General features: G+C 70.6%; 72 protein-coding genes and 2 pseudogenes (1 of these 74 running past the window's edge). 34 read left to right on the top strand and 40 right to left on the bottom strand.

Annotated elements, in window-relative coordinates:
- From ABT114_RS39255 to ABT114_RS39285, 7 genes are all read right to left on the bottom strand, one after another.
- Positions 1–120, bottom strand: partial view of an ABC transporter ATP-binding protein gene (locus tag ABT114_RS39255; RefSeq protein WP_351148722.1) — the 5' portion only. 1,002 nt of this gene lie to the left of the window's left edge; only the first 120 of its 1,122 coding nucleotides appear in the window; its start codon is at positions 118–120; its stop codon lies beyond the left edge, outside the window.
- Positions 121–133: 13 nt separating this feature from the next.
- Positions 134–1,195, bottom strand: a complete 1,062-nt coding sequence (locus ABT114_RS39260; RefSeq protein WP_351148725.1) for an ABC transporter ATP-binding protein — start codon at positions 1,193–1,195, stop codon at positions 134–136.
- Between the two features lie 15 nt (positions 1,196–1,210).
- Positions 1,211–2,188 carry an ABC transporter permease gene (locus tag ABT114_RS39265; RefSeq protein ID WP_351148728.1) on the bottom strand — a complete coding sequence of 326 codons (978 nt, stop codon included), beginning with the start codon at positions 2,186–2,188 and terminating at the stop codon, positions 1,211–1,213.
- A gap of 98 nt (positions 2,189–2,286) precedes the next feature.
- On the bottom strand, positions 2,287–4,092 hold the full coding sequence (locus tag ABT114_RS39270) for an ABC transporter substrate-binding protein (protein WP_351148730.1): 1,806 nt from the start codon (positions 4,090–4,092) through the stop codon (positions 2,287–2,289).
- A 102-nt stretch (positions 4,093–4,194) separates the two neighbouring features.
- Positions 4,195–5,241, bottom strand: coding sequence for an ABC transporter permease (locus tag ABT114_RS39275; protein ID WP_351148733.1), 1,047 nt, complete (start codon positions 5,239–5,241; stop codon positions 4,195–4,197).
- 407 nt (positions 5,242–5,648) lie between these two features.
- Positions 5,649–7,556: a translational GTPase TypA gene (gene typA / locus ABT114_RS39280; RefSeq protein WP_351148736.1), complete on the bottom strand. Its 1,908-nt coding sequence runs from the start codon at positions 7,554–7,556 to the stop codon at positions 5,649–5,651.
- Between the two features lie 198 nt (positions 7,557–7,754).
- Entirely contained in the window at positions 7,755–9,989 is a 2,235-nt protein-coding gene (locus ABT114_RS39285) for an ABC transporter family substrate-binding protein (RefSeq protein WP_351148739.1), read from the bottom strand.
- A 335-nt stretch (positions 9,990–10,324) separates the two neighbouring features.
- Between ABT114_RS39285 and ABT114_RS39290 the strand changes: the two genes are divergently transcribed.
- The 4 genes from ABT114_RS39290 to ABT114_RS39305 are packed head-to-tail and all read left to right on the top strand — an operon-like array spanning position 10,325 to position 14,187.
- Positions 10,325–10,615, top strand: a complete 291-nt coding sequence (locus tag ABT114_RS39290) for an Rv0250c family protein (RefSeq protein ID WP_351148742.1) — start codon at positions 10,325–10,327, stop codon at positions 10,613–10,615.
- Positions 10,616–10,635: 20 nt separating this feature from the next.
- Positions 10,636–11,457 carry a succinate dehydrogenase subunit SdhC gene (sdhC, locus tag ABT114_RS39295; protein ID WP_351148744.1) on the top strand — a complete coding sequence of 274 codons (822 nt, stop codon included), beginning with the start codon at positions 10,636–10,638 and terminating at the stop codon, positions 11,455–11,457.
- A gap of 16 nt (positions 11,458–11,473) precedes the next feature.
- A complete protein-coding gene (locus ABT114_RS39300) occupies positions 11,474–13,420 on the top strand; it encodes a fumarate reductase/succinate dehydrogenase flavoprotein subunit (RefSeq protein WP_351148747.1) in 1,947 nt (648 codons plus the stop codon).
- The gene (locus ABT114_RS39305) at positions 13,417–14,187 is read left to right on the top strand and encodes a succinate dehydrogenase/fumarate reductase iron-sulfur subunit (protein WP_351148750.1); all 771 of its coding nucleotides are present in this window, start codon (positions 13,417–13,419) and stop codon (positions 14,185–14,187) included. The genes ABT114_RS39300 and ABT114_RS39305 overlap by 4 nt, the downstream gene beginning before the upstream one ends.
- On the opposite strand, the gene ABT114_RS39310 is transcribed toward ABT114_RS39305, so the two are convergent.
- The 3 genes from ABT114_RS39310 to ABT114_RS39320 are packed head-to-tail and all read right to left on the bottom strand — an operon-like array spanning position 14,168 to position 15,742.
- Entirely contained in the window at positions 14,168–14,488 is a 321-nt protein-coding gene (locus tag ABT114_RS39310) for a hypothetical protein (protein ID WP_351148753.1), read from the bottom strand. The genes ABT114_RS39305 and ABT114_RS39310 overlap by 20 nt on opposite strands.
- Before the next feature lie 4 nt (positions 14,489–14,492).
- Complete coding sequence (locus ABT114_RS39315) at positions 14,493–14,645, bottom strand: hypothetical protein (RefSeq protein ID WP_351148756.1); 153 nt, start codon at positions 14,643–14,645, stop codon at positions 14,493–14,495.
- Entirely contained in the window at positions 14,642–15,742 is a 1,101-nt protein-coding gene (locus ABT114_RS39320; RefSeq protein WP_351148758.1) for a glycoside hydrolase family 18 protein, read from the bottom strand. The genes ABT114_RS39315 and ABT114_RS39320 overlap by 4 nt, the downstream gene beginning before the upstream one ends.
- Positions 15,743–15,836: 94 nt before the next feature.
- Between ABT114_RS39320 and ABT114_RS39325 the strand changes: the two genes are divergently transcribed.
- Complete coding sequence (locus tag ABT114_RS39325; RefSeq protein WP_502988472.1) at positions 15,837–17,501, top strand: hypothetical protein; 1,665 nt, start codon at positions 15,837–15,839, stop codon at positions 17,499–17,501.
- A 269-nt stretch (positions 17,502–17,770) separates the two neighbouring features.
- Here ABT114_RS39325 and ABT114_RS39330 read toward each other — a convergent pair whose 3' ends face one another.
- The 6 genes from ABT114_RS39330 to ABT114_RS39355 all read right to left on the bottom strand — a co-directional run bounded on the left by ABT114_RS39330 (position 17,771) and on the right by ABT114_RS39355 (position 24,297).
- Complete coding sequence (locus ABT114_RS39330; RefSeq protein ID WP_351148761.1) at positions 17,771–20,383, bottom strand: SpoIIE family protein phosphatase; 2,613 nt, start codon at positions 20,381–20,383, stop codon at positions 17,771–17,773.
- 339 nt (positions 20,384–20,722) lie between these two features.
- Complete coding sequence (locus ABT114_RS39335) at positions 20,723–21,154, bottom strand: ATP-binding protein (protein ID WP_351148764.1); 432 nt, start codon at positions 21,152–21,154, stop codon at positions 20,723–20,725.
- A 94-nt stretch (positions 21,155–21,248) separates the two neighbouring features.
- Positions 21,249–21,659, bottom strand: coding sequence for a (deoxy)nucleoside triphosphate pyrophosphohydrolase (locus tag ABT114_RS39340; RefSeq protein ID WP_351148767.1), 411 nt, complete (start codon positions 21,657–21,659; stop codon positions 21,249–21,251).
- A gap of 29 nt (positions 21,660–21,688) precedes the next feature.
- Positions 21,689–21,886: an SPOR domain-containing protein gene (locus ABT114_RS39345; protein ID WP_351148770.1), complete on the bottom strand. Its 198-nt coding sequence runs from the start codon at positions 21,884–21,886 to the stop codon at positions 21,689–21,691.
- Positions 21,887–22,192: 306 nt separating this feature from the next.
- Positions 22,193–22,945 (bottom strand): GntR family transcriptional regulator, encoded by a 753-nt coding sequence (locus ABT114_RS39350; protein WP_351148772.1) that lies wholly within the window; start codon positions 22,943–22,945, stop codon positions 22,193–22,195.
- A gap of 146 nt (positions 22,946–23,091) precedes the next feature.
- Positions 23,092–24,297 carry a DUF4190 domain-containing protein gene (locus ABT114_RS39355; protein ID WP_351148774.1) on the bottom strand — a complete coding sequence of 402 codons (1,206 nt, stop codon included), beginning with the start codon at positions 24,295–24,297 and terminating at the stop codon, positions 23,092–23,094.
- Between the two features lie 400 nt (positions 24,298–24,697).
- Between ABT114_RS39355 and ABT114_RS39360 the strand changes: the two genes are divergently transcribed.
- Both ABT114_RS39360 and pabB read left to right on the top strand, forming a co-directional pair.
- The gene (locus ABT114_RS39360) at positions 24,698–25,408 is read left to right on the top strand and encodes a methyltransferase domain-containing protein (protein ID WP_351148776.1); all 711 of its coding nucleotides are present in this window, start codon (positions 24,698–24,700) and stop codon (positions 25,406–25,408) included.
- Positions 25,409–25,424: 16 nt separating this feature from the next.
- Positions 25,425–27,536 carry an aminodeoxychorismate synthase component I gene (gene pabB, locus ABT114_RS39365; RefSeq protein ID WP_351148778.1) on the top strand — a complete coding sequence of 704 codons (2,112 nt, stop codon included), beginning with the start codon at positions 25,425–25,427 and terminating at the stop codon, positions 27,534–27,536.
- A gap of 193 nt (positions 27,537–27,729) precedes the next feature.
- On the opposite strand, the gene ilvA is transcribed toward pabB, so the two are convergent.
- The 8 genes from ilvA to sbnB form a co-directional block, all read right to left on the bottom strand.
- Positions 27,730–28,980, bottom strand: a complete 1,251-nt coding sequence (ilvA, locus tag ABT114_RS39370) for a threonine ammonia-lyase IlvA (protein WP_351148781.1) — start codon at positions 28,978–28,980, stop codon at positions 27,730–27,732.
- A 197-nt stretch (positions 28,981–29,177) separates the two neighbouring features.
- Entirely contained in the window at positions 29,178–31,037 is a 1,860-nt protein-coding gene (locus ABT114_RS39375) for a helix-turn-helix domain-containing protein (protein ID WP_351148784.1), read from the bottom strand.
- 411 nt (positions 31,038–31,448) lie between these two features.
- The gene (locus ABT114_RS39380; protein WP_351148787.1) at positions 31,449–32,102 is read right to left on the bottom strand and encodes a DedA family protein; all 654 of its coding nucleotides are present in this window, start codon (positions 32,100–32,102) and stop codon (positions 31,449–31,451) included.
- Positions 32,103–32,202: 100 nt separating this feature from the next.
- The gene (locus tag ABT114_RS39385) at positions 32,203–32,883 is read right to left on the bottom strand and encodes an EboA domain-containing protein (protein ID WP_351148790.1); all 681 of its coding nucleotides are present in this window, start codon (positions 32,881–32,883) and stop codon (positions 32,203–32,205) included.
- A gap of 224 nt (positions 32,884–33,107) precedes the next feature.
- Positions 33,108–33,740, bottom strand: coding sequence for an anthranilate synthase component II (locus ABT114_RS39390; protein WP_351148793.1), 633 nt, complete (start codon positions 33,738–33,740; stop codon positions 33,108–33,110).
- Positions 33,737–35,260, bottom strand: a complete 1,524-nt coding sequence (locus ABT114_RS39395; RefSeq protein WP_351148795.1) for an anthranilate synthase component I family protein — start codon at positions 35,258–35,260, stop codon at positions 33,737–33,739. Before ABT114_RS39395 ends, ABT114_RS39390 begins: the two co-directional genes overlap by 4 nt.
- A 9-nt stretch (positions 35,261–35,269) precedes the next feature.
- Positions 35,270–35,809 carry a YbaK/EbsC family protein gene (locus ABT114_RS39400; RefSeq protein ID WP_351148798.1) on the bottom strand — a complete coding sequence of 180 codons (540 nt, stop codon included), beginning with the start codon at positions 35,807–35,809 and terminating at the stop codon, positions 35,270–35,272.
- A 15-nt stretch (positions 35,810–35,824) separates the two neighbouring features.
- Positions 35,825–36,862, bottom strand: a complete 1,038-nt coding sequence (gene sbnB, locus ABT114_RS39405) for a 2,3-diaminopropionate biosynthesis protein SbnB (RefSeq protein ID WP_351148801.1) — start codon at positions 36,860–36,862, stop codon at positions 35,825–35,827.
- A 180-nt stretch (positions 36,863–37,042) separates the two neighbouring features.
- Here sbnB and trpC point away from each other — a divergent pair, with 180 nt between their 5' ends.
- A complete protein-coding gene (gene trpC, locus ABT114_RS39410) occupies positions 37,043–37,837 on the top strand; it encodes an indole-3-glycerol phosphate synthase TrpC (RefSeq protein WP_351148804.1) in 795 nt (264 codons plus the stop codon).
- A 31-nt stretch (positions 37,838–37,868) separates the two neighbouring features.
- Here the strand turns inward: trpC and ABT114_RS39415 are convergent, their stop codons facing one another.
- Genes ABT114_RS39415 through ABT114_RS39430 form a run of 4 tightly spaced genes read right to left on the bottom strand, consistent with a single transcriptional unit; the run spans position 37,869 to position 44,623 of the window.
- Positions 37,869–38,831 carry a zinc-binding dehydrogenase gene (locus ABT114_RS39415; RefSeq protein ID WP_351148807.1) on the bottom strand — a complete coding sequence of 321 codons (963 nt, stop codon included), beginning with the start codon at positions 38,829–38,831 and terminating at the stop codon, positions 37,869–37,871.
- A 9-nt stretch (positions 38,832–38,840) separates the two neighbouring features.
- Positions 38,841–39,845, bottom strand: a complete 1,005-nt coding sequence (locus tag ABT114_RS39420) for a 3-oxoacyl-ACP synthase III family protein (protein ID WP_351148810.1) — start codon at positions 39,843–39,845, stop codon at positions 38,841–38,843.
- Between the two features lie 36 nt (positions 39,846–39,881).
- A complete protein-coding gene (locus ABT114_RS39425) occupies positions 39,882–40,658 on the bottom strand; it encodes an SDR family NAD(P)-dependent oxidoreductase (protein WP_351148813.1) in 777 nt (258 codons plus the stop codon).
- Entirely contained in the window at positions 40,658–44,623 is a 3,966-nt protein-coding gene (locus ABT114_RS39430) for a non-ribosomal peptide synthetase (RefSeq protein WP_351148815.1), read from the bottom strand. Before ABT114_RS39430 ends, ABT114_RS39425 begins: the two co-directional genes overlap by 1 nt.
- A 115-nt stretch (positions 44,624–44,738) precedes the next feature.
- Between ABT114_RS39430 and ABT114_RS39435 the strand changes: the two genes are divergently transcribed.
- From ABT114_RS39435 to ABT114_RS39445, 3 genes are all read left to right on the top strand, one after another.
- Entirely contained in the window at positions 44,739–45,656 is a 918-nt protein-coding gene (locus ABT114_RS39435) for a TauD/TfdA family dioxygenase (protein WP_351148818.1), read from the top strand.
- Between the two features lie 157 nt (positions 45,657–45,813).
- Positions 45,814–46,809 (top strand): 2,3-diaminopropionate biosynthesis protein SbnA, encoded by a 996-nt coding sequence (sbnA, locus tag ABT114_RS39440; protein WP_351148821.1) that lies wholly within the window; start codon positions 45,814–45,816, stop codon positions 46,807–46,809.
- A gap of 164 nt (positions 46,810–46,973) precedes the next feature.
- Positions 46,974–56,519 (top strand): non-ribosomal peptide synthetase, encoded by a 9,546-nt coding sequence (locus ABT114_RS39445; protein WP_351148824.1) that lies wholly within the window; start codon positions 46,974–46,976, stop codon positions 56,517–56,519.
- Positions 56,520–56,888: 369 nt separating this feature from the next.
- Here ABT114_RS39445 and ABT114_RS39450 read toward each other — a convergent pair whose 3' ends face one another.
- Genes ABT114_RS39450 through ABT114_RS39460 form a run of 3 tightly spaced genes read right to left on the bottom strand, consistent with a single transcriptional unit; the run spans position 56,889 to position 59,298 of the window.
- Positions 56,889–58,124, bottom strand: coding sequence for an MFS transporter (locus tag ABT114_RS39450; RefSeq protein ID WP_351148827.1), 1,236 nt, complete (start codon positions 58,122–58,124; stop codon positions 56,889–56,891).
- Positions 58,121–59,089 carry an ornithine carbamoyltransferase gene (locus tag ABT114_RS39455; RefSeq protein ID WP_351148830.1) on the bottom strand — a complete coding sequence of 323 codons (969 nt, stop codon included), beginning with the start codon at positions 59,087–59,089 and terminating at the stop codon, positions 58,121–58,123. Before ABT114_RS39455 ends, ABT114_RS39450 begins: the two co-directional genes overlap by 4 nt.
- Positions 59,086–59,298: an MbtH family protein gene (locus ABT114_RS39460; RefSeq protein WP_052577056.1), complete on the bottom strand. Its 213-nt coding sequence runs from the start codon at positions 59,296–59,298 to the stop codon at positions 59,086–59,088. Before ABT114_RS39460 ends, ABT114_RS39455 begins: the two co-directional genes overlap by 4 nt.
- Before the next feature lie 230 nt (positions 59,299–59,528).
- Between ABT114_RS39460 and ABT114_RS39465 the strand changes: the two genes are divergently transcribed.
- A complete protein-coding gene (locus tag ABT114_RS39465) occupies positions 59,529–60,251 on the top strand; it encodes an ABC transporter ATP-binding protein (protein WP_351148834.1) in 723 nt (240 codons plus the stop codon).
- A complete protein-coding gene (locus tag ABT114_RS39470; protein ID WP_351148837.1) occupies positions 60,245–62,716 on the top strand; it encodes an ABC transporter permease in 2,472 nt (823 codons plus the stop codon). Before ABT114_RS39465 ends, ABT114_RS39470 begins: the two co-directional genes overlap by 7 nt.
- Positions 62,717–62,785: 69 nt before the next feature.
- On the opposite strand, the gene ABT114_RS39475 is transcribed toward ABT114_RS39470, so the two are convergent.
- Genes ABT114_RS39475 through ABT114_RS39485 form a run of 3 tightly spaced genes read right to left on the bottom strand, consistent with a single transcriptional unit; the run spans position 62,786 to position 65,795 of the window.
- A complete protein-coding gene (locus tag ABT114_RS39475) occupies positions 62,786–63,508 on the bottom strand; it encodes a thioesterase II family protein (RefSeq protein ID WP_351148840.1) in 723 nt (240 codons plus the stop codon).
- Entirely contained in the window at positions 63,505–64,452 is a 948-nt protein-coding gene (locus tag ABT114_RS39480) for a TauD/TfdA family dioxygenase (protein WP_351148843.1), read from the bottom strand. Before ABT114_RS39480 ends, ABT114_RS39475 begins: the two co-directional genes overlap by 4 nt.
- The gene (locus ABT114_RS39485; RefSeq protein ID WP_351148846.1) at positions 64,449–65,795 is read right to left on the bottom strand and encodes a cation:proton antiporter; all 1,347 of its coding nucleotides are present in this window, start codon (positions 65,793–65,795) and stop codon (positions 64,449–64,451) included. The genes ABT114_RS39480 and ABT114_RS39485 overlap by 4 nt, the downstream gene beginning before the upstream one ends.
- Before the next feature lie 130 nt (positions 65,796–65,925).
- Between ABT114_RS39485 and ABT114_RS39490 the strand changes: the two genes are divergently transcribed.
- The 10 genes and pseudogenes from ABT114_RS39490 (at position 65,926) to ABT114_RS39535 (ending at position 84,891) form a co-directional block, all read left to right on the top strand.
- A complete protein-coding gene (locus tag ABT114_RS39490; protein WP_351148848.1) occupies positions 65,926–71,643 on the top strand; it encodes a non-ribosomal peptide synthetase in 5,718 nt (1,905 codons plus the stop codon).
- 12 nt (positions 71,644–71,655) lie between these two features.
- Entirely contained in the window at positions 71,656–72,615 is a 960-nt protein-coding gene (locus ABT114_RS39495; RefSeq protein WP_351148851.1) for a TauD/TfdA family dioxygenase, read from the top strand.
- A complete protein-coding gene (locus ABT114_RS39500) occupies positions 72,612–73,706 on the top strand; it encodes an asparaginase (RefSeq protein WP_351148854.1) in 1,095 nt (364 codons plus the stop codon). The genes ABT114_RS39495 and ABT114_RS39500 overlap by 4 nt, the downstream gene beginning before the upstream one ends.
- 34 nt (positions 73,707–73,740) lie before the next feature.
- Complete coding sequence (locus tag ABT114_RS39505) at positions 73,741–78,705, top strand: non-ribosomal peptide synthetase (RefSeq protein WP_351148857.1); 4,965 nt, start codon at positions 73,741–73,743, stop codon at positions 78,703–78,705.
- Entirely contained in the window at positions 78,665–79,807 is a 1,143-nt protein-coding gene (locus ABT114_RS39510) for an acyl-CoA dehydrogenase family protein (protein ID WP_351148860.1), read from the top strand. The genes ABT114_RS39505 and ABT114_RS39510 overlap by 41 nt, the downstream gene beginning before the upstream one ends.
- Positions 79,804–81,297: an amino acid adenylation domain-containing protein gene (locus ABT114_RS39515; protein WP_351148863.1), complete on the top strand. Its 1,494-nt coding sequence runs from the start codon at positions 79,804–79,806 to the stop codon at positions 81,295–81,297. Before ABT114_RS39510 ends, ABT114_RS39515 begins: the two co-directional genes overlap by 4 nt.
- A complete protein-coding gene (locus ABT114_RS39520; protein WP_351148865.1) occupies positions 81,294–81,560 on the top strand; it encodes an acyl carrier protein in 267 nt (88 codons plus the stop codon). Before ABT114_RS39515 ends, ABT114_RS39520 begins: the two co-directional genes overlap by 4 nt.
- Positions 81,557–82,885, top strand: a complete 1,329-nt coding sequence (locus tag ABT114_RS39525; protein ID WP_351148868.1) for an NAD(P)/FAD-dependent oxidoreductase — start codon at positions 81,557–81,559, stop codon at positions 82,883–82,885. Before ABT114_RS39520 ends, ABT114_RS39525 begins: the two co-directional genes overlap by 4 nt.
- A gap of 228 nt (positions 82,886–83,113) precedes the next feature.
- Positions 83,114–84,088: pseudogene (locus ABT114_RS39530) on the top strand (hydroxyacid dehydrogenase); the annotation flags it as partial.
- 29 nt (positions 84,089–84,117) lie between these two features.
- The gene (locus ABT114_RS39535; RefSeq protein ID WP_351148871.1) at positions 84,118–84,891 is read left to right on the top strand and encodes a 4'-phosphopantetheinyl transferase family protein; all 774 of its coding nucleotides are present in this window, start codon (positions 84,118–84,120) and stop codon (positions 84,889–84,891) included.
- Between the two features lie 89 nt (positions 84,892–84,980).
- Here the strand turns inward: ABT114_RS39535 and ABT114_RS39540 are convergent, their stop codons facing one another.
- On the bottom strand, positions 84,981–85,658 hold the full coding sequence (locus ABT114_RS39540; RefSeq protein ID WP_351148873.1) for an AfsR/SARP family transcriptional regulator: 678 nt from the start codon (positions 85,656–85,658) through the stop codon (positions 84,981–84,983).
- Positions 85,659–86,052: 394 nt separating this feature from the next.
- On the opposite strand from ABT114_RS39540, the gene ABT114_RS39545 reads away from it, so the two are divergent.
- The 4 genes from ABT114_RS39545 (at position 86,053) to ABT114_RS39560 (ending at position 90,578) form a co-directional block, all read left to right on the top strand.
- Positions 86,053–86,223, top strand: coding sequence for a hypothetical protein (locus ABT114_RS39545; RefSeq protein WP_351148876.1), 171 nt, complete (start codon positions 86,053–86,055; stop codon positions 86,221–86,223).
- Complete coding sequence (locus tag ABT114_RS39550; protein WP_351148878.1) at positions 86,220–88,517, top strand: TOMM precursor leader peptide-binding protein; 2,298 nt, start codon at positions 86,220–86,222, stop codon at positions 88,515–88,517. Before ABT114_RS39545 ends, ABT114_RS39550 begins: the two co-directional genes overlap by 4 nt.
- A 247-nt stretch (positions 88,518–88,764) precedes the next feature.
- Positions 88,765–89,856 carry a sensor histidine kinase gene (locus tag ABT114_RS39555; protein ID WP_351148881.1) on the top strand — a complete coding sequence of 364 codons (1,092 nt, stop codon included), beginning with the start codon at positions 88,765–88,767 and terminating at the stop codon, positions 89,854–89,856.
- A gap of 110 nt (positions 89,857–89,966) precedes the next feature.
- A complete protein-coding gene (locus ABT114_RS39560) occupies positions 89,967–90,578 on the top strand; it encodes a response regulator transcription factor (RefSeq protein ID WP_351148883.1) in 612 nt (203 codons plus the stop codon).
- A 110-nt stretch (positions 90,579–90,688) separates the two neighbouring features.
- Here the strand turns inward: ABT114_RS39560 and ABT114_RS39565 are convergent, their stop codons facing one another.
- Positions 90,689–91,384 carry an NADH oxidase gene (locus tag ABT114_RS39565; protein WP_351148885.1) on the bottom strand — a complete coding sequence of 232 codons (696 nt, stop codon included), beginning with the start codon at positions 91,382–91,384 and terminating at the stop codon, positions 90,689–90,691.
- 475 nt (positions 91,385–91,859) lie between these two features.
- Between ABT114_RS39565 and ABT114_RS39570 the strand changes: the two genes are divergently transcribed.
- Both ABT114_RS39570 and ABT114_RS39575 read left to right on the top strand, forming a co-directional pair.
- Positions 91,860–92,468, top strand: a complete 609-nt coding sequence (locus ABT114_RS39570; protein ID WP_351148888.1) for a hypothetical protein — start codon at positions 91,860–91,862, stop codon at positions 92,466–92,468.
- A 165-nt stretch (positions 92,469–92,633) separates the two neighbouring features.
- Positions 92,634–93,110: a phospholipase gene (locus ABT114_RS39575; RefSeq protein WP_351148890.1), complete on the top strand. Its 477-nt coding sequence runs from the start codon at positions 92,634–92,636 to the stop codon at positions 93,108–93,110.
- A 146-nt stretch (positions 93,111–93,256) separates the two neighbouring features.
- Here ABT114_RS39575 and ABT114_RS39580 read toward each other — a convergent pair whose 3' ends face one another.
- Entirely contained in the window at positions 93,257–93,460 is a 204-nt protein-coding gene (locus tag ABT114_RS39580; RefSeq protein ID WP_351148893.1) for a hypothetical protein, read from the bottom strand.
- Between the two features lie 187 nt (positions 93,461–93,647).
- Positions 93,648–94,736 (bottom strand): redox-regulated ATPase YchF, encoded by a 1,089-nt coding sequence (ychF, locus tag ABT114_RS39585; RefSeq protein ID WP_351148895.1) that lies wholly within the window; start codon positions 94,734–94,736, stop codon positions 93,648–93,650.
- A gap of 164 nt (positions 94,737–94,900) precedes the next feature.
- Here ychF and ABT114_RS39590 point away from each other — a divergent pair, with 164 nt between their 5' ends.
- Complete coding sequence (locus ABT114_RS39590; protein ID WP_351148898.1) at positions 94,901–95,512, top strand: DUF6542 domain-containing protein; 612 nt, start codon at positions 94,901–94,903, stop codon at positions 95,510–95,512.
- A gap of 194 nt (positions 95,513–95,706) precedes the next feature.
- On the opposite strand, the gene ppgK is transcribed toward ABT114_RS39590, so the two are convergent.
- Both ppgK and ABT114_RS39600 read right to left on the bottom strand, forming a co-directional pair.
- Positions 95,707–96,453, bottom strand: coding sequence for a polyphosphate--glucose phosphotransferase (gene ppgK, locus ABT114_RS39595; RefSeq protein WP_351148901.1), 747 nt, complete (start codon positions 96,451–96,453; stop codon positions 95,707–95,709).
- Between the two features lie 29 nt (positions 96,454–96,482).
- Positions 96,483–97,508, bottom strand: coding sequence for a 4-hydroxy-3-methylbut-2-enyl diphosphate reductase (locus ABT114_RS39600; RefSeq protein ID WP_351148904.1), 1,026 nt, complete (start codon positions 97,506–97,508; stop codon positions 96,483–96,485).
- A gap of 97 nt (positions 97,509–97,605) precedes the next feature.
- Here ABT114_RS39600 and ABT114_RS39605 point away from each other — a divergent pair.
- The 4 genes and pseudogenes from ABT114_RS39605 to ABT114_RS39620 form a co-directional block, all read left to right on the top strand.
- Positions 97,606–98,271, top strand: a pseudogene (locus tag ABT114_RS39605) (APC family permease); the annotation flags it as partial.
- A gap of 83 nt (positions 98,272–98,354) precedes the next feature.
- The gene (gene xseA, locus ABT114_RS39610) at positions 98,355–99,563 is read left to right on the top strand and encodes an exodeoxyribonuclease VII large subunit (protein ID WP_351148907.1); all 1,209 of its coding nucleotides are present in this window, start codon (positions 98,355–98,357) and stop codon (positions 99,561–99,563) included.
- A gap of 9 nt (positions 99,564–99,572) precedes the next feature.
- Complete coding sequence (locus ABT114_RS39615) at positions 99,573–99,797, top strand: exodeoxyribonuclease VII small subunit (protein WP_351148909.1); 225 nt, start codon at positions 99,573–99,575, stop codon at positions 99,795–99,797.
- A 134-nt stretch (positions 99,798–99,931) separates the two neighbouring features.
- The gene (locus ABT114_RS39620; RefSeq protein ID WP_351148912.1) at positions 99,932–100,522 is read left to right on the top strand and encodes a malonic semialdehyde reductase; all 591 of its coding nucleotides are present in this window, start codon (positions 99,932–99,934) and stop codon (positions 100,520–100,522) included.
- Positions 100,523–100,575 lie beyond the last annotated feature (53 nt).

Raw genomic sequence — 100,575 nt, forward strand, 5'->3', positions numbered from 1 at the left:
GATCGGGAAGCCGCCGTAGATCGGGAAGTGCTTCGTCAGGCCCTGGACCTCGAGCAGCGTCTCGGCGGACGAGACGTCGGCTGGGCCCTGCTGTGTCGGGAGGGTGAGGTTGTCGCTCATGTCTCGGTTCTCCCTAGCGCAGCCGGGGCTGGATCTTGTCGATGAAGATGGTCTGCTTCTGCTCGGCCGTCAGGTGGCACGCGGACGCGCGGCCCTCGCCCAGCGGCGGCCGGGAGTCGGTGCACAGCGTGCCCGGCACCTCGCTGCGGAAGACACACCGCGGGTGGAAAGGGCAGCCCGACGGCGGGTTGAGCAGCGAGGGCGGCGAGCCGGGGATCGGCGTGAGCGCCTCGTTGACGTCACTGTCCAGCCGCGGCATGGAGCTGAGCAGGCCCCAGGTGTAGGGGTGCCGCGGCTCCCGCATGACCTCGCGCACGCTGCCGCGCTCGACGGCCCGGCCCGCGTACATCACGAGCAGGTCATCGGCCATGCTGGAGATGACGCCGAGGTCGTGGGTGATGAAGACGATCGCGGAGCCGAACTCCTGCTGGAGGTCCTTGAGCAGGTCCAGGATCTGGGCCTGCACGGTGACGTCCAGTGCGGTGGTCGGCTCGTCGGCGATCAGCAGGTCGGGGTCGCACATCAGCGCCATGGCGATCATCGCGCGCTGGCGCATACCGCCGGAGAACTGGTGCGGGTAGTCGTCGAAACGCACCTTGGGCTGCGGGATGCCGACCTTCTCCAGCATCTGGATCGCCCGGTCCTTGGCCTCCTTCTTGGAGGCGCCGGTGTGCTTCATGAACGGCTCGGACAGCTGACGGCCCACCGTGTAGAACGGCGAGAGCGCGGTCAGCGGGTCCTGGAAGATCATCGCCATCTTGTTGCCGCGGAGCTGCTCCAGCTCCTTCTCCGTGGCCGTGACGAGTTCCTTGCCGTCGAGGACGATCTCGCCCTCGATCGTGGTGTTCCGCGGGTTGTGCAGACCCAGGATCGTCAGGTTGGTGACGGACTTGCCGGAGCCGGACTCGCCGACGATGCCCAGGGTCTTGCCGCGCTCGACGTCGAAGGAGAGGCCGTCGACCGCCTTGACGATGCCGTCCTCGGTGGAGAACTGCACCCTCAGATCGCGCACCGAGAGAAAGCTCTCCGGACCGGTCGGGGCCGGCGCGTCCTCGGTCTTGGTCAGTGTGGTCACGGTGGTTCGTTCTTCCTAGGAGAGCCGGACGCGCGGGTCGATGTAGGCGTACGCGATGTCGGTGAGGATGTTGAAGATCAGGATGAACAAGGCACCGAACAGCATGACGCCCATGGTCAGCGGGAGGTCCTTGTGGGACGCTCCGTCCACGGCGAGGCGGCCGATCCCCTGGAGGGAGAAGGTCAGCTCGGTCACGACGGCACCGCCGAGCATGCTGCTGATGTCGATGCCGAGCACGGTGACGATCGGGATCATCGCGCCGCGCCACGCGTAACGGAAGAACACGTACTTGCTGGACATGCCCTTGGCCCGGGCGGTACGCACGTGCTCCTCGGCGAGCTGCTCGATCATCGACGAACGCGCCATACGCGTGTACTGCGCGGTGAAGATGGTGGCCATCACGACGGTGGGCAACAGCATGCCGGTGAACCAGGCGACCGGGTCCTGGGTGATCGGGTGGTACGCGGGGTTGGCCATCCAGCCCGTGCTGTAGACGAAGATGATCAGCACGATCGGGCCGAGGAAGTAGATCTGGAACGAGCTGAGCACCATCGAGGCGCCCGTGGCGACCTTGTCGATCAGCTTGCCCCGCTTGTAGGCGGCGAGCATGCCCGCGCCGACACCGACGACGAGGAAGACGACCGCGCCACCGGCGGTGAGGGTCAGGGTGGTCGGGAAGCGGTCCAGGATCGTGGACCACACCTGGTCGCCCGAGTAGAACGACACCCCGAGGCACGGGGCGTTGCAGTGCCCGGTCGGGAAGTCACGGCCCAGCACGATGCCGGACATGAAGTCCCAGAACTGCTGGTGCAGCGGCAGGTTGAGACCGAGCGCCTGGCGGATGTCCTCCAGTCTCTGAGGAGAGCAGTCCTTGCCACAGGCCAGGGAGGCGTAGTCGGAGGGCGCGGCGACGAACAGGAAGAAGGTGGCGGCGCCGAGGAGGAACAAGGTGACGACGGCACCGACCGTGCGCCGGATTATGAACTGAAGCATGGCGGGAAGGCTGCTCTCTGCGGAGACGGTGGGAGGTTTCGCGGAAGTGCGGGGGCGCGCTCCGCCTGGTGCGCGCCCCCGCGATCAGCCGTAGAGAGTTACGACTTCAGGAACAGGCGGTTGATGTCGATGAGGCTGGACACCGAGCCGTAGCGGGCACCACCGATGTTGGAACCGGAGAGCTGGAACTGCTTGGTGTACCACAGCGGGGCCGCCGGAAGGACGTTCTCCAGCAGGTAGTGCTGCGCTTCCTTCCAGGTCTTCGCAGCCTCGGTCGGCTCCTGGGTCAGGGCCGTCTTGATGAGCTCCTTGACCTTCGCGTCCTTGACGTGCGAGTAGTTCGGCGAACCGTCGGCAACCTGGTTCGGGTCATAGACCGGCGTGATCACCGTGCCGGCCGACGGCCAGTCCTGGCCCCAACCGGTGATGTAGATGTCGTACGGGTTGTTGATCTTGCCGATCTGCTCGTAGTAGCTCGCGGAGTCGACCTCCTTGGAGACCACGTCGAAGCCGACCTTGGTCAGCGCGTCCTCGATGGCGACCTTGCGCTTCTGGCCGGCCTCGCTGTTGGAGTAGGCGAAGACGACCTTCTTCTCGGCGGCCGGGACGTCCTTGAGGATCTCCTTGGCCTTCGCGATGTTGCCCTGCGGCGTCTTCAGACGGCCGTACGGGTCGTACGTCGCCTCGTAGCCCGGCAGGGTCGGGGCGAAGTAGTTCGGGGCCACGTCGCCGCCGTAGGCGCCGCCCTCACCGGCGATGAGGGACTTGGAGTTGACGGCGTAGGTGATGGCCTCACGGACCTTCTTGTCCTTCACCCGGTCCAGGTTGAAGGACAGCTGCATGACGTAGGGCTGGTAGCCCTTGGTCGTGCGCTTGTTGACCGCGGCGTTGCCGATGACGTCCTGGATCTGCGTGGCCTCGACGGCACCGGTGAGCTGGATGGCGTTCTTGTCGTCACCCTGGTCGGCGATCAGACGCTTGGTCTGGGTCGACTCGGTGATGCCGAACTGGAAGTTGAAGCCGTCCGGGTACTGGTTGCGCACGGAGTCGGTCTTCGGGTCCCAGTTGGTGTTCTTGGTGAGCACCAGGGACTTGCCGACCTTGTACGAAGCGATCTTGTACGGACCGGTGGCGACGGGAGCCTTGTCGTAGCTCTCCTTCGTGTCCGTCTTCTCCGGGACGACGGCGTAGCCGGCCATGGCCAGCGTCTGCGGCAGGTCCGGGCGAGCGGTGTCGAAGTGGAAGATGACGGTCTTGTCGTCCGGGGTGTCCAGGACGGAGGCCGGCAGGTGCTTGCCGTCGAAGCCGCCGCCCGGCAGCAGCTTGCGGTAGTCGCTGGCGTACTTGTCGCCCGCGAGCCAGGTCTGCAGGTAGGGCGGGCCGTCGAAGATGAACTTCGCGAACTGGCGCTCGACGGTGTGGCGGACGTCGGCGGACGTGATCGCGCTGCCGTTCGAGTCCTTGATGCCGTCCTTCAGCGTGAAGGTCCAGGTCTTGCCGCCGTCGGAGGACTTGCCCGAGTCGGTGGCGAGGTCGCCCACGACCGAGACGTTGCCCTTGTCGTCCTCCTTGAACTGCGTCAGACGACGGAAGAGCAGGTTGGCGACCTGGCCGGCGTCGGAGACGTAGATCTGGCCCGGGTCGAGGTGGGACAGGCCCGCCTCCTGGTAGACCTGGATGGTGCCGCCGCTCTTGGCACCGGCGACCGCCGCGGCGGGGCCGGTGGAGCCGGCCGCGTCAGCGTAGGTGACCGCCTTCGACTGGGTCGACGCTTCCTTCTGGTCCTTCTTGGAGTCTGCTCCGGAACTGGTGCCCTTGTTCTCCGAGCATCCGGTGAGCGCGAGGGAAGCGGCCGCGACGGCGACCACGAGAGCGCGCGCTCTGGGTGAAGTGAACGACTTCATGTTGGCGTATGCACCTACCTGTCGGTTGTTATCCATGAGTACTGCCTGACGCGGCTGGTAGGCCGACGCGGGGGCGGCAGTCACCCCCCACCAATGGACGATCTACCGCCCGGACTTGGGGTCGAAGGCGTCCCGGACCGAGTCTCCGAGGAGGTTGAAGGCCAGGACGAAGATCACCAGCGCCATGCCCGGGAAGAAGATGAACGCCGGGTCCTGCTGGGCGTAGTCGGCGCCCGCGGCGAACAGTCGTCCCCAGTCAGGGGTCGGCTCGACGAAGCCGACACCCGCGAACGAGAGGAAGGCGATGGTGAGGATGGTGCTGGGCAGCTGGTACGTGAACTGCACCAGGATCGGCGTCACCACGTTCGGCAGGATCTCCTTGCGGACGATCCGCCCGGGCGAGGCACCGGAGACCTTGGCGGCCTCGACGAACTCCCGCTCACGCAGGGACAGCACGGTCGAGCGCACCAGGCGCGCCATGCCCATCCAGCCCAGCAGCCACAGCACGATCAGCATCGCCAGCGCGCGGAAGTAAGTGGGGGTCTCCTCACGCGGGTCCACGAAGAACGCGGTCACCACGGGCATGAAGGCGATGAAGAACAGCTGCTGCGGGAAGGACAGGAAGAAGTCCGTGACCCGGCCGATCCAGTAGTCCGTGCGGCCGCCGAAGTAGCCGCCGATCAGGCCGATGATGACGCCGGTGACCATCAGCAGGACGGTGACACCGAGAGCCATGAACAGCGAGGTCCGCATGCCGTACACCAGCATGGCGAACACGTCGCGTCCGTACTGCGGCTCGACACCGAACCAGTGCTCCCCGGAGAGCCCGCCGAACCAGCCCAGCGGAAGCCCGAACTCGTCCAGGACGGGCTTGTCCGCGTACGTCGGGTCCTGGCCGTACAGCGTGTACGGATTGGTCCCGCTCAGCTTGGTGAGCAGCGGCGACAACAGAGCGACGGCGAAGTAGAAAATCACTACCCCCGCGCAGATGACGCCGGTACGGTCACGCTTGAAGCGCTGCCACATCAACTGGCCGGGGGAACGACCCTCAAGCTTCTTCTCGCCCTTGACAGGCTCGGGCTTCGACTCGAGCTCGGGGTCCAAGGCGATCGACGGCCCGGAGCCCTCGGCCTTGGCTGGACTGGTCATGAGTGTTCTTCCCCCCGGGGGGTTGGAGAATTGAGCGCAGCACAGATACCGGCAGGTTCTGTGGTTTGGTGGAACTTTCGCCAAGGAGTTCAACGCGCGTCAAGGGCGGAAGACGTAGGGATCTCCCTATCGTCAATATTTTGAGCAAAAATTGCGACGATTGACACCTGTGCGCGCTTGACACGTGAGACGACAGGACGGCATTTCGGACATAAGTGAACTTAATTTTGTTTACATGTCCGAAACGCGAAGGACCGATCTCCGATATCCGAACACAGGGTCCGCCGCCCCTTCACGCGACCCGAAGGATCCCGCCACACTTCGCGTAGTGCGGGTACGACGAAAGCCCGACTCTCCGCTGAGGCGGAGAGCCGGGTCTCGAAGCCGGCCCCGAAAGGGGCGGCGGGTCAGCCGTGCTTGGCGCGGCTCGCGGCGCGGGCGCGCTCGCGGGCGTCCAGGTTCACCTTACGGATGCGGACGGCCTCCGGGGTCACCTCGACGCACTCGTCGTCGCGGCAGAACTCCAGGGACTGCTCCAGGGAGAGCTTGCGCGGCGGGACGATCGCCTCGAACGAGTCGGCCGAGGACGACCGCATGTTCGTGAGCTTCTTCTCCTTGGTGATGTTCACGTCCATGTCGTCGGAGCGCGAGTTCTCGCCGACGATCATGCCCTCGTACACCTCGGTGCCGGGGTCGGTGAACAGCACGCCGCGCTCCTGGAGGTTCGTCATCGCGAACGCGGTGACAGCGCCGGAGCGGTCGGCGACGAGCGAGCCGTTGTTACGGGTCGTCAGGACGCCGAACCACGGCTCGTGGCCCTCGTGGATGGAGTGGGCGATGCCCGTGCCGCGGGTGCCGGTCAGGAACTCCGTCCGGAATCCGATCAGGCCACGGGACGGCACCACGAACTCCATGCGGACCCAGCCGGAGCCGTGGTTGGACATGTTGTCCATCCGGCCCTTGCGGACGCCCATGAGCTGCGTGACGGCGCCCATGTGCTCCTCGGGCACGTCGATCGTCATGCGCTCGACGGGCTCGTAGGTCTTGCCGTCGACCTGCTTGGTGACGACCTGCGGCTTGCCGATGGTCAGCTCGAAGCCCTCACGGCGCATCTGCTCGACCAGGATGGCGAGCGCGAGCTCACCACGGCCCTGGACCTCCCACGCGTCCGGGCGCTCGGTGTCGAGCACCCGCAGGGAGACGTTACCGACCAGCTCGCGGTCGAGACGGTCCTTGACCTGGCGGGCGGTCACCTTGCGGTCCTTGACGGCCGCCTTCGCGTCGGCGCCCTTGCCGGTGCCGCCGCGGCCGACCAGCGGCGAGGTGTTCGTGCCGATGGTCATCGAGATCGCGGGCTCGTCGACCGTGATCAGCGGCAGCGGGATCGGGTTCTCGGGGTCGGCGAGGGTCTCGCCGATCATGATGTCCGGGATACCGGCGACGGCACAGATGTCACCCGGGCCGGCCTTCTCGGCGGGCTTGCGGGTGAGCGCCTCGGTCATCAGCAGCTCGGTGATGCGGACGTTGGACATCGTGCCGTCACGCTTGATCCACGTGACGGTCTGGCCCTTGCGCAGCTCGCCCTGCTCGACGCGGAGCAGCGCGATACGGCCGAGGAAGTTGTCGGCGTCCAGGTTGGTGACGTGCGCCTGGAGCGGAGCCTCCTCGTCGTACTCCGGAGCCGGGACGTGCGAGAGGATCGTGGAGAAGAACGGCTCCAGGCTGTCGCTGTCGGCCGGGACGGTGCCGTCCACCGGCTTGGTCAGCGAGGCCACACCGTCACGCGCACAGGCGTAGACGATGGGGAACTCGATCTGGTCCTCGTCGGCGTCGAGGTCGAGGAAGAGGTCGTAGGCCTCGTTGACGACCTCGTCGATGCGCGAGTCGGGGCGGTCCGTCTTGTTGATGCACAGGATGACGGGCAGCTTGGCCTGGAGCGCCTTGCGCAGCACGAAGCGGGTCTGGGGCAGGGGGCCCTCGGAGGCGTCGACGAGCAGGACCACCGCGTCCACCATCGACAGACCACGCTCGACCTCGCCGCCGAAGTCGGCGTGGCCGGGGGTGTCGATGATGTTGATCGTGATGGCTTCGCCGCCATCCTTCGGGTGGTACTTCACGGCCGTGTTCTTGGCCAGGATCGTGATGCCCTTCTCACGCTCCAGGTCGTTCGAGTCCATCATGCGGTCGTCGAGCGACTCAGCGGCGTGCGCCGCGAAGGCACCGGCCTGCTTCAGCATGGCGTCGACGAGGGTCGTCTTGCCGTGGTCGACGTGGGCGACGATGGCGACGTTGCGGATGTCGTGGCGCGTGGCCATGGTGTGGCGTACTCCCGGAGTGGTGAGGACGGCCTGCGCGTACGTCTGTGTTACGCGGGCCCTGCCGGGCTTGACATGCCACGGCCTCACCCCATGGTACGGGGCTGCGGCGGCAGAGGCGCGCCAGGGCATATCCGCCCAGCTCAGAGCCGCTTTCCCGGCCCCGGGAGGGCGCAGTGGATCTCCTACATGGAATTTCTACTTCGCGGAATGGCCGGCCGACGGCCCGGCCGCCGCGCCCTTCTTCAGGAAGCCCATGTCCTCGTAGACGGGGGTCTGGAAGCCGAAGGCGCCCGCGTTCACGACGTTCTTCCGCGCCGCCGTGAGCTGGGGGCGCTGGTACAGCGGGATCGATCCGGCCGCCGCCCAGATCCGGGAGTCCGCCTTGCGGATCAGCGAGTTCTCCTCGTCCTCGTCCAGCGTCGCGATCGCCTGGTCGAAGAGCTGGTCCACCTGGTCGGTGCCGACCCGGGTGTAGTTCTGCTCGACGGTCAGGGAGCCGTCGGCGGCCGGGACCGGCTTGGCGTAGATGGGGCGGGCGTCGGTGGCGGGGAAGGCGGTGGCGGGCCAGGAGTACAGGGCGAGGTCGAACTGGCCGGAGGCGATGTAGTCCTTGAAGTAGCTCTCGTCCGGGACCTTGGTGACCTCCGTGCGGATACCGACCCGCTCCAGCATGCGGGAGACGCGGTCGGCGACGGTCCGCAGGGACGCGGAGCCGGCGCCGGAGGGGAGCACGAAACGGAGCGTGAGCGGCTTGCCGTCCTTGGCCAGCGACGCGGCCGCGGCGCCCGCCGGAGCGGCGGTTCCCTTGGGGGCGTACGCGCCGGGCGCACCGCCCTGCGGCAGGTGCTTGTCGTTGTACTTGCCGTCCTGCGCGAGGTGCCGGGGCCCCTCGTCGCCCTTCTCGTACTGCTCCCTGTGGTGGTCCCGCTTCTGCTCCCGGTCGGCGTCGCGGTGCGCCTTGTTGTCCTCGTTGTCCTCGCCGACGACGTATGTGCCGTCGTCGCCGCCCGGGGACTCGTCGTCGGCCTTCTCCCCCTCGGCCCCGGCCGCCTTCTCGGCCTTCTTCTGCTCCTTGACCGGGCCGCCGGGCACCCAGCCGGCGGACGCGAGGAGCGCCTGCGCCTCCGCGGTGTCCTGGCCGCCGAGCGCGCCGCTGTTGTCGGCGTAGGCCGCCTGCCCGGAGAGGGCGAGGTGGCTGCCGACGGGCACGGCGGGCAGGCCCAGCGGCTTCAGGACGAGCTTCGCGAGCTCCTTGCGGTCGAGGGCGCGGGCGACGGCACGGCGGACGCGCTCGTCGGCGAGGGGACCGTCGGAGCCGTTGAGGGCGAGCTGGGTGTAGGCCGGCTCCAGGGACTTGCGGACCTCGAAGCCGCGCAGGGCGTCCTGCTGGGCCTCCCACCTCGCGATCGCCGTGGTCAGCTTCTTGCGGGCGTGGATCTCGTCGTCGGCGGCGTCCTCGTCGGAGCCGTGCACGAGGGCCCAGGAGCGCAGCGCCTTCGCGGCGGTCCGGCCTCCGGCCGGGCCCTGTAGTGGCGCGCCGGCGCCCTTCGCCCGAGCGGCGAGCGCGATGGTCCGCACGTCGGTGGAGTCGATCTCGGCCAGGTCGACCGTGCCGGCGGCCAGGGCGGCGGCCCGCTTCTCGCGCGGCACCGCGTTCAGCACGATCTCGGACAGCTTGGCCGGCTGCCCCCACCAGCGCGGATTACGGGCGAGGGTGACCTGGGCGTTCTTGCGGTCGACCGTCTTGACGGCGAACGGCCCGGCGGTGACCGTCAGCTTGCGCCGGGCCCCGTCGTTGAAGGCGTCCGGGGTGCCCATGACGTCCTTCGGGTACAGCGGCGAGAACAGCGACCGCCAGTCGGCGTACGGCCGGGCGAAGGTCACCCGGACCTCCAGGTCGTTGTCGCCGCGTTCGATCTTCTCGATGCGGTCGTAGCCGGCGTTGCGGGCGGTCCAGTACGCGGAGTCCTTGCCGGACAGGGCGCGCCACTGGGCGGCGAAGTCGGCGGCGCCGATCTCCCGGCCGTCGCTCCAGACGGCCTGCTGGTTCAGCCGGTACAGCACGACCTGCCTGGGCTCGGTGTCGACGACCTTGGCGGACTCCAGGAAGTCGGGATTGCGCTGCGGGCGCCCGTTCGCGTCCAGCCGGAACATCGAGGGCAGGACGGCCTGCGCGACGCGGGTGGTGGTCGCGTCGGCGTCCGACTGGAAGGTGTTGAGCGTCTCCGGCACGGCGTCCACGGCCCAGTGCAGGGTGCCGCCGTCGGCGACCACGGAACGTGCGGCCGGCGCGATGTCCTGACCGGCCAGCGGCTTGCTCGCCTCGTCCTCGGAGCTGCACGCGGCGAGCAGGGGCACCGCGAGCGCGCCCGCGGTGAGGAAGGCGACCGAGCGCATGACCGCGCGCGGTCCGAGGCCGTCGTAGGACATCTCTGGGTACCTCCGGGGAGCCGCTCCCGCCGGTGACACGGGTGTGGTCTGTTCACATTTGGCGGTATTTTGGAGTTGATCAGATCTACTGACCCACTGAAGAGGAAAGGGTTCAGCAGCCCGGGGCGACACGGCGGCGGCGGCTCGGAAGCCCACCCGTGCGGCGCAACGCACGAACCCCGGCGCACACGGAGCGCTCACGGGTGTGCACGGGAGGCATTCAATCCGCCAATCGCTGCACATGCCTTCACACCGGCAGGTGTGACGCGCAACACTCGCAGGCGCATGAACGTCGCCACCCAAGGCCACACGGCCAGTGGAAGTGAGGTCATGTCATGTCCGTGCACGATGACCTGACAGCGATACAGCGCAGCCTCGACGACCTGTCCCGGTCGGTGAGCCGCCTGGAGCAGCAGATAGGCAGCCGCGGGCTCGATATGCGCCGCGTCCGCGCGGACGCCGATCATCTGCGCGAGAGCGTCGCGCTGCTGCGCGCGGTGGCCATCGCCGGCCCCTCATCCCACAAGCCCGAGCTCGTCACCATCTCCGACACCCCCTACAACAACGCCCTGTGGACGGACTCGGACGACGAGGGACTCGGCGTCCGCGACCGGCACGCCCCCTGAACCCGACCGGGAGTCCTGAGTTGGCCACTGGTACGGAACCTCATCCGAACAGCGGCGGCGTACGGTCCGCGACGCGCGCCGCGATCGACGCCCCACACCTGCGGACCGACCGGTGGTGGCTGGCGCCCGCCGCCACCGCCGCCGGTCTGCTCGCCTTCGTCGTGTACTCGACATGGCGGGCCTTCGCGAACGCGCACTACTACGCGGCGCCGTACGTCTCGCCGTTCTACTCGCCCTGTCTGGCGCAGAACTGCCGGACCATGCGCGCGGGCCCCAACGCCGACCTCTTCGGCAGCTGGTGGGCCATCTCCCCCGCGATCATCATCCTGATCTTCCCGCTCGGCTTCCGGCTGACCTGCTACTACTACCGCAAGGCCTACTACCGGGGCTTCTGGGCGTCGCCGCCGGCCTGCGCGGTGGCCGAGCCGCACAAGACGTACTCGGGCGAGACCCGCTTCCCGCTGATCCTGCAGAACATCCACCGGTACTTCTTCTACGCCGCGATCGTCGTCGCCGGGATCCTGACCTACGACACCGTGCTGTCCTTCCGCGACGAGCACTACAACTGGGGCCACATGGGCCTCGGCACCCTGGTCTTCCTGGCCAACATCGCGCTGATCTGGGCGTACACGCTGTCCTGCCACTCCTGCCGGCACATCGTCGGCGGCAAGCTCAAACACTTCTCCCGACATCCCGTGCGCTACCGGATGTGGCAGTTCGTCGGGAAGCTGAACGCCCGCCACATGCTGCTGGCGTGGGCGTCGCTGGTGAGCGTGGCGCTCGCCGACTTCTACGTGTACCTCGTCGCGTCCGGTGTCTTCGACGATCCGCGCTTCTTCTAACGAGTGGGGCCTATTGATGTCCGTGGTCGACCGGCAGGAGTGGGACGTCGTCGTGGTCGGGGCCGGCGGGGCCGGCCTGCGCGCCGCGATCGAGGCACGTGAGCGAGGCGCCCGCACGGCCGTGATCTGCAAGTCCCTGTTCGGCAAGGCGCACACGGTGATGGCCGAGGGCGGCATCGCCGCGGCGATGGCCAATGTCAACGAGCACGACAACTGGCAGGTCCACTTCCGCGACACCATGCGCGGCGGCAAGTTCCTCAACCAGTGGCGGATGGCCGAGCTGCACGCGCAGGAGGCGCCGGACCGGGTGTGGGAGCTGGAGACCTGGGGCGCCCTGTTCGACCGTACGAAGGACGGACGGATCTCCCAGCGCAACTTCGGCGGCCACGAGTACCCGCGCCTCGCCCACGTCGGCGACCGTACGGGCCTGGAGCTGATCCGGACCCTCCAGCAGAAGATCGTCGCCCTCCAGCAGGAGGACCACCGCGAGACCGGCGACTACGAGAGCCGCCTCAAGGTCTACCAGGAGTGCACCGTCACCCGGGTCCTGAAGGACGCCGAGGGCCGGGTCTGCGGGGTGTTCGCCTACGAGCGCGAGTCCGGCCGTTTCTTCGTCCTTCAGGCCCCCGCGGTCGTGATCGCGACCGGCGGCATCGGCAAGTCCTTCAAGGTGACGTCGAACTCGTGGGAGTACACGGGCGACGGGCACGCACTCGCCCTGCTCGCCGGGGCGCCACTGCTGAACATGGAGTTCGTGCAGTTCCACCCGACCGGCATGGTCTGGCCGCCGTCGGTGAAGGGCATCCTCGTCACGGAGTCGGTGCGCGGCGACGGCGGGGTGCTCAGGAACTCCGAGGGCAAACGGTTCATGTTCGACTACATCCCCGACGTCTTCAAGGAGAAGTACGCGCAGTCGGAGGACGAGGGCGACCGCTGGTACGAGGACCCGGACAACAACCGGCGCCCGCCCGAACTGCTCCCCCGTGACGAGGTCGCCCGCGCCATCAACGCCGAGGTGAAGGCGGGCCGCGGCTCTCCGCACGGCGGGGTCTTCCTCGACGTGTCGACGCGCATGCCCGCCGAGGTGATCCGGCGCCGGCTGCCGTCGATGTACCACCAGTTCAAGGAGCTGGCCGACGTCGACATCACGGCCGAGGCGATGGAGGTCGGGCCCACCTGTCACTACGTGATGGGCGGCATCGCGGTCGACTCCGACACGGCTGCCGCCCGCGGCGTGCCGGGCCTGTACGCGGCCGGGGAGGTCGCGGGCGGCATGCACGGCTCCAACCGGCTCGGCGGCAACTCCCTGTCCGACCTGCTGGTGTTCGGGCGCCGGGCGGGGCGGCACGCGGCGGAGTACGCGACCGGGCTGGGCGACGGACGGCCGCCGGTGGACGACGTCCAGGTCGACACGGCGGCGGCGGAGGCGCTGCGGCCGTTCTCGGCGGAGGGGCCGGCGCCGGGCGAGCGGGAGGGACATCCGCCGGAGAACCCGTACACCCTGCACCAGGAACTCCAGCAGACCATGAACGACCTGGTCGGCATCATCCGCCGCGAGGCCGAGATGGAACAGGCCCTGGAGAAGCTGGCCGACCTGCGTCTGCGGGCCCGGCGAGCCGGAGTCGAGGGCCACCGCCAGTTCAACCCGGGCTGGCACCTCGCGCTGGACCTGCGGAACATGCTGCTGGTCAGCGAGTGCGTGGCGCGGGCCGCACTGGAGCGCACGGAGTCGCGCGGCGGACACACCCGCGAGGACCACCCGACGATGGACCGCAGGTGGCGCCGTATCAACCTGCTGTGCGGGCTCGCCGACCCGACGGGCGGACTGGCGGCGACCGACCCGGTCCGCGGACAGATCGACCTGACCCGCGAGACCACCGAACCCATCCGCGCCGACCTGCTCGCCCTCTTCGACAAGGAGGAGCTGGTCAAGTACCTCGCCGAAGAGGAGCTGTACGAATGAGCGGCTACACGGCCCACTTCAAGGTGTGGCGGGGCGATGTGAAGGGCGGCGGTCTGGAGGACTTCAAGGTCGAAGTCAATGACGGTGAGGTGGTGCTGGACATCATCCACCGCCTCCAGGCCACCCAGGCCCCCGATCTCGCGGTCCGCTGGAACTGCAAGGCGGGCAAGTGCGGTTCGTGCTCGGCGGAGATCAACGGGCGGCCCCGGCTGATGTGCATGACGCGGATGTCGGTGTTCACGAGGGAGGAGACGATCACCGTCACGCCACTTCGGGCCTTCCCTGTCGTGCGGGATCTGGTGACGGACGTCGGCTTCAACTACACCAAGGCGCGCGAGGTCCCGGCCTTCGTCCCGCCGGCCGGACTCGGCCCCGGCGAGTACCGCATGCAGCAGGAGGATGTGGACCGCTCGCAGGAGTTCCGCAAGTGCATCGAGTGCTTCCTGTGCCAGGACACGTGCCATGTGGTCCGCGACCACGAGGAGAACAAGACGGCGTTCGCGGGCCCGCGCTTCCTGATGCGCGTCGCGGAGCTGGACATGCACCCGCTGGACGCGGCGCAGGAGACCGGCCTGGACCGCAAGAAGTCGGCCCAGGACGAGCACGGCCTCGGCTACTGCAACATCACCAAGTGCTGCACGGAGGTCTGCCCCGAGGGCATCAAGATCACGGACAACGCGCTGATTCCCTTGAAAGAACGGGCAGTTGACCGCAAGTACGACCCGCTGGTGTGGCTGGGGTCGAAGATCAGGAGGCGGACATCGTAGGCGGGGGCAGCGCACGGCCCGGTCGCTGGGCGAGCATCTGAAGGGCGAGCCCCACGAAGTTCACGCCCATCCCGGCGAGCGGGAGGTAGACGTGCAGGGGCTGCGCGTCGCCCAGCGGGCCCAGGAACATGAAGAGGCTCAGGCCGGCGGCGCTCAGCAGCGCCCCCGTCCCCCACAGCCTCGGCCGCAGCACCCTGCTGCGACCCCACGGCGGCACCCAGCCCGTGACGATCCCCGCAAGGCCGATCACCGCGTAGATCGTCACGCAGCCCACGGCCAGACTCACCAACGCCCAGTGCATGCGCTCACTCTCCCACATCGAAGGTGAGCCGGTAGACGCCCTTCTTGCTGCCGCCACGCAGGCGGGTGACGGCGGTGAGGGCGCGGTCCGGGCCGAGCGCGGCGCGGGCGAGGGAGGTGAGGTCGGAGCGGGTCAGGAGTGCGCGGGTGCCGGTCATTCGGTGTGTACCCAGTCCTTCCGGTAGGCCGACCAGTCATCCTCCGTCGCCGCGAAGTCCACGTACAGGGCGACGCCGAAGTTGGCGCGGTCCGCGTCCGTGCGGGACAGGCCGAGGCGGACGCCCCGGACGGCGGCGGGGACGGTCTCGGCGGAGGCGCGGTGGCCGAAGCGGTCCTCATGGAAGAACGGCAGGCCCATCAGCAGGTCGGTGGTGGGCGGGGTGACCTCCAGGGCGAGGGAGGTCTGCTGGGCGACGTAGCCGCCGTAGGTGCTCTGCAGCGGCTGCATGGTGTCGTACGACATGACGGCGATCTGGTCGACGCGGCGTGCGACCTGTCCGAAGAACTCCTGGGACCACCACTTCGGGTGCCCGGCGACCGTGCCCCAGAAAGAGTGGAACCCCGGGAGCGGGTCGATCTGGTGGGAGGCGACGGAGAGGGGTACGCCGGCGGCGGCGGTGACCGTGTGCAGGGAGTCGAGCAGGTCGAGGTAGTGGCCGTCGCCGGAGTGCAGGGGCTCCAGGTCGAAATGGACGCCGTCGAAGCCGGCGGCAAGGATCTCGCGGGTCGACCGGACGATCGCGGCGCGGGTGGCGTCCCGCTCCAGGTGCATTCCGTCGGGCTCCTCCGTGGCCAGCTTGTCGCCCAGCCAGGCCTGCACTCGTATGCCGGGGCTCTCGCGGTGTACGGCGGATATCAGCCAACTCGCTCTGGAATAGGCCGACTTGGGGAGCGTGCCGTCGTGCTCCAGCGGGCCCGCGTGGACGTAGAGGTCGCGGATGCCGGTGCCGTCCAGGCGGCGGGCCAGGGCCGTGACGTCGGCGTCGCGCTTGCGTCCGTCGACCCAGGCGTGGCCGAGCCAGATCGCGTCACGGTTGCGGGTGTACGTGCCGTCGGCGGGGTCGCCGGTGTAGTTCACGCGGAGGGCGATCTCCGCGGCGAGGAGGGGCAGGAGGAGGACCAGGACAAGCCCGAGGGCGAGGCGTGTCGCCCAGCGGACGCGGCGGCTGCGGCTGCGGCCGGCGCCGGCCTCGACCGGTTCGGCTTCCCCCGCCTCCGCCTCGGTCTCCGGCTCCGCGTGCTCCACGTGTTCCATCCCGTGTCCCCCTCATGCCTCGGTCTGCCTCACGCACCCCGCCTCGGACGCACACCGCTCGCGTGCCCGCATTCACCGCCATACGCTCCGAAATGTGACGTCATCCTTGTTCCGGGGCCGGCCGCGGCGTGCGAACGCGTACATATCCGTGCGGGTGGCGCATGCCGTGCTGGGCGCGGTGATCGGGCTCGTGTGGCTGATGTTGCCAGGGATGACGACGGGGAACGACGCTCCGGTTGCGATCACTGGCCCCGGGGCCTCCACGAACGCGGCCGCGACGCGGGAGGACGGGCCCCAGGGGGGTGGGACTCAGGAAGACGGGACTCAGGAGGGCGGGCCGTCCGCCGTCGATCTCGTCCTGCCGCTCGCGGCAGTGGGCGCGGCGGGCGTGGCCGCGGGGTACGGGTACATACGGCGCACCCGGCGGGCCCGGACCCGGACGACTCCCGGCGGGGCCCCCACCGGACCTCCCTCCCCCAAGCTCGGTTTCGCTCGAGCGGGGGGACCCCCATCGCCGCTCGCCGAACTCGACGGGCGGGCACGGGCGTCGCTGGTCGAGGCGGACGACTGCGTGCGCACCAGCCGGGAGGAACTCTCCTTCGCGCTCGCCTTGTTCGGCACGGAGCCGACGGAGCCGTACGCGCGGGCGGTACGGGAGGCGGAGGCGGAACTGGCCGCGGCCTTCGCGATGCGGCAGCGGTACGACGAGGGCGTACCGGCGGAGGAGGAGGCCCGTCGGCACGCGCTCGCGGGGATCGCCGGGCGGTGCGCGGAGGCGGGACGGCGGCTGGACGCGGAGGCGGTCGCGTTCGACCGGCTGCGCGGCCTGGAGCAGGGGGCGGGTGCGGCGCTGGAGGTCGCGGAGGCGCGGTTCCGGGAGCTGACGGGCCGTACCGGGGTGGCGGAGGCGACGCTCGCCGGCCTGGGTCTGCGGTACGGGCCCGGCGCGACCGCCGGGGTCACGGGCTACGTCGAACAGGCCAAGGACCGGCTGGTGTTCGCCACCACCCGCCTCAACCAGGCCCGCCAGGCCGCCGACCGGGGCGAGCCCGAAGGGGCGGCCCTGCATCTGCGCGCCGCCGAGGGCGCGGTGGCGCAGGCGGCGGTGTTCGTCGACGCGGTGCACCGCGTCGCGACCGATCTGACGGCGGCCACGGAGTGGCTCCCGGCCGCGCTCACGGGGGCGGAGGCGCAGATCGCGAGGGTACGGGTGACGGGGCCGGAGGCGGGGCTCGGCGTGCCCGTGGGTGAGCTGCGGGCACGGCTGCTACACGCGGACGCCGTACTGGACTCCGTACGCCAGGGAGTGACCTCACCGCGGCCGTACGATCCGCTCGAACTCCTGCGCCGGGTGGTGCGGGCGACCGCCCCGCTCGGCGCGGTGCGACGGGGCGGGGTGCTTTCGGCCGCCGCGTCTCTCGTCGCGCGTGGTGCCACCGCCGGCGCGGGCGGCTTCGTCGCGACGCACCGGGGCGCGGTGGGCGCCGAGGCCCGCACCCGGCTGGCGGCGGCAGAACGGCGCCTGGCCGCGGAGGACCTCCTGACGTGCGACGACCTGGCCGGGCAGGCCCGCCACCTCGCCGAGCAGGACGTACGGACGCACGGCAACCCTTACGACGGAGCCACCGCGCACATGAGCGGCCTCGCCGGGGCGGTCCTCGGCGGAGTCCTGCTGGGCGTCACCCCGGACGACGGCACACCGCCGAGTTTCGGCGGCCCCCGTACCCGGGCCCGCCGGGGGCGGCCTGCGACCGCGTAGCCGCCGAGCGACGGTCCACCCCCTGGGCCACGGGACGGCCGGAATGCGCTCGACGCCGCCCCGAACGGCCGTGCGCCCCACATGCTTCGCCGGACGCCACCCGCAGTGGGCCGTCGCCCGCACGACCGCCGAACAGCGGGGCCCTGAGCCTCGGCATCCGACCCCGCGGGGCCCACCGCGCCGGCAGCCCACCCGGCGCCGCACCCCGCAAGCTGTCACAGCCCCCGCACCTGCACCTGCAGGCCGGGAGCCGGTGGCCGCCCCGCGCCTCAGAACAGGCTCAGCAGCGCCTCCGCCGGATCCGTGAGGCCCGTCTCCCCGTCCGGGAGCGGGAGTTCGAACCACACCGTCTTCCCTCGGGGGGTCCGGCGGGAACCCCACGCGGCGGAGAGGAGGCCGACGAGCTGGAGGCCTCGGCCGCCCTCGTCGGTATCGCGGGCGCGGCGGCGCCGGGGCTGGACCAGGCCGGAGTCCCAGACCTCGCACACCAGGGTGCGGTCGAGGAGGAGGCGGAGTCTGATCTCGCCCTCGCCGTAGCGCAGCGCGTTGGTGACCAGCTCGCTGACCAGGAGTTCCGTGGTGTCGACCAGGGGCTCCAGGTCCCAGTCGAGCAGCTGGCCGCGGGCGTACTCGCGGGCGCGGCCGACGCTGCGCGGCTCGCGCGGCAGCGTCCAGTCGCCGACGGAGTCAGTGGGCAGGCCCTGGACGCGGGCCATCAGCAGCGCGATGTCGTCCTCGCCGTGGTGGGTGTCGAGGGTGTGCAGGACGTGGTCGCAGACGTCCTCGAGGGGCCGGGTCGGGTCCGTCAGCGCTCCGACGAACGCCTGGAGGCCCTCGTCGAGGGGGTGGTCGCGGGATTCGACCAGTCCATCCGTGTAGAGCGCCAACAGGGCGCCTTCGGGTAGTTCGACCTCCACCTCCTCGAACGGCTCCCCGCCGACACCGAGCGGCAGGCCGGGCGGCACGTCGAGCATCAGGGCGGCCTCGCCGGGTTCGACGAGGACGGGGGGCAGATGGCCCGCGTTGGCGAAGGTGCAGCGACGGGTCACAGAGTCGTAGACGGCGTAGACGCAGGTCGCGAGGTACACCTCGGACAGGTCGGCCTCGCGGGGGCGGCGGGCGGCGCGGGTGGCCTGCTGGACGCCGCCGGGGGTGCCGAGCCCGCGCGCGATCTCGTCCAACGCCGAGAGCACCTCGGCGGGTTCGAGGTCGAGGAGGGCCAGGGTACGGACGGCCGTGCGGAGTTCACCCATCGCCACCGCCGCGCGCAGGCCGCGGCCCATCACGTCGCCCACCACCAACGCCGTACGGTGGCCGGGCAGTTCGATGACGTCGAACCAGTCCCCGCCGACCTCGCTGGGGCGGCCGGTGGAGGCACTGCCCGGCAGGTAGCGGCAGGCGATGTCGAGGCCGGAGGCGACCGGGTCGCCGGGCGGGAGCAGGGACCGTTGCAGTATCAGCGCCCGCTCGTGCTCGCGCCGGTACAGGCGGGCGTTGTCGATGCAGACGGCGGCACGTGCCGCCAACTCCACCGCCAGCTCCCGGTCGCGCTCGCCGAACGGCTCGCTGCCCTTCGTACGGGCGAACTGTGCCAGTCCTACGACCGTGTCGTGGGCGACCATCGGAACGGCCAGCGTGGACTGCACCAGACCGCCCTCCTCGCCCGGGACGTGCTGCGGGCGGGCGGTACGCAGGGCGTCCGCGCAGGGGGAGTTGAAGGGGTAGTGGTGGACCGCGCCGACCGCGACGGTCGTGCCGTTGCCGGTGAAGGGGGCGCCGGAGACGGCGCTGGAGAAGGCGACGCGGCGCAGCTCGGCGCTGCCGTCGGCGAGGCCGGGCGGGGTCTCGTCGCCGGCCAGCAGGCCCTGGTAGAGGTCGACGGTGGCGAGGTCGCAGAAGCCGGGCACGACGACGTCGAGGAGTTCGCGGGCGGTGGTCTCCAGGTCGAGGGAGTTCCCTATGCGGGCCCCGGCCTCGTTGAGAAGGGCGAGATTGCGCCGGGCGGCGGCGGCTTCGCGGGCGGCGGCACGGCGAGCGGTGATGTCCGTGCTGAGCCAGGCAACGCCGATCGGACGACCGCTGCCGCTGTGCACGCGGTAGAGGTTGCTGGACCAGTGGCGGCGCTCGTCGGAGCCCGGTACGAAGCCCGTGACGTGCATGTCCGTGACGGAGTCGCCGGTCTCCAGGACGCGGCGCAGGGTCGCGCTGACCCGGTCGGCCTCGGGTCGGGGCAGATAGTCGTACACGCCCTTGCCGCGGTGGTCGTCGGGGGTGCCGCCGAAGACGGAGGAGAACCGCTGGTTGGCGCGGCGGATCCGCAGGTCGGGGTCGATCAGCAGGAAGCCGAACGGAGATTGGCCGAATATCGACTGCGAGGCGGCGAGGTCGGTCTCGATGCTGCGGAGCGTGCGGACGTCGACGACGATACAGACGGCCGCCTTGTCGCCCTCCAGGGTCCGCGTCGGCATCACGTAGACCTCGGCGAGCCCTCCCTCGCCCCGCTCGCCCGCCGCGATGTCCGGCATCCGGAAGGGGACCACCCCGGTCCACTCCCGGCCGTCGAGGATCTCGGCCATCTTGCGCTGACCCCGCTCGCGCAGGTCGGGGTCGATGAAGGCCTCGATGGGATCCATACCGACGGCACGCTCGGCGGGGATGCCGAAGATCTGCTCGGCGCGCATGGACCACTGGTCCACGAGCCCGTCCGCACCGATAGAGAAGGACGCGACCCGGATGTAGTCGTAGATCGAGCCGGGTGGGCTGCTCTGCCACATGGGGTCCCCGGACGGCACCTCGCCGTGGGCAGCAGTGCCCGCGGCATCCGCCCTCGCGCCGCCCGACGGGTCCTCCGACTCCGTGGCCTTCGCTGGTATCTCGCTCACGCGAACCGTCCCCTCCAGCTCACCGCGTCCGGCACCGGTCACCGGGGGCGGCTGCCCGCAGTATCCAGCACTACGGCGCCGCACAACACGGTGTTCACGATCACAGCACGGTCCAGGTACTTTTCGGACCGTGCCGTGACAACACTTCCAGTCTTCTAACCAGGGAACACGCCGTCGAACCGCGCCCGCCGGCGATCGCCACCGGCGTGAACCGGCCGTTCGACGGGAGAGGGCGCTCGTACAGCCCGTTCCGGGGGCGCGTACAGCCCGTTCCAGGGGCTCGTACAACCCGTTCCAAAGGCTCGTACGCCGCGAATCGATCGGGTGAACCGGGTGGGCTCACTCCGGTACCGCGAGCTCGAACCACACGGTCTTGCCGGTGTCGCCGGGGCGGGTGCCCCAACGGCGCGAGGAGGACGCGACCAGTTGCAGGCCGCGGCCGCTCTCGTCCTCGGGGCGGGCGACGCGCTCGCGGGGCGGGTCGGGCAGCGGGTCGGAGACCTCCACCACCAGCACTCCGCGCAGCCGGGCGGGGCGGACGAGGCGGACGCCGATGGGGCCGGTGGCGTGGCGCAGGGAGTTGGTCACCAGTTCGCTGACCAGCAGGGCTGCCATGTCACTGACGCAGTCGAGACCCCAGCCGCGCAGCCGGTCCCGGACGACCCCGCGGGCGGCACGTACGGCGCCGGGATCCGCAGGGAAGGTCCACTCTGCGTAGGCGCCTTCGGTGTCGATCACGCCGATCACTCCCAGGCCAGCGAGTTCAGCCATGTCCGGTTTCGTGGGGTTAATGGGCCCATACCCGATATCCGGGGCGCAGTACCGCTTACCGGAGCGCACTGTGGGACGAACGGCGTACAGGAGCTCAGCCCGCGCCCGCACCGAGGCGCGTGAGCGTCTCCCGTACCGCGGGCACGTCCTGGTCCAGCCAGTCCACGTCCCAGATCCCGGCGGGGGTGAGCCAGCGCAGCTCGTCGTGGTCCTGGAGGGGCCTCGGAGCGGCGGAGCCGGCGCGCAGGCGGGCGGTCCACACGTGCAGGACGTACGGCGACCTCAGGGGCCACTCCCCCGGTACACGCTCGACGGCCTCGGCCTCGACGCCGAGTTCCTCGCGGAGCTCGCGCACGAGGGCCGCGTCGGGCGTCTCGCCCGGTTCGACCTTGCCGCCGGGCAGCTCCCAGCGTCCGGCCAGTTCGGGGGGCGCGCTGCGGCGCGCGGCGAGCAGGCGGCCGCCGTCGAGCAGGGCGGCTCCCACCACCACGATCCGTTCCGTCATGGGCCGGAGCCTACGGGAGCGGGTAGGGGTCAGTTGCGGGAGGCGTCGCCGTTCTGCCCGATCCGCTCGACCCAGTACAGCTGCTTGTGTCCGCGGTGGTCGAGGCTGTCCGCGATCTTCTGCGCCTCGGCCCGGGTCGCGTACCTTCCCACGCGATAGCGATTGCCGTTGTCGTCCTGCCGTATGACGAGCCACGGAAGCGCGATCGTGCTGCCGCCGTCGTTCATCGCACCCCTCCGCTTCCCGCCCGCGGTCCACCCCGCGCCCCGCCCTCTAACGAAACCGCAATCCGCATATGCCCGAGCCTACGCCTAACCTTTACGCAGCGAATACGGCTTTACACAAAGAGGTACGCAACCGGCCATGACGCAGGGGGCGCACGATGACGAATGCGCCGTGCGGCGCCGCGGTGCAACCGGTCGGGGGCATGCCGGGCACACCCGGGGCGACCTGCGAGAACGACCGGAAACCAACGGCGCTCGAACCGGCCCCCGTTGAGCGCCTGCCCGGGTCAACTGCCCTGGGGTTGTGCGCTACTTCACGGGGAGGTGGTACGCGACCCGGTAGCGGTCGGCCGGGACGACCACGTCGGCCGTCTCCACCGGGCGCCCCGAGGCGTAGTACGTGCGCTGGACGACGAGGACGACATGGCCGGGCACCCCGCCCAGCGCGAGGAGCTCCTCGGCGAGACCGGGGCGGGCGCCGACCTCCTCCGTGACGTTGTCCACGATGACGTCGATGGCGCGCATGCGCTCGACCACACCCATGCCGCCGAGCGGGCCCTCCTCGGGCAGCATCACGGGCGTGCGGCCGGTCACGGCGAGCGGCTCCCAGGAGGTGGAGAGCATCATCGCCTCGCCGGCCTCCCGGAACACGTACCGCGTACACATCACGCGGTCGCCGGGCTTGATCCCGAGCCGCTCGGCGACGGAGCCGCTCGCCTCCGCCTGCGCGCTGCTGGACTCCCAGGTGCCGCGCGTGTCGGCGTCGGCCTGCTCCTGGCGGAAGGGCGTGGCGCCGCCGGTCGGACGGAAGCCGGAGCGGGCGATCCGGCGCGGCACGGGCCGCTCGCGTACGTACGTCCCCGAACCGGAGCGGCCCTCGACCAGCCCTTCAGCCATCAGCACCTTGCGCGCCTCCAGGGCGACGGTGTCCGAGACGCCGTACTCCTCGCGGATCCTGGCCTGCGAGGGGAGGCGGGTGTGCGGTGGCAGCGAACCGTCGACGATCTTCTTGCGGAGATCGCCCGCGACGCGCAGGTACGCCGGCTGCTCACCGAAAGTCACTGGCCGCTCCCATCAGGTTGTACAGACAGCAACAGCCTGGCAACCGTGGGTTGTGCCATGCAAGCAAAGGCCAGAGAATCACTCGATGTGATGACATCTGGCCGCGGAGGGCTTACCCAGGCACTTTCTCCCCGCTATGGACGTGATCACACATCTAGGCCGCTGCTGCCCGTGCTGTCGCCCGAGCCGTCGTCGTAGTCGTCGTACGACGGCGGGGTCGTGGCCAGCCCCAGAGCCTCGCGCGCGGTGACCGTGGTGGCGCCGTCGACGAACTCGTACCCGCTGTCGTAGTGCTCGTAGAAGGTGTCCGGGTCGTCGGCGGTGGCGGCCTTCGCCCACTCCTTGCGGGCGGCCTCCATGTCCTTCACCAGGGCGGCGACGGGCTGCTCGGCTGCGGACGGCCAGGTGTGCCCGCGCAGCGCCCCGGCCTGCTCGCCGAGCGTGTCGTCGACCTCGCCCGCCCAGTCCGTGTTGACCTCCAGGTCCTCCTCGGCGTACTCCTCGGGCTCCGCCGCCAGTGTCGTGTCGAGGGCGCGGCTCGCCTCCAGGAAGGCGAGTTGGTCGTCGTCGAGCGTCGTCCTGTCGTTGCGCAGCGAGCCGGTCAGCGTGGCGTCCTCGTCCGTGCTGCCGAAGGCGCAGGTGATCTCGCGGTCGCCGATGCTCCAGCTGTCCTCGGTCGGAGTGAAGTAGTACACGTCGACGTTCTCGGGCACGGCCCAGGTGTCCATCGCGTAACTGTCCTGAAGCGAGTAGCACTTGTCGTCGGCGACGTCCGTGACATGGCTGTCGCCGGGGTAGTCGGAGCCGCCGCTCATGTCGAACACGGCGAACACCTCGCCGTCGTGCTCACCCTCGCAGGGCACCTCGTCGACGTCGTAGGTGTAGCCCTCCAGGGAACCGCCCGGTGTGTCGAAGCACTCGCCGGCGCTGACCGACAGGCTCGCGCTGTCGCGCGCGCCGTCCTTGAACCCCTCCCAGATGTCGGACGCCCCGCCCGTGGCGAGCAGCAGCACCCACAGCACGAGCCCGATCGACGACATCACGGACCCGCCGATCGCCATCCCCTTGCCGCGCTCGCCCCGCTTCTTGATCTGGACCAGCGCGATCACTCCCAACACCAGCCCCACGGCCGGCAGGAAGCAGAGGATGCCGAGGACGAGGGAGGCGATGGCGACACCGTTGACGGGCGCGGGCCGGTTGAACGGGGTGTAGCCCTGTCCCCAGGTCTGGTACGGAGGCGGCCCGTACGGCGGGTACGACCCGTACTGCCCGTACGGGGCCGGCGGCGGAGCCTGGTACGGGCCCTGGGGCTGCTGGGGGTCGTGGGTCCCAGGGGGCGGAGGTATGGACACGAGTACCGTGCTCCTGGTTCTGACGGCGGGACGACGAAAGCGCGGCCGCCGCGGATTTTCGGATGCGGAAGTGACAGGAACTGGCGTACGGCAAGAACTGACGTACGACTTGGGCGCATCGTAAGCGGGCTACGACCGGGGGCGGAATGCCGGTCGGCCCCACGATCCTTCCCCCTTTCTGTGCTGGTTGCGACGACCAGAACGACGCAGAACGACGACAGCCCTCGGACTGCAGGACGCGGACCGCGCAAACCGGAACAGACAGGGCCGGCCGAGGACGTGGGTGTGGTCAGGCGTCATCGCAACGGTGATGTGTGGTTGCCGGGCTACCTTCCGGTCCACGGGCGGCACCGCCAAGATCGGTTACGGACGGGCGGAGCGAGAGACCAGGGACGGGGACATGCCGGAGATCACCGACTACACGCTCTCGCTGGAGCGGAGCCGGAACTCACTGACGCGGGCCGACCGGCCGCGCACCTTCACTCTCGCGGGGCGCGAATGGGACCTGCTGGACGGCGTGTTCGCCCCTCCGTTCTCCGCGTCCACCGGCGCGGCCATGGAGTTGCTCGGCCTCGCGGGTGCCGACCTGCGCCCGTGGCGCGGCTCGTTCCTGGAGGTGGGCTGCGGTACCGGGGTCATCGCGCTGTCCGCTGCCCTGGCGGGCTGCGACCGGGTCACCGCCCTCGACATCAGTCCGCAGGCCGTCCGGAACACCGCCGCGAACGCGGACCGGCACGGCCTGGCGGAGCGCGTACGGGTCCTCCACAGCGACCTGTTCGACGCTCTCGCCCCCGAGGACCGGTACGACACCGTGTACTGGCACTCGAACTTCGTGCTGGCCCCGGACTCGTACCGATACAAGTCGGACCATGAGCGCGCCTATGTGGACCCCGGATACCGGGCCCATCAGCGGTTCCTCATCGACGCCCCCGCTCATGTCGCCGCCGGCGGCAGGATCCTGCTGCACTTCAGCAACCGGGGCGACATCCGCGCGCTGCACGCGCTGGGCCACAGGTGCGGCCGCCGGCTGCGCGAGGCGGGCGCGCTACCGGTCGGGGAAGGGACCGACGAGGTCAGGCACCTGCTCTACGAGATCACTGTCACCGACTGAGCCGCAAAGGATGCCCGTGCGCACCCTACTGATCGACAACTACGACTCGTTCACCTTCAACCTGTACCACTATCTCGCCGAGGTCGGCGGCGCCGAACCTGTGGTCGTCCGCAACGACGATCCCACGTGGCGACTCGACCGGCTGGCGGAGTTCGACCAGGTCGTCCTCTCCCCGGGTCCGGGACATCCCGGCCGCGACACCGACTTCGGGATCTGCCGGGACGTCGTCGAGCACGCGGACATCCCGCTGCTCGGGGTCTGCCTCGGGCATCAGGGGGTGGCGCTGCTGCACGGCGCCACCGTGGGGCGCGCGCCCGAGCCCCGGCACGGTCGGCTCTCACCGGTCCTGCACGACGGGACCGGGCTGTTCCGCGGCGTTCCCGCGCCGTTCGATGTGGTGCGGTACCACTCGCTGGCGGTGACAGACCTGCCGGCCCCACTGGAGGCGACCGCGTGGACGCCGGACGGCGTCGTGATGGGCCTGCGTCATCGCCGTCGCCCGCTGTGGGGCCTGCAGTTCCACCCGGAGTCGGTGCTCACCGAACACGGGCACGAACTCCTCGCCAATTTCCTGAAGTTGAGCCAGCAGTGGCATGCAGGGGAGGGCCGGGGGCACACGCGCTCCGGCGGGCCGCGGACACCGAAGGCGCTGCCGGACGTCCCGCGACGGGGTACCCGGCAGCAGCGGCGACGACTGCGGGTGCTCGCCGAGCAGCTCACCACCCGGTGGGTGGACGAGGTGGCCTTCCAGCGGCTGTTCGGCAAGAGCGCGACCGCGTTCTGGCTGGACAGCAGCAGCACCGGCTCCGACGCCGGGCGGTTCTCCGTCATGGGGGACGCCACGGGTCCGCTCGCCCGGGTGGCGCGGGCCGATGTGCACAGCGGCACCATCACCGTGGACTCCCCCGCCGGCACACAGATCGTCAGCGGCGACTTCCTCGACTGGATCGGCCGCGACCTCGCGTCCGCGCAGCCGCAACTCCCCGATCTGCCCTGCGACTTCGCGCTCGGCTGGGTCGGCTTCCTGGGCTATGAGCTCAAGGAGCAGTGCGGTGCGGACCTGGCGCATCCGGCGCCGGAGGCCGACGCCGCCATGGTCTTCGCCGACCGTGCCGTGGTCCTCGACCACACGACCGGCACCACCTACCTGCTCGCCCTCGCCGAGGACGACGAGACGGCGGCCCGCGGCTGGCTGCGGGAGACGGCGCAGGCGCTGCGGGACATCGCCGGGCAGCCCACTGCCGAACCGGCCGCAGCGGGCGCGCCGGGGCCCGTCCGGTTGCGCCACGACCGGGACACGTATCTGAGGCTGATCGATGCCTGCCAGGAGGACATCCGGGCCGGAGAGTCGTACGAGATCTGCCTGACGAACATGGCCGAGGCGGACGGGGAGCTCGACCCCTGGGAGGCGTACCGCACGCTGCGCCGCTTCAGCCCGGCGCCCTACGCGGCGCTGCTGCGCTTCGGGGACCTGTCCGTGCTCAGCACCTCGCCCGAACGTTTCCTGCGGGTCACGGCGGACGGCATCGCCGAGTCCAAGCCGATCAAGGGCACGCGCCCGCGCGGCGCGACACCCCGGCAGGACCAGGAGATCGTCGAGGAGTTGCGCGCCCACGAGAAGGACCGGGCGGAGAACCTCATGATCGTGGACCTGGTCCGCAACGATCTGGGCCGGTGCGCTGTGCCCGGCACGGTCGAGGTCACCCGGCTCTTCGACGTGGAGACCTACGCGACCGTGCACCAGCTCGTCAGCACCGTGCGGGCCCGGCTGCGGCCGGACCGTGACGCGGTGGACTGCGTGCGGGCGGCGTTCCCGCCCGGTTCCATGACCGGAGCGCCCAAGCTCCGCACGATGCAGATCATCGACCGGCTGGAGGGCGGGTCGCGTGGCGTCTACTCCGGAGCCATCGGCTACTTCTCCTTGTCCGGCGCCGCGGATCTCAGTGTCGCCATCCGTACCGCCGTGCTCACCCCGGGGCGGGTCCGCTACGGCGTCGGCGGTGCGATCGTCGCGTTGTCCGACGCGGAGGCCGAGTTCGAGGAGACCGCCGTCAAGGCCGCGCCCCTGCTGAGGCTCACCGGGGGCGGGTTCCCCGGGCGTCACTCCGACCGCTCCCCCGTCGGGTAGAACTGCCGGGCCCAGTGCCGGGCAGCCCCAAGCGGTCATCCTTGCTCAGCCCGAATTCCCGCAGATCGCGCAGGAAACATCCCCTCGTGGTTGCTTTCCTCGGAGAAATAGCGGGCGAGGGTGGCCCGAGCCTTGGGAACCTTCTCAAAATGCGCCCAAGGTGCGTGACACGGAATGCCGATGCCGGGAGAAATTACAGGAGAAAGGAGAACAGCGGCGATCCCGGCGAGATCCGCTCGATGGACAGCGGGCTGTCCTGCATGCGCCGCAGCAGGCTGTCGAGGTCCTCGGGCCGTTCCAGTTCGATGCCGACGAGGGCCGGGCCCGTCTCCCGGTTGTTCTTCTTGACGTACTCGAAGGCGACGATGTCCTCCCCCTTGTCGAGCACACCGTCGAGGAAGTGCCGTAGCGCTCCTGGCTGTTGGGGGAAGGTGACGAGGAAGTAGTGGCGCAGGCCCACGTGCACGAGGGAGCGCTTCTCCACCTCGGCGTAGCGGCTGACGTCGTTGTTTCCGCCGGAGACGACACACACCGTGGTGCCGGGGGCGGCGTCGGGCAGGAGCTGCCGGGCCGCCGCGCTCGCCAGTGCCCCTGCGGGCTCGGCGATGATCCCGTCGGTCTGGTACAGGTCGAGCATCTCGGTGCACACCGCGCCCTCGTCGACGGTGACCACCTCGTCCACGAGGTCCGCGACCACCGGGAACGCGTGCGCGCCGATCTTGCCGACCGCCGCACCGTCGACGAACGAGTCGATCCGGTCGAGCGCCACAGGGCCGCCGTGCTTCAGCGCGGCCGTCATGCTGGCGGCGCCGGCCGGCTCGGCACCGATGAGGCGGGTGTGCGGGGAGTGCTCGCGCATCCACACGGCGATCCCGCTGATCAGACCGCCGCCACCGACGGGCACCACCAGCGTGTCGACGGGGCCGTCCGCCTGCCGCAGGATCTCCCGGGCCACGGTCCCCTGCCCCTCCATCGTCCGTACGTCGTCGAAGGGGTGGACGTAGACGGCGCCGTCGCGCTCGCTCTCCCACTGTGCCGCGGCGCTCGCCTCGTCATAGGTGCTGCCCACAACGACCAGTTCCACGACGTCGCCGCCGAGTGCCGCGATGCGTTCCCGCTTTTGCCGCGGAGTGGTGGACGGGACGAACACCCGGCCGCGAATTCCGAGCCTGCTGCACGCGAAGGCCACTCCCTGGCCGTGGTTTCCCGCACTCGCGCACACGACACCGCGCCGCCGCTCGTCGTCCGTGAGCGACGCTATGAGATTGAACGCACCGCGCACCTTGTACGAGCGGCAGACCTGGCTGTCCTCCCGTTTCAGCAGAGTCCGGTTTCCGAGGAGAGCGGACAGCCGCTGATTCTCCTCGAGTGCGGTGTGGCGCACCACCGGATCGATACGCCGAGCGGCCTGTTCAATTCCCGTTGCGGTAAGGGTGTTTGACATGCGGGGATGCTAACTCGGCCTTATACCAGGCCATTTCACCGTCCATGATGCGGACGCCACCGGGGATGATCAGCACCACGCGAGCGCGGGTGTCGCACGCAGAGCCGAGACGGCGGCACGGCGAGCCGCTGCCGGGCATGTTGTGGGTTCCCCGCACGCCCGGTGGGAGCGGGAGGTGCCGGCGAGGTGGCCCGGCGTCAGCCCTGGCCGTCGTCGTCGGTGGCCCGCAGGTAGGTGCGTACCCTGTACATCCGCAGCGCGAGCTGGACCTCCAACGCGCCGGCGCCTTCCTGCCAGCGGGGCCCGATCAGCTCGCTGACGCGTTCCAGACGCCGCGCGACGGTGTTGGCGTGCACGAAGAGGCGCTCGCCCGCCCTGGTCGGGCTGCTGTTGGCGGCGTAGTACGCCTCCAGCGTCGGGACCAGGTCCGTGGAGCGCTGCTCGTCGTACTCCAGGAGCGGTCCGATGACCGCGCCGATGAACCCCTTCACGTCGCGTTCGTCGGCCAGGAGCAGTTCGAGGAAGCCGAGGTCCCGCGGGGAGGCGACCCCGCCGGTCGCGCCGAGCACCGTGATCGCGTCGAGGCAGCGGACGGCCTGCTTGTACATCCCCGGCGCCGCGTCGGGCCGCGCGCCCGGTCCGGCCGCCCCCGCGGTCACGGTCCGCCCCGTGGCGACGGTACAGGAGTCCGCCGCGGCCCGGGCCACGGCGGACGGGTCCGCGCCCGGCAGCAGGAGCACCACATGTTCCTCGCGACGGGAGCACAGCCCGCCCGCCTCGCGCGCGTACACGGCCGCCCAGGCACGGGCCCGATCGGACAAGCCGCCCTCCGGCCGGGCCACCACCACGACATGCGGGCTGTGCAGATCGATCTCCAGACCGCGGGCCCGCCGCGCCGTGAGCTGCCTGGTGCCCGGTCGCGCTGCGAGCAGGGCCTCCAGGAAGTCGTCCTGCAAGGCGGTGCCGGTCGCGCGGCTCTGCAGCAGGGCCGCCAGCGCCTGCGCGCAGCTGCGCAGGAGAGCGACGTCCAGATCGTGGAGGGGCTGCGCACGGCTCAGCACCAGCCGGCCGTAGTCGACGGCGCCGCGCACCGGGCAGGTCCAGCGCCCGTCGGCCTCCTTGGGCGCGGCTGTCCCCTGGTCGTGCCGCGGCACCTCGCTGTCCCCCTCCTCGAACCTGATGTCGGCTTCGAGGAGTTGACCCGCTACGACGAGGAGCCTGTCGACGTCCGCGCCACTGAGCACCAACTCCATCAGGGTGTTCTGGCTGCCCCTGAGCCGCCAGCCCCTCTCGCGCTCCTCCTCGGCCCGGCGCACGTCCGAGGAGAGCCGTTCCACCGTCGCCCGTATCCGCTGCCGCTCCAGGCCGACCGAGACGGCTTGGGCGACCAGTCGGCCGAACTCCCCCACCAGGGCGATCTCGTCGGACGCGAAGTGGCGCACCTCGCGCCCCGCCGCGTACAGCACCCCCAGGTGGGTGCCGTCGGACCTGCTCAGCGGGACCGCGACGACGGCCCGCAGGCCTTCGGAGCGGACCACCTCATCGATCTCCGGCGAGTGCCGGATGTCGGGGTCGGCCAGATAGTCCGAGGTGCTGAACGGGGCGACTCGCCGATGGGCCGCGGCGCCGAGTCCGCCCTCCTTCGGCACCTGGAAACCCGGTGTCAGCCCTGAGGCGTGTCCATCGACCGCGCGCACCACGTCCGCGTCCAGCTCCGGGTCGTACAGGCTGACGTAGGACATGTCGAGGTGGAGCAGTGTGCGCACTCTGCGGGTGACGAGCCCCAGCATGCCGGCGACGTCGCCCGCGTCCAGCAGATCACGCGTGGCGTCAAGCAGCCCCGATAAGCTGGCGGTCCGTCGTCGCTGCTGCTCGATCAGACCGCGCACCTCGTGCGCGAGCCGCTCCGCCCGTGAGAGGCGCCTCAGATCCGCACCGCCGACACCCCTCGACTTTGCGTCCGCGACCGGATCGCGAAAGGAAGTGGCCGGGGCCTCGCTCGCGAGCAGTTCCAGATATCTGACGGCGTCGACCACATCCGGCTCGGCCCTGCACACCTCGCCCCGCTCCCCCCTGCAAGTGATCTTCGATGGCTGATCCTAGAGACCTGACGCCTTCTGTCCACCCCCGTCTCACCAGGTGAGTTAATGAGTTCGACATGAGACCGAAGCAGTGCCGTGACCACCACGGATCGGCGGCGCGCAGGTGTCGGGCCATCTACTGCGGCGACCGGACACGAGATCGTGGCGTGACCGCCGGGCTCATCCGGGAGGCCGCCCACCATTTCGGAGGCTTCTGTGCACCGGACGATCGACGGCCACCGACTGCCCGACGAACGGAGCGAAGCGGAACATTCGCAGATCCGAAGCCACGAGCACTCCCTCGCACGCTGCACGGCCTCCCGTACCTGCCGGCCCGGCCGGATCCGACGCAGCCGCGCACCGGGGCAGATCAGCCGCAGCGGACTCTCACCGCCCGGCCCCGGGGTCGGCCGGCAACGTGGCTTCCGTGTCGCGCCGTTCGCCGCCGCGCGTCACCACGCGTGACGCTCCTGCGTAGCGGCGGCGGCGCACCACCCACTGCACGGCCGCCACCGCCGCGCCCACCGTCCCCGAGACGGCGAGTCCGAGCAGGACCCCGCGCGGACCCTCCCCCGCCGCCGCGCCACCGAAGTAGCCGAGGCCCACGGTGTACGTCACCCACACCGATTCCGCGGCGCCCGACGCGTACAGCATCCGCCGCAGCCGGAAACGTACGAGGCCCGCGGCGGACATGCCGACGGTGCGCCCGCTCGGGGTGAAACGCGCCGCGATCATGAACGGGATTCCGTAGCGCTCGATCCGCTCCGCCGCCCACTTCAGCGCCAGCTGCCGCCGTGGGCCGCGGTTGAACAGCCGGACCAGGCCGCCGCCGAAGCGCCGGGCGCCGCCGTAGATCAGCAGGTCGCCGAGGATCGCGCTGCACAGCGCCACCAGGAGCACCATCGGCAGGCTGAGTCTGCCCGTCGCCGCCAGGGCGCCGGCGGTCATCAGCAGCCAGGAGTTGGGCACCATCGGCGGCGTCACGGTCAGCACGATCAGGACATACGGCCAGGTTCCGCTCCACTCACTGATCCGTCTCACCGTCCTTTCGTCACCCGTGACACCTTTAAGCAGAAACTGACACGTAACAGGAGGGATCCAACCGATCCCATGTGAAGGTCAGGGAAACACCCGGGTTCCCCTAAGGGGAGGGGGTCGGTTCAAAATCAGCCGCCCCTGTGATGAGCCAGAGGTCGTCGGGGACGGGGCGGTGTGCGGCTCTGCGTCCGGCCGCGAAGTCCTGGGCGAGACGGGCGAGTTCGGGGTCGCGGCGGTCCGCGAGGCGGTCGACCCGAGTCAGGGGAACCCCGGTGAACAGGCAGCTCAGGACCGCCTGCCGCCAGCTGTCCTGGTCCAGGTGACGGCCGGCGTACGGACCGAGGGCGGCCTCGAGCAGCCGGGCCTCGCGGGTGCGCACCGCGTCTTGGACGATGCCCACCGCGGCGTCACCGACCGGCAGGAAAGGCAGCGCGAGGAGCACGGACTTGCGCTCGGTGGCCGCTCCTCGCGCATACCTGCGCCGTGCTTCTTCGGCGAGCGCGGTGCCGGTCAGCGGCAGCGCGGCAAGCAGCCTGGTGCGTACGGCGTCGGGAACCGACCAGCCGGCCCAGCCGGGCAGCGGGCTGCGGCCGTAGCGGCGTTCGGCCGCGGGGAAGTGCTCGTCGAGCGGTCCCGCACCCCGCTCGGCCACCGTTCGGAGGTGGGCGTCCAGGGTGCGGCGCAGATGCTCGGGCAGTACGGAGGTCAGCCGCTCGCGCAGGGTGCGGCGGATCAGATCGCTGTGCAGGGGGCCGGCGGCTGGGGCGAGGGTCGGGTTGGTCATGCGGGTACGGCCTCCTTCTGCCGCTGCACGGGCTGCGGCGTCCGCCGCCGCAAAGGGGCCGGCCCTCTCCGGCCCGGTTGCGGCGGCGGCATCGTTGCCGCCGGAGACCGGGCCGGGGAGGGCCGGCCGGAATGCGTCGCGAGCGGGGGAGACTCCGTGACGCATTCGCCGGGGGAGGTGCTGCCCGTCCGCACCACTGCCGCGCGGACCGCCATCGTGGTGCTTCAGGCCACTGTCGCGCCGGGCGCTATGCGCGGCCTATACAGCCCTGCGGAGGGCACCTCGGTCCCGCCGACCGTGCCGAGGAAGTTCCCGAGGAGCCGCATGCCGTGGTCCGTGGCGATGCTCTCGGGATGGAACTGCACCCCGTGCACGGCCAGGGTGCGATGCCGCAGTCCCATCACCGCGCCGTCGTCCTCCGCCTGCGCGGTCACGGCCAGTTGGGCGGGAAGCTCGGGCGCCACGACCAGGGAGTGATAGCGGGTGACGCGAGCCCCTTGCCGTACGCCCGAATAGAGCGCCGAGCCATCGTGGCGCAGCGGGCTGGTCTTGCCGTGCCGGGCCCGCTGCGCGACCGTCACCAGGCCGCCGTAGGCAAGACCTATCGCCTGATGCCCGAGGCAGATCCCGAGCAGCGGCACCCGGCCCGCGAAGGCGTGCACCAGCTCCACATGCCCGGAGTCGCGCGGATGGCCGGGCCCGGGGCCCAGGACGACCGCGTCGGGCTGCCGTGCGAGCAGCGCCTCGGGAGTGGCGGTGCGCGATCTGACGATGTCGGTCGCCGTCCCGAGGACCCGCAGGTACTGGTCGATGATGTGGGTGAAACTGTCGTACGCGTCGACGAGCAGCACTCTCACGGCAGCAACTCCCCACCGGTCAGCGCCCAGTGGGCGGCACCCATCTTGTGCAGCGTCTCGTGCCACTCCGCCGCCGGCTCGGAGTCGGCGACGATGCCCGCGCAGGCCTGCGTCCGGTAGCCGAGGCCGTCGTGCACGATCGTGCGGATGCACAGGGCGAGCCGGCTCCAGCCGCGCACGTCCACCAGACCCACCGCGCCCGCGTACATGTCCCGCGGGGTGTGTTCCAGCTCCTCGATGAGTTCCATCGCCCGGATCTTGGGCGTGCCGGTGACGGTGCCCGCCGGGAACACCGCGCGCACCGCCGACCAGATGTCGGCGCCCTCGGCCAGCTGTCCCTCGACCACCGACACCAGGTGGAAGACGTGCGAGAAGGCCTCCACGGTCTGCTGCACCGGCACATCGAGGCTGCCGGTCCTCGCCACCCGCCCGATGTCGTTGCGGCACAGGTCCACGAGCATCACGTGCTCGGCGCGCTCCTTCTCGCTGGCGAGCAACCGGGCCACCCGCTCGCGGTTGACCTCCTCGTCGGGGCCGCGCGGTGCGGTGCCCGCGATGGGGCGCATCTCGATACGGGAGCCGTCGATGCGAAGGAGCAACTCGGGGCTTGCGCCGATGAGGGTGTCGCCGGCCCGTGGCACCAGATACATGTGCGGGGACGGGTTGCGGGACTTGAGCCGGCGGTAGACGTCCAGGGGCCGCAGCGTGGTGCGTACGTCGATGCTGTGGCCGATCTGGATCTGGTAGATGTCGCCGACCCTGATGTGCTCCAGGCAGCGCTCGGCCCTGGCCAGGAACTCCTGGCGGGTGAGGCTGTCGCGTACCGACTGCGGTGCGGGCGCCGCCGGCACCGGAGCGGGCTGTCCGGCGGCTTCGGTCCCCTCCGTCAGGACGATCCCGTCCGCCGGGTCGAAGCCGCACCCGCCGAAGTCCGCGGAGGCCGCCCGCAGATGCCGTACGGCACCGTCCGGTCCGTACCAGACGGTGTCGCTGAAGAGGGTGAGCACGACGTCCGGGCCGGCTGCCTCCCGGGGCGGCAGCTGCTCCATGTGCCAGGCCGATCCGTAACCGAAGGCGGCGAGAAACCCGAAGGCGAACTCACCTTCAGGGCGTGCCGTGTGCAGCTCGAAGCTGTGCTGCGCGGCGCGCAGCAGCTCCCACACCTGGTCCGGTGTGCCGATCGCGCGGCTGTCCTGCCCCGAGGCGGTCATGCCCAGGCGGTCGGCGGCGCGGAGCACCGCGCCGGCGATCGCCTCGGTGCCGCGGACGGTGATGTGCCCCGCGTGCACCTGGATCTCGGCAAGCCGGCCGAAGCCCACCACGGCGGTGCCGCTGTCCTGCCAAGGTCCCTCTGGGCTCTCGAAGAGGTAGACGTCCGGCCCCAGTTGGCGGCGGGCCGCGGTGTACAGGTCCAGGGGTACGTGGGCGGGCAGCACACGCTCCTCGACCCGCACCCTGATCGGCGGCGGTGGCGCGAGCGCGGCCGGCAGTCCGGCGGGAGAGTCGTGAACGACCGTCATGGCGCTCCGTCACCTTCCGCCGGGCACGCCGCCGGGCACGACGGCGGTGTGCTGCCGCTGCTCCGCGACGGCGGCGAACTGCGGCCGCGCCAACTCCGCGTAGTCCCGCGGGGACATCGCCAAGGACCGGTCCAGGCGGGCCGCGTTGAACCAGATCTCGTCCTCTTCGAGCAGCTCCGGATCCACCACGAGCCGCAGCCCCGGGTCGAAGGAGAACGGCACGATCGCGCCGCTCACGCACCCGGTGAGCCGCTCGGCGGTGTCCCGGTCGGCGAAGTCGGCCCGGGTGCCGCCCGCCGTACGGGCGACCGCCGCCAGATCGACCCGTCGATCGCCGGGCACCACCGCGAGCACATAGGCAGAGCGCCTACGGCCCAGTGCCACCCGCAGGACGATGGACTTGGCGGACTGGCTCAGCGGGTGTCCGCGCAACAGGCTGGCCATGTCGGTGCGGCCCTCGGCTCGGTGCGTGACCTCGCGGTAGCCGCAGCCGGCGCCTTCGAGCAAGGCGAGCACCCGGTCGTAGGTGGTCGTCGTGTGCACAGTCATCGCGATCGGGCCCTTTCAGCCGTAACGGCGGGTCTCGTGGAAGAAGCCCTCCACCAGGTCGAGCCGTCCGGTCTCCTGGACGGTGTCGTAGACGTACTTGCCGAGCGCCAGGTCGAGCACGCCGAGGCCGAACGGTGAGAAGATCACCGGCTTGTCGGCCGGGACCTCGGCGGCGCCGGTCAGGACGTCGTGCAGCGTGCCGTCGAGGAAGTCCCGGTGGCCGAGCTTCTGTTCGGCCAGGTGCGGTGACGTGTTCGCCTTCAAGCAGTGCTCGACGTCGTCGACGAAGTTGGCGGCGGACAGCACCACATCGGTGCCCAGGTCCCGCAGCGACAGGTGCAGCACCAGCGGGTTGTGGTCGAACCAGCCGGGGTGGTCGATGTGCGGCGTCGCGGCGACGGTGGCGAAGACGACCAGGTCGCTGCCGCGGATCAGCGATTCGGCGCTGTCGTGCACGGTGATCCGCGCGTCGCCCGTCGTGGCGCCGACGCTGCCGGCGAACTGCTGGGCGTACTCGGCCTTGAGGTCGTGCACCCCGATCTCGTCGAACTCCCAGCCGGTGCCCGCCAGATAGGCGTGCACGTACCGCGCGATGAGCCCGGTCCCGACGTACCCGATACGCGTCGGGCGGCCACCGCGCGCCTCGCTCAGTTTCCGCGCGGCGAGCGCTGCCGAGGCGGCCGTGCGGGAGGCGCTGATGATGGAGGACTCCATACAGGCCAGGGGGTATCCGGTGGCCGGGTCGTTGAGGATGAGCACGGCCGACGCACGGGGCAGGCCGGTGGCTATGTTGCCGGGAAAGCTGGAGATCCACTTGATGCCGTCCACGGCGGTGCCACCCCCCACCGAGGCCGGGAGCGCGATGATCCGCGCATCGGGCCGGTCGGGGAAACGCAGGAAGTACGAGGGCGGGTTGACGGTCCCGCCCGCTCCGTGGAGTCGGTAGGCGTCCTCGATGATTCCGGTGACCTCGACGTGTCGTCCGGCGAGAGCGCGGTCGACCTCGGCACCGGGGATCACGGCGAAGGTGGGCGTCTGTGTATGGGCCGGCATGGGCGTATTGGCTGGCATGGGCCAGGACGCTAAGGACGGCTCCTATAGCCCGGATATCAAGCCGTTCCGCTCTCAGGCGCGGTGCATAACCGCCGTATAGCCGCGTCGGCGACGCTTCCGGGGGCCCGGCGTTCCGGCGGGCCCGGGATACCTGCCGGCCACCCAGAAGGGATCTTTGGCGTGAGTGTGCTCGACGACATCATCGAAGGAGTCCGCGAGGACCTCGCCGAGCGGCAGGCTCGCGTCGGCCTCGACGAGCTCAAGGAGCGCGCGGCGAAGGCCCCTCGGGCTCTGGACGGACACGCGGCCCTGCGGGGCGACGGCGTCAAGGTCATCTGCGAGGTCAAGCGCTCCAGCCCGTCCAAGGGCGCACTCGCCGCGATCACCGACCCCGCCGCCCTCGCGGCGGACTACGAGGCGGGCGGCGCCGCGGTCATCTCCGTGCTCACCGAGCGGCGCCGTTTCGGCGGTTCGCTCGCCGATCTCGAAGCGGTCCGCGCCAAGGTCGGCATCCCGGTGCTGCGCAAGGACTTCATCGTCAGCTCGTACCAGCTCTGGGAAGCTCGTGCGTACGGTGCCGATCTGGCGCTCCTGATCGTCGCGGCCCTTGAGCAGGAGGCCCTCGTCTCGCTGATCGAGCGTGCCGAGTCCATCGGCCTGACCCCCCTCGTCGAGGTCCACGACGAACAGGAGGCCGAGCGTGCGGTGGCCGCCGGCGCGCGGGTCGTCGGTGTCAACGCGCGCAACCTGAAGACGCTGGAAGTCGACCGCTCGGCCTTCGGCCGGATCGCGCCGGTGCTCCCGGAGGGGATCACCAAGGTCGCCGAGTCGGGAGTACGAGGAGCGCCGGACCTGATCGCCTACGCGGACCACGGCGCCGACGCCGTTCTGGTCGGCGAGTCCCTGGTGACGGCCGAGAACTCCCGGGCCGCGGTGACCGAACTCCTGGCGGCCGGGCGGCGTACCACGATCTGACCTCGCAGACCGTGCTCACGCTCCGAACCTCTCAGACCGTGAACACGATCTTGCCGAAGTGCCCGCCGGTTTCCATGCGTCGGAAGCCGTCCCCGGCCCGGTCGAGCGGCAGCACCTCGTCGATGATCGGGCGTACGCCGGTGGTCACACAGAAGGAGAGCAGATCCTCCAGTTCGTCCTTGGTGGCCACCGTCGAACCGACGACCTTGATCTCCCGGTAGAAGATGCGGGTGAGTTCCGCATGCGAGGGCCGGTCTCCACTCGTGGCACCCGAGATGACCAGCGTGCCGCCCGGCCGCAGGGACTTCACCGAATGGGACCAGGTGGCGGCACCGACGGTCTCGATGACGGCGTCCACCTGCTGCGGCAGCCGCTCCCCCGGCTCAAGGGCCTCGACGGCACCGAGCTCCAGCGCCCGCTTGCGCTTGAGTTCATCGCGGCTGGTGGCGAAGACGCGCAGTCCGGCCGCCGTGGCAAGCACGATCGCGGCCGTGGCCACGCCGCCGCCGGCGCCCTGGACGAGGACCGAGCCGCCGGGGCGCACGCCGGCCTTCGTGAAGAGCATGCGGTACGCGGTCAGCCACGCCGTCGGCATACAGGCGGCCTCCGCGAAGGAGAACCCCGCCGGCTTGGGCACGATGTTCCACGTGGGCACGGCGGTCTGCTCGGCGAAGGTCCCCTGGTACTTCTCGGTGAGGATCGAGCGCGCCTCACCGGGGCCGAGCCCATGGCCGGTCAGTCCGACGACCGGGTGCAGGATGACCTCGTTGCCGTCCTCGTCGACGCCGGCGGCGTCCGTGCCGAGGATCATGGGGAGTCGGTCCGCGGACAGGCCGACCCCGCGCAGTGACCACAGGTCGTGGTGGTTCAAGGCGGCGGCCCTCACCTCTATACGGCTCCATCCTTGACGGGCCCGCGGAGCCGGGCGCTCACCCGACCGCAGTCCCTGCAGTGGCTGTCGCATTCCGATCTCGGCGGCGTAGGCGGCGAACATGACGAGCCCTCACCACTCCCGCTGCGGGAAGTTCTCGCTGCCGCACCAGTGAACGACCGTTCCTCCGTAGCTCATTCCGGCGCCGAAGCCGAGGAGAAGGACGGCATCGCCCGGGTTGAGCCTGCCCGTTCGCTCGGCCTCGGCGAGCGCGATCACCACACTGGAGCCGCTGGTGTTGCCGTACTTGTCGGCCACGATGACGGCCTTGTCGCTCGGCTGACCGAGGAGGCCGATCAGCTGCCGTACGAGGCCGGGGTTCGCCTGATGCGTGACGATCAGCCGCACGTCATCAAGACCGACACCTGCCTGCTCGACCACCTCGTCCACGAAGTCGGGCACGACGGACAGAGCGAAGTCCTTGACTCCTTTGCCGTCCATGCGCGTCACGTTCGGTCCGCTGAAGCGGTTCAACTGCCCTTCGCTGTCGAGGCGTTCGACGAAGGCCGTGTAGTAGCGCTCCGGGTTCGTTCCGAGCAGAGTCCGGCCGATCCCGGGGCTGTCCGAGCAGCGCTCCAGGAGATAGCACGCGGCGCCGTCCCCGAAGATGGCGTGCTGGGTCCGGTCGTCCGGGTCGTTCAGCTGGGCCACCGTGTCGGCGACGACCACGGCCACCCGGTCGTACTGTCCCGACTGCATGTACTTGTGGCCGACATCCAGGGCGAAGAGACCACCGGCGCAGCCGCCGGCGTTCACGTCGAATCCGGGGACACCCTGTATCTGCGCCTTGCGCAGGATGAGGGCGGCCACGGCCGGGATCATGTGGTCGGGGGTGGAGGTGCAGCAGATCAGGAGGTCGATGCCGGCCGGCTCCACACCGGCCCGCTTGCACGCGTCCTCCAGTGCGCCGAGAGCGAGGTCCGAGGTGAATTCGCCGGATCCGGCGATACGGCGGCTGAAAATACCGAGCCGTTCGCGCATCCAGGCATCAGTGGTGTCGAAGCGCTCGACAAGGTGTGCGTTGGTGACCTCGTTCTCCGGAACACAGACGCCTATGGAGCGTATGCCCACACTCATGCCACATTTCCCTTTCCGAGCTCGGACCGAGCACTTTCAAGAGCTGCGACGCCGCAGCCCGGGAGACATACGAACCGCGCCGTCGATGCGAATCGTCTCGCCATTGATCATTGGATTGCCGACGATGTGCGCCACCAGTTCGGCGAACTCGGCAGGATTTCCCCACCGTTGTGGATGCATCAGATCGCGGTCCAATTCCCTACGTGCTTCCGCGGGAACGGATGCGACCGCCGGTGTCTCGAAGAATCCGGGTGCGACGGTGACAACTCGGATGAGGGAACCGGCCAGTTCACGCGCCAGGGGCAGCGTCATGGAGACCATGCCGCCCTTGGACGCCGCATAGGCCGCCTGACCGACCTGCCCGTCGAAGGCAGCCGAGGAGGCTGTGTTGACGATGACGCCCCGCTCCTGCTCCGTCGGCGGGTTCGCCATCATCCGCTCGGCGGCCAGGCGGACGACATTGAAGGTGCCTACGAGGTTGGCGGTGATGACGTCCGCGAACTGCTGCAGTGGATGCGGGCCCGACCGGCCGACCACTCTTGCCGCGTGCGGCACTCCGGCACAGTTCACGACGATGCGAAGGGAGCCGTGCTGCGTCGCGATGTCCAGGGCCTTGGTCACATCCGGCTCACTGGCCACGTCGCCGCGTACGAATACGGCCGAACCGCCCAGCGTCCGAAGTGCGCACCGTCCGCGTTCTTCGTTCCGGCCGATGACGACCGGAGTGACCCCGGAGGTCATGAGCCGATCGGCAACGGCAAGGCCCAGGCCGGAAGTGCCACCGGTGACCAGGGCTACCGTGGCGGGTGACATCAGGTCTCCTCATCCGGGGTGGCGAGGTGTTCGGAAATGATCGCGGCGAGGGCTTCTGGCTGATGGGTGACGAAGTAGTGCCCGCCCTCGCTGATCTCGGCCAGTTCGACTTGCGTCGCGTAGCGCTTCCAGTTCACGTATTCGTGCGCGTATCCCTTTGTGGCACTGTCGACATCGCCGACGACGAGAACGAGTGGAGCGGCCAAGGGCTGATGCCGGTCCTTCTCCGCTTCGATCTGGAAGTGCAGACCTTGCGTCATGTCGTGCCGGAGCACCCTCAGGACGGTGCGCAGATCGGAATCCTCCAGCGCCCCGTCGAATCCGCCGAGCGATTTCATGTACGCGTACAGGGAATTCGCCGACCAGCCCTCTGCGCGCTCAAGTTCCTTCTCCGGTGCGGTGGCGGGCAGTGCGGCACCGATGAACAGGGCGGCCGGCACCTGCCCCTGCCGCTCCAGCCGTTGTGCGACCGCCACCGCGAGAGCCGAACCGGCGCAGTGGCCGTACAGGGCGAAGGGACCGCTGCCGAAGCCGCTGATCTCCGCGGCGATCAGACCGGCGGTTTCGTCCAGACCCAACAGGTGTTCCTGAGGCTGGGTCGGGTCGTGTCCGGGAAGTGCGGCGCTCCAGGTCTCGATCCCGGGTGCCAGCTCGACGGCAAGGCGATGGTACGCAGCGGCTGTTCCCCCTCCATAGGGGACGCAGATGAGCGTGCAGGCTGCGCCTTCTTCGCCACCGGCCAAGCGCTGCAAGATACGTCGCTTTCCGGCCATGCGGAATTCCTGGATACGGAGGGCCAAGCTCTCCGGAGTGGGGTTCTGGAAGACATCGAGGACCGAGATGCCCTGACCTATGTGGCGAGCCAGACTCACCGCCTTGAAGGAGTCTCCGCCCAGTTCGAAGAAGTCGTCTCCGCCGGAGATCCCCGAGACCCCAAGGGCGTGTGCGAAGGCGTCAATCGCCTCTTTTTCGGCAGGAGTTGGCTCTGCCGCGCCTGCCGGACCTCGCGCATGCACCGGATCCGGCAGGGCGCGCCGGTCGAGCTTTCCATTGGGGGTGAGAGGTATCCGGTCGATCACCGTCACGGTGGCCGGCACCATATGGGAGGGCAGTCGGCGGGCAAGGCGACGGCGCAGGCTCGCGGTGTCCATGCCCGACGGATCCATGAGCACCACGTATGCGGCCAGAACGTTGTCGCCCACTGCGTCCTTGCGTACGACGACACAGCAGGTCTCCACTTCCGGGCTTGCCCTCAACTCGGCCGCGATCTCGCCCGGTTCGATCCTGAAACCGCGGATCTTCACCTGGTCGTCCGCGCGGCCCTCGTACTGAAGGAGTCCCCCGGCATCACGGCGGGCAAGATCTCCGGACCGGTACATGAGGGAACCGGGCGAGCCGAACGGGTCGGGGAGGAAACGTTCGGCCGTGAGATCCGGCCGGTTCAGATACCCGCGGGCCGTCTGATCGCCCGCCACGTAGATCTCACCTGTGACACCAGGGGGAACAGGCCGCAGATTGTCGTCGAGGACATGGAGCGCAAGACCCGGCAGGCTCCGGCCGATCGGACTCCCGCCCCGGGAGGTGAGCGAGGATCTGCCGAGTGCCAGATGGCTCGCATGGACGGTGGTCTCCGTGATCCCGTACATGTTGACCAGTACCGGAGCGTCCTCGGCGTGCAGCTCGTACCACTCGTCGAGCCGCCGGATGTCGAGTGCTTCCCCGCCGAAGACGACGTAGCGGAGCACCAGCCGGCTGCCGAGCCGCGGATCGTCCTTGTGTGCCTGCAGCAGCTGGTAGAACGCCGAAGGCGTCTGGCTCAGTACGGTGACCGCTTCCTCTACGAGCAGTCGGAGAAAACGGTCCGGCGAACGTCGCGTCGTCGTGGGGATCAGGACGAGACTCCCTCCATGGAGCAAGGGACCCCATAGCTCCCATACGGAGAAGTCGAAGGAGAAGGAGTGGGCCATCGTCCACACGTCGCCCGCGCGGAAGTCGAACAGTTCCCGGGTCGCCGAGAACAGGCCGAGGACGTTCCTGTGCGGGATGACCACGCCCTTGGGACGGCCCGTGGAACCTGATGTGTAGATGACGTAGGCCGCGTTGTCCCCGGTGAGGGGGCAGATGCGCTCCTCGGGGAGCAGATCCTCCTGAGGAAGGTCGGCCAGGTGCTGGTGGGTGGCCGCGGTGTCGATCTCCATGGTGACCACGTCCGCTTTGAGGGACCGTGGTGCCGCATCGGACGTGGTGAGCAGCAGCAACGGCTCCGCGTCGTCGAGCAGGGAGGTGATCCGGTCCTGTGGGTACTCCGGATCGATGGGCAGATACGCGGCTCCTGATTTGAGGATCGCCAGGAGTGCCACCACGAGATCGACTGTCGGCGGCAGGGAGACCGCCACCAGACACTCCGGACCGGCGCCGTGTTGTACGAGCAGACGTGCCAGGCGGTTGGCCCGTCCGTTCAGTTCCGCGTACGTGAGGGTCGACGTCTCCTCCCCCTTCACGGCGACCGCGGCCGGGCTCCGGGAGACCTGAGCCTCGAAGGCGTCCACGAGCGTACGGAACTCGCCAACGGCGTGCTGTCGCGGACGCGCGGCCAAGAACTCGCGGCGTTCGGCGTCGCTGAGCACGTCGATCTCATCAAGAGGGCGTTGGGCCTGCGTGACTGTTCGACGCAGGAAGTCCGCGAACCGTGCCCGGTGATCCCTGAGCTCTTCGGCGCTGTACAGTCCCGCGTTGGCGTCCATCGTGAACGTCAGGCTTCGGGGCGTTTCGTAGACGCCCAGCATGAAGTCCTCGATCGGGCCCGGTGCGAGATTCCGATGCTGCGCGGAGCACCCACCGAACGACACCTCCGAGTCGAGCGAGATGACATTGACCGTGGGGCCGAAGACGCGCGCGCTTCCTCGTTCCGTCCGCAGGTCGCGCCGGATGTCCTCGAAGCGGTACCGCCGGTGGGCCCGTGTCTCCTTGATCTTTCCGGAGACCTGCCCGAGCAGGTCGAGGAAGCTGTCCGGGTGCGGGACGCGTACCCGTAACGGGATGATGTTGGAGACCATTCCGGGAGTCGTCGCGGAGGCGTCCGTATGCCGGTTCGACACCGGAAGACCGACCACGGTCTCACTCGAACCCGTCATCCGGCTGACGTACGCGGCAAATGCGGCGATCACCACGCGCGACCACTTCACACCATGGGCACGGGCGAACTCGCCCAGCAGCTCCTTGAGTTCGTCGTCGGCGTACCAGGTCTCCCTGAGTGCGACGCCCGTCGGCGGCATCGACTCCGCGGAGAAGCTCTTCACGTGCTCGATGTCCGCGAACTCGTCGAGCCAGTACCGGCGGTCGCCCTGAAAGTCGGCGGACGAGCGGTAGCGCTGGTCCTCCTCGACGAGGCGGGCCAGACGTCCGAAGGGCGTGGCGGACGGTTCCCGGCCGGCGGACAGCGCGTCGTAGATCTGCGCCGCGCGGTGGACGAGGAGCTGGGAACCCACGCCGTCGGAGACGATGTGGTGCAACTGCCAGAACCAGATGTGCCGTTCCGGCGAGATCCGGAGAACCGCGTGGCGCTGGACGCCGCCCACGGCGGGGTCGAGTGGGCTGTTGATCCGCGCTCGCATCCAGGCATCGGCCGCTTCCCACGGCTCTGCCTCGCCGGTGAAGTCGACAAGCGGCACGCCGGTGTCCGGCCCGGTTTCCACTCGCATTCGTTGCCATGGACCTTCCGCGTCCTCCCCGAAAGACGTGCACAGCGCGTCCGCCTCTCGTATGACCCGGCGGACCGCCTCTTGAAGAAGTCGAGGAACCAACGGCCCCCGAATATCGAGAAGTTCGGCATACGAGTACGCGAGCCCGGAACGGTCCAGCTGCTGGCCGTACCAGATTCCGGCCTGGCCTTCGGTGAGCGGGAGCCTGGGCGATTCGTCCGCGTCGGCATGCTCGGCTGAACCAATCACGTCGGGCCCTCTCATCGCCGGCTTGCGTTCGAGTTCAAGTCCCGCCGAAAGTAGGCCGATTCCCTATAGCGAACCTATTGCGGTCGCGACCCATAGGGGACGTATAGCTCGCGGCGGGATTCTCGCGCTCATGACGGAAACCATCACCTGGGCCCCCGCGGAGATCACTCCCGCGGACGGGCCGCTCATCGACCACCTGACCGGGCGGCTTGACGACCTGCTCCTGGTCAATGGCGCCGTGGTGTTCCGCGGCTTCCAGATCACGCCCTCGTCGCTCGACGGCGTACTCGACCGCGTGCTGCCCAACCGGCTCGCGTACGTGCATGGCAACTCCCCGCGCAGCCATGTCGGCGACCGTATCTACACCTCCACCGAATACCCCGCCGATCAGACCATCTCGATGCACAACGAGCTGTCGTACTCGGCGAAGTGGCCGTCCCGTCTTGCCTTCTACTGCGAGACGACACCGGGTTCCGGTGGCGCGACGCCGGTCGTCCCGGGAGACGCCTGGCTGGAGGCGCTCTCACCTGAGCTGCGTGCCGCCTTCGCCGACGGCGTGCGCTACACGCAGAACCTGCACGACGGCCACGGCTTCGGAAAGAGCTGGCAGGAGACCTTCGAGACCTCCGAACGAGGCGAGGTGGAGCGGCACCTGGAGGGGATGGCCGGCACCACCTGGGAGTGGAAGCGCGATGGCGGGCTGCGGATCGCGCAACTGCGTCCGGCCGTCATCACCCACCCGGTCACCGGTACGGAGGTCTGGTTCAACCAGGCCGACCAATGGCATCACGCCGCGCTCGGCGACGAGACCGCCGCCGCCCTGGCCAAGATCATGCCGGAGGAGGATCTGCCGCAGCACGTCACGTACGCGGACGGGTCGCCGATCGCCCCCGAGCACGTCCTGGAGATCCGCGACCGAGGCCTGGAGACCGCGGTGGACGTCGACTGGCAGGCCGGGGATCTGATGGTCATCGACAACGTCCTCGTGGCGCACGGACGCCGGCCGTACGCGGGGCCGCGCCGCGTCCTGGTGGCGATGTCCGACTGAACCACCCGCAACACACCGACCCCGGCTCCCGTTGAAGGCCCAGCTCCAGTTCATGGAGCCGGGCTTTCCTGCACTTCACCCATATTCACTTTCGTATAGGGGCTCTATAGCCACCGGACCAACCGTTGAGGCAGGTGTTTTTCGAAGGGGAGTGGCTATGAACGAAGCAGCTGCGGGCGGCATCCTCGGAACGGTCGGGGGAACGCCCTTGGTGGAGCTCAGCCGGCTCGCGCCGGACTTCCCCGGAAAGGTCTTCGCCAAGATCGAAGGCTTCAATCCGGGGGGCAGCATAAAAGACAGGACCGCGGTGAGCATGGTCCTCGCAGGAATCCAGAGCGGTGAAATCGACCCGGTACGCTCGGTGGTGGTCGAATCGAGCTCCGGCAATCTCGCCATCGGCATCGCACAGCTCTGCCGTTACCACGGGATCCGGTTCATCTGCGTGGTCGACGCCAAGACCTCACGGCAGAACCTGGCGATCCTGCGGGCCTACGGCGCCGAGATCGAGGAGGTGACGGAGCCGGACCCGGTCAGCGGTGAGTACCTGGAGCGCCGGCTGCGGCGGGTACGAGAGCTGGTGGCGACCCTTCCGCACGCGTTCTGGCCCAACCAGTACGCCAACCCGCAGAACCCCGCGGCGCACGGGCGCACGATGCGCGAGATAGCCGAGGCACTGAACGGCAAGGTCGACTATCTCTTCTGCGCCACCAGCACCACCGGAACACTGCAGGGCTGCGCCCAGTACGCCAGGGAGAACGGTCTGGGCACGACCATGGTCGCGGTCGACGCCGTCGGCAGTGTGCTCTTCGACGACCGCGGCGAGAAGGTGACGCGCCTCATCCCCGGACATGGCGCGTCGGTCCGGCCCGCCCTCTTCGACCCGACGGCCGCGGACCAGGTGGTGCATGTGACCGACCTCGACGCCGTCGTCGGCTGCCGGCGGCTCATCGGCCGGGAAGCGGTGCTCGCGGGCGGCTCGTCCGGAGCGGTGGTCGCGGCGTTCCAGCAGATCAGCGGGTCGATCCCGGCCGGCTCCAACTGTGTGCTGCTCTTCCCCGACCGGGGTGACCGCTATCTCGACACCATCTACGACGACCGGTGGGTGAGCGAGCGGTTCGGTGAGATCTCGCAGCTGTGGAAGACCGAGAGCTGACCGCCCCGCACTGAGCAGGTCCCCTGCTCGGCACAGCAGTTTCCGCTGCTCAGCACAGCACTTCCGCACGTGTCACATCACTTCAACCACCCGAATATGGAGCGGGTATGGCGGCCCTCGCCAGCATCGGCAGGCTGTTGAATCCGTAACTGGGAGAGGCCGAGATGACCCCGAGAGAATCCACGATGACGCCCCCCGCCGACGATGTGCGCGCCCAGCTGCTGCGGCAGCGACTGGCCGGAGGGGGGCGGCGGGCGCGGGCGGGCATCGAGCCGGCCGACCGCTCCGGCGCCCTGCCGCTCTCCTTCGGGCAGGAGCAGATGTGGTTCCTCAGCCGGCTCGACCCGGGAAGCACCGAATATCTGGTCCCGGTCTCGTTCCGGCTGCGCGGCCCGCTCGACGAGGCGACGCTCGGGCGGGCCTGGGACGCGATGGTCGAGCGTCATGAGATCCTCCGCACCCGGCATGTGCTGAACGGCACCGAGCCCGAGCAGGTCATCGACACTCCCCGTACGGGCACACTCGCCGTCACCCGCGCCGCGGACGAGGCGGACGCCCGCGACGTGGTGGAGGGCGAGTGCGCACAGCCCTTCGACCTCGCGACCGACTGGCCGACGCGGGCCACGTTGATCCGGATCGCGGACGACGACCACGTACTGCTGCTGGTTTCGCACCACATATCCTGCGACGCCTGGTCGACCGGCATCCTCATCTCCGAGCTGGCGACGGCCTATTCGGCCTTCGCCGAGGGCCGGGAGCTGCCGCTGCCGACGCCCGGGCTGCAGTACGCCGACTTCGCCGCCTGGCAGCGGGGACAGGAGTCGGGTGAGCGGTTCGCGCGCCAGCTCTCGTACTGGAAGTCCCATCTCACCGGCCTCGAGCCGCTTGAGCTGCCCTTCGACCGCCCGCGCCCCGCGGTGCGCGGCTACGGGGGTGCCGAGGTGGACCTCGTCCTCACGGACGCCGTCGCCGACCGGGTCAGGGCCGTCGCCGACGAGCAGGGCACGACGGTCTTCACCGTGCTGCTCGCCGCCTATCAACTGCTGCTCGGCCGCTACACCGGCCGGCGGGACGTGGCGGTCGGCACCATCGTCTCCGGGCGCAACCGGCCCGAACTCCAGGGCATGCTCGGATACGGAGTCAACACCCTTGTGCTGAAGGCGGATTGGGGCGCGGGCGACTCGTTCGCGGATCTGGTCGCCGCGGCCAAGCGCGGCAGCCTCGACGCGTACGACAACCAGGCCGTCCCCTTCGCCAAGGTCGTAGCGGAGGTCGAGCCCGAGCGCGACCTCTCGCGCACCCCGGTGTACCAGGCGGTCTTCACGATGCACGAGGGCGGCGGCGCCGGCCCGGCACTGCCCGGCATCACGGCCGAACCCTTCCTCGCCGACGGCGGCGTGGCGCGCTGCGACCTCGAACTCCAGGTACGCGACTCCGGTACGGGCCCGCTGGCCGGCCGGCTGATCTACGCCACCGACCTGTTCGACCACGAGACCGTGGCCAGGATGGGCCACCACCTCGTCCGACTGCTCGACTCCCTCACCGCCACGCCCCGACGTCCGCTGTCCGCCCTGGAGATACTCGACGCCTACGAGCGGGAGCGGTTCCTCGCCGCGGGCCGGGGTGCGGCGGGTGCCCCGTACCGCTCCGCCCTCGAGCGCTTCACCGAGCAGGTCGCGGCCACCCCCGACGCCCCGGCCGTCACCGGCGCGGGGACGGCCTCCTTCCAGGCCCTCGACGACCGCGCGGGCATCATCGCCGGCCGTCTGGCCCGCAACGGTGTGTCGGTGGAATCCGTCGTCGGCGTGCTGCTCGACCGCGGTCCCGATCTGCTGGCCGCCATGCTCGGCGCCTGGCGCGCGGGCGGCGCCTATGTCCCCCTCGACCCCGACTACCCGGCGGAGCGCTGGGCCTCGCTGCTCGCCGACTCCGGCGCCGAGGCCGTGGTCACGGACCGGGCCAGGGCTGCCCTCATCGCGGAGGACTTCGGCGGCACGGTCATCGTCGTGGACGAGGCCGACCCTGAGGACGCACCGGGGCCGCGTGTGCTGCCCGGCCCCGACGCGCTGGCGTACATCATCTACACCTCGGGCTCGACCGGCCGCCCCAAGGGCGTGCAGATCTCGCACGCCTCGCTGGCCGTTCATCTCGACTGGGTCCTGTCCGAGTACATCGGCGATGCCCGTATCGCCGGTGCACCGCTGTTCTCCACGGTGTCCTCCGACGTCGTCGTGCCGGTCCTTTACGGACCGCTGCTGGCCGGACTGCCGGTGCACATGCTGCCGCAGGGCCTGGATCTCGCCGACCTGGGCGGCCAGTTGACCCGTGGCGCACCGTACGCGTTCGTCAAGCTCACCCCCGGTCACCTCGACATGCTCGGCCACCAGCTCGCCGACGCCGATGTGTGCGGCCTCGCGAACGCGGTCGTCACCGGCGGCGACGCGCTGCTCGGCCCGACCGCTGAGCGCTGGGACACGCTGCTCGGCGCGGGCCGGCTGATCAATGAGTACGGTCCCACCGAGATCACCGTCGGCAACTCGACGCACCCGGTGGCCGGACCCCAGCGCGAGGTGGTCCCGATCGGACTGCCCATCCCCGGCACCACCATGTACGTACTCGACGAGTCCCTCTCCCCCGTCCCGCCCGGGGTCGTCGGCGAGGTCTGCGTCGGCGGCACCGGAGTGGCCCGCGGCTATGCGGGCCGGCCGGAGGCCACCGCCGAGAAGTTCCTGCCCGATCCCTTCGGGGAGCCCGGCGCCCGCATCTACCGCACCGGCGACCTCGGCCGCGTGCTCCCGGACGGAAGCGTCGAGTTCGCCGGCCGCGTCGACCGCCAGCTGAAGATCCGCGGCTACCGCGTCGAGCCCGCCGAGGTCGAAGCGGCCCTGGCCGCGCATCCGTCCGTCACCGAGGCGCGGGTGCTCGCCGTCGACGGCAGGCTCGCCTCGTACTACGTGCACACCGGAGCCGAGCCGACGGCCGGCGAGCTGCGCGACCGGCTCTCGCGGACGCTGCCCGACTACATGATCCCCGGCACCTTCCAGGCCCTGGAGCGGATCCCGCTCACGCCGGTCGGCAAGCTGGACGTCGCTGCGCTGCCCGCCCCCGGCCCCGCGCCGGACGCGGCCACCACGGCGCCGCGCACCCCGCTCGAGGAGCAGGTCGCCGCGGTGTGGGCCGAGGTCCTTCCGGTGGCCGAAGTCGGCGTCCACGACAGCTTCTTCGACCTCGGCGGCGACTCCATCCGTGCGGTCGCGCTGGTCGGCGCGCTGCGGGAGGCGGGGCACGACGTCTCGGTACGGGATGTGTTCGCCCACCACTCGGTCGCCGAGCTCAGCGAGTTCCTCGCGTCACGCCCGGCGCTGGCCGGTGGCGGGGACGAGAGCGTCGCCCCGTTCTCGCTCATCTCGGACGAGGACCGGGCGCGGCTGCCCGAGGGCGCCACCGACGCGTATCCGCTGTCGCAGAACCAGATCGGCATGCTCGTCGAGATGCTCGCCGACGAGCAGAACAGCTACCACAACGTCACCTCGTTCCGGATCAAGGACCCGAAGCCGTTCTCGCTCGAGGCCTGGCGTGAGGCGGCCCGGATCGCGGTCGCGCGCCACGAGATCCTGCGCACCTCGCTGCATCTGTCCGGCTACTCGGCGCCGATACAGGTGGTGCACGCCGAGGCCGTGATGCCGGTCGACATGGAGGTGCTCGGCCCGCTCCCCGAGGAGGAGCTGCAGCGCGCGCTCGCCGACTACGCCGCCCGCGACCGCGCGGAGCTGTTCGACCTCAACACCCCGACCCTGATGCGGGTGTTCGCCCATGTCACCGACGACGGCGGGTACTGGCTGTCGATCACCGAGTGCCACCCGATCCTGGAGGGCTGGGGGCACCACACCCTGATCATGGAGCTTCTCGACCTCTACGACCGGCTCAGGGACGGCCGCGAACCGGCGCCGTTCGAGCGTCCGGCCGTCCGGTTCGCGGACTTCATCGCCGCCGAGCTCCAGTCGGTCGACTCGGCCGAGGACCGCTCGTACTGGAAGGGCGTCACCAGCGGATATGTGCCGATGCGGGTGCCCGTGGGCTGGGGCGACCAGTCGCTGCCGACCGGCTCCCGGTACCTGGTCCGCCGCACCCCCTGGGCCCATCTGGAGGACGGGCTGCGCAAGTTGGCCTCGGCCGCCGACGCCTCGCTCAAGAGCGTGATGGTCGCCGCGTACACCAAGGTGATGAGCCAGCTCACCGACGAGGCGGCGTTCCACACCGGTCTCATCTGCGATGCGCGTCCGGAGGCGGTCGGCGCCGACACGGTCTACGGGATGTACCTCAACACCCTCCCGTTCCCCGTCGACCGCGGCGCCCGTACCTGGCGTGAACTGGTCTCCCGTACCTTCGCGCGCGAGGTGGAGCTCTGGCCGCACCGCCGCTTCCCGCTCGCGCAGATCCAGCGGGATGTGCCCGGCCGGCAGCGCCTGGTCAACATCTACTTCAACTACCAGGACTTCCGGCAGGTCGACACCGATCTGGTCGGCATGGCCGGTACCGACGACTCGCCGACCGAGTTCCCGCTGACCGTCTCCTCGCGGGTCGGCCATATCTGGGTGACCGCGGATCCGCGCTTCGTGGACGAGCGCAACGCCGACCGCATCGCCTCGATGTTCGCCGCGGTCCTCGAGTCGATGGCCGCCGACCCGGAGGGGGACGCGCAGGCCATCCGGCTGCCGGACGGCGAGCGCGAGCAACTCGCCGCCTGGACCGAGAAGGTACGTACTCCGCTGACTCTCGATGTGCCTGAGAAGGTCTCCGGGTTCGCCCGCGAGACCCCGCACGCGCCCGCGCTCACCGATGACTCGGGCACCCTCACGTACCAGGAGCTGGACGAGCGTGCGGGCCGGCTCGCCCGCCGCCTCACCGACGCGGGCGTGGGTGCCGAGACGGTCGTGGCGCTGTGCATGGACCGCTCCGCGGATCTTGTCGTCTCGGTGCTCGCGGTCCTGAAGGCGGGCGCGGCTTGGCTGCCGCTCGACCCTTCGCTGCCGGCGGACCGGCTCGACTACATGCTCTCGGACTCCGGCGCCGGTCTGCTGGTGACCGGCCGCGGCGCACCGGCAGGCCTGAGTGCCCCCGACATTCTGGGACTTGAGGCGCTGGAAGGACTCGGCAGCGGCCCGGTCCTGGCCAACTGCCCCGTGGATCCCGGCAACCTGGCCTACGTCATCTACACCTCGGGCTCCACCGGCCGCCCCAAGGGCGTGCAGGTGCACCGGCGCGGCATGGGCAACCATCTGCTCGCCAAGATCGAGGATCTCGCGCTGACCGCCGCCGACTCCACCGTGCAGAACGCCTCCCAGGGCTTCGACATCTCCGTATGGCAGATGCTCGCGGGCCTGGTCACCGGAGGCCGTACGCGGGTGGTGGGCCAGGCAGTGGTGCTCGACCCGAAGGCGCTGTTCGGTCTGACCGACGACGAGTCCGTCACCGTGCTCGAAGTGGTCCCGTCCCTGCTGCGCGCCGCCCTCGACCTGTGGGACCTGGGTACGCCCGTGCCCGGACTGAAGTCGCTGCGCCGGCTCGTGGTCACCGGTGAGGAGCTGCCGCCGGACCTGTGCACCCGCTGGTTCGCGCGCTTCGGGGACATCCCGCTGGTCAACGCCTACGGTCCGACCGAGTGCTCCGACGACATCACACACGCGATCCTGACCCCACAGGACGCCCCCACGGACCGGGTGCCCATCGGCAAGGTGGTCCGCAACACCGAGCTCTACGTCCTCGACGGCGAGCTCCGGCCCGTACCCGCGGGTGTCGCGGGCGAGTTGTACGCGGGCGGCGTCGGTGTCGCCCGCGGCTACGGCGGCCGGCCCGCGCTGACCGCGGAGCGGTTCGTCCCCGACCCGTTCGGCGGACGCCCCGGCGACCGGCTCTACCGCACCGGCGACCTGGCCCGCTGGCGGACCGACGGCAGCCTGGAGTACCTCGGGCGGGTCGACGACCAAGTGAAGATCCGCGGGTACCGGGTGGAACTCGGCGAGATCGAGACCGCGATCACCGCGACAGGGCTCGTCAGGAACGCCGTTGTGGCGGTCCGCGAGGGGCAGCCGGTCGCGTACGTGGTGGCCGATGAGGAGATCGACCCGGCCGCCCTGAAGGCGGCGCTGGCGCCCACCCTGCCCGAGTACATGATCCCGGCCGCGTTCGTCACGCTGGAGTCCGTCCCGCTCACCCCGAACGGGAAGGTCGACCGCAAGGCCCTGCCCGCTCCCGGCTCCTCGGCGTTCACGCAAGAGGCGCACGTGGAGCCGCGTACACCGCTGGAGCGCCGGGTCGCGGCGGCCTGGCTCGATGCGCTGCCCGTTGGCCGAGTCGGCGTGGAGAACGCCTTTTTCGACCTGGGCGGCGACTCGATCCGGGCGGTCACCCTGGTCGGTGTGCTGCGTGCCGAAGGCCTGGACGTGACCGTACGGGACATCTTCCAGATGCGGACCGTCGCCGCGCTCTGCGCGGCCCTGGAGGAGCGGCCGCTGCTCGACGAGGCCGCGCAGCAGGTGGTGGCGCCGTTCGCGCTGCTGCCCGAGGAGGACGAGGCGCTGCTGCCCGACGGGCTCGCCGACGCCTACCCGCTGGCGCAGAACCAGATCGGCATGGCCGTGGAGATGCTCTCCGGCGACGGCCGTGACAGCTACCACGACGTCACCTCGTTCCGTATCAAGGACGAGCCGGCGTTCGACCCGGAGGCCTTCCGCCGTGCCGTCGACGAGCTGACCACCCGGCACGAAATGCTGCGCACCTCGGTCCACCTGACCGGGTACTCGGTGCCGATGCAGCTCGTCCACGAGCGGGCGCACATTCCCCTGGAGGTGCGGGACCTCAGGGACAGCAGCGCTGACGACGTCGAGGCGGTGCTGCTCGGGATGGCCGGGCAGGGCGATCTGTTCGACCTCACGCAGGCGCCGCTGATGCGGATGACCGTGCTCCTGGAGCCGGACGGACACTGGACCGTCGTCTTCACGCAGGCCCATCTGATCACCGAGGGCTGGACCTACCACCGGCTGCTCATGGAGCTGGTGACCTGCTACCGCCGGGAGCGTGACGGGCTCGATCCGGAGCCGTACCGGGCACCCGCCGTCCGCTACGCCGACTTCGTGGCCGAGGAACTCACGTCCCTCGGTTCCACGGACGACCGGGCGTACTGGGAGTCCGTCATCGAGGACCGGGTTCCCTTCGCCTTCCCCGACAGCTGGGGCGGCAGTGCCGAGGAAGGCGACAGGGGCGACACGAAGGATGTCGTCGTCGGCCTCGCGGACCTCCAGCCCGCGCTGCGGCAGCTCGCCGCGGACGCCCAGGCCTCCGTGAAGAGCGTGCTGCTCGCGGCGTTCGTCAAGGTCATGGGGGCGCTCACGGACGAGCGCGACATCCATGTCGGCCTCGTGTGCGACACCAGGCCGGAGCGGATCGGCGCCGACCGGGTGCACGGGATGTACCTCAACACCGTGCCGTTCCCGGTGGACCGGAGCGCTGGGACCTGGCACGAACTGGTGCAGTCGGTGTTCCGGCAGGAGGTCGGTCTCTGGCCGCACCGCCGCTATCCGATGTCGGCGCTGCAGCGCGCCTGGAGCTCCGGCCGGCTGATCGACACCATCTTCAACTTCGTGGACTTCCACGGAGTCGACACCAAGGTGGTCGATGTCGCGGCCGGCCGCGGCGGCAATCTGCGGACCGAGTTCGGGCTGAATGTGATCGCCCGTCCCGACCGGCTCGGGCTGAGCCATGACCCGCGCGCGATGTCCCGGTCCGAGACCGAACTCATCGGGCGGATGCTCCGCGCCGTACTTGAGGCGATGGCCGCGGACCCGCAGGGCGATGCCCGCGGTCCGCTGCTGCTCGATCTCGACGTCGACTCCGGCCTCGACCTCGACCCGGCACCGGAGCCGCCCGTGCCCGGCACGGCGAAGCTGCACGAGCTGGTCGAGGAGCGGGCGGCCCGGCACCCGCAGCGGTCCGCGGTCGTGTCGGGAGAGGTCACCCTGTCCTACGCGGAACTCGACCGGCGTGCGGGCCTGTTGGCCGGGCGGCTCGCCGCACACGGTGTGTGCCCGGGGGACGTGGTCGGCGTGCACGTCGAGCGCTCCGCCGACCTCATCGTCGCGCTGCTCGGTGTGCTGAGGTCCGGCGCCGCTTTCCTGCCGCTCGACCCCGCTCTGCCGCCTGCCCGGCTGATCTCGTACGCGGGGGACGCAGGCGCCAGGGTCGCGGTGAGCGGACCCGGGCTTGGGCTGGCCGGGCTTGTCTGTGTGCCTGTGGCCGGGGGTGACGGGCCGGGGGGTGTCGCTCCGGTGGCGGCCGGTTCTGTGGCGGCCGGATCTGCTGTGACGGCCGGCTCTGCGGCGGCGGACGCTGCGAAGGCCGGCTCTGTGACGGCCGGTGAACGGGCGTACGTGATCTACACCTCCGGTTCGACGGGGCGGCCCAAGGGCGTCGCGGTCGGGCACGCCCAGGCGGCCACGGTCGTGACGGCCGCCCTGGAGCGGATCGGTGTTGCGGAGGGCGAGGTGTGGGCCATGACCCACTCCCCGGCGTTCGACGTATCGGTCTTCGAGGTCTTCGGCGCACTGCTCTCGGGCGGCACACTGGTCGTACCCGACCTCGGGACCGCACGCTCGCCCCGCGAACTGCTCGATCTGATCGGCGAACAGGGCGTGAGCGTGCTGTGCCAGACGCCCACGGCCTTCCGCGGACTGACGGAACTGGTCGCTCAGGGCGCGGAACCCGGGCTGCGCACAGTGGTCCTGGCCGGCGAGAAGCTGCGCTTCGCCGAGCTGGCCCCGTGGGCGAGGCGGCTCGGGCAGACAACGCTCTTCAACCTGTACGGCCCTACGGAGGCGACCGTGTACGCGACGGCGCACCGGATCACCGCCGACGACATCGCCCACAACGGCCGCAGTGTCATCGGCCGGCCGCTGCGCGGCGTCCTCGCTCAGCCGCGGGACGCGGCGGGGCATCCGGTGCCCGACGGTGTGCCCGGCGAGCTGTACCTCGGGGGCGTGGGCGTGGCCGAGGGCTACTTCGGCGACCCCGGCGCCACCGCCGAGCGGTTCGTCGCCGACCCGGCGGGTACGCCCGGTGTCCGCTGGTTCCGTACCGGCGACCGGGTGCGCCGGCTCGCTGACGGCTCGCTGGAGTTCCTGGGCAGGTCCGACGGCCAGCTGAAGATCCGTGGCCACCGTGTGGAGCCAGGTGAGGTCTCCGCGGCGCTGCTCGCCACCGGCCTGGCCGCCGAGGCGGCCGTGGTCGCGGTCGACGGTGAGCTGGTGGCCTACGTGGTGGCGCCGGAGGCGAGCCCGGCCGGACTGCGCCGGGCGCTGGCCCGGGTGCTGCCGGAGCCGATGATCCCGGTCGCGTACGTGCTCCTCGACCGCATCCCCCGCACGGTCACCGGCAAGACCGAGCAGCGCGGGCTGCCGGCACCGGGGCCCGGGGCGTACGTCAGGGCCGAGCCGGTCGCTGCGCGGACGCCGCTGGAGAAGCGGGTCGTGGCCGTCTGGCGCGAGGTGCTTCCGGTGGCCGAGGTCGGCGTCGAGGACGACTTCTTCGACCTCGGCGGCGACTCGATCCGGGCGTACCGGGCGACAGAGGCACTGCGCCGGGAGGGCGTACACGTCTCGGTCCGTGAGGTGTTCACGTACCGCACGGCGGCAAGGCTCTGCGCGGCGCTCGACTAGGAGTTGTCCTCGAACACCCGCCGGGCCGTTCCGAAAAGGGCGGCCCGGCGGTGTCGTTCGGGGGGATCGGCGGGCGCGGGCGTGCGGGGCGGCTCGGCGCAGTCGAAGGCCACTTGGGCCTTCGGCAACGCAGCGTGCGTGCATGCGTGCGTGGCTCCCGGTGCGCGTGCTCGCGCTGTGGCCGGTCGCACCCAGCCGAGGTGTCCTCCTGCCCGTCGTACCCTTCCCTGCCGAGCACGCCCGCCCGGTTGATACGGCAGCGGCGCCCCCCTTTCCCGTACACGCTCATGCAGATGACGCCGCACCCCAAGAGGCCCTCCTCCCGATCCGGGAAGGAGGGCCTCTTGCTTGGCGCGGTCGCCGTACCCGCTACTGGTGGCGGATCGAAGGGCTGACGGCGGCCGCGACGGTGCAGACGGCCAGCGCTGCCGAGACACCGAGCAGGACCGCAGAAGTGCTGAAGGCGGCGAGCAGGAAGCCGGCCGCCAGCGCGCCGAGGGAGTTGGCGCCCCAGGAGGACAGCATCACGGCGCTCATCGCCTTGCCGTGGATCTCGTCGGGGACCAGCTGCGCCATATACGCGCCGGCACCGACGTTGAGTGCCGCGCCGGCCGCGGACATCGCCGCGTACAGCACGAGCATCGCCCAGTACTGCGTGGTCAGGGCCACTACGGGCACCAGGACCGACCAGACCGCCAGGGTGCCGACCAGGATGTTCGGCAGCCGGATCCCGGTCAGGAGCTTGCCACCCGACAGCGCGCCGATCACACCGCCGACGCCTGACACGAGCCCGAGCAGGCCGACTTGGGCCGCCGAACCGCCCTGTTCCTTGATGACCACGAACGGGGCCATGTTGACGATCTGGAAGAGGAGATTGGTGACCGCCACCACTCCGATCGCCGCGCGCAGGAACTTCTGGCTCCACAGCCAGGACAGGCCCTGCGTCACCTCCGCCTTCCAGTCCCGCTCCCCCGGCTCGCGCTCCTCCTGGAAGGGCGCCTTGACCAGACGGAGGTTGACCAGGGACAGCAGATGCCCGGCCGCGACCAGTCCGAAGGGCAGCCAGCCCGCGACCGAGAACGCGGCCCCGCCGACCGGCTGGCCGAGCAGGCCCGCGGCCCGGCCCCGCGCCTCGTTCTGGGCGAGCGCGGACGGCAGATGGTCCTCGTGGACGACATTTCTGACCGCGGTACGTTCCGCCAGCTGATAGAAGATCGTCGCCGCACCGTCCACGAACGCGACCGCGAGGATGTGCGGCAGCCAGACCGCGCCGGCCACGACCGCGGCCACCACGCTGAGCATCGCCGCCAGGCCGACCACGTTGCAGACCAGCATGAGGCGGCGCCGGTCCCAGCGGTCGACCATGACCCCGGCGGGCAGCTGGAGGACCAGCATCGGCAGCAGCCCGGCGAAGGCGACAAGGCCGGCGTCCGCGGCCGTACCGTCGCCCCAGAGCACGAGGAGCGGATAGGCGATCACGCCTATGCGGGCGCCGAGTTGGGTGGCTCCCGCGCTGGTCCAGAGCAGCAGGAAGTCACGGTTGCGCCGCAACGGCGGCGGCGCGCCGGCCGGAGCCGACGCGCCACTGGGAGTTGTCGTGGTCACCTGAGGGACACCTCCTCCGTCTCGACGGGGTCCGTCATGGGGGCGCCGTGACACCACTCGAGGACCGCCATGGCGCTGTGCATCTTGTTCTCCGCCTGCTGGAAGGCGATGCTCATCGGGCCGTCGAGGACCTCCGCGGTGACCTCCTCGCCCCGGTGGGCGGGCAGGTCGTGCAGGAAGACCGCGTCGGGACTGCCCTTCCACAGCGACCGGTTGACCTGGAACGGCTGGAAGGTCACCCGCCAGTGCGCGTCGGCCTTGGTGGTGCCGGTGGTCTGCCAGCGCGTGGTGTAGACGACGTCGAAACCGCTGGGCGCGGGGTCCATCGCGTGCAGCTCCGTGACCTTGGCCCCGTACTGCTCGGCATGGCTCTGGGCCCGCTTGAGGATCAGCGGGTCCAGGCCGTAGCCGGGCGGGGTGCGCAGTTCGAGTTCCGCACCGGGGGTGCGGCCGAGCGCCAGAGCCAGCGCGGCCGCGGTGTTGTTGCCCTCGCCGACGTACAGGATGCGCAGCCCGTCGAGCGAGCCGAAGTGCCGGCGCAGCGTGGTCAGATCGGCGAGCCCCTGGGTGGGGTGCTCCTCCGCGGTCATCGCGTTGACCACCGGCATACCGTGCCGGTCGGCCCAGTCCTGGAGCTCCGCGGTCGGCTGCCCGGTACGGGCGACGAGCAGGTCGAGCATGCTCGCGAGGACCCGGCCGGTGTCCCCGGACGCCTCACCGGTGTTGGTCTGCAGATCGGCGGGCCCGAAGTTGATCACCTGGGCGCCGAGCCGCAGCGCCGAGGACCAGAACGCGGTCCTGGTCCTCGTCGAGGTCATCGCGAAGTAGATCCCGACCACCTGCCCCGCCAGCGGCTTCCGGTGGACGGAGGTGCCCGCGCTGTGGGAGACGCCCCGGCGCACGATCTGCTCCAGATCGCCGTCGCTCAGGTCCTCGAGGGACACCAGCTTGCGTGCCGCACTCATCGGGCGGCAGCCATCCGACGGCGCAGGCTCGCGGGGCGCAGGTCGGTCCATATCTGGCCGATCCGCTCCAGGCACTCGGCCTTGGTGCCCTCGGTGCCCTCCTGGTGCCAGCCGGCCGGGAGGTCCCGGTCGGCCCACCAGATCGAGTACTGCTCCTCGTCGTTGAGAACCACGAGGTAACGGCGGTCGTCGGTTTCCTCAGCGTGCATTTCCTGCCTCCGGTGAACAGGTGAACAAGGGATCCATGCAAGGACGGACCCTCCCGAGTCTTCGGAGGGCGCAATAACGGAGCCATATTCGCCGTACGTCCAGGGCCGCATCGCCGTACGGCCGGGGCGGCGTCGCCCACCCCCCGGAGCGCCCCAACATCCCCTGCGCGAAGGATGGTTGGGGTATAGATCCGACACCTAGCATTCCGGATATGCATAAGGGAACGCCAATGGTGCGGCTCGAGGCCGTCAGCCGAGGATTCGGTAAACGTGACAACAGGGTCAACGCCCTCGACGAGGTGACGGTCGACTTCCCCGAGGGGGTCTTCACCGCGGTGATGGGGCCCTCCGGCTCGGGCAAGTCGACCTTGCTGCAGTGCGCGGCGGGCATCGACCGGGTCGACTCCGGCGAGGTCACGCTCGCAGGCACCGGTCTGGCCGGCCTGAGCGAGGCCGCGCTGACGAAGCTCAGAAGGCAGCATGTCGGCTTCGTCTTCCAGTCCTTCAACCTCATCCCGTCCCTGACCGCGCGGCAGAACGTGGCGCTGCCGCTGATGCTCGCGGGCCAGAAGCCCAGGCGTAAGGACGTGGACGGCGCACTCGACCGCCTCGGCCTCGGCGAGCGCAAGCAGCACCGCCCCGGCGAGATGTCCGGCGGCCAGCAGCAGCGGGTCGCGATCGCGCGGGCGCTGCTCACCCGTCCGAAGGTGCTGTTCGCCGACGAGCCGACCGGGGCCCTGGACTCCAAGTCCTCCCGCCAGGTCATGGAGCAGCTGCGTGAACTGGTCGACCGCGACAGGCAGACGATCATCATGGTGACCCACGACCCGGTCGCCGCCTCGGTCGCCGACCAGATCGTCTTCCTCGCCGATGGCAAGATCGCCGGCTGGCTCGAGTCGCCGACTCCCGAGCTGGCCGCCGAGCGCATCACCAAGCTGGAGAGGTCATGGTGAGGCTGGCGCTCGCCACCGTGCGGGCTCGTGCCGTCTCCTTCGCGGGGGCGTTCGTGGCGCTGACGCTCGGCGTCGGCGTCATCGCGACGATGATCCTCGCTCTGTGGGCCGTGGGGACCAGCGTCAAGTCGGGGCCGCAGCGCTATGCCGAGGCCCCGGCCGTGGTGACCGAGCCGGTCATCTACAAGCTGAACGACGACGACGGTGATCCACGGGAGTTCCCGATCGTCCGTCCGGGCGACCTCCCGGCAGACACCGTGACCGCGCTGGCGAAGACCGGCAGGACGATCGAGGACCGGTCGTTCTCCGCCCGTGTCGAGGACGGCCCCGGCGGCCAGGTCGGCCACCCCTGGTCGACCGCCGCCTTCACCCCCTACAAGCTCGCCGAGGGCCGGGCCCCGCAGGCCGGCGACGAGATCGTGGTCGGCGGCGGCGAGAAGTCCTTGGTGGGCAGGACAGTCGAGGTCGCCGTGCCCGGCGGCGTCGGCGACTACAAGGTCGTCGGCGTCACCGAGCTGGTCCGGTTCGAGGACGCGGTCTTCTTCACCGACGCCGAGGCGAAGAAGCTGTCGCCCGGCGTGCAGGCCGTGGTGGCGTACGGGCCGGCCGACAAGGTCCGTACCGCGGCGGCCGGGATGAGCGTCCTGACCGGCGACGATCGGTTATTCGCCGAGGTCGAGCAGGAGGGCGGCCGCGAGCAACTGCTCGACGCCGAAGGCATGGCGGGCACCTCCCTGTTGATCGTGGCCTTCGTCGCGGTCTTCATCGTGGTCGCCACGTTCGCCTTCATGGTCGATCAGCGCCGCCGCGAACTCGCCCTGTTCCGCTCCATCGGGGCGACCCCCGGGCAGGTGCGGCGGATGGTCCTGACGGAGGCGCTGCTGCTTGCCGCCCTCGCTTCCGCGGTCGGCTGTGCGATCGGCTCCCAAGGGGCCGCGCCACTGCAGGAGTTCATGATCGACAAGGGGATCGCCCCGGCCTGGTTCGAGATCGAGTTCGTCTGGCCGCCGCTGATCATCGCCTTCGCGGTCGGTCTGTTCTCCGCGCTGGTCGGCACCGCCGCCGTGTCGTGGAAGGCGGGCCGGGTCAAGCCCGCCGAGGCGCTGCGCGAGGCGACCGGCAAGCGCCGGGTGTTTGCCCCCGTCCGTATCCTGCTCGGACTCGGCCTGCTCGGACTCGGCCTGCTGCAGGGTGCCTCCGCCGTGGACAGCCCGCTCACCGCGATGAGCATGCAGAGCTTCTTCCCGGTGCCGGTGCTCATCGTCGGCGCCTGCGCGCTGCTCACGCCGCTGCTCCTGAAGCCGGTGCTGTTCCTCGCTTCCTGGCCGCTGAGCAAGCTCGGCGCGGGAGCCATGATCGTACGAGAGGGTGTGCTGTTCGCCAGCCGCCGAACCTCGTCGGTCGCGGCGCCCGTGGTCCTTGCCATCGGGCTCGGCGGCGCGCTGCTCACCGCGCCGCTCGCCGCCGGTGCCGCCGGCAACGCGAGTCTTCAGGCGCAGACGAAGGCCGACTTCACCGTGGTCGCCGAAGACGGCGCGAGCATCAGCCCCGCCGCCGCGCAGAAGGTGCGCGATGTGCCGGGGGCCGAGGCCGCCGTGCTCACCTTCGGCGAACTGCGGCTGTCCGGGGAGCACACGCGGTACATCGGCACGCTGTCCACCTGGGCGGTGGATCCGTCGGCGCTGGCCGCCACCCAGAAACTCAAGGTCGAATCGGGCTCGCTCGACGATTTCGGCAGCGAGCAGCTGGTGCTCGACAAGGAGACCGCCGACGAGTTCGGCATCGCGGCCGGCGACAAGGTGCTGGCCGGACTGCCCGACGGGACGTCCGTGGACCTGACGGTCGCGGCACTGACCGGGCACTCCGTACTCGGTGAGCGGGGCTATGTCTCCGCCGACCATACGGCCGGTGGCGAGCCGACCAGGATCGACGTCAAGGTCGACGAGGGCGGCGACGCCGCAGCGGTGGAAGCCGCGCTGCGCAAGGCAGTTGCCGGCCAGCCGGCCGAGGTCGCGCCCATGGACGAGTACCTGGACCGGCTCCGCGCCGAGAAGCAGGACCAGGCCCAGCTCGCGACCCGGATCGTGTTCGCTCTCGCCATGGGCTATGCGCTGCTCTCGATCGCGAACACCCTGGTGATGGCGGCGCCCGGCCGGCGAAGGGAACTCGCGGGCCTGAATCTGACCGGTGCCACCCGGGGCGAGACCATCGGGTTCGTCGCCGCGGAGACCGCGGTCGCGGCGCTCGCCGGGTCGATCCTCGGCGCGATCTCGGCCGGCCTGGTGATCCTCGTCCAGCGGCTCGCGCTCACCGAACTGGCCGACAGCTTCGCCTTCTCCGTTCCGTGGGCGTCCGTCCTCGGTATCGCCGCCGCGTGTGCGGGGGTCGCGGTGGTCGTCGCGGTCGTCGCCACCCGCTTCTTCCTGCGGGGCCGGCTGCTCGATCTGGCCAGCAAGGGCGAGTAGCGACAAGCGGGCATACGAGAGGGGCGGGATCCCATCGAGGATCCCGCCCCTCTCCTATGCCCGGCCCGCTCAGACCGCTTCCTCGATGATCCGGCAGAGCTCGGTGGTCGGATCGTCGATGAAGTAGTGGTCGCCCTTCACCTCCTCGACCTCGAAGCCGCCGATGGTGTGTGCCGCCCAGCGGCCCATCTCCTCGATGCCGCACCCGCGGTCGGCGCTGCCGGCGATCGCGGTGACCGGACAGGTCGCCTTGGTGCCGGGACGGGCCGCGTAGGTCTCCGACATCGTGAGATCCGCGGCGAGCGACGGCGCCGCCAGCTGCCACAGGTCGGGGTCGGCCTCGGCCTGCCGGGCCGCGTCACCGGCGCGCTGCGCCCACGCGCGCAGCACCGCGTCGTCACGGAAGTCGCGCCCGCTCGGCCGGTGGTCGGCGGGCGCCTTGCGTGCGGAGACGAACAGCCGGAGAACCGGGGAAGGGAACCTCGGCCGCATCCGGCGGGCCACCTCGAAGCCGACGGTGGCGCCCAGGCTGTGCCCGAACAACGCCACCGGAGGGCCGTCGATCGTGGTCAGTTCGTCCGCGATCCGGTCCGCCAGTACCTCGAGATCCTCGATCGGGGCCTCGGCCCGCCGGTCCTGGCGGCCCGGATACTGCACGGCCACGACCTCGATCCCGGGCGTCAACTGCTGTGCCAGCGCACGGTAGAGGCCCGCGCCGCCGCCTGCGTAGGGAAAGCAGACCAGGCGGACGCGGGCCTCCGGGCGCTCGATGAACGTCCGGAACCAGCTCACTTCATACCTGCCGGCACCAGCGGCTCGGCCATGGCCACGGCTATCTTCCGCGGGCCTGTGAACGGCTCGCGGCCGTGCGCCGCCAGCATGTTGTCGACAAGCAGGACGTCCCCGCGCTCCCAGTCGAACCTGCGGGAGGCGGCGCGGTAGCAGTCGCGCAGATGGGCGATGACGTCGTCGGGGATCGTGCCGCCGTCGCCGTAGTAGCTGTTGGTCGGCAGTCCGCGGTCCCCGAACAGTTCGAGCAGACCTTCTCGTACGTCCTCGGGGAGCGTGCTGTTGTGGAAGAACGTGATGTGGTTGAACCACACGGACTCACCGGTCACCGGATGCCGGTGCACGGCCCTGCGGACCGCCTCGGTGCGCAGCACGTCGCCGTCCTCCCAGGACCAGCGCAGGTCACGGGCGCCGCAGAGCCGGGCGATCTCGTCCTTGTCCTCGGTGCCGAAGGAGATCCGCCAGTCGACTCCGAAGCGGGGCCGGTAGTTGCGTACGACCATCCAGCCGCGCTCCTCGAACTCCGCGCGGACCGCCGGATCGATCGACCGATGGATCTCGCGGATGTCGGCGAGCGGTGTCGCGCCCTGGGTGAGGGGCGGCTCGACGCAGGTGAAGAAGAGCACGCCCGGCCAGGACGCCTGATAGGAGTTCTCGTTGTGCAGGAAGATCTCCTCGTCCGGCGGATAGTCCGTCGAGGTGTAGATGTTTCCCTTCAGGGCGGTACGCGGGGACGACTGCTCCGCGTACTCAAGTGGCGGTCCTGAGAAGGCCCTTACCGTCGCGTCGACCTCACGCAGCAGATCGGGGCCGGTGTCGAAGCCCCGCAGCAGTACGGCGCCGTGCCGGGTCAGCCGTGTGCGCAGTTCGTCGCGGTGGCGTGCGGCGTACTCCTGGAGGGACGGGCCGGCGGGCCCGGCTTCTATGACATGGGGCAGTTGACTCATGAGATCTCCGATTTCTCTTCCTTGTCGAGGGCCTTGTCGTGGGCCGGTTTCTCCTGCTCGTCCGCGGCCGGCGGCCAGTTGAGACGCAGTTGTTCCTCGGCGGTGTGCTCGACACGGTTCATGGCCCAGCGCAGCAGCGGCGGGGCCATCAGGGAGGTCACGATGGCGACGAGCACGATCGAGGTGTAGGCGGAGCTGTTGAGGACGCCGAGCCTCAGGCCTGCCATCGCGACGATCACCTCGATCACGCCACGGGCGTTCATGCCGGCCGCGCAGGCCAGCGCCTCCCACCGGGTGAGGCCGCTGGCGAGGGCGCCGATCCCGGCGCCGATGAACTTGCCCACGACGGCGAGCACCAGGATGCTCGCGGCGACCGCCGCGACCTTGGGATCGGCCAGCGCGGTCAGGTCCATCCGCAGGCCGGCCAGGGCGAAGAACAGCGGTGCGAGGACGGCCAGTACGACCTTTCGCAGCGGCGCCAGGGCCTCCGGGCGCGGCAGCACCGACGCGATCACGACGCCGCAGACGAATGCGCCGAACACCGCCTCCAGGTCCAGGGCCTGGGTGCCCGCGGCGCCGAGGAGGATGATCACCACCACGGGACCGAGCACCGGGCCGCGCCGGAGCGCCACCTTGGCCAGCGGCCGCAGCACGAACGCGGCGATCAGCACCACGGTGCTGATCGCGATGACGGAGCCGACCACGGTCCCGGTGCGCAGACCGGTGGTGGCCATCGCGGACACCACGGACAGCATCATCCAGCCGAAGATGTCGTCGATGACCGAAGCGGTCAGCGTCAGTTGACCCACGGTGCGGTGCAGCAGGTTCATGTCGAGCAGCGTCTTGGCGATCACGGGGATGGCGCTCACGCACATCGCCACACCGAGGAACAGCGCGACGACCGTACGGTCCGCGCTGCCCGAGATCAGCGACAGCGGAATGACGAACCCCGCCGACACCCCGAGGACGAGCGGGATCAGTAGCCCGCCGGCGCTGATCTTCGCCGCGGTGCCGCCCCGTTTGCGCACCATCCGCAGGTCGAGCTCCGTACCGGAGCAGCCGACGAGCAGCAGCACGCCGAGCAGGCCCGCGGCGTCGAGGAGGTGCAACTCCTCGGTGCTCGGACCGTCCCAGACGCCCAACGCGCCGAACACCGAAGGCCCGAGCAGCACGCCGGCGCTCAGCTCTCCGACGATCGCGGGCAGCCCCACTCGCTGGGCCAGCCTGCCGAGTATCACGGCGGTGGCGAGAAGCGCGCCCGCCTGCAGCAGAAAGGACAGCACACTGTCCGCAGAAAGAGGCGCCACCGGCGCCACGGCTATATTCATGCGGCCGAGGGTCAAATCGCGGGCAATCGCGCGGCTATATTTGTTCCATACCGCTCGGGCGCCGCCACCTTGGCCGATTGAGGCGCAACCACCGTGGCCGATTCGCTATAGGACGCTGATAGCCGGTCCGAGCACGATCTCGGCCATGGAATACGAACTGCGGCTTCCGCTCTCCCCGGCTCAGCAGGGCGTCTGGTTCGCCCACCAGCTGGACCCCTCGGGTCAGCGCTACAACTGCGGTGAGCTCATAGACATCCGCGGTGACCTGCACCCCGAGGTCCTCAGGCAGGCCTGGGTCCGGCTGCGCGCCGAGACCGAGGTGCTGCGCGTGTCCTCGATAGGCGAGGAGGGCGACGGCCTTCGGCAGTACGTCGTCGCTGCCTCGCCCGACCTTCCGCCCCTGATCGACATGAGCGGTCTCCCCGATCCGGAGAAAGCCGCCCGGGACTGGATGGAAGCCGATCTGGCGAAGTCCATTGATCTGGAGAAAGGGCCGATCTCACACGCGTTCGTATTCCGTCTCGGCCCGGCGCGACTGTTCTTCTATTACCGCATTCACCACATTCTCGTGGACGCGTACGCGGTGCATCTGCTGCGCAGCCGGCTTGCCGAACTCTGTGGCGCGCAGCCGGGTCGTGCGGACTTCGCGCCGCTGCAGACACTCCTCGACGAGGAGGCGGGCTACCGGTCGTCGCCCGAGTTCGAGGCCGACCGCCGCTACTGGAGCGAACGCTTCGCCGACCGCCCCGGCCCCGTCCTGCTGCCCGGCGTTCCGCCGGCGGGCGAGCGGCCGCTGCGGCTGCGCCGCGAGGACCCGGTGCCGGCGGCGGGACGTGCCGCGCTGGCCGACGCCGCGCAGGCCGTCGGCACCACATGGCAGACCCTGCTCGTCGCCGCGACCGCCGCCTACGTCCGGCGGATGACCGGCCGCAGCGACGTGGTACTCGGCCTCCCGGTCTCCGGGCGCCGCAGCCCGCGCTCGCGGCGGGTCCCCGCGATGGCGACCAGCACGGTCGCGCTGCGCTTCGAGGTTCCGCTGCAGGCAAGCCTCGCCGACCTGGTGCCCGTGGTGACGGCGGAGGTCGGGGCCGCGCTGCGGCACGAGCGCTACCGGCACGAGGACCTGTGCCGCGAACTCGGCCTCGCCGGACGGGAGGGCGGCCTGCTCGGACCGCTGGTCAACTTCATGCCGTACGAGCGCAATCTGGACTTCCACGGCGCGACCGGCCGGGTCACCAACCTCGCCTCGGGACCGACCCCCGATCTTTCCGTCGCGGTCAGCGGCCGCGCCGACGGTTCACCCGGCGCGCTGCTCTTCGACGCCAACCCCGAGCTGCACGACGCGGACGGCCTCGCCCTGCACGCCGCCCGGCTCGCCGCGTTCGTGCAGCAGGCGGCGGCCGCCCCGCACACCCCGATCGGCGAGCACGATCTGCTGGCCCCGTACGAGCGCGCGACGTTGCTGCCGCAGCGGGTCCCCGCCCTGGCGAACGGCGCCGATGTGCCTGGGCTCGTCGCGGCGCGCCCCTCGGCCGCTCCGGCGGTCGAGTGCGGCGGACTCACCCTGACCTACGCCGACCTCAACGCACGCGCCGACGCGTTGGCCGCGTCGCTGCGCGCCCGGGGAGCCGGCCCCGGCACCAGCGTCGCGCTCCTGATGCCGCGCACCGCGGGCCTCGTCGTCGCGATGCTCGCGTGTCTGCGCGTCGGCGCCGCGTACGTCCCGATCGACCCCGGCTATCCGCAGGAGCGGATCGACCATCTCCTCGCGGACGCCGCTCCCGTGTGCGTACTCACCGAGGAGGGCCAACCGGCCGCGGCAGCCGCCGACTTCACCGAACCCGACCCGGACACGGCCGCATACATCATCTACACCTCCGGCTCGACCGGTCTGCCCAAGGGCGTGGTCGTCCCGCACGGAGCGCTCGCCAACCTCGCGCTCGACCATGCCGAGCGGTTCGGGCTCGGGCCCGGCAGCCGGGTGCTGCAGTACCTCTCGCCGGGCTTCGACGCCGCGGGCGGCGACATCTGGCCGGCACTGGTCTCGGGTGCCACGCTCGTGCTCGCGCCGGACACCTCGGCGCTCGCCCCCGACGACCTCGCGGTGCTGCTGCGGGACGCGCGCATCACACATCTGGCGCTGCCGCCCGCCATCCTGTCCGGCCTGCCCGCGCTCGAACTGCCCGATCTGGACGTGCTGATCGTCGGCGGCGAGGCCGTCGACGAGGCGCTCGTCGCCCACTGGTCGCGCGGGCGCCGCATGTTCAACATGTACGGCCCGACCGAGACGACCGTGGCGGCGACCGGCAGCGACCCGCTGCACGGCGTGGGCCGGCCGCCGATCGGCCGCCCCATCGCGGGGGCTCGCGTGTACGTGCTCGACGAGCGGCTCGACCCCGTGCCCACCGGCTGCCCCGGAGAGCTCTACATCGCCGGCGCCGGCGTCGCGCGCGGCTACCACAACCGCCCCGAGCTCACCGCGGAAAGGTTCCTGCCCTGCCCCTTCGGCCCGGACGGCGACCGTATGTACCGCACCGGGGACCGCGTCAGGTGGCGCCCGGACGGGCAGTTGGAGTATCTGGGCCGCGGCGACGGGCAGTTCAAGCTGCGCGGGCTGCGGATCGAGGCCGGTGAGATCGAGGCCGTGCTCGGTCGCCACCCGGGTGTGCGCGCGGCCGCCGTGGTGGTCCGCGAGGACCGTCCCGGGGCCAGGCGCCTGGTCGGCTATCTGACCGCGGCAGGGCGGTTGGACCCCGCCGAGGTGAAGGAGCTCGCCCGGCGCGCCCTTCCCGAGGCCATGGTGCCCGCGGCGCTCGTCGTCCTCGACGAGTTCCCGCTGACCCCGCACGGCAAGGTCGACCTCCGCGCGCTGCCGGCCCCGCCCGATGAGCGCGAGGAGCACGAGGAGGCGGACCTGCCGGGCTCCCCCCTCGAAGGGACGCTCTGCGCGCTCTTCGCCGATGTGCTCGGCCTCGAACAGGTCGGCACCCAGACCTCGTTCTTCGACCGCGGCGGCGACAGCATCATGGCGCTGCAGCTGGTCAGCCGCGCCCGCAAGGCCGGTATCGAGTTCACCTCGCGCGACGTGTTCCTGCACCGGACCGTGGCCGCCCTGGCCGAGGTCGCCAGGGAGCTGCGCGAGGACTCGGCCGCCGAGCCGGAGGGTGCGGGCGTCGGCGAGCTGCCGCTCACGCCGATCGTGGCGTGGCTGGCCGAACAGGACGCGCCGAGCTCACAGTTCAGCCAGTCGGTGCTGCTGCGGACGCCCGAGGACACCACGTACGAGAAGCTGACAGCCGGGCTGCGGACGCTCATCGACCACCACGACGCACTGCGTCTGCGGCTGCATGATGGCTGGCGTCTCGAAGTCGGCCCGCCCGGAACTGTCCCGCCGCGGCTGTCCGTCGAGGCCCCGGGCCGGACCCCGTCCAAGGAGCACCGCGAGGCGGCCAGGGCCCTGCTCGACCCGGCAGGCGGCGTCCTGCACCAGGCCGTCTGGTTCCCCGGCGGCCCCGGTACGCCCGGCCGGCTCGAACTGACCCTGCACCACCTGGCCGTGGACGGGGTGTCCTGGCGGGTCCTGATGCAGGACCTGGCTTCGGCGATGACCGGCGATCCACTGCCCACGGTGGGTACGTCGCTGCGCACCTGGGCCACCCGCCTCACCGAGACGGCGCCGCAGCGGGCCGCAGAGCTCCCCCTGTGGGAGGAGATCGCGGCGACCGCCGACCCACGGGCCGGAGCCCGCGATCTCGACACGGCCACCGATCTGTTCGGCTCCACCCGCACCCTCGACCTGAAGCTCTCCCCGGAGACCACCGGCGCGCTGCTCGCCGAGGTGCCGGCCGCCTTCCGTGCGGGGGTCGCCGAGGTGCTGCTCACCGGTCTCGCCCTGGCCTACCGCCGCTGGCGCGGTGCGGACGGCGCGGTGCTCTGCGACCTCGAAGGCCACGGCCGTGAGGACCTCTTCGCCGGGGTACGCCTCGACCGTACGGTGGGCTGGTTCACCAGCATGTACCCCGCCTGCCTCGACCCGGGCGAGGTGGACTGGCCGGACGTGTCGGCCGCCGGACCGGCTCTGGGCGACGCGCTCAAGCGGGTCAAGGAGCAGCTGCGCGCCCTGCCCGACCACGGCATCGGCTACGGCATGCTGCGCTACCTCGACGAGCCCTCGCGCAGCCGGCTCGCCGCGTTCCCCGCCCCCCGGATCGGCTTCAACTACCTGGGCCGCTTCTCCTCGGGGCAGGAAGCCGACTGGGGCCTGACCGACGGCGGCTTCCACGCAGACGCCGACCCGCGGATGCCGTTCGCCCACGAACTGGAGCTGATCGCGGCCACGTTCGACGGCCCGTCGGGGCCCGAGCTGACCGTCACCGTGCACTGGCCGGAGAGCCTCTTCGAACAGGAGCGGATCGCCGAACTGACCACGCTGCTGCGCGAGGCGCTCGAAGGCCTGGCCCGGCACGGCACCCGCCTCGGCGCCGGCGGCCTCACCCCGTCCGACGTACCGCTGGTCGAGCTCGACCAGACGGAGATCGACGAACTGGCCGAGGAGTACGGGCCGTTGGCCGACCTGCTGCCGCTCTCCCCGCTGCAGGAGGGCTTCCTCTTCCACAGCATGAAGACCGAGCAGACGCTCGACGTGTACGCGGCCCAGCTGAGCATCGACCTGGAGGGACCGCTCGACCCCGCCCGTATGAAGGCCGCCGCACAAGCCTGTCTCGACCGGCACACCAACCTGCGGGCCGCCTTCTTCTTCGGTGACCTCGACGAGCCGGTCCAGGTGATCCCCGAGCGGGTCACGCTGCCGTGGCAGGAGACGGACCTGTCCGACCGCCCCGACGCGGATGCGGAGTCCCGGCGGCTGGCGGCCGCGGACCGCGAGGCCCGGTTCGACCTGGAGGCGCCGCCTCTGCTGCGTTTCAGGCTGCTGCGCCTCGGCGACGACCGGTTCCGCCTCGTACTGACCGTCCATCACATCCTGTGGGACGGCTGGTCCACCTCCGTGCTCGTCCAGGAGCTCTTCTCCCTGTACGCGGGCGCACAGCTGCCACCCGTGACGCCCTACGGGCGGTACGCGACCTGGCTGGCCGAGCGCGACCGCGACGCGGCGAAGGCGGCATGGAGCAGCGCCCTGGCCGGACTCGAAGGGCCAACCCTGGTCGACACGACCGGCACGGCAGGCCGGTCCGAGGTGGCGCACGAGCTGGTCGTACGGGAGCTGGACGAGGCGACCACCCAGACGCTCACGGCACGGACCGCCGCGTACGGACTGACGCTGAACACCGTCGTCCAGGGCGCCTGGGCGGTGGTGCTCGGCGAGCTCACCGGCAGCCACGACGTGGTGTTCGGCTCCTCGGTGTCCGGCCGGCCGCCGGAACTGCCGGGCCTCGAAGGCATGGTGGGTCTCTTCACCAACACCATCCCCGTGCGGGTGCGGCTCTCCCCCGGCGAACCGTTCCCCACCGTGCTGCAGCGGCTGCAGCACGAGCAGGCGGCGCTGCAGCCGCACGACCACCTGGGCCTGGCCGAGATCCAGCGCGCGGCCGGCCTGCGCACGCTCTTCGACACGACGACGCTCTTCGTGAACTACCCGATGGACCCCTCCGCCTGGGAAGCGGCCCTCGGCGGGCAGCTGCGGATGCGCACGTTCGAAGCAGCGGACGACACCCATTTCCCGCTTCGGCTCGCGGCCGTCCCCGGCGCCCGGCTCTCGCTGCGGCTCGGGTACCGGCCCGACAGCTTCGGCCACGAAGAGGCACGGCGACTGGCCGTCCGCTGCGCGCAGGTGCTCGAAGCGGTCGCGCTCGGCGCGGACCCGCTGGGGCACGCCCTGCCCCCCGATCTGTCCCAACCCGCTTAAGGAAGGCACAACATGACCGACGACCACATATTCACCCTCACCCGGGCGGAGAGGGAGCAGACCGGGGCGGTCGCCGCGGCGCTGGCCGAGGTGGAGCCCGGCCTCGTCGACGACCGTGCCTGGCTCGACGCCTGCCGCGGCATGTCCGAGGAACTCCCCGAGCGGCTGCGCCGCCGGCTGCGCGACTTCCGGCACGACCCGCTGCTCGACGGCATGCTGCTCGTGCGCAACCTGCCGGTGGCGTCCGGCATCGCGCCCACCCCGACCGTCGCCGAATCGGTCGAGCGCAAGGCCACCCCGGCCGCCGGGACCACCGCCCTGGTGTCCATGCAGATCGGCGAGGTCATCGCCTACCGGGACGAGAAGAGCGGCGCCCTGGTGCAGAACGTCGTGCCGGTGGCCGGCCGTGAGGAGCAGCAGAGCAACGCCGGCTCCGTCCCGCTCGAACTGCATGTCGAGAACGCCTTCCACCCGCACCGTCCCGACATGGTGGCGCTGTTCTGCGTCCGCCCCGACCACGACGGCGGAGCCGGACTGCGGGTCGCTTCGGTACGGCGGGCGATCGAGATGCTCCCCGACGACATCCGCAAGGTGCTCGGTGAGGACCGGTTCCGTACCGAGGTGCCGCCGTCCTTCGGCGCCCCCGGTGGGCAGGTCCCCCAACACCCCATCCTGGGCGGTGACTTCGACGACCCCGACGTCCGGGTCGACTTCCACGCCACCCACCCCGAGGACGAGCAGGCCGCCGAGGCCATGACCGTCCTGCGGGCCGCCCTCGACACCATCACGCGCGCCGTCCATCTGCGGCCGGGCGACCTCGCGATCGTGGACAACCGCGTCGCCCTGCACGGCAGGACCCACTTCGTGCCCCGTTACGACGGCGAGGACCGCTGGCTGCACCGGACCTTCATCCACCTCGACCACCGCCGGTCACGGCCGATGCGGCACGGCAACGGCCAGGTGCTGTCATGAGCCACGTCCGGCCCGTCGGCGGCCGCGTCCTGCTGGTCGTGGCGGTTCTGCTCGCGGGCCTGGTGCCCATGCTGCCGACCGCCGCGGAGGCGAAGCCGGGAAAGCCGAAGGTGGCCGTGATCGGCACCGGCGGCACCATCACCGGCGTGGCCGAGGACCGGGCGGACTTCGAGGAGTACGACGGCAGTTCGCTGCCGATCGCCGACATCGTGGACGGTCTGCGCCCGGAGCTCGACGCGGTGGCCGAGGTGACCACCGCGGAGGGCCCGGAGCAGACCGCCATGACCGACTACTACGACCTGTCCCTGCAGGTCGACCGGGCTTTGCGCACGGCGGACGCCGTCGTGGTCACGGCGGGCACCAAGTCCCTCGAGGAACTCGCCTACTTCCTGGACCTGACCGTTCGCAGCCCCAAGCCCGTGATCGTGACCGGGTCCATGCGGCCGTCCAATGTGTTCAGCGCGGACGGACCCGCGAACCTCTACAACTCGATCGTGCTCGCCGCGAGCGAGCGCACCCGCTGCTTCGGCACGGTCGTCATGCTCAACGACGAGATCCTCGCCGCCCGTGAGGCCACCAAGACCAGCACGCTGCGCCTCGACACCTTCCAGGCCAGGGAGCAGGGGGTGCTCGGCACCGTCGACGGTGAGCGGGTCCGGCTGCTGCGGGCGCCCGCCCGTATCCAGAACTGCGGCAAGAACAGCTGGCGCACCCCGTTCGACGTGTCCGAGATGGACCGGGACAAGCTCCCCCGTACCGAGATCGTCGCCTCCTACCCGGACGCCGGCGGTGAGGCGATCACCGCCTTCGCCGAGGCGGGGGCCAAGGGCATCGTCGTCGCCGGCGACCCGTCACCCGAAGAGGCCTCCGCGCTGCGCGCCGTCCTCGGCAAGGGCGCGACGGTCGTGGCCGGATCGCGTACGGGCTCCGGCGCCGTGTACGACGCGGGCGCCCCCGGCGTCCTGCCGGCCGAGGACCTGCTTCCGCAGAAGGCCCGGATCCTGCTGCTGCTCACGCTCGCCACCACCCGGGAGCCCGAGGACATCGCGAAGCGGTTCGCGCGTTACGGCGTCCCGCAGTTCACGTCCTGACCCATCCCGTTGAACCACTGAAGGAGAACCTGTCATGACCGCCCCGAAGCTCATACCCGAGCTGGTGGCCCGGCAGGCCGCGCTGACCCCGGACCGGCCGGCGGTGGCCGCGGCCGGCAGCCAGCTGACCTACGCCGAACTGGACGCCAGAGCGGACGCCTTGGCCCACCGCCTCATCACCCGTGGCGCGACACCCGACCAGCCGGTGGGCGTGCTGCTGCCCCGCGGCATCGACCTCGTGGTCGCCCTGCTCGCCGTCTGGCGGGCGGGCGCCGCCTACCTGCCCATGGACCCCGGCCACCCGCAGGCCCGTATCGCCGGTCTGGTCGAGCAGACCGGTATCGGCCTGGTCGTCACGGACTCCGCCGGGCACGACCTGGTCACGGCGGCCGGTGCCAAGCCGGTGCGCACCGACGACCTCACCCCGGCCGGTGCGTTCGAGCGAGTCGCCGCCGTACCCCGCGGCGCCGCCTACGTGATGCACACCTCGGGATCGACCGGCCGCCCGAAGGGCGTCGTCGTCGACCACGCGGGCATCGCGGGCCGCGTCCGGTGGGCGGTCGAGGAGCTCGGCCTGACCGCGGCCGACCGGGTGCTGCAGAAGACCCCGGTGACCTTCGACGCGGCCGGCTGGGAGATCTTCGCGCCGCTGATCGTCGGCGGCACGGTGGTGCTCGCCCCGGCCGGCGCCGAGCGGGAGCCCGCGGCCCTGCTCAAGGCCGTCGCCGACGAAGGCGTGACCGTCCTGCAGGTGGTGCCCTCCGTACTGCACGAGCTGATCGAGGTGGACGGCTGGGAGCGCTGCGGCGCCCTGCGCACGCTGTGCTGCGCCGGTGAGCCGCTGCACGCCGAGCAGGTCCACAAGGTGCTCGCACTGGCCCCGGGCCGGCTCGCGGTCTGGAACACCTACGGGCCGACCGAGTGCTCCATCGACATCACCGCCCACCGCTTCGACCCCGCGCAGTCGGCAGGGCCCGTGCCGATCGGCCGGCCGATCGCCGGGATGCGTGTCCTCGTACTCGACGCGAACGGTCAACCGGCGGACGAGGGTGAACTGTTCGCGGGCGGCCCCGGAGTCGCACGCGGCTATCTCGGCCGCGCCGATCTGACCGCGGAGCGCTTCGTACCGGATCCGTACGGGCCTGCCGGGGCGCGCCTCTACCGCACCGGCGACCGGGTGCGGGTGCGTGCGGACGGCGGCCTGGAGTACCTCGGGCGGATCGACCGCCAGGTCAAGATCAATGGCGTACGGATAGAGCCCGGCGAGATCGAGTACGCGCTGGAGAGCCATCCGGAGATCGGCGGCGCGGCGGTCGTCGCGGTCGAGACTCCGGGCGGCGGCAGCGCTCTGGCCGCCTACGTGCGGGCCGCCGAGGTGCCGGACGGGCTGCGCGCCCATCTGAGCGAGCGGCTGCCCGCCACCCATGTGCCTTCGGTGCTGATCGCGGTCGACCGGTTCCCCACCACGTCCAACGGCAAGCTGGACCACGCGGCGCTGCCCGCGCCGTCGTTCGCCGGCCGGACTGTGCGACAGGCGTCGGCGGCAGAGGAGACGGTGGCCGAGGTCTGGCGCAAGCTGTTCAAGACCGACGACATCGCCGCCGACGCCGACTTCTACCAACTCGGCGGCACGTCGCTGCAGTTCACCCGTCTTGTCAACCGGCTGCGCAAGGCGACGGGCCGCGACCTGGCCCTCGCGGACCTGTTGAACGCGACCACCATCGCCGACCAGGCACGGCTGCTCGACGGCCTCGGTGAGCAGCCCGCCCCGGCGGCCGGACAGGACAGCCCTGCCCCCGCGGTCGGGGACGGTCCGAAGCCGCTGCCCCGCACCGGTCCGCTCCCGCTCTCCTTCGGCCAGCGCCGACTGTGGGTCGTCGACCGGATGCACCCGCGCAGCCGCGAGTGGGTGTCCGCGCTGTTCCTGTCGGTGCCGGACGGTACCGACTCGGGGCAGATCGGCGCCGCGCTCGACCACCTGGTCGAGCGGCACGAGGCGCTGCGTACCGCCTTCGTCGCCCAGGACGGCGAGCCGATGCAGCTGATACAGCCGCACGGTTCGCTGGAGCTGACCACCGTCGACGTGGTGGGGCACAAGCTGCCCGCCGTGCTCGACCGTGAGCTCGACCGTGGCTTCGACCTCGCCGGCGGACCCCTCGCCCGGGCGCTGCTCGCTCGCGACCCCGCGCCCGGCGGCCGCCAGGTGCTGATGCTCTCGGTGCACCACATCATCTGCGACGGCTGGTCCTCCTCCGTCCTCGAGCGTGAGTTCGCCGAGATACTCGACGCGCTGCGTACGGGCCGCGCGCCTGAACTGCCCGCTCTGCCGGTCCAGTACGCCGACTTCGCCGCGTGGCAGCGCGACCGGATCACTCCCGAGGCCATGGAGGCGGAGCTCGCCCACTGGCGGGGGACCCTGGCCGGCGCGGCTCCGCTGGAGCTGCGGTCCGACCACCCGCGCCCCCGCGTGCGGGACGCCAAGGGCGCGATGGTGCCGGTCGAGCTGTCGCCGCAGGTCACCGAGGCACTCACGGAGATCGGCCGGCGCTGCGGTGCCACCCCGTTCATGACACTGCTCACCGGCTTCGCCACGCTGCTCGCCCGGCAGACCGGACAGTGGGACGTCGTACTCGGCACCCCGGTGGCGGGACGCGACAGGCCCGAGACCGAGGGCGTCGTCGGCTTCTTCCTCAACAGCCTGGTGCTGCGGCTGGGTCTGCAGGGCGGGCTGTCGTTCGCCGCGGCCGTCGAACAGGTCAGGGACGTGTGCCGTGACGCCTTCGCCCATCAGGACCTGCCCTTCGAGCAGTTGGTCGCCGACCTGGCCCCCGAGCGCGACTCCGCACGCACCCCGCTGTACCAGGTCGCCTTCGACCTGCACGACGAGGAGCTCACCGGATCGGCCGCCGACAGGGCGGACTTCGCCACATTGATCGAGGTCTCCCGTATCGCGAAGACCGACCTGACGCTCTATCTGCGCCGCCGCCCGGACGGCGGGATGTCCGGCGGTCTGGAGTACGCGACCGGCCTGTTCGAGCGGGACACCATCGAGCGCATGGCGGACCAGCTCGTCCTGCTCCTCGATGAGGCATCGTCCGAGCCGGTCACCCGCCTAGACGAGGTGAACGTACTTCCGCAGGCCGAGCGCGGCGAACTGCTGCAGTGGAGCAGCACGCCCGCACCGAAGTACACGCTCGACGCCCCGAGCCGCTTCGAGCGGCAGGCCGACGCCACCCCCGAAGCGGTCGCGCTGCGCACCGAGGCCGGCGAGGTCACGTACGCCCAACTCGACCAGCAGGCCAACCGGATCGCCCACCGGCTGCAGGAACTCGGCGCCGGTGCCGACTCGGTGGTGGGTGTGCTGGTCGACCGCGGCACCGACCTGATCGCCGCGCTGCTCGGCGTCTGGAAGGCGGGAGCGGCGTATCTGCCGATCGAACCGGGCACGCCGGACGAGCGGATCAGGTACATGCTGGCCGACGCCGGTGCCACGCTCATGGTGTCCGACACCGGCCTCGACGGCGTCACCACCGTCTCACCGCAGGCAGCCCATGCCTCCGCCGGCCGGCCGGCGCGCTCCGGGGACCCCGAGCGGCTCGCCTACGTCATCTACACCTCCGGCTCCACCGGCCGCCCCAAGGGCGTCGAGATCACCCAGGCCGGCCTCGTCGGTCATCTGCGCTGGGCGGTCGACGAGTTGGCGCTCGCGGCGCCCGGCGGCGCGGCGGTGTTCACCTCCGTCGCGTTCGACCTCGGCGTCCCCAACCTGTGGGCGGGACTGCTCGCAGGACGGCCGACCACGCTGCTTCCGCAGGACGTCGACCTGACGGAGCTGGGGGACCGCCTGGTCGCCGCCGCCCCGCTCGCCTTCCTCAAACTCACACCCGGCCATCTGGAGATCCTCTCCGGACTGCCGGACGCGCGGATCGCGCAGCTCGCGGCCCGGATCGTCGTCGCGGGCGAGGCGCTGCCGGTCGCACTGGCCGAGCGCTGGGCCTCGCTGCTCGGCCCGGGCAGGCTGATCAACGAGTACGGCCCGACCGAGGCCTCCGTCGGCACCTGCGTCCACCCCCTCACGGCGCCGGTCGGCCGGGGCACCGTGCCGATCGGACGGCCGCTGCCCGGCGTACGGATGCAGGTGCTCGACTCCTGGCTCCGGCCGGTTCCGATCGGTGCGGTCGGCGAACTCTGCGTCGGCGGCGCGGGCGTCGGCCGCGGCTACACCGGCCGGCCCGGCCTTACCGCGGAGAAGTTCGTCCCCGACCCGTACGGGAAGCCGGGCGAGAGGCTCTACCGGACCGGTGACCTCGCGCGGGTCCTCGACGGCGGGGCGGTGGAGTTCCTCGGCCGCTCCGACACCCAGGTCAAGATCCGCGGCTACCGCATCGAACTCGCCGAGATCGCCGCGGTGGTCACCGAGCATCCGCAGGTCGGGCAGGCCGTGGCGACCGCGGACAACGGGCAGATCGGCGTCTGTTACGTACCGGACGGAGACGAACCCGAAGCAGGGTCCCTGCACGCGCTGTGCGCCGAGCGGCTGCCCGAGTACATGCTGCCGACCTCGTTCACCGCGCTGACCGCCATGCCGCTGAACGCCAACGGCAAGGTCGACCGCGCCGCGCTGCCGAAGCCCACCGCCCGGACGCAGGAGCTGGTCGCACCGGACGGGATCGTCGAGGAACGGGTCGCGGAGATCTTCACCGAGCTGCTCGCGGTCCCGGTGGGCGCGGACACCGGCTTCTTCCGGGCCGGCGGCAACTCGATCCTCGCGATCCGTCTTGTCGCCGCGCTGCAGGACGCCTTCGACGTCGACCTGCCGATCCGCGCCGTGTTCGAGGGACCGACCGTGGCCGAACTGGCCGCCCTGATCGAGGAATTGGTCCGCGCCGAACTCGACGAGCTGTCGGACGCGGAGCTCGACGCCTATGGGCTCGACACCAGTGGAAAGGAGGACAGCAGTGGACTTCGCCTTGACGAGCGAGCAGAGGCAGCGTCATGACCGGCTGCTGAGCGCGATCAAGGAGCAGCTGCCAGGGCGCCGCCGCACGGACCCGACAGACCACTTCGACCGGGACGACTGGGGAAAGACGGCGGACCTGGGGCTCACCGGACTCTGTCTGCCGGAGGAATTCGGCGGCGGCGGTCTCGGTGCGTTCGATACGGCGCTGTGCCTGGAAGCGTTCGGCCGGGGCTGCCTCGACACGGGTCTTGCCTTCGGGGTCGCGGCCCATCTGCTCGCCTGCGCCGTGCCGATCCGCGACTTCGCCGGTGAGGAGGTGCGCGGGCAGCTGCTCAAGGGCATGGCCGACGGTTCGTTGATCGCCTCCAACGCGATCACCGAGGACTCGGCCGGCTCCGACTCGGCCCGTCTGGAGGTGACCGCACGCCGCGACGGCGACTGCTACGTGATCGACGGTGTGAAGTCGTTCGCGAGCAACGCCCCGCTCTCCGACGTGATCGTGACCTATGCGGTCACCCAGCCCGAGGCCGGCTTCCTCGGCACCAGCGGTTTCGCGGTCCCTCGCGAACTGCCGGGGCTGAGCGTGAGCGGGCCGATGGAGAAGATGGGCCTGCACGGCTGCCCGGCCGGCCGGATCACCTTCGACGGAGTGCGGGTGCCCGCCCGTTATCTGCTCGGCAGCGAGGGCCAAGGGCGGATGATCTTCCAGCACTCGATGGGCTGGGAGCGGGCCTGCCTGTTCGCCATCTACCTCGGGGTGATGACGTACCAGCTGGAGCGGTGCGTCGCCCACGTGCGGTCCCGCCGCCAGTTCGGCCGCAGGCTGGCCGACTTCCAGGCCGTGTCGCACAAGATCTCGGTCATGTCCGAGCGGCTCGAAGGGGCGCGGCTGCTCCTCTACCGGGCCTGCTGGCTGACCGACCAGGGCAGCGCGGACGCCGGTGCCGTATCGCTGGCCAAGGTCGCCGTCTCCGAGGCCGCGGTGGCCAACGCCAGGGACGCGGTGCAGGTCTTCGGCGGCATCGGCTATCTCGCCGCGACCGGTATCGAGCAGCAGCTGCGCGACGCCGTGCCGAGCACGCTCTTCTCCGGCACGACCGAGATCCACCGGAACGTCATAGCGAGGGAGAGAGGGCTGTGAACCTGCACGAGCTGGTCATCCACTCCGCCCGGCGGCATCCGGACCGTACGGCCGTCGCCGCCGCGGGGCGCGAGCTGAGCTACCGCGAACTCGATCGCGGCGCGGACGAGTTCGCCCGGCTGCTCGCCACGGCCGGCGTCGGCCGCGGCGACCGGGTGGTGCTCTGGGGCGACAAGTCGCCCGAGGTCGTGGTGGCGATGCAGGCGGTGCTGCGCCTGGGCGCCGTCTACGTGCCGCAGGACGGGACCGCGCCGGTCGGCCGGGTCGTCACCGTCGCCCACGACTGCGAGGCCCGGGTCGTGTGCGCCACCGGGGACCGTATGGCGGAGATCACCGCGACGCTCGGCGGCACCGCGGTGCTCGACCTGGAGCAGGCCGCCGCGCCCACCGGCGCGGCGGCGGCCCCGCCCGCCGATACGGAGGTGAAGCCGGACGATCCCGCCTTCATCCTCTACACCTCCGGTTCCACCGGGACGCCGAAGGGCGTGAGCATCAGCCACCGCAACGCCCGGGCCTTCGTGGACTGGGCGGTGGAGCTGCTCGACGCCGGGCCCGATGACCGCTTCGCCAACCACGCGCCGCTGGTCTTCGACCTTTCGGTCCTCGATCTGTACGCGGCCTTCTCGGTCGGCGCCTCGGTCCGCCTGGTCCCGGCGGCGCTGGCCTACGCACCGGGCGAGCTGGTCGAGTTCCTGCACCGGGAGCGGATCACGGTCTGGTACTCGGTGCCGTCGGCGCTGATCCTGATGATCCGCGGCGGCCGGCTGCTCGACAGGCCCGCCCCCGACGGCCTGCGGGCGGTGCTGTTCGCCGGCGAGCCGTTCCCGATCGCCCATGTCCGCCGCCTGGCGGCCTGGACGGACGCTCGACTGCTCAACCTGTACGGGCCGACCGAGACCAACGTGTGCACCTGGCACGAGGTCGTCCCGGCCGACCTCGAACGCGAACGGCCGGTGCCGATCGGCAAGGCCGCAAGCGGCGACGAGGTGTGGGCGAGGACCGACGCCGGCACGGTCGCCGTCCCTGGCGAGCAGGGCGAACTCATCGTCACCGGACCGACGGTGATGCTCGGCTACTGGGGCCGGGGCCCCGGCTCCGAGGAGTACGCCACCGGCGACATCGTCACCGTGCTGCCCGACGGCGGTTTCGACTACGTGGGCCGCCGTGACCACGCGGTGAAGGTACGCGGCCACCGGATCGAGCTCGGCGAGATCGAGATCACCTGCAACGTCCACCCCGATGTCGAGACCGCGGCCGTCGTCGTGGCCGGCGAGGGGATGGACGCCCGTCTGGTCGCCTTCGTGGTCCCCGTGGCCGGCGCCCGGCCCGGCGCTCTGGCGCTGCGCCGTCATCTCGCGGAGCGGCTGCCGAGCTACATGATCGTCGACCACGTCCATCTGCTTTCCGACCTGCCGAGAACACGCAACGGCAAGATCGACCGACCGGAGCTGGTCCGGCGGCATCTCACCCTTTCGAAAGGACGCTCATGAACACCGACGCCGTGACCGCCCGCCTCCTCGACTTCATCAGGGTCGAATTCCTCTGGTCCGACGAGGGCCGTGAGATCGACGCGAGCACCCCGCTGCTCGAGTGGGGGATCATCGACTCCCTCCGTATCGCCCTGCTGCAGTCCTTCATCCTCAACGAGTGGGACGTCCCCGTGCCCGCCGCCATGATCGACGCGAAGAACTTCAAGAACGCGGCCTCGATCGCCGCCATGATCTGCGAGCTGGACAAGGAGACCGTGCGATGAGCGCCACCGACTTCGACGTCGCCGTGATCGGCGGCGGGCCGGCCGGTTCGACTGCCGCCTCGTACCTGGCCCGTGCCGGTCTCTCCGTGATCGTCTTCGAGAGCGAGACGTTCCCGCGGCCGCACGTGGGCGAGTCCCTGGTGCCGGCCACCACGCCGGTGCTGCTTGAGATAGGCGCCCTCGACAAGATCGACGAGGCGGACTTCCCCCGTAAGTACGGGGCCTCTTGGACCTCGGCCGAATCGCGTGACATCCCCCGGCTCGGCTTCAGCGGTCTGCAGCACGACTGGACCGCGGACATCCAGTTCGTGGAGCGCGACCAGAAGGGCGTGGACCGCGACTACACGTACCACGTGGACCGTTCGCTGTTCGACGCGATCCTGCTTCGTCACTCCCAGGAGCAGGGCGCGACCGTCATCAACGGCGCCCGAGTCCTCGGTGTCGACTTCGGCGACCCCGAGGTGACGGTCCGCACCCGGATCGCCGGCAAGGAGCTCGACTACACGGTCGGTATGGTCGTGGACGCCTCCGGCCGGCAGACGATGCTCGGCCGCCAGCTCAAGACCAAGGTGTCCGACCCGGTCTTCGACCAGTACGCCGTGCACACCTGGTTCGAAGGCCTCGACCGGGAGGCGCTGGCCACCTCCGCGGCCCAGGCCGAGCACATCTACGTGCACTTCCTTCCGATCAAGGACTCCTGGGTCTGGCAGATCCCGATCACCGACAAGATCACCAGCGTCGGTGTGGTGACCCAGAAGAAGCGCTTCAAGGAGGGCAGCGGCGATCTCGACGAATTCTTCTGGGAGTTCGTGGGCAGCCGCCCCGAGCTGAACGACGCACTGAAGGGCTGCCGCCAGCTGCGCCCGCTGAAGGCGGAGGGCGACTACAGCTACTCGATGAAGGAGATCATCGGCGACCGCTACGTCCTGATCGGCGACGCCGCCCGCTTCGTGGACCCGATCTTCTCCAGCGGTGTCAGCGTGGCGCTCAACAGCGCCCGTATCGCCTCGCAGGACATCATCGCGGCGCACGCGGCCGGCGACTACGGCAAGGAGCGGTTCACCGCGTACGAGACCAAGCTCCGCCGTGCGGTGCGGTACTGGTACGAGTTCATCTCCATCTACTACCGCCTGAACGTCCTGTTCACCGCCTTCGTCCAGGACCCCCGCTACCGCACGGACGTCCTGAAGATGCTGCAGGGCGATGTGTACGACGACGAGGAGCCGAAGGCACTCATCGCGATGCGCGAGGCGGTGGCCGCGGTCGAGGCCAACCCCGATCACCTTTGGCACCCCTACCTCGGCACGCTCAAGGCGAGCGGCTGACGGATCCGTACGACTCGTAGTCGTACGACGCCTTCGACATCCCCACCCGAAAGCGGGGCCAGGGCCGGCACATCCCCCAGCCGGTCCTGGCCCCTGGGGCTTCACCGTGCATCGCCGCGATTCGGCGCGGTCATGGACCGCCGACCGTCATCGCCGTCAGCCGCCGCGGTCATGAACCGCCGTCAGTCACCGCCGTAAGCCATCGCGGTCATTCCAGAGAGGCAGATCATGCCCAGCAATCCCCTTGATCCCAGCGCGGGCCGCCCGGTCGTCCTGCTCGCCGAGGAGTTGTCGCCCGCCGCCGTCGCGGTGCTCGGTGAGGACGTCGAGGTGCGGTCCGTCGACGGCACCGACCGTGCCGCGCTGTTGACGGCGCTCGCGCACACCGACGCGATCCTGGTGCGCAGCGCCACGCGGATGGATCGCGAGGCCATTGCCGCCGCGCCGCGGCTGAAGATCATCGCCCGGGCGGGAGTCGGCCTGGACAACGTGGACGTCGCGGCCGCCACCGAAGCCGGCGTCCTCGTCGCCAACGCACCGTCCGCCAACACCACGAGCGCCGCCGAACTCGCCTGCGCCCTGCTGCTCGCGGTCGCCCGCAACGTCCCGCAGGCCGGCGCGGCGCTGAAGGGCGGCTCCTGGCAGCGCTCACACTTCACGGGAGTCGAGGTCTCCGGCAAAGTACTCGGCGTCGTCGGCCTCGGCCGTATCGGCAGCCTGGTCGCGCGGCGGATGGCCGCCTTCGGCATGACGGTGGTGGGTTACGACCCGCAGGTGACCGCGGCCGACGCGGCCGCGGCAGGAGTGCGCCTGCTGCCCCTCGACGAGGTCCTGGAGCAGGCCGACTTCCTCACCGTCCATGTGCCGCGCACGCCCGAGACCACGGGCCTGATCGGCTTCGACGCGCTGCACCGGGTGAAGCCGTCCGTGCGCATCGTGAACACCTCGCGCGGTGGCGTCATCGACGAGAACGAGCTGTACGCGGCGCTGAAGGAGGGGCGTGTCGCGGGCGCCGGGCTCGATGTGTTCGCGAACGAACCCTGCACCGACTCACCGCTGTTCGACCTGGAGAACGTGGTGGTCACCCCGCACCTGGGCGCGGGCACCCACGAGGCGCAGATCAAGGCGGGGACCGCCGCCGCCCAGTCGGTGCGGCTCGCCCTGGCGGGTGAGCACGTGCCCGAAGCCGTCAACCCGCACGGGATACCGCCCTCTGTGAAGGAGGTCACCGGATGATCGCTCAGGGGCCCGCGCCCGTCCTCGGCAACAGCATCGGCCGCTTCGGCCGGAGCAACGCCGTCCATGTGTGGCACGGCCGGGTCACGGACCTGCCCGACCCGGCCGACGTCGCCCTGCTCGACGCCGCCGAACTGCGTACGTACCAGGGTCGCAGCGCGCCGTTCGACGGCCATTACGCGGGGGCGCATGCGGCCGTGCGCCGGATCCTCGCCGATCACTATCTCGGCTGCCCGCCGGCCGCGATCCGGTTCGGCAGGCACCTGTGCCCGCGGTGCGCCGACGGCACGCACGGCCGGCCGAAAGTCGTCGCGCCCGCCACCCGGCTCGACTTCAGCCTCTCCCGGTCCGGGCCGTACTGGCTGCTCGCGGTCACCGCCGGCGGGCAGGTGGGCATCGACATCGAGGTCCATGGCGGGCGCGACCTCGGAGGCATGGCCGAAGTCGCCCTGTCGGACGGCGAGTTGGCGGCCCTCGAAGCCGCCGGGAGCGAGCAGGAGCGGGAGGCGTTCTTCCTGCGCTCCTGGACCCGGAAGGAAGCGATCCTCAAGGCCGCGGGCATCGGGATCGTGGCCGAGCTGCGCAGCCTGGACGTGTTCCCCCAACGGGACGGTCCGGTCAGTATCGCGTACACCGACCCTGCGGTCCGCGGCGTCTGGCGCGTCGAGGACGTCCCCTTGGGCCCCGGTATGTCCGCGGCCGTGGCCCGTGACCACCAGGAAACGGGCCCGGTGCTGCTCCGGTCGTCCACCTCGGCGCTCGCCGCCTGAGAGCCGCCTGCCTTGGCGGTCCTGGGGCCCTGTCTCTGTGGGACAGGGCCCCAAGACATGTCCCACAGAGACAGGGCCCCAGCTGACCCTCACGCGCCGACCATGAGCCGCCCTCTTCCTGGCAGCGCCGGCTCGAGGCCTTCCTCCAGGATCACCTGGTGAGCTCCGCGCAGGGCGGGACCGGGGTCGACCCCCAACTGGTCCCTGAGCAGCCGGCAGCCCTCGTAGAACACGTCAAAGGCCTCCGCCTGCCGGTCACTTCGGTGCAGAGCGATCATCAGCTTCGCCCGGAACGTCTCCCGCAGCGGGTGCGCGCCCACCAACTGGGAGAGCTCACCGACGAGCGCGTGATGGCGACCGAGGAGCAGATCCGCCTCGATACGGCTCTCCAGAACCTCCATACGGGCCAGGTCGATCCGGGACCGCTCGTTGTCGATCAGCGCATCGGTCACGCCCGTGAGGGTGGGGCCGCTCCACAGGTCGAGTGCCGCCCGGAAACGCACCGCCGCACCTTCTATGTCGCGGGTTCCCATCAAGGACTGGCCTTCCTTGGCCAGTTGGTAGAAGTCCTCCAGGTCGAAGCGCGCGCCCGCTCGCTCGATTCGGTAGCCGCGCCCGCAGCGAGTGATCGTCGCGCCGTCGCCGAAATGGCCGCGCAGGCGCGACGCGTACGTATAGATCTGCGCTTGATAAGTGGCCGGGGGCTTTCGTTCCCACAGCACCGCGCCGAGATCCGAGTCGGAGACGACCCAGCCGTCGGCCAGCAAAAGGGTTGCCAGGATGGTCCGTTGTTTGCAACCGCCGAGTGGAGCTTCCACTCCGGCAGACCGCATTCCGACGGGCCCGAGAACACAGAACTCATACATGACCGGCTGTCAGCTCCCATCCGCAGGTCGAGTCGCCTGATTCCCCGGGACGAACCCCGGTACAGCGACAGTGCCAAGCCGGCATGGGCCACGCCCAGTGCTTCCGTACCGGGTCGGTTGTGTATCCGTCAGTGTCTCGATCATGAAGAAAACACATGCCGTGACGCGCGCCCGTAACCCGCGTGAAAAGTTCACCCCCGGGTGGTGACTCCGGCACTGTGTGCCGTTCCCCGCGCTTCGCAGAATCTTCCCCGTACTCATCGAAGCCATCACATGGTGAAGGGAATTGATCAGAATGAACCTCAACTCTCCGCAGGCCGGCGATCTTACGCACACCCCGGCCGACGCCGCTTCGGGCGCCCAGCTGGTGATCGAGAACCTGGACGGGCCGGCGGACACGAGCGGCGTACTGTTCACGGTCACCTACTCCTTCTCCCTTCAGGCCCCGGCGGACTCCGTCGCATGACCTCCACCGGGACACACGGCGACGGCGCGGGCTTCATCGGTTTCAAGAGCCACCTTCGGGTCACCGTGGTCCCCGGAGAGGCCGCCTATCTGCTCTCGCAGCGCGGGGTCACCGCGCTGCGCGGGCACTCCGCGGAGGTGCTCGCACCTCTGCTCGACGGCACCCGTGACCGGCAGGCGGTGCTGCGGGAAGCCACCTCGGCCCTGGAGCCGGCCGCGGCGCAGGCGGCGCTCGCCGCGCTCGAGTCGGCGGGGCTGCTCCGGCTGCACACCGCCTCGGCGCCCCTGGCGGCCGAGGCGCCCCCGGCCGCCGCGGCCGCCGAGGCGTACTGGGACCTCGCCGGCCTCGACGGCGGCCGGGCAGCGCGCGAAGTGGCCGCGGCCCAGGTACGGATCGTGGCGCTGCCCGGCACCGATTCGGACCGGCTGCACACGGCGTTACGGGAGTCCGGGATCCGGGTCGCACCGGCCGGCGAGGCGGCCGCCTTCACCCTCGTACTCTGCGAGGACTATCTCGACCCGGCCCTGCGGGACATCGACAACGCACTGCGGGCCGAAGGCCTGCCCTGGCTCCTCGTCCGCACGGGCGGCGCCGACCCGTGGGTGGGGCCGGTGTTCCGGCCCGACGCCGGACCCTGCTGGTCCTGCCTGGCCCCGCGGCTACGCGGACACCGCCGCTCCGAGGTGGTGCTGCAGCACCACCTCGGCCTCGACGGCCCCGCGGGCAGGCCGGCCGTCGGGCTGCCCGCGGGGGCGTCGGCGGCCGTCCAGCTGGCCGCACTCGAGACGGCGAAGTGGCTGGCCGGGATCCGGCACCCCGGCCAGAGCGCCGTGCACGTCCTCGACACCCTGCGGCTCACCACGGACGCGCACCCCGTGGCCACGCTGCCGCAGTGCCCGGTGTGCGGTGATCCGGAGCTGGTCGCCCGGCAGGTGCGCGCCCCCTACGTACCGGTGTCCAGGCCCAAGGCGGACCAGGACTCCGGCGGCCACCGGGCGCTCACCCCTCAGCAGATGCTCGACCGCTACGGCCACTTGGTCGACCCGGTCACCGGCATCATCAAGGACATCAGCCGGGCCCGTAACTGCCCGGACTTCGTGGAGTCCTACCTCTCCGGCCATAACCTGGCCATGGGCGCGGCCTCCCTGGCCGGGCTGCGCGCCGGTCTGCGCGCGCTCAGCGGCGGCAAGGGCATCACCGAGACCGACGCGAGAACCAGCGCGCTGTGCGAGGCGGTCGAGCGCTACAGCGGCACCCGGCACGGCGACGAGCCGGTGGTGGTGGACAGTTACGCCGCGCTCGGACCGGCCGCCGTGCACCCGCGCGAGTGCCAGCTGTACGCGGACCTCCAGGTGCGCGACCGGGACGCGTGGAACGCGGCCGGGTCCTGGCTGACCCATGTCCCCGAGCCGTTCGCGGATGACCGTCCCACCGAGTGGACTCCGGTGTGGTCGCTGACCACCAACACCCAGCGGCTGCTGCCCACTTCGATGCTCTACTTCGGTCAGGGCCCGGCCCCCGACGGCCTGTGCGCCGACTCCAACGGCAATGCCGCCGGCAGCAGCCGGGAGGACGCGCTGCTGCAGGGATTCCTGGAACTGGTGGAGCGCGACGCCGTGGCGCTGTGGTGGTACAACCGGCTGCGCCAGCCGGCCGTGGACCTGGACAGCGCGGACGACCCCTATGTCGAGCGCGTACGATCCGGCTGCCGGCAGGCCGGCCGCGAGGTGTGGGCGCTCGATCTCACCTCCGACTTCGGCATCCCGGTGGTCGCGGCGCTCTCCCGGCGCGTCGACTCCCCTGCCGAGGAGATCGTGTTCGGCTTCGGCGCCCACTTCGACCCGCGGATCGCGCTGCGCCGGGCACTCACCGAGATGGGCCAGCTGCTGCCCGCGGTCACCCCCGGACCGAACGGCAGCGGTTACGCCATCACCGACCCGGAGCCGGTGCGCTGGTGGCGGACCGCGACCGTCGCCAACCAGCCTTATCTGGCGCCGGACCCGCACGTATCAGCCAGCCTGGCGCACGGCCGTCTCTTCCAGCCCCGCACCGATCTGAGCGACGATGTGGCAGCGGTCACCGAACTGGTCCGCGACCGCGGTATGGACCTGCTCGTACTCGATCAGACCCGTCCGGACCTGCAACTGCCCGTGGTGAAGGTGATCGTGCCCGGGATGCGGCACTTCTGGCCGCGGTTCGCGGACGGCCGGCTGTTCGATGTTCCGGTCGCCCTGGGCCGGCTGGCCGAGCCGACCCGCTACACCGATCTGAACCCCGTACCCATGTTCGTCTAGCCCCGCATCATCCAAGCGCACGGGCCTGCCTTGGCCTATTATCACAGTGCGCTTAGACCTGTGGGCAAGCGAAGGGGGCAGAAGATTGATGTCGGCACAGCACGGTTCAGAGCAGGCGGATGCCGGGATCGGGGAATCTCCGGAAAAGGCGGGGGAACTAACGCACTTAGGCCAGCCTGAGCCTCCCGCACCACGCCTCGCCCGCGCCATTCTGCTCGCCGCACTGGGCAGCTTCCTGGTCATCGCCATGCTCAACGTGCTCGCCGCCGAGATGAGCGTCGGCATGAGCGCGATGGCACTGACCTGCCTGGCCGCCATCTTCGCGCTGCAGCTCAGACACTCACGTCCGGACGCGGACCGAGCCTCCAGGCAGCAGAAGTTCGCCACCCTGGGGGCTCAGGCACTTCTTACCTATCTGCCCATCCTGGTCTTCCGGGCCCAGTGGGGCGGAATGGCTGGTTTCTTCGCCGGCTCCCTGCTCCTTCTGCTGCCGCCGAGGATCGCCTGGCCCGCATATGCGGCAGTGGGTCTTTCGATGCTGCTGCCGCCGGTCCTCGACGGCCGTTCGGTGCTCGACAGTGTCTATCTGTGCCAGTCCACGCTGTTGACCGGTGTGGTGGTGTTCGGTCTCACCCGCCTCGCCGACCTGGTGCACGTCCTGCACGACACCCGGGGCCGGCTTGCCCGGATGGCCGTCACCAAGGAACGGCTGCGCTTCGCCCGCGACTTGCACGATCTGCTCGGCTACAGCCTCTCCGCGATCACGCTGAAGAGCGAGCTCATTCACCGTCTGATCCCAGGTAATTCACAGCGCGCCCTCACGGAGATACGCGAAGTCCTCGCCATTTCCCGGCAGTCGCTCGCAGACGTGCGTACCGTCGCCAGCGGCCTGCGCGACATGTCCCTGGTGGAAGAGGTCAACGCCGCCGAGGGGCTGCTGATCGCCGCGGACGTCGACACCCGTGTCACGCTGCAGCAAGGCACGATGAGTCAGCAGGTCAGCACCGTCCTCGCGGCTGTACTGCGCGAGGCGGTCACCAACCTGCTGCGGCATTCCAAGGCCGACAGCTGTGTGATCGAGGCGGTGCAGCAGGGCGGCCGGATCCGGCTGCTCGTCGAGAACAACGGCGTACAGCCCGACTACCGGGACCTGTCCGTGCACAGCGGCAGCGGCCTCGGCAACCTCGCCTCCAGGATGCGCGAGATCTCCGGCGAACTGCACACCGACCGCGGCCCGGACGGCACCTTCCGGCTCGTGGCCGAGGCCCCGGCCTTCCCCGATCGAAACCGGTCCGACACCGACGCCATGGCATCGGCCACCCGAGAAGCAGCGGCCTGAGACACAACCCCGCGAGAAACAGCGCACCCGGCCGCACCCCCCGAGAAAACAGCACCCCCGGCCGCACCCACCGAGAAGCAACGGACCGAGCCGCCGAAGGAGATCCGTACGTGGCCATACGCCTGCTCCTGGCCGAGGACATGAACATGGTGCGCGGCGCGCTGGTCGCACTGCTGAGCCTGGAGGACGACATGGAGGTGGTCGCAGAGCTGGCGCGCGGCGACCAGATCGTGCCCACCGCGCTCGACTGCCGTCCCGACGTAGCGATCATCGATATCGACCTGCCCGGGCTCGACGGCCTCAACGCCGCCGCCCGGCTGCGGGAGAAGCTGCCCGAGTGCCGGACGCTGATCCTCACCAGCCTGGGCCGCCCCGGCACCGTACGCCGCGCGCTCACCGCGCAGGTCAACGGCTACCTGCTCAAGGACGCCCCACCGCACGAACTGGCCGATGCGATCCGCCGGGTGGTCGCCGGCCAGCGCGTCATCGACCCGCAGCTCGCCCTCGATGTCTGGGGCTCCGCGGAGAACCCGATGACGGAGCGGGAGACGGAAGTACTGCGGCTCGCCGCGGAGGGACTCGAGGCCGGCGAGATCGCCAAGCAGCTGCAACTGGCCCGCGGGACGGTACGCAACTACCTCACCTCGGCGGTCACGAAGCTCCTGGCCCGCAACCGGGTGGACGCGATCCGGATCGCCCGGGATGCGGGGTGGCTGCCGTAACTCGGGGGTGGCTGCTGCCCTGGGTTTCCGGGGTGGCGGCCGCAGTACGCTTCCAGGCCGCTGCTGCCGTACGGCTCCAGGGCCGCCGCTGCCGTACGTCTGACGACGGGTCATGCGCTGTGGCGAGGCCCGGCGCGACCGAGGATCTGCGGGCGCGGCCGGTCACCCTCCGCCTTGGTGGCCATGCCGGCCGCCGCGAGATAGTCCAGGATCCGCTCCGTGACCCCTGCGGGCAGCGCCAGCGCGGCCGAGGCCTGGTCCGGGGTGACCGGCCAGACCAACAGCCCGAGCACCCACACCACTTCCGGCCGGTGCACCTGCACGCGATACGAGGCATCAGGCGCCTGTACGGAGACACCGTCGCGCCCGACGGAGAGCGACACCCCACCGGGCAGCCGCACCAACTCCTGTCCCGGCAGCGGCGCGAGCGCGAAATGCGCGACCGGGGACACCGGCATCGCCGAGAGCAGCGGTCCGCTCAGGTCGTCGATGCCCAGCGTACGGACGATGAGGTGCGACAACCGCTCCAGATGAAGCAGCAGATAGTGCCCGTCGCCCTGATCCGCGGCCGGCGCCCGCCCCCCGTTCTCCTCGGGCTCGAGCCCGGCCTCGAGGTTCGCGAGCCGCACCGGCCCCAACTCCAGTCGGTGCAAGGCCTCTTCGAGCGCAGGATGCGGGGCGGAGACCCGCTCGCTCCCCCACGGCCCGGTGAGCACCAGCTCGCCCTCCAGGTCCCCCGGCTCAACCACCACCCCCTCAACCAGTGACCAGAGGTCGACGGTGCACCCGTCGACGTCGTCCGGCATGACAACCTCCTCTTGGCCCCTTTCGCGCGAACGCCGAACCGCGTTCACCGTGCGTCTCAATTGTGGCCGCGCCCCCCGTACCGCAGAAACCGATCCCCTCACAGGCTCGGCATGAAGATGTCACGCCACGACCCGGGGTTCCTGAGTCCCTGAGTCCCTGAGTCCCTGAGTCCCTGAGTCCCTGAGTGACCGGACGCCCCATCTCCCCTAGGGGACGTCTCCGGGATCTTCACGGGGCCGCGACTCCTGGCACACGGCCGCCTCGCCGCACGACCGCACAGCCGCCTCACCACACGACCGCACTGCCCAACTGCTCCCCGTTCGCAGGCGATACGGCCGCACGCGGTCGCCCCGCACACGCGCAGCGACCTCTTGCTTGCCCAGAGCTTGGGAGACAACCCCTAAGGCGCGCCTCCGGGTAGGCCCCGGGTACATCCCGATAGTCCGGAACGCCTCGGTCCGCGACCGTGGAACCATGACAACGACAGAGCGCACCCCCCGCCGCCTCGCCGTCCTGATCCCCCTCCTGCTGCTGTCGTACGGCGTGCTGCGCCTGATCGACGGCATGGACGGCGACCACGGTCCGGGCCTGGCATGGAACCTCGGTCACACGTTCTTCCTGGCCGCCTTCCTCCTCCTCGGCGCCTTGATCGTGGTGCTCCACCGGCAAGTCCCCGGGACCACCCCCCGTATGCGAACTGCCGCCAACACCGCCGCGGTTGCGGGCCTGGCCGGCGCCGCCTGCTTCATCTGGGTCATCCTCGGCGACCTCAGCCCCGCCCTCGCCGACGCCGCCCCGCTCCCCGCCCCGCTGGAGCTCGCCGGCCCGCTCGCCTTCCAAGGCGGCCTGCTCACGCTCCTGACGGTGCTCGCGACCGTCCGCCCGAGGCGACTGCCCGCCTGGACCCCGGTCCTGACCTTCGTCTCCTTCGCTTTGATCACGGTCAACCTCGACCTCCTCCCCCTCGCGGCCCTCACCCTCCTGGCCGCCCTCGCTCCCCTGGCCTCCCCCCGCGCCACCCCGAACACCCGGACCCACCAGGACGTTTGGGCAAGCACCAGGACGGCGCTCAAGGGTCGCTGAGCCCTGAGCCCTTGCCGACCTGGTGACGAGGCCGGCGCGTTGGGCCCCATGTGGGCCAGGGAGAATCCGTATAGCCCCCGCAAAGGTTTCGAATAACTGCTCCTTCCAGCCTGAGGCGTGCCGCGCCGGGAGACACCCGGCGCCCCCACTCGCTGGAGGACTCAGATGCGTCGTCGCCTTGCGACCCTGCTCGCCACCGCAGTGTCCGGAATCATTGTTCTTGCCTCCCCGGCCACCGCCGCACCGGCCGACAAGCCCCAGGTACTGAGCAGTTGGACGCAGACCAGCGCGACCAGCTACAACGCCTGGGTCGCAGCGCGCGCCGACCAGGGCGCCTGGTCGGCCTACGGCTTCGACTGGTCGACCGACTACTGCAGCTCCTCCCCCGACAACCCCTTCGGCTTCCCCTTCCAGACGTCCTGCGCACGCCACGACTTCGGCTATCGCAACTACAAGGCGGACGGCACGTTCAGCGCCAACAAGTCCCGCCTGGACGACGCCCTCTACGCCGACCTCAAGCGTGTCTGCTCCGGCTACTCCGGCCTGACGAAGACCTCCTGCGACTCCACCGCCTGGACGTACTACCAGGCCGTAAAGGCCTTCGGCTCCAGCTCCGCGGTCGACGGCGCCAAGGTGGCCTGACCTGGACCTGACCGTCCAACGGTGCAGGAACCTGGCGGCGGCCTCCCCGAATTTGACCCGACGAAGCCCTCCAGCCTGCACAAACGCAGGCCAGAGGGCTCCTCGAACGGCCGCGAAGAGCGGACCACCCCTCTCACGAGCACCAGTCACGCTGCGCCGGTCTCGCGCATCGGTCGGCTCAGGTAGGGAACTCCGGTCACGGCGAACAGGGCGGACCCCATCTGCATCGCGGTGACGGCGGCTTCCCACGTCTCACTCTCCGCCGCGCGCGGGTCGGTGAGGCTGTGGGCGAGAAGGGACATGATCGCCGAGCCGAAGGCAGCGTCGAAGCACCCTCCCCGCTGACTCACCGTTCAACGCCACCCAGCCCATATCCAGCTGGCGTACAGCGAACGACGGATGACGTCAGGTGACGAACCGTCGGGTCATCCAGCCGAAATCCAGCCACGGACACGCGAACGGGGTCGACCCGAAACCGGGCCGACCCCATCTGACCTGGCAGTTTGCTAAATCGCCGGATCCACGGTCATGCGTGGCCTACACATTGAACCGGAACTCCACGACGTCCCCGTCCTGCATCACGTACTCCTTGCCCTCCATGCGGGCCTTGCCCTTGGCGCGGGCCTCGGGGACCGAGCCCGTCGTGACCAGGTCCTCGAAGGAGATGACCTCGGCCTTGATGAAGCCCTTCTGGAAGTCGGTGTGGATGACACCGGCGGCCTCGGGGGCGGTGGCGCCCTTCTTGATGGTCCAGGCGCGGGATTCCTTGGGGCCGGCCGTGAGGTAGGTCTGCAGGCCGAGGGTGTCGAAGCCGACGCGGGCGAGGGTGGCGAGGCCCGGCTCCTCGGCGCCGACCGACTCCAGGAGCTCCATCGCGTCCTCCTCGTCGAGCTCGGCGAGGTCCGCCTCCAGCTTGGCGTTGAGGAAGATCGCCTCGGCGGGGGCGACCAGGGCGCGCTGCTCGTTCTTGAAGTCTTCGTCGACCAGCTCGTCCTCGTCGACGTTGAAGACGTACAGGAACGGCTTGGTGGTGAGCAGGTGCAGGTCGTGCAGCAGCTCCTCGTTGCCGGAGCCCTGGACGATGCCCGCCGAGAAGAGGGTGTCGCCCTTCTCCAGGATCTCCTTCGCCGCCTCGACCGCCGCGACCTTCGGCGCGACGTCCTTCTTGATCCGCGACTCCTTCTGGAGGCGCGGAAGAACCTTCTCGAGGGTCTGGAGGTCGGCGAGGATCAGCTCGGTGTTGATCGTCTCGATGTCGTCCTTGGGCGAGACCTTGCCGTCGACGTGGACGACGTTCTCGTCCTTGAAGGCGCGGATGACCTGGCAGATCGCGTCGGACTCACGGATGTTCGCCAGGAACTTGTTGCCCAGGCCCTCACCCTCGGAGGCGCCCTTCACGATGCCGGCGATGTCGACGAAGTCGACGGTCGCCGGGAGGACGCGCTGCGAACCGAAGATCTCGGCCAACTTGGTGAGGCGGGCGTCCGGGACGCCGACCACGCCCACGTTGGGCTCGATCGTGGCGAACGGGTAGTTGGCCGCCAGCACGTCGTTCTTGGTCAGGGCGTTGAAAAGGGTCGACTTGCCGACATTCGGCAGACCGACGATTCCGATCGTGAGCGACACGTTGCGACTTCCCGTACGTGAGAGGACTGGAGACCAGGGGGCCGATCCACCAGTCTACGGCGTGCCGCGCCCCGCCCCGGCGATGCATCGAACGCTTGGCCAAGCTCGGCCCAACGGCGTGTCTGATGGCCTATTCGACAGATAAACCGACCTAAGTTGGTCCAGTGGAGCAACACAGGACGCGACCCCAGCAGCACGGACCGCGACGCGGTACGCCACCGCCGCCCCTGCCCCCGCAGGGCGGCCGCGGCGGGGCGGCGCGGTCCGCCCGGCCGTCCGGTCCAGGGCCGTCCTCCCGTCCCGTGGGGATGGGTGCTCCCACCCGCGGGCCCGCGCAGCGTCGCCCGGCCCCGGTACGGCGGCCCGCTCCACCGGTCGTGCAGGCCGTACGGCGGCTGCCCAACCCGCGGCTGACCGGGCTGGGCGGCGGGCTGTTCTGCGGGGCGGTGATGTTCCTGGTCGGCTCTCTCGACCAGCTGCTGTTCGGCGGGGCGCTGACGGTGTACAGCGTGCTGTTCCTGCCGGTGTCCGCGCTGACCGCGGTGTGGGTGCGCAAGGGCGACCTGGTGACCGCGCCGGTCGTCGTGCCGATCGCCTTCGCGGTGGGGCTGCTGCCGGTGGCCGACGGCAGCGGCGGGATCGGGAGCCGGCTGATGGGACTGGTCACCGGGCTCGCCACCCAGGCCGGGTGGCTGTACGGCGGAACGCTCGTCGCCGGGCTGATCTCGACCGTGCGAAGGGTCCGCCTGGTGAATCAGCGCCGGCGACTCCGGTGAATGCCGGTCGCGCGGTGAGTGCGGTGCGTGCGGTGGCTCCGTCCGGCCGGTGGGTCTGAGCAGCCTTGACGGACTCCGGTGCGGTATCGCGCCCCGTAAGGGGCGCGGGGCTGTGTCGACATGCGGCTCCGCCGCGTGGGAGCGACCAGCCCCCACCGGCCCGCGGGTTCGTCACCGCGCTTCCAGCGGAGCGCTCAGCCCTCCTTCAGGGCCCGCATCGCCGCCCCCACGATCCCCGCGTTGTTCTGCAGCTGCGCCGGGACGATCTCCGCCTTGATGCCCTCGATGAGGTGCAGGAACTTGTCCGACTTGCGGCTGACGCCGCCGCCGATGATGAACAGCTCGGGCGAGAACAGCATCTCGACATGGGCGAGGTACTTCTGGACGCGGTGGGCCCACTGCTCCCACGTCAGTTCGTGGTCCTCCTTGGCCTTGCTGGAGGCGTGCTTCTCCGCGTCGCGGCCGTGGAGCTCGAGATGGCCCAGCTCGGTGTTGGGGACGAGGACGCCGTCGATGAAGAGGGCGCTGCCGATGCCGGTGCCGAAGGTCAGCAGGATGACCGTGCCCCCGCGGCCCCGGCCGGCGCCGAACTGCATCTCGGCCACGCCCGCCGCGTCCGCGTCGTTGACCACGGTCACCGGGAGGCCGCCCAGCCGTTCGCCGAACAACGCCCGCGCGTCCGTGTCGATCCAGCTCTTGTCCACATTGGCTGCCGTGCGGATGGTGGCCCCGCCCGTGACCACGCCCGGGAAGGTGAGCCCGACCGGGCCCTTCCAGCCGAAGTGGTCGATGACCTGCTTCACCCCGTCGGCCACCCCGTCAGGAGTCGCCGGGCGCGGGGTGAGCACCTTGCACCGCTCCTGGGCCAGGTCGCCTCTGTCCAGGTCCACAGGAGCGCCCTTGATCCCGGATCCACCGATGTCCACGCCGAAGATCTGCATGGCTCTACGTTACGACGTGGGACTGACAGTCACTCCGCGGAGTCGGCTGAAGTGCCGGCCCCGCCGCGCTCGGCGACCAGGGCCGCCGCCTCGTCGCGCAGGTCGCGGCGGAGTTCCTTCGGCAGGGAGAAGGTGATGGACTCCTCGGCCGCCTTGACGATCTCGACGTCCCCGTAGCCGCGCTCGGACAGCCACTCCAGGACCTCCTCGACCAGCACCTCCGGCACCGACGCGCCCGAGGTGACGCCGACCGTCGTCACCCCCTCCAGCCAGGTCTCGTCGATCTCGTGGGCGAAGTCCACGAGGTACGCCTCGCGTGAGCCGGCGAGCTTGGCGACCTCGACGAGCCGCTTGGAGTTGGAGGAGTTGCGCGAGCCGACCACGATCACGAGTTCCGCCTCGGCGCCCATCTGCTTCACGGCGAGCTGGCGGTTCTGCGTGGCGTAGCAGATGTCGTCGCTCGGCGGGGAGATGAGCTGCGGGAACTTCTCCTTGAGCGCGTCGACCGTCTCCATGGTCTCGTCGACCGAGAGAGTGGTCTGCGAGAGCCAGACGACCTTGGACGGGTCGCGGACCTCGACCTTGGCGACGTCCGCGGGGCCGTCGACGAGCTGGATGTGGTCGGGGGCCTCGCCGGAGGTGCCGATGACCTCCTCGTGGCCCTCGTGCCCGATCAGGAGGATGTCGAAGTCCTCGCCCGCGAAGCGGACGGCTTCCTTGTGGACCTTGGTGACCAGCGGGCAGGTCGCGTCGATGGTGGCGAGACGGCCGCGCTCGGCCTCCTCGTGGACGACGGGGGCCACGCCGTGCGCGGAGAACATGACGATGTTCCCCTCGGGCACCTCCTCCGTCCGTTCGACGAAGATGGCGCCCTTCTTCTCCAGGGTCTGCACGACGTACTTGTTGTGGACGATCTCGTGCCGGACGTAGATCGGGGCCCCGTACTGCTCCAGGGCTTTCTCGACGGCGATCACGGCGCGGTCCACACCCGCGCAGTAACCACGGGGGGCGGCGAGCAGGACACGGCGGCCAGGCGAAGCAGTCATGGCAACCATCGTAAGGCCGCGTTCGGTGGGTCAGAGATCGCGTGCTCCCCCGTGCGCGGGGAGACTGACGGCGAGCCGGGAAGGGTCGCGACGCGCGGAGGCACTGATGTCCGACATCGGCACGACGGCCCGTGTCGCCGAAGAGGAACACGACCTGCGGCGCAGCCTCGGCTTCCGGGACCTGGTCGTCTACGGCCTGTTGTTCATCGCCCCCATGGCGCCGGTCGGCGTGTTCGGCACGCTGGACGCGAAGTCGCACGGGGCGGTGGCACTGGTGTACGTCGTCGCCACGGTGGCGATGGCGTTCACCGCGTTCAGCTACGCGCAGATGGTGCGGGTCGTCCCCCAGGCGGGGGCGGTGTTCGCGTACGCGCGCGTGGCGCTCGGCAGGGAGGCGGGGTTCATCGCCGGGTGGATGGCGATGCTGGACTACCTCCTGATCCCGGCCGTGGCCTACCTCTTCTCCGGCATCGCGATGAACTCCCTCGTCCCGGAGGTCTCGCGCTGGGTGTGGACGGCGCTCGCGGTCGTCGTCACGACCCTGCTGAACCTGTGGGGCGTACGGGCCGCGGCCCGCGTGGGCTTCCTCGTCCTCGCGATGGAGATCGTGGTCCTCGTCGTGTTCGTCGTCTCGGCGGTCGTCGTCCTCGCGCGCGACGGGGCCGAGCGCGGCTGGCTGTCCCCGCTGACCGGGGACGGCACGCAGGGGGCCTTCGCGCTGTCGGCGGTGATCGGCGCGGTCTCGATCGCCGTCCTGTCGTACCTCGGCTACCCCCAGAGATGGGACGGGTAGGGGCGGCGGGGGCGAAAACGGCCTGGGCCGCATTGTCGGCACCGGCCGTTACTCTCGGGCGCATGGCTGTGAACACGTCCGCGGACGCCCCGCTGCCCGTCGGCGAGGTCTCGCGGCTCATCGGGGGGTGGATCGACCGGCTCGGCGCGGTGTGGGTCGAGGGGCAGATCACCCAGTTGTCGCGGCGCCCGGGCGCGGGCGTCGTGTTCCTGACGCTGCGCGACCCGTCGTACGACATCTCCGTCAGCGTCACCTGCTACCGGCAGGTGTTCGACGCGGTCGCCGACGTCGTCGGTGAGGGCGCGCGGGTCGTCGTACTGGCGAAGCCGGAGTGGTACGCACCGCGCGGGCAGCTGTCGCTGCGGGCCGCCGAGATCAGGCCCGTGGGCGTCGGCGAGCTGCTGGCCCGGCTGGAGCATCTGAAGAAGTCCCTCGCCGAGGAGGGGCTGTTCGCGCCCGAGCGGAAGAAGGCGCTGCCCTTCCTGCCGCAGCTCATCGGGCTGGTCTGCGGCCGCGCCTCCGCCGCGGAGCGTGACGTGCTGGAGAACGCCCGGCACCGCTGGCCGGCCGTCCGCTTCGAGGTGCGCAACGTCGCCGTGCAGGGCGTGCACGCCGTCCCGCAGGTCGTGCAGGCCGTGAAGGAGCTCGACGCGACCGACGCCGTGGACGTGATCATCGTCGCGCGCGGCGGCGGCAGTGTGGAGGACCTGCTGCCGTTCTCCGACGAGCAGCTGGTCCGCGCGGTCGCCGCCTGCCGTACGCCGGTCGTGTCGGCCATCGGGCACGAACCCGACACCCCGCTCCTCGACTACGTGGCCGACCTGCGGGCCTCGACCCCGACCGACGCCGCGAAGAAGGTCGTACCGGACGTCGGCGAGGAGTACGAGCGGGTGCGGATGCTGCGCGACCGGGCGCGGCGGTGTGTGGAGGCGATCGTCGAGCGGGAGGAGCGCGGGCTCGCCCATGCGCTCGGCCGGCCCTCGATGGAGGATCCGCAGCGGATGATCGACGAGCGGGCCGACCAGGTGTCGGCCCTGCTCGACCGGGGCAGGCGGACCCTGGGCCACCTCCTCGACCGGGCCGACTCCGAGCTGACGCACACCCACGCGCGCGTGGTGGCCCTCTCCCCCGCGGCGACGCTCAAGCGGGGCTATGCCGTGCTCCAGAAGGCGGACGGGCATGTCGTCCGCGACCCGGGCGAGGTGGCGGCGGACGAGGCGCTGCGGGCGCGGGTCGCCGAGGGCGAGTTCAACGTACGAGTCGATCTTTAGGGTGAGTGAATGACCGGCAAAGTGGATGAAGCGCTCGGGTACGAGCAGGCCCGCGACGAGCTGATCGAGGTCGTACGGCGGCTGGAGGCGGGGGGTACGACGCTGGAGGAGTCCCTCGCGCTCTGGGAGCGGGGGGAGGAGCTGGCCAAGGTGTGCCGGCGGTGGCTCGAGGGCGCGCGGGCGCGGCTGGACGCGGCGCTGGCCGGGGAAGCCGAGGGAGAGGAAGCGGAGTAGGCGTCGGTGACGCCTGTGAAGCGGGTCACCACGCCCCGACTTTCGTTGAAGGTTGAACTTCTCTTCCCGTATGGTCAGTGCCGTCAGCCGGTCCTGACCCTCAGGGCCGGACGCACATCCCCGAGAAGGTTCAGATGTCTCTCGTTCTCGACCCCGCCGCCCAGGACCTGCTGTTCCGCGAGGCCCGCACCGCGAACACCTTCACCGACGAGCCGGTGACCGACGAGCAGGTGCAGGCGATCTACGACCTGGTCAAGTACGGCCCGACCTCCATGAACCAGTCGCCGCTGCGCGTCACCCTGGTCCGCTCCGCCGAGGCCCGCGAGCGCCTCGTGCAGCACCTGGCCGAGGGCAACCAGAAGAAGACCGCCGCCGCCCCGCTGGTCGCGATCCTCTCCGCCGACAACGAGTTCCACGAGGAGCTGCCCCAGCTCTTCCCGCACTTCCCCCAGGCCAAGGACGCCTTCTTCGGTGAGCGCACGGTGCGCGAGCCCAGCGCCGCGCTCAACGCCACCCTGCAGGCCGCCTACTTCATCATCGGCGTCCGCGCCGCCGGTCTGGCCGCCGGTCCGATGACCGGCCTCGACTTCGAGGGCGTCCGCAAGGAGTTCCTCGACGACGACCACACCCCGCTGATGGTCGTCAACATCGGCAAGCCGGGCCCGGACGCCTGGTTCCCGCGCTCCCCGCGCCTGGCCTACGACGAGGTCGTCACCACCGTCTGATCGCGGTCCGCAGGTATGACGAGAGGGGCCCCCGGCGCTGTGCCGGGGGCCCC

The sequence above is a fragment of the Streptomyces sp. NPDC002088 genome, assembly GCF_040296605.1.
GTDB lineage: Bacteria > Actinomycetota > Actinomycetes > Streptomycetales > Streptomycetaceae > Streptomyces.

Coding starts and splice junctions, on each gene's coding strand:
- ABT114_RS39265 (WP_351148728.1), bottom strand. CDS start 2,188: ATGCTTCAGTTCATAATCCGGCGCACGGTCGGTGCCGTCGTCACCTTG.
- ABT114_RS39270 (WP_351148730.1), bottom strand. CDS start 4,092: ATGAAGTCGTTCACTTCACCCAGAGCGCGCGCTCTCGTGGTCGCCGTC.
- ABT114_RS39275 (WP_351148733.1), bottom strand. CDS start 5,241: ATGACCAGTCCAGCCAAGGCCGAGGGCTCCGGGCCGTCGATCGCCTTG.
- typA (WP_351148736.1), bottom strand. CDS start 7,556: ATGGCCACGCGCCACGACATCCGCAACGTCGCCATCGTCGCCCACGTC.
- ABT114_RS39285 (WP_351148739.1), bottom strand. CDS start 9,989: ATGTCCTACGACGGCCTCGGACCGCGCGCGGTCATGCGCTCGGTCGCC.
- ABT114_RS39290 (WP_351148742.1), top strand. CDS start 10,325: ATGTCCGTGCACGATGACCTGACAGCGATACAGCGCAGCCTCGACGAC.
- ABT114_RS39300 (WP_351148747.1), top strand. CDS start 11,474: ATGTCCGTGGTCGACCGGCAGGAGTGGGACGTCGTCGTGGTCGGGGCC.
- ABT114_RS39305 (WP_351148750.1), top strand. CDS start 13,417: ATGAGCGGCTACACGGCCCACTTCAAGGTGTGGCGGGGCGATGTGAAG.
- ABT114_RS39310 (WP_351148753.1), bottom strand. CDS start 14,488: ATGCACTGGGCGTTGGTGAGTCTGGCCGTGGGCTGCGTGACGATCTAC.
- ABT114_RS39315 (WP_351148756.1), bottom strand. CDS start 14,645: ATGACCGGCACCCGCGCACTCCTGACCCGCTCCGACCTCACCTCCCTC.
- ABT114_RS39320 (WP_351148758.1), bottom strand. CDS start 15,742: ATGGAACACGTGGAGCACGCGGAGCCGGAGACCGAGGCGGAGGCGGGG.
- ABT114_RS39335 (WP_351148764.1), bottom strand. CDS start 21,154: ATGGCTGAACTCGCTGGCCTGGGAGTGATCGGCGTGATCGACACCGAA.
- ABT114_RS39340 (WP_351148767.1), bottom strand. CDS start 21,659: ATGACGGAACGGATCGTGGTGGTGGGAGCCGCCCTGCTCGACGGCGGC.
- ABT114_RS39345 (WP_351148770.1), bottom strand. CDS start 21,886: ATGAACGACGGCGGCAGCACGATCGCGCTTCCGTGGCTCGTCATACGG.
- ABT114_RS39360 (WP_351148776.1), top strand. CDS start 24,698: ATGCCGGAGATCACCGACTACACGCTCTCGCTGGAGCGGAGCCGGAAC.
- ilvA (WP_351148781.1), bottom strand. CDS start 28,980: ATGTCAAACACCCTTACCGCAACGGGAATTGAACAGGCCGCTCGGCGT.
- ABT114_RS39385 (WP_351148790.1), bottom strand. CDS start 32,883: ATGACCAACCCGACCCTCGCCCCAGCCGCCGGCCCCCTGCACAGCGAT.
- ABT114_RS39395 (WP_351148795.1), bottom strand. CDS start 35,260: ATGACGGTCGTTCACGACTCTCCCGCCGGACTGCCGGCCGCGCTCGCG.
- ABT114_RS39400 (WP_351148798.1), bottom strand. CDS start 35,809: ATGACTGTGCACACGACGACCACCTACGACCGGGTGCTCGCCTTGCTC.
- sbnB (WP_351148801.1), bottom strand. CDS start 36,862: ATGCCGGCCCATACACAGACGCCCACCTTCGCCGTGATCCCCGGTGCC.
- ABT114_RS39415 (WP_351148807.1), bottom strand. CDS start 38,831: ATGTTCGCCGCCTACGCCGCCGAGATCGGAATGCGACAGCCACTGCAG.
- ABT114_RS39420 (WP_351148810.1), bottom strand. CDS start 39,845: ATGAGTGTGGGCATACGCTCCATAGGCGTCTGTGTTCCGGAGAACGAG.
- ABT114_RS39425 (WP_351148813.1), bottom strand. CDS start 40,658: ATGTCACCCGCCACGGTAGCCCTGGTCACCGGTGGCACTTCCGGCCTG.
- ABT114_RS39430 (WP_351148815.1), bottom strand. CDS start 44,623: ATGAGAGGGCCCGACGTGATTGGTTCAGCCGAGCATGCCGACGCGGAC.
- ABT114_RS39435 (WP_351148818.1), top strand. CDS start 44,739: ATGACGGAAACCATCACCTGGGCCCCCGCGGAGATCACTCCCGCGGAC.
- sbnA (WP_351148821.1), top strand. CDS start 45,814: ATGAACGAAGCAGCTGCGGGCGGCATCCTCGGAACGGTCGGGGGAACG.
- ABT114_RS39445 (WP_351148824.1), top strand. CDS start 46,974: ATGACCCCGAGAGAATCCACGATGACGCCCCCCGCCGACGATGTGCGC.
- ABT114_RS39455 (WP_351148830.1), bottom strand. CDS start 59,089: ATGAGTGCGGCACGCAAGCTGGTGTCCCTCGAGGACCTGAGCGACGGC.
- ABT114_RS39460 (WP_052577056.1), bottom strand. CDS start 59,298: ATGCACGCTGAGGAAACCGACGACCGCCGTTACCTCGTGGTTCTCAAC.
- ABT114_RS39465 (WP_351148834.1), top strand. CDS start 59,529: ATGGTGCGGCTCGAGGCCGTCAGCCGAGGATTCGGTAAACGTGACAAC.
- ABT114_RS39470 (WP_351148837.1), top strand. CDS start 60,245: ATGGTGAGGCTGGCGCTCGCCACCGTGCGGGCTCGTGCCGTCTCCTTC.
- ABT114_RS39480 (WP_351148843.1), bottom strand. CDS start 64,452: ATGAGTCAACTGCCCCATGTCATAGAAGCCGGGCCCGCCGGCCCGTCC.
- ABT114_RS39490 (WP_351148848.1), top strand. CDS start 65,926: ATGGAATACGAACTGCGGCTTCCGCTCTCCCCGGCTCAGCAGGGCGTC.
- ABT114_RS39495 (WP_351148851.1), top strand. CDS start 71,656: ATGACCGACGACCACATATTCACCCTCACCCGGGCGGAGAGGGAGCAG.
- ABT114_RS39500 (WP_351148854.1), top strand. CDS start 72,612: ATGAGCCACGTCCGGCCCGTCGGCGGCCGCGTCCTGCTGGTCGTGGCG.
- ABT114_RS39505 (WP_351148857.1), top strand. CDS start 73,741: ATGACCGCCCCGAAGCTCATACCCGAGCTGGTGGCCCGGCAGGCCGCG.
- ABT114_RS39520 (WP_351148865.1), top strand. CDS start 81,294: ATGAACACCGACGCCGTGACCGCCCGCCTCCTCGACTTCATCAGGGTC.
- ABT114_RS39525 (WP_351148868.1), top strand. CDS start 81,557: ATGAGCGCCACCGACTTCGACGTCGCCGTGATCGGCGGCGGGCCGGCC.
- ABT114_RS39535 (WP_351148871.1), top strand. CDS start 84,118: ATGATCGCTCAGGGGCCCGCGCCCGTCCTCGGCAACAGCATCGGCCGC.
- ABT114_RS39545 (WP_351148876.1), top strand. CDS start 86,053: ATGAACCTCAACTCTCCGCAGGCCGGCGATCTTACGCACACCCCGGCC.
- ABT114_RS39550 (WP_351148878.1), top strand. CDS start 86,220: ATGACCTCCACCGGGACACACGGCGACGGCGCGGGCTTCATCGGTTTC.
- ABT114_RS39555 (WP_351148881.1), top strand. CDS start 88,765: ATGCTCAACGTGCTCGCCGCCGAGATGAGCGTCGGCATGAGCGCGATG.
- ABT114_RS39565 (WP_351148885.1), bottom strand. CDS start 91,384: ATGCCGGACGACGTCGACGGGTGCACCGTCGACCTCTGGTCACTGGTT.
- ABT114_RS39570 (WP_351148888.1), top strand. CDS start 91,860: ATGACAACGACAGAGCGCACCCCCCGCCGCCTCGCCGTCCTGATCCCC.
- ABT114_RS39575 (WP_351148890.1), top strand. CDS start 92,634: ATGCGTCGTCGCCTTGCGACCCTGCTCGCCACCGCAGTGTCCGGAATC.
- ppgK (WP_351148901.1), bottom strand. CDS start 96,453: ATGCAGATCTTCGGCGTGGACATCGGTGGATCCGGGATCAAGGGCGCT.
- ABT114_RS39600 (WP_351148904.1), bottom strand. CDS start 97,508: ATGGTTGCCATGACTGCTTCGCCTGGCCGCCGTGTCCTGCTCGCCGCC.
- xseA (WP_351148907.1), top strand. CDS start 98,355: ATGGCTGTGAACACGTCCGCGGACGCCCCGCTGCCCGTCGGCGAGGTC.
- ABT114_RS39615 (WP_351148909.1), top strand. CDS start 99,573: ATGACCGGCAAAGTGGATGAAGCGCTCGGGTACGAGCAGGCCCGCGAC.
- ABT114_RS39620 (WP_351148912.1), top strand. CDS start 99,932: ATGTCTCTCGTTCTCGACCCCGCCGCCCAGGACCTGCTGTTCCGCGAG.